We start from the raw sequence: 115,343 nt of genomic DNA on the forward strand, positions 1-115,343 counted from the left end.
TAAGGGAGATTGAGACATGATAATAACAGATGCACCCAGATGGTAGGGGGAGTTGCTCAAGCGGCTCTCTCTCTTTATTTTTAGAGAAAATATCAATAATATCAACAAAAATTCAACACAAAAGCTTTACAAGAAACCCGGTGTTTTTTACAGAATCTTTAAAGTAAAAGCTTGACTTTATAAGGGAGATTGAGACATGATAATAACAGATGCACCCAGATGGTAGGGGGAGTTGCTCAAGCGGCTCTCTCTCTTTATTTTTAGAGAAAATATCAATAATATCAACAAAAATTCAACACAAAAGCTTGATAAAAACCGAGTATTTTTTACAGAATCTTTAAAGTAAAAGCTTGACTTTATAAGGGAGATTGAGACATGATAATAACAGATGCACCCAGATGGTAGGGGGAGTTGCTCAAGCGGCTCTCTCTCTTTATTTTTTAAAGGAATATCAATCATCAAACCGAGATTCGAGATGAAAATAGCTCGGAAATTTTAGGAATTAATCGGCACTACATTCGCTCCTACGCCAAAAAAATCACCAACTCCACACAAACAGTTCTCTTAGCGCGAGAAGTTTCGGTATAACAGAAGCAGTAAAAACACTGCTCAAACCAACTCCAGATGAAAGAACAACCCGATCAGTTATTCAAACAAGGCATTCTACAATACCAAAGCCACCAATATGAAGCAGCCCTGCAAACTTGGAAAGAAGCCCTGATCCTGTATCAAGATCTCAGCGATCGCAAACGAGAGGGCGCTACATGGGGAAATCTCGGTGTAGCCTACGAAGCCTTGGGAGATCTGACTCAAGCAATAGACTGTTATCAGCAACATTTGGCGATCGCGAAAGAAATACAAGATCTCAAAGGAGAAGTCAACGCCCTGGGGAACTTGGGGAATGCTGACTCGACGCAAGGAAACTATGCCCAAGCGATCAACTATCAGCAGCAACGGTTAGCGATCGCCCGTCAACTCCAGGATCTACAAACCATAGCCCAAACCCTCTCCAGTTTAGCCATAGCCTATCACGGCTTAGGTGACATTTCCCAGGCGATTGAATACTATCAGCAACAGTTGGCGATCGCCCAACAAACCGACAACCGCCCCAGTCAAGGAAACGCCCTGAAAAATTTAAGACTCGCCTATCAAACCCTCGGAGAAGACACTGCCGCCCAAACCTGCTATCTACAGCAATGGGAAATCCTGCATCAGTGGTTCCTAGACGAAAAGAGCGATGAATTTGTGCGAATCGTTCAAACCGTTGGTTTAGACCTGTTAGAAGACCTCGCAGGGGCAGATATGAGCGGTTTTGACCTGTACTATGCAGACCTCAAAGGCGTTAACCTGAAAAATGCTAATCTCTCCCAAGTTAACTTAAGCCTAGCTGACTTGAGTATGGCCCAACTCACCGGGGTAAACCTCACCCAAGCCATCCTGAGTAACGCCAACCTGCGAGATGCTGATCTCAGCCATGCTAATCTTTATCAAGCCGATTTACGAACGAAACTCCCTCGTGCTAACCTAAGCTATGCCAATCTTAGTCAAGCTAATCTCAGTAGTGCTTATTTACCCCAAGCCAACTTGAGTTATGCTAACTTGCACTCAGCCAACCTGAAATATGCTGACTTGAGTGGGGTGAATTTCACTAATGCCAACTTGCAGGATGCAGACTTCAGTCGGGCTGAGTTGAAAGATGCCATTGTCGATCAAGTTTGCTTTACAAAGGCGATCGGAATTTCTCGACGGGTTCAAGCTGAGTTAGTCGAACGGGGAGCTATTTTTGAAGACAATGAATAATTGTCTTGGCTGATCACTTGAATGCTGAAAATTTAACTTTAACCTCAGATTAGTAACAGATAGTTGATAATTGCAATGACTCGTGTAGAAGGATTATGGCCGCAAAATATTAGTCCAAATCGACTAGCGGTGTTAGAGTGTAAGTTAGCCAAATGGTTGCGATCGCAGGGCTTGAAATCAGAAATTAAAGTTGATAATCTACAAGTCCTCACCCAACAAGCCGCAGCCGCAGGATGTGATTTTTCTCAAATGCAAAACAATATTCATACCATTGTTGAAGCGAAAACGGACAACTTTTTAGAATTGGCAAATCTTGCCGATTTAAACCCCTTAGAAGATTTTGCCGGATCGAGACTCCTGGGAGCCAATTTAACCGGTTTAGATTTGAGTGGAGTTGAGTTTAGAGGAGCCTATTTGAGAGGATCAGATTTAAGTGATGCTGATTTAAGTAATGCGAATTTGCAAGGTGTTAATTTGAGTGGGGCTGACTTGAGTGGAGCATTATTAAGTGATGCGAATTTAACTCAAGCTGATTTACATCGGGCGAGTTTAGCGTTAGCCAATTTAAGTGGAGCAAATTTAACAAAGGCTAATTTAACAGAAGCGAATTTAAGTAATTGTAATTTGAGTGATGCGAATTTAAGCGATGCTATTCTCAAAGATGCTAATTTAACTCAAGCAGGTTTAGCGTTAACTAATCTCACCAATGCCGACTTTACCGGAGCCAACGTTAAACAAGCGAGAATGTGGCATGATGCAGGTTTATCGGAACAAGTCAAGCAGGATTTAATCAAACGAGGAGCTATTTTTGAGGAGTAAAATAATCTGATTTTCTAAAAGAGTTCTGAATTATTGAGGGTTTAAAACTTGTTCAACGGTTAACGTTAAGTCAGGAAAACTCGGTGAATTAATCCGATTTTCTCCTTTCAACTCTATCATATCATAAAACCCAGAAACTAACGTTAAAACCGAGACTTTTAGTTCTTGAGGATCAATAATCCAATATTCAGGAATTTCTAAAGCCGCATATTCAGAACGTTTGTAACGATAGTCATCATCCGGGTTATTAGGGCTAACGATTTCAACCGCTAATACAGGCGGTTCTTCAAGAATTGCCGATGATAATGTTCTGAGGAATTCACGCTGAGTTTCAGTAATAACCATTAAATCAGGAATGCGAGATTTTGTAATTCCTGTTCTCACGCCTACATTTCCAGGTAAAACAACCCAATCTAATTGTAGTCGTTGAATTTCTGCCGATAAAGCTTTAAATAAAAACAGAAGAATCAGAGCGTGTAATCCACTAGCAGGCGGCATCGGAATTAATTCTCCGTTGAATAGTTCATATTTTAAATCGCTATTATCTTTGAAGTCAAGATAATCTTTAAAGCTATAGGTTTTTGTTGCAGCTTCTAACATCGGAGTTACTCACCTATAATTTTGTATGATATTATTTTCGCAAACAGTTAAGGGTTTAAAACTTGTTCAACGGTTAACGTTAGTTCAGGAAAACTCGGCGAATCAATCCTATTTTCTCCTTTCAACTCTATCATATCATAAAACCCAGAAACTAACGTTAAAACCGAGACTTTGAGTTCTTGCGGATCAATAATCCAATATTCAGGAATTTCTAAAGCCGCATATTCAGAACGTTTGTAACGATAGTCATCATCGGGGTTATTAGGGCTAACGATTTCAACCGCTAATACAGGCGGTTCTTCAAGAATAGCTGAGGATAATGTTCTGAGGAATTGACGCTGAGTTTCAGTAATAACCATTAAATCAGGAATGCGAGATTTTGTAATTCCTGTTCTCACGCCTACATTTCCAGGTAAAACAACCCAATCTAATTGTAATCGTTGAATCTCTGCCGATAAAGCTTTAAATAAAAACAGAAGAATCAGAGCGTGTAATCCACTAGCAGGCGGCATTGGAATTAATTTTCCGTTGAATAGTTCATATTTTAAATCACTATTATCTTTTAAGTCAAGATAATCTTGAAAGCTATAGTTTTTGATAGCAGTGTCTAACATCGGAGTTACTCATCTGTAATTTTGTCTAATCTTATTTTAGCAAAAACTAACCCAATTCAATCTCATTGCATCTGGGTTATCAATAAAATAATTAAAACCTGTAGGGGCGGGTTCTGCAAAAACCTTTGCATCTCATAAAGCATTTCAATAAACCCGCCCATCTCCCTGAAAATATAGAGTATAATCTTAATACCAAACAAAAGCATTCTTAATCTTTACAAGTTTATGCTGATCTTTTTTATTCATGGTGTTGCTGCACGAACATCTCAATATGCTAATTCCTTACAATCTTTACTAGAAAAAGAATTCCGTCAACGCAAAGAAAAAATTCCTCTATTTTACTCAGGTTTTTGGGGGAATGTTTATCGAGAACTAGAAATTATCTGGAATCGAATTGATAACGCACAAGATCCCCTCAAACATCAAGAGTTTAGAAAAGGATATTTTTCTCAATTTGTAGGTGATGCTTTTACCTATTTAGGTTCAGAACGAGGGGCTAAAATTCGAGAGACTCTCGCTAATCAATTAATTGATTTTATTCAGAAAAATCCTTTAGAAACAGAGTTACACATCATTACTCACTCTTTGGGAACCGTTATTTTATGGGATATCTTATTTTCAGACAAGTTTCAAGGGAATGATCCTGCTTTTAAAATTAGAGAAATATTGAATCAAACTTCAGCCCCGCTAACGAATCGAAAAATTAATCTCAAAAGTATTACAACAATGGGATCTCCCATTTCTCTATTTAATATTATGTTAGAAGTTAAACCGCAGCAGGTTAACTTGTTAGCGCAGCAATATTCCAGTCAAAAACTCAACTGGCTCAATCTGATTCATGTGTCTGATATTATTGCTTATCCCATACATCCTGTTTTAGATAGTCAGGATTTATCCAGTCTCTTTCTAACAGAAGAATATCTTCAAGAAAATGTGAACCCCTTGGAAGCAACCCTAGAACAGTTGTCTGAATTGATCAACCGTAAATCTGCTTATCGTGAAGAGATTACAAATATTATCAGTTATGCACAAGTCGCCGCAGGTTCATTGAATGCTCATACTTCTTACTGGAAGAATCAGCAAGTTGCTTATTTAATTGTCAACCATATTTTAGAGCAATACAATAATCAAATTTTGAATCAAACGCCTTGCATAGAACAAGCCATTCAACGATTAAAACAAGTTAGGGGTTTTACAGAAGATAAACTCAAACTGAGTGAGACATTAAGCATCGATCAAAAAATTACTACAATTTATTTTAAAGATAAAAGTGGATATCTTGTATTCACGAAAAATTTCTTAGGAATTCACAATGTTTATATTTTCGATCATCAAGATATGGCTTTTTTTGCTGGATATGTGGGGTTAATTCATGTCCCCGGCTTAAAACAAGAAGTGGAATTCCTGCAAACCGAGTTAGGTCTTTAAACAAGAGAAGGGGCAGCAGAAAAGATGTCAGTGTTGGTGAAACCTGCCCCAACTGCTAAAATAAATCGACTGGGAGATCAGCCTAGTTACTCACCTATAATTTTGTATGATATTATTTTAGCAAACACTCACTCCACACCATGTAATATAATATCATCTTCTGCGGAAATACAATGTTATCTGGAGAGAAAACCATGAAATCTGAGTATGATTTTTCTAAAGCAGAACAAGGAAAATTTTACCATTCTGATGCCAAGTTTCATTATCCGATTTATCTCGAACCAGACGTAGAAGAATTTTTGATAAAAATGGCTGAACAGAAAAAGATTGACATTCAAGTTTTGGTTAATGAATGGTTGAAAAATAATATTAAACTGATTCAAGATCTTGAGTAGGTAATAGGCGGGTTTAAACAGTGACCAGTGAATAGTAACCAGTAACCAGTGATAACTGTAAAAACTGATAACTGATAACTGTAAAAACTGGTCACTGATAACTGATAACTGATAACTGTAATAAACCCGCCCAACCTCAAGGATTAATTTGGAGTTGAATCTTCAGATTCAACAATTTCATCCATAGCTTGATCAATTTTATTCATAAATTCTGAAATTTCAGCCAGATAGCTTTCTTCTTCATCTAAACCCGGTGTATTTTGCAAAATTTCAAGAACTTCTCGGAGAATTTTAGACATCAACTTTGGATAAAGACGCTTACATTTTGCGAGAGTTTTAATCTCTTTTTCATTGTTCTTTCTAGCAGGAGCAATGGCTATCAGATCGTGAATTGCATTTTGCAGGTCGAGATATGCTTTTGTTTTATTATAAATACCTCTTTTCGTTTTTTTAACCTGAGTTAATTTATACTTAATAGACTGTCGTAACTTTTTGGGATCGTACTGACTAGTAAATCGCCTTGGATTAGATCTCTCCCAGAGATAAGGATAAAAACTACCAGGAACAGACACACACTTGGATAAACCATAGTTAACGAAAGGTTGTTCAAGCTCCCATTCCTTTAGTATTTCTGCTAACCAATCATCGTGAGTTTCTGGCAATAATTCGAGAGCTTCTGATGGAGTCTCACACCCTTCAAAGTTCGCTTGACAGTCGTCGCCTAATATAAATAAAGCAGACCAGTAGAGACTGTCAAAAGATCCCTCTTTCCATCCATCTTTTTCTAGAATTCTCTGGCAAGCAGCGATAAGATCGTGACTGAGTGTACCTGCGGCAAAGTTATTTGACACATCTGCCCAGACTTCATCCGCATCGATTTCGTATTCTTCTGAACTCTCCTCAGCTTGATCAATTTTATTCATAAATTCTGAAATTTCAGCCAGATACCTTTCTTCTTTTACACCCGGTCTAGTTTGCAAAATTTCAAGAACTTCTCGGAGAATTGTAGACATAAACTTTGGATCAAGACGCTTCCATTTTGCGAGAGTTTTAATCTCTTTTTCATTATTCCTTCTAGCAGGAGCAATGGCTATCAGATCGTGAATTGCATTTTGCAGGTCGAGATATGCTTTTGTTTTATTATAAATACCTCTTTTCGTTTTTTTAACACGAGTTAATTTATACTCAATAGACAGTGGTAACTTTTTGGGATCGTACTGACAAATAAATCGCCTTGGATCAGATTCCTTATAGAGATTAGGATAAAAACTACCAGGAACAGACACACACTTGGATAAACCATAGTTAACGAAAGGTTGTTTATCCTCCCATTTATCTAGTATTACTGCTAACCAATCATCGTGAGTTTCTGGCAAATATTCGAGAGCTTCTGATGGAGTCTCACACGATTCAAAGTCATCTTGAATCTCGATTAATTTATCTAAACCGAACCAGTAGAGACTGTCAAAATCTTCCTTTTTCCATCCATCTTCTTCTAAAATTCTCTCGCAAACAGAGGTAAGATCGTGACTGAGTGTACCTGCGGCAAAGTTATTTGACACATCTGCCCAGACTTCATTTGCATCGATTTCGTATTCTTCTGAACTCTCCTCATCTATTCTAAAATAATGTAGTTTTCCGTCTTCTCCTGTTCTGAGTAAAGCCGCGTCATACATAGGATCATAAGCTTCTTCGTTGAAGGCAAAATACGGAAGAGCATAACATATTCTTGAAATGAACTGCTTTTCTGAGCGCTTCATAATTTCTAGTTGGTAACTGAAGATTCTATAATAATATTAAAACACAATTGACAAGTTAAATGGGCAAACTGTAATTCGCCTGAACAACTTCATACTTCCGGTTCAATACCAGCCGCTCGGAGTTGAGCAACTAAACGTTCTGCTCTGAGTCGTTCCCGTTCCACATTTTGCCGTTCCCGTTCCACATTTTGCCGTTCCCGTTCTACTAATTCTGAACCCCAGAGTAACAACTCTCCCGCCTCATTCCACCATCGTAACCAGTATCCTGTGCGGTTTCCTCGGGTTCCCTGCCAAACCCCTAAAAATAGGTGCAATTGGGGGATAAAATAGCGTTGATTCTCATCAGGTTCTCTCAATTCATAGCGTCCAGATTCATCCAGACCATATAATTCTAAAACTCCCGTACTCGGTTGAAAAATTGCATAATTTGGGACTTCTAAAACCTGTTCATAAAAAAACCATTTTCCGGGTGGATAAGTGGGTTTACTGGAATATTCTGTTCCTTCAGTCTCCGAGATAAATTCCATCACAATCACAGGAAATTCCCCTTGTAACTGAGGAGTATAACTGCGAATTACATCTTCTCGCGGAACTCGAATTTCAGGAATAAAAGCCCAGTCCGGTGCTTTAATTACCAATTTTTGATTGAGAGTGGCACAAATACCATAATTTGTAGGAGTTAGCGTTCTTTCACCAATCTGACCCGCCAGTTCCAAAGCCTCCGTCAGTGCCGCCGCTAGAGAGGGTTGATTAATGTTATCCACAGGATCATCGGGAAGTTTAAAGTCATCGGGTAACAGTTCCCAAGTTATTTCTAAATTGGCAGTGGTGACAGCCATAATGTAATGATTGGAGCTTCGGAAGATGACAAATTGTTGACACACTCCCACCAGTAAACCCTTCGAGTTCTACTGGGGGATTCTAAATCTCACGACTTAGATTTACTGCTTTTACGGCACTTATCTGTTCGCTTTCGCTCACCCGACAGTACGCCTACACAGTCAATTTCTTGAACCACGATCTGCCCAACCGCAGCAATACCCCGATTACAAATCACTTGTGCTGCTGCAACATCACGATTAGATTCGTAGTTGCATGACCGACATTTATGTGTGCGTTCGGACAGGTTTTTCTTTCCTGTATGCGCCCCACAGTTCGGACAAATTTGACTCGTATATCTGTAGTCAACCTTGTCAAAATAAACCCCCCGCTTCCAGCAAACCCAAGCCAATATATTGAAGAACTGACCGAACCCTGCGTCTAAGGTATGCTTACCTAACATTCCTTTTGCCCAAGTTCTAAAATCCAGGTCTTCAACAAATATCATTCCAGCTTGGTCACACAAATGATCAGCCAGTTTGAAGTGAAAGTCTTTTCGAGTGTCTGATATTTTTTGATGAAGTCTTGCTATCTTCTGGTTGAGTTTATGTCTGTTCGATGAACTGGATGTTTTTAATTTAAGTCTACGTTGCAGTAATTTCAACTTGCTGTGTAGCTGGCTTAAAAACTTTGGTCGTTTGATCAACTCACCACCAGAGGTTGCTAAGAACTTATCGAGTCCGACATCAATTCCTAACGGATGCCCAGATGGTGGAATATCTGGAATATTCACAGGACTTTGCAAAGATAGCATTGCAAAATACCCGCTAGCTTTTCTCACAACCCTTACTTGTTTAAGTTTAAATCCTTCTGGAATTGGGCGAGATAATCTCATCTTCACCCATCCAATCTGAGGAAGCTTTATCCAGTTATTTGAAACCGGACTGCTCTTAAACTGAGGAAATAAAAAAGACCGCATTCGATACTTGTTTTTAAAGCGAGGAAAACCATAACCCTGCTCTTTCATGTTGTTGAATGCTCTTTCTAACGTTTTGAGAACTTGTTGCAAAACTTGAGCGTTTATTTTTTTGAGTTCAGGGTTAGTTTTCTTCGCTTTTGTCAAGCTAGCAGCTTGTATGTTGTAGTTCGGATACGGAGCATCCGCTGAAATGATATATTCTTGCTGCAATGAACAAGAGTTAACTGCACACTTTCTACTACTTATCCAGTCTTTTCGCTCTCTCAAGGCGTAATTCCACACTTTTCTACAGACCGCCAACATTTTTTCAATGGTGACAATCTGTTCTTGAGAAGGAATCAACTTAAATTCGTAGGTTAGTGTTAACATTCTAAAAATATAACACAGTTCTATCTGGATTTTGTACTCGGCTAGAATTGCATCTTAAGAGGGTTGCTGTTGGTCGCAATTCATGCCGTTAAGTCTTCGACTCTAACGGGAGTCAAGATTGCTCCATTCTTAGATAGCACTACGCGCAGGCAATCAGTAATCGTTGACTCTTTGGGTTTTTAGCTTATCCCTCTGTTAAATACCTGAATGCGTAGCACAACTATACCTGGTATTGTACAAGTCTTTTACAGGGAACAGTTATTAGAGTGATCAATTCTTACTAACTGCCAACTCCCTGTCCCCTGTGATCTAAAACTGCTAAAATAAATCGACTGGGGGATCAGCCTAATCAATTTAGGGATTATCATAATGGAAGTCAAGTCACAGATGACTCAGCCGAACCCCAACGGTGTCTCTGTGAGCCTTAGCCAATCTGCTGCACGGAAACAATCACACACTATGTTCGATGCCCTTGCTGAACGCTTAGACTCCGCTTGGAAAAAACTCCGGGGTCAAGACAAAATCTCCGAGTCCAACATTCAAGACGCCTTGAAAGAAGTTCGTCGAGCCTTACTCGAAGCCGACGTCAACCTGCAAGTTGTCAAAGAGTTCGTCGCCGAAGTTGGAGAGAAAGCGCAAGGGGCGCAGGTGTTGTCAGGCGTGCGACCCGGAGAACAGTTCGTCAAGATCGTGCATGATGAACTGGTGAATGTCATGGGAGAAAGTAACGTTCCCCTGGCACAAGCCGACACCCCGCCAACGATTGTTTTAATGGCGGGTTTACAAGGAACAGGTAAAACCACCGCCACTGCTAAATTAGCCCTGCATCTTCGCAAGGAAAACCGCAGTGCCATGATGGTGGCGACAGACGTCTATCGACCTGCGGCGATCGATCAGTTGAAAACCCTCGGTCAACAGATCGGAGTCCCTGTCTTTGAGTTGGGGAGTGATGCCGATCCGGTTGAAATTGCCCGTCAAGGCGTAGAACGAGCGAAAGCAGAAGGGATCGACACCGTGATCATTGACACGGCAGGCCGTCTGCAAATAGACCAAGACATGATGGCGGAGTTAGCCCGGATCAAACAGGTGGTGAAACCCCATGACACCCTCTTGGTTGTTGATGCCATGACGGGCCAAGAAGCCGCCACCTTGACCCAGACGTTCAATGAACAGATTGGCATTAGTGGCGCGATCCTCACTAAAATGGATGGAGACAGCCGAGGGGGTGCTGCCCTATCGATTCGGCGAATTTCCGGTGCGCCGATTAAATTTGTGGGGGTGGGTGAGAAAGTCGAAGCCCTGCAACCGTTTTATCCCGAACGGATGGCCTCTCGCATTTTAGGAATGGGTGACGTCCTGACCCTCGTTGAGAAGGCCCAGGAAGAATTTGACTTGGCAGATGCCGAGAAAATGCAGCAGAAGATCATGGAAGCCAAATTTGACTTCACAGACTTCTTGAAGCAAACTCGGTTAATGAAAAACATGGGTTCACTCGGGGGTTTAGCTAAGTTGATTCCGGGGATGAATAAAATCTCCAAAGAACAACTTGAACAGGGAGAATTGCAATTAAAGCGTTCAGAAGCCATGATCAATTCCATGACGACTGAAGAACGCAAAAATCCCGATGTATTGGCAAGTTCTCCCTCCCGACGTCGGCGGATTGCCAAAGGGTCCGGTCATAATGAACAAGATGTCATGCGACTGGTGGGTGATTTCCAGAAAATGCGGGGCATGATGAAGCAAATGAGTCAAGGCGCCTTTCCAGGAATGGGAGGAATGCCAGGGATGGGAGGAATGCCCGGAATGGGAGGAATGCCCCCCGCAGGTTGGCGAGGTCAACAAGGGGCAGGGGGTAAAAAGAAGAAGAAAACCAACAAGAAGAAAAAAGGGTTTGGGCAACTTTGACATACTCCCCATTTCTAAAGAAAGGGGATTCTCCAAGCCTCACGGCTTTGGATTACTGATTCATTGACAACCCTTACAGCATACTGGTTTCCCAATCAACTCCAGAGGGGTGAGTCTCCCCAGTCGTTCATCTCATTTCAGAGATAGTTTCGGTATGCCCTACCGTACTTGAGAAAAAAATGCTTGATTCTCTGTACTTGGTGCTTTAAGGTTTTATCTTGCCAAAGCATTCCTGGCAAGAACCCCGTACCTTAAGTTTTCAAGGTTAATTGCATCGATTAGATGCTGGGTTTTTCAACTGGTTGAATACCCTGCCAGTAGAGTTATTATAGCATTAGAAAGAGCCTTATATCCCCATACCTGAAGGTAGGGGCGTGTGCGGCAATTTTTGGTAAAACGGCGACAATAGAAAGGTTAGAAAATCAACCCAGAAACCATTAGGATTCAAGTCTTTAGACACAGGTGATCTTCTCAAGATAACCGTTGCTGACTATTGCTTATTGCCTGTTGCCTATTGCCTGACCTGTCTCCAAGTCCCGAACCCTATGCCCCAGTCAAGAAAAATAGCTTACAATCATAAAGGAGTGTTGTGAACTAATATGATCAAATTGCGATTGAAGAAATACGGTAAAAAGCAGGAAGCTAGCTACCGGATAGTGGCGGCGACGAGCTTATCTCGTCGTGAAGGTCGTCCGTTAGAGGAACTGGGTTTCTACAACCCCAGAACAGACGAAACTCGATTGGATGTCCCTGCGATTGTTCGGCGTCTCCAACAAGGAGCGCAACCTACTCGAACTGTGCGTAACATCCTGCAAAAAGCCAATGTATTTGAACAACTCAAGTCCGGATCAACCTCTGAACTCAATCCGTCAGAACCCGAACCCGTCAGCTAGTCCTGACTATGCTGAGTTAGTGCGGTTTTTAGTAGAGCCGTTTCTAGAGGCTCCTGAGTCCTTACGAGTCGATTGCGAACGCTCCTTAGCCCAACAGAGAACCTGGATTCGGCTAGCTTTTGAAGCAGAAGATAAAGGCCGTGTTTACGGTCGCGGAGGACGTACTATTCAGGCGATTCGTCGGGTACTCTCTGCGATCGCCGAAGCAGCCGGGGAATCCGTTTATCTAGACATATACGAGAACCCATCCGATGGCAGTAGTCGCCCCCGGATTTCTCCAAGTCGTCCTGCTCCCAAACGTTCATCAACCCGAACTCGTCATCGCCCCACCACCACTAGCCGATTTGCTAGAAAGCCGGAGCGATAACTGTTGACCACTCCTCCCGTTAACCCCAGCGTATAACGGGAGTTTGATCTGTTTTCAAGAAGAACTATGGATCGTTCATTGGTTGTTCGTCGTAGCTTTTCGGGTGCGCCCTGGGAATCACAGGTGGGCTACTGTCGCGCCGTTCGAGTCGCAAACCAAATCTTTGTCACCGGAACCGCCCCCGTTACGCTGGATGGTAGCATCTTTGCTCCGGGCGATGCCTATGCTCAAGCTAAACGGTGCTTTGAGATCATCCAACAGGCTTTACAGGCGTTAGATGCAGACTTAAGTTGTATTGTGCGAACCCGAATGTTTGTCACCGATATTAGCCGTTGGGCAGAATTTGGACAAGCCCATCACGAATCTTTTGCGGATCATCCCCCAGCGACAACAATGGTCGAAGTTCAACGTTTAATCGATCCGGCGATGTTAATTGAAATTGAAGCTGATGCAATTGTAGTAACTCAAAGCGAATGACAGAGCGCTTAACCATCGAATTACCCAGTATTGAAAGTGCAATGGCGCTTTCAGGCTATCAAGAAGATAACCTCAAAACCCTATCCAAACAAACCGGCGCCCAAGTCGTGCTGCGGGGTCAAGAACTCCATATCAGTGGAACAGCCAGTCAAATTGAACTCTGTCAAAAGTTGGTGCAGTTACTCAAAGACTTTTGGAAAACGGGTAAAACGATCACAGGGGTTGAGATCCTCACGGCGCGTCATGCGTTAAATACCAACCGACAAGAAGAACTCAGCGCCATTCATCAAGACGTTCTCGCCACCACTCGGCGAGGGATGGAAGTGAGGGCGAAAACCTTTCGTCAGCGCCAATATATTCAGGCGATACGCACTCATGATCTGATTTTTTGTAGCGGACCGGCCGGAACCGGGAAAACCTATTTAGCGGCAATTATTGCGGTTCAAGCCCTACTTTCGGATCAATACGAACGTCTAATTTTAACCCGTCCGGCAGTGGAAGCGGGAGAACGTTTAGGGTTTTTACCCGGAGACTTACAACAAAAAGTTAATCCTTATTTACGTCCGCTTTATGACGCCCTTTACGAATTAATTGATCCTGAAAAAACGGCAAATTTGATGGAACGGGGTATCATTGAAGTTGCACCTTTAGCCTATATGCGAGGACGGACTTTAAATAATGCCTTTGTCATCTTAGATGAAGCCCAAAATACAACTCCCGCCCAGATGAAAATGGTGTTAACTCGCTTAGGATTTCGATCTCGAATGGTTGTGACTGGAGATACGACTCAAACTGATTTACCGCCTAATCAAACCTCGGGTTTAAGTGTCGCCTTGAAAATCTTACAAAATGTCGAAGGAATTGCTTTCTGTGAATTTTCTCAAGCCGATGTCGTGCGAAATCCGTTAGTTCAGCGAATTGTTGCTGCTTACGAACGACATGAGAAATAATTCAAACTCTCAACTCATTCATTTACCCAAAAATTATCATGGAAACCCTCAAAGACTTTTTAGAAGCTTGCGAAACCCTCGGAACCTTACGTTTAATTGTCACCAGTAGTTCGGCTGTATTAGAAGCTAGAGGCAAAATTGAGAAGTTATTTTATGCCGAACTTCCCAAAGGAAAATACGCCAATATGCACACCGAAGGCTTTGAATTTCACCTGAATATGGATAAAATAAAACAGGTTAAATTTGAAACCGGAGAAGCCAAACGCGGCAACTTTACAACCTACGCCATTCGTTTTATCGATGATCAAGAAGAAGTCGCCCTCAGTGCTTTTTTACAATGGGGAAAACCCGGAGAATATGAACCCGGACAAGTCGAAGCTTGGCAAGAACTAAAGTCAAAATACGGAGAAACTTGGCAACCTGTTTCTGTAGAAAGTTTATCCTAAAAAATAGATGAACTTGAGAAAATTAATCATCATCTGTCTATTTTTCCTCTGCTTTTTTACGGGAAATTCAGCTAACGCCGGACAACTTTATGAACGAGTTGCAGAGTTTCCTAACTGGGAAAGTAAACCCATTCTCAATGAAGCAGAAGGGGATTTAATTTATCCCAAATGGATGGCGGGAGAATGGCAAGTGACCAGTACCTTAGTTGAGATGGTGGCACCTTTAGCCCCAGAAATTGTTACACCCGGTTTTGAAAGTAATCGTCAATATTTAAACAAACCGATAACCTTTAACGTTCGGTTTTTTCCCGCTAAAAATAAACTGATTAACGTGAATTTTCCGTTTCCGCAAAGCTTAAAAGTTCTGAATAATTCAGCGAGAAAAACCGATAATATTGTCGGAGATCGGGCATTTAACGGGTTCAATATTGCCAAAGCCGTTTTAGGAGAAAAAGCCGTTTTATCAGTAAAAGTTGATCCGAAAAATCCCAACAGACAGATTACCTTTTTAGACAATGATAATCAACTGCTTTCAACCGTAACCCGTCGGGGAAGCGAAACCCCTAGCTTTGATGAATTTGTTTCGACAGAAATTGTTCAACAAATTTTTCAATCAGAAACATCTATTTATCTCAATGAAGTTGAAACGACAACCGCATACCAAGCAAAATTTAATGCAAAATACCCTAAAAAAGTTGATAAAATTAATGCAAATCAAATAACAGCAATTTATTTATCCCCACAAGATCCAGATTATTTCAAAGCCGAAAATCAACCCGTTTCTCTCTATCGTTATCAGTTGAAATTACAACCGATAAAAACCGTAAAAAATTAATTGATTACGCCCAAAAAACCCGGTAACTCGAGGAGTCAGGAGTCAGGAGTCAGGAGTCAGGAGGAAATCAAGAAGAAGAAAGAGGAGGATTATGAGAAAGTTTTTGATCACTAATTATCCGGACATGATATAACTCATGGAAACCGGGTTTTTATTCCCCATAAATACTGATCTGAAACAGGAGATGAGGGAATTTTGATTAATCATCTTTGTGTCTTTATGTCGAGCGTGGTTTTTCTGATTTACTTTGTAGCAAAACCACAATAAGAACTCGCGTTAAATTGACGATATTCTGATAAACTTTCCTCACATTCTGACTTGTTTTTGAACCAATAGCTGTAAACTTTGTAGGATTTATCTTGAGACCAATTAGAATAGTTTGAACTCCAAAATAAACCTGCATCAGAATAACCTGCTTCAATTAAAGATTGACGTTTTTGTTCAGCTTTTTCGGGGTCATTAAAAGCCGAATCAGCAATAAAATAAAAAGACATCGGTAGATTAGACTGTTGCTCAATTGTTGACGCTTGAGAAGACTTTGATTTAAATAAAATCTTCAGAGGAATAGCAATTCCTAATCCCAAAAAAGCACCCATGAGAATCCCTAATAATGTTGCTTTTTGCCAATCTTTTAACGAATGAAACATTGTAAATTTAGAGTATTTATTTTTGAGTGACGAAGCCGGTTTAGGAAAAATAATCGTCGAAGGCGGTAAGGAAGCTTCAGTTTTGGGAATGGGACTCGGAAGCGTTTGTAAAGCGGCGAACATTTCCTCAGCCTTGGAAAAGCGATCACGAGGATAAAATTGAATCGCTTTATCTAAAACTTCAGCAAAATTAGAACTAACATCGGGAACATTTTCTCGCCATAAAATTTTACCCGTTTCCCGATCAATATTCATCTCTTTAATCGTTTTTCCCGTCAACAAATAAATCGCCGTCATCCCCAAACTATAAAGATCACTTGAATATAACGGATAACCCACCGCTTGTTCAGATGCCATAAAACCCGGTGTTCCAATTAAAATAGAAGCCGTCGGACTTCCCTGAGAATTTAACATCGTTCCCATCGTTTCCTTCACCGCCCCAAAATCAATTAAAACAGGTTTACCCGTTGGATGGCGTAAAATAATATTATCCGGCTTAATATCCCGATGAATTAAACCCTGCTTGTGAATTCGATGCAATATCGGTAATAAACCCAGCAAAATCTCTTTAACTTCCGCCTCACTCAACCGTCCCAAACGTTGAATACGAGTCGTTAAGGTTTCTCCCTCAATCCATTCTTGAACTAAATAAAACTGTTCTTCTTCTTCAAAATAAGCGTATAATCGAGGAATGCGATCGCTTTTTTCACCCAGTTGTTCTAAAATCGCAGCTTCACGACGAAATTGTTCTTGAATTAACGGATAAATTTCAGGACGATTAACACTCGGTTTTAATTGTTTGATCACACACCGACGACTCGAAGGCATTTGAGTATCTTCTGCGAGAAACGTTTCACCAAACCCACCATGACCAATAGATTCAATGATACGATAGCGATTATTGAGGAGTTTTTCCGGAGTTGGGGGAGTGTGAGTGAAAACTTGCATGGGGAAGACCTCGATAAAGTTAAACCAGTAAGACTCTCTGCTTAACTTCACTGTATAAAAGCCTCAAAAAGTTGAGTTCCCCTAACGTACAACTTCTTAAATTATCACAAGTATTTTCACCCGATTTCCCCGTTAAACTCCCCATTTCAGTCTTCTAACCCCCATCACCCTAAAATTCGAGTGTGACAGCTTGACTGTTGTCCCTCAAATGAGTGTTAATCTCCGCCGCAACCCCCACAAGTGCTACTCTTATAATAACTACTACGATTGTGAAAGCTTGAATTCCTAGCGGCTTAGGTTTTCCGTGCTGTGAGGCGATCGCCTAGTCTTCGAGGCTTAAGATTTTATTAGGGTGTAGGGTCTTACGTCACTATCTGACCCATCCTACAAAGTCAGTAAATTCTCAGAGTGACCCCAACTTTTTGATACAACCCGATTTCTAAAAAATCAGTAATTATACGAATTGTATATCTTGTTAAGATTATCGATAATAGACATACAGAATAAGAAAAAGAAATCCTAATCAAACTAAATTATTTTTTGGAAAAGGATTTTGGATGAATAATGGGTTGAGTTCTAGAGGTTAACAAACATGGTCATTCCAGGATGGACGGTTGTTCGATCAATTCCCCCAGAAGTTATGACGGGTTTAATAACTGGACAGTACAAGGTTTGGGGCGGTGTAATTCGTTGGGCTGCGGGAACAGAAAATGCAGGTCAAATTGTTCGACATTTAGTAGCATCTCCACTCAATCCCCTCAGTGGTGCTGTTTCAGGGCTGAATTTTATTCCTGGAATTATAGCCAATGTTCAACTTGAACAAGTTAAAGCAGCAACTAGACAAATTCAAGAAATTGCTCAATTTAACGCCTATCAATTATTTCAATTGTCGGGTCAGGTTAATTCACTTTCACAGATGACTCAACAACTTCTTCAGATGGCAACAGGTACGGCAATTTTATCGGGTTTGAATTTGGCAGTCAGTTGTGTGAGTTTTGCTGTTATTAATAATCGGTTAAACGCCATCGATAACCGCCTGCAAGAAATCCAAAAAGACGTTAAGGAAATAAAATCTTTTCTAGAAACTTCCGAACGTGCCGAACTTTTTTCTGCACTCAAACAACTGTTAAAAGCCAGCGATAACATTCCAGTTGAACATCGCAATGCAATTCTGCACGATTCCCGCAAAACACTGGCTAAGATTAATATGCGCTATCAGGAGCTTTTATCCCAGTCTAATACAGTTGAGATAGCAATGGCTAATGAGGAATATTTTTCGCTAACAGCATTAGCCTATGCAAGATGTATGGCTGAATTGGGGCTGTTAGATCTAGCCTATGAAGAAATATTAGAAATGAATATATTTTGGCAAGCCCAAGCCCGACGAATTGCCAAAGAAGTCTTAATTGGAAAATATCCCGAACGTTTTTTAGCGAGCGATTTTGTTGATGATGTCCCAACAAAAGATCTAATTCAATGGTTAGATTTTGCCTCGGAAGAAGAAAAAGGCTTGATATGGATTGACGATTTAAGGCGTAAAATTAAAGAGCCTTGGTATGGAAAAAGTTGGTTTCCTGGCAGTGAGGAAACTAAATCTAAAACCGAACAAAATTTCGATTTATTTGGAAGTGTTGGTAATATGTTTGGAGGAATGACCGAGCAAATTAAAGAAAATTTGGAAAGCGGCAAAGGTCTTAATCAAAATATTGGTATTGGTTTAGAAAAAGAGAAAACCCTGGTCATTCCAGCCCTGCGAAAATTAATGGCTCGGAGCGAAGTTTTTGAAGGTTATGTCTCTCAATACGAACTGTTAAAAAATTATCAAATGAAACCCTCTGAATTTGAAAAAGAAGTCGCAGCATTACCCGAATCTTCTGCTGTTGACGGATATTTTATCCTTGAACCTGCCTTTGAATTGACGGGTTTCTAATTGCTAACCGGGCTTTGTTGGGTTTTCTCAACCCAACCTACAATATTACTCAACTGTAGGTTGGGTTAAGCGATAGCGCAACCCAACTAGAAGTATAGATAACTGACAACGACTCAACCGTAAATTCTCGGAGTTGCTGAAAACTTTTGATACAACCCAATTGATCGAAATTCCGTACAATTACTAATTGTATGTTTGATTGGGATGATTGATAATGGTAACGACGGATAAAAAAGGGAATCCTAATCAAGCTAAATTATTTTTTTGAGCAGGATTTTGGATGAATAATGGGTTCAGTTCTAGAGGTTAACAAACATGGTCATTCCAGGATGGACGGTTGTTCGATCAATTCCCCCAGAAGTTATTATGGGTTTAATAACTGGAAAGTACAAGGATTATGGCGGTGTAATTCGTTGGGCTGCGGGAACAGAAAATGCAGGTCAAATTGTTCGACATTTAGTAACATCTCCACTCAACCCTGTCGGTGCTGCTGTTTCAGGGCTTAATTTAATTTCTGGAATTGCTGCTAATGCTCAACTATTTGGGTTGTCGGGTCAGGTTAATTCACTTTCACAGATGACTCAACAACTTCTTAAGATGACAACAGGTACAGCGCTTGTTTCAGGGCTTAATTTAATTTCTGGAATTGTTGGCAATGTTCAACTTGAACAAGTCAAAGGAGAAACTCGACAAATTAAAGAAATTGCTCAATTGAACACCGATCAATTATTTGAGTTGTCGGGTCAGGTTAATTCACTTTCACAGATGACCCAACAAGTTCTTCAGATTGCAACAGGTACAACAATTTTATCGGGTTTGAATTTAACGGTTAGTTGTGTTAGTTTTGCTGTTCTTTATAACCGACTAAACGCAATCGATAACAGGCTGCAAGAAATCCAAAAAGACGTTAAGGAAATAAAATCTTTTCTAGAAACTTCCGAACGCGCACAGCTTTTTTATGCTCTCAAAGAACTGTTAAAAGCCGACGATAATATTCCGGTTGAACATCGCCATACAATTCTGCACGATTCCCGCAAAAAACTGGGTGAGATTAATATGCGCTATCAGGAGCTTTTATCCCACTCTAATACAATTGAGATAGCGATGGCTAATGAGGAATATTTTTCGCTAACAGCATTGGCTCATGCAAGATGTACGGCTGAATTAGGAATGCTTGAAATTGCTTTAAAAGAAATTGAGGAAATGAACTTATTTTGGCAAACTCAAGCTCGTAGAGTCGCAAAATCACTTCTGATTGGAGAGTATCCCCAACGTTTTATAGCAACTGATTTTGTTGATGATGTTTTAGTTTTAGAGCTAACAAAATGGTTGGATTTTGCATATAAAGATGAGAAAGGGCTGTTTTGGATTGAGGAATTGAGACGCAATCATATTAACGAATTTTGGTATTCTAAAGGTCTTTTGAGAAAAGGTAAATCTGGCCTTAATCAAAATGTTGGTATTGGTTTAGAAAAAGAGAAAACCCTGGTCATTCCAGCCCTGCGAAAACTAATGGCTCGGAGCGATGTTTTTGAAGGCTATGTCTCTCAATACGAACTGTTAAAAAATTATCAAATGAAACCCTCTGAATTTGAAAAAGGAGTCGCAGCGTTACCGGAATCATCTGCTGTTGACGGATATTTTATTCTTGAACCTGCCTTTGAATTGACGGGTTTCTGATCGGGCTTTGTTGGGTTTTCTCAACCCAACCTACAATATTACTATACAACTTTGTTGGGTTTTCTCAACCCAACCTACAATATTACTATACATCCCAAAAACCCGGTTTCTTGAAGAAACCGGGTTTTTAAATTCCCATAAATTTTTAATTTTCAAGCCCAATAGCCGCCCCTTCTCGTCTCGGATCGGCAGCGCCTTCTAACATCCCATTTCCCGTCACTCGAATTAAATTAGAATTACCCCAACCGTCCCTTTCAATAATATTATGTCCCCGACGCCGCAACTCATCCAACGTTTCCGGGTTCATTCTCCCCTTTTCAACCATTAACCGATCCGGTAGCCATTGATGATGTATTCGGGGTTCAGATACCGCCTCACCCGCATTCATCCCAAACTCAACCACATTTAACACCAGTTGCAACGATGTAGTAATAATCGTACTTCCTCCCGGTGAACCTCCCGCCATCACCAACTTTCCATCTTTCGTGACAATAGTTGGACTCATACTTGATAACGGTGTTTTCAACGGGGCGATCGCATTGGCTTCTCCACCCACTAACCCAAACAAATTCGGAACACCGGGCGCCACTGCAAAATCATCCATCTCATTATTTAAAACAATTCCCGTCCCTTCTGCAACCACACCCGCCCCAAAACTACCATTAATAGTAAACGTTAAACTAACAACATTGCGTTGATTATCGACAACTGTTAAATGACTCGTTTCGGGAGACTCCCAAATATAACGCTTTAAAGTCGCTTGATCAACAGGTTTCACCTCTGTTGAAAGTCTGGCTTTCTTGTTATTAATTGCTTGACGTTGTTCGGCAGCATAGGCTAAACTCGTTAAACCCCGTGCAGGTACCGTCACAAAATCAGGATCGCCCAAATAAGTCGCCCGATCTGCATAAGCAATTCGCATCGCTTCGGCTAACAAATGTAACGTGTCTGGGTGTTGTCTTCCCCAAGCTTTTAAGTTAGTATCCCCGATAATATTGAGAATCTGAATTAAATGTACACCTCCCGAAGAAGGAGGAGGCATCGAACAAACTTGAGTTTCCCGAAATTCTCCACAAATCGGTTTACGCCAAATGGGAGTATAAGCTTTTAAATCCTCTACAGTCATTAAACCGCCATTTTTTGCCATATCTGCGGCGATCGCTCTAGCAATTTCTCCCCGATAAAAACTGTTCGGATTTTCAGCAATTTTTGTTAACGTTGCTGCTAAATCTTGTTGAATGAGTAACTCTCCGGGCTGATACCATTCCCCATTGCGAGTAAAAATCGCTTTAGCTGCGGGATTATTATTAATTACCTCTTGACGCCGCTTAACAGAACTGACAAAATAATCATTAACAATAAATCCGTCTTCTGCTAACCGAATAGCAGGTTCAACCACCGTCGCCCAGGGCAATTTTCCATAATATTGATGTACAGTATAAAGTCCTGCAACCGTTCCCGGTGTACCTGCGGCGAGATGTCCATCTAAACTCGATCTCGGTTTAACCTTTCCGGCTTCATCGAGATACATATCCCGTGTGGCGGCTTTCGGCGCCCGTTCCCGAAAATCTAGGGTTTGGATATTGTAGGCTTCCTCCGCTTGTGGAGTCGTCGGAGGAAAACCAACTAACAAAAACCCACCCCCTCCAATTCCCGCAGAAAACGGTTCAACCACAGAGATAGCAAACGTTGTCGCAACAGCCGCATCAACGGCGTTACCGCCCAGTTTTAGCATCTCAACTCCTGCTTCACTCGCCAACGGATCAGCAGAAACCACCATTCCTTGTTGACTGCGTTGAGACTCGGCAACTTTCAGTTGAGATTGACACCCAGTTGCCCCAATAACAATAACAAATAAACCAATAAAACGCTGAAAAAGTCGCGAATGCCAACCTAACTTAGCAATTCTAACCTGAAACTGCACCCAATCTTAATATCCTCTGCGATCTATACAGTGGCTATCTTAACCTAAAACCGTCTCTGAGGAAAAAATTGCTGGAGAAAAGAAGCATCACTGTGAAACTGAGTTGCAGTACCCAAGGGGCGGCAACAAAAAACCAAATTCCGCATACCACACCCACGATAGACGCCAGCAGACGGGGAAGTTCTTCAGGGGTTCCTAGCGGATCGCCCAAACTGATCCAAACGGCTAGACAGCAAATCACTAGAGGGATAATGAATTGTGAAGTCATCGTTTTTATTTCTTAACATTACATCGATCACAGTATAGTAAATTACTGATGATTTGTCATATTTATGCAGTAGAAGTTCAGTTGTGACACATATGCAATCACATCCGTTGACCAAATTGACAGCTTAATGTTCCATAGTCGTTGTTGCGTTCTAGGTGCGATATACTGAACAGTGCATCAAGATTGCTATTGAGTCAAAGCAATGCTAGGCAAATTTTTTCAAAAGCCCGAATCAGAACAAAGCGATCGCGTTCCTCCGGGTCAGTACCTAGCTAATGGTTTTCCTGTCCTTAGCTACGGAGAAACGCCGGAAATTTCCACAGAAGACTGGGAATTTAAAGTTTGGGGTTCAGCCACACCCAAGACCTTCACATGGTCTGATATCATGGCAATGCCCCAGAGTGAATTTACGGCTGATTTTCACTGCGTTACTCGTTGGTCAAAACTCGATGTCAAATGGCGAGGAATTAAAGTCACCGACTTTATGAAACAGGTTGAAGTCGATCCAAAAGCGGTTCATATCATGGAACATTGCTATGGAGGCTACACCACCAATATCGCCCTAGAAGACTTCCTCCGAGAAGAAAACTTTTTCGCCCATACCCTGTTTGATCAACCCTTAAGCGCCGATCATGGTGGCCCATTGCGTTTAGTGGTTCCTCATTTATATGCTTGGAAAAGTGCAAAATGGATTAATGGTTTAGAGTTTCTTAACGTTGAAGCGTTAGGATTTTGGGAACGCAACGGCTATCATAAACGGGGCGAACCTTGGGCTGAAGAACGTTATAGCGGCTTATTTTAACAACCCTCAAAACTTTTGGAGGAATTCATGTCTGAGATCGCCTCCGAGACAAACGCAATGGGGATAGAGTCAGAGATTTCACCTTGGCTGACTCCTCTGACTTACTTTCTACTTTCCACTTTTGTTTTACCTGTTTTTTTTGGCAGAATTGAGGTTCACGGACAGGAACATTTACCCAAGGAAGGGGCGGTGATTTTAGCCCCAACTCATCGATCCCGTTGGGACCCGATTATTTTAGCCTATGCCGCCGGGCGAAAGGTAATAGGTCGAGATCTTCGTTACATGGTTTTATTAGAACAAACTCAGGGAATACAAGGTTGGTTTGTGCGTCGTTTGGGGGGGTTTCCCATTGATCGCGATCGCCCTGGAACATCCAGTATTCGCTACAGTATTGAACTACTGCAAAATCAAAATGTTCTGGTCTTATTTCCAGAAGGACATATTATTCCTGATAATCCAATTGATCAAATTCAGCCCGGAGTTGCTAGAATTGCCCTACAAGCCATTTCTAATCAATCTGATTTGCGTTTAAACATTGTTCCGGTTAGTATCTATTATCAACATCCCGCCCCGCTCCCAATGGGGTGCAAAGTTTGGGTGAATATTGGTTCTCCTTTAAATGTTCGAGAGTATCAACAGAATTCGATGAAAAATGCCACAAAAAATCTAACAGCAGATTTAAAAGAAGCACTCAAAAATTTACATCAACGACCTTCTCAACTTCTGTGACAGTTTATTAAAAGTCTACTCAACTTTTTTATTTTGTGCTAATCTACATTCACTTTCAGCATGAACAGGCTGTGACAGTTGACAAACATATTGACGATTAATTTCACTTTCCAACCTGATCATTTAAACTGCGAGACAACTACTCCTCTATTCTCGCATTCTGTTACATGAATAGCAATATTCCTTTTCAATCTCGGTCAAACAATCAACCGTTTGTATTACCTCCCTTAACACCAGAGACGATTAAACGCGCCCGAGAAGGGTTAGAAGCAGCCCGTTTGCTGAATGCAGAAGGCATTGTTCAAAAATCATTAACTCAAACCGAAGCTTTAACTCAAGAAAAGTCTGATTTAAAACGACGAGGTTGGATACGTTGGTTGTGTATTCGCACTGTGATTCGTAGTCTATTTCGTGTTAAAGTTGAGCATTTAGATCGACTTTCCTCACAGCCTGTTATCATCGCACCCAATCACCTCAGCCATATCGATCCCTTCTTAATTTTATCAGAAATTCCCTATCAACCTTATTATTATATTTTAGGAGATGCTCGCACCCTTTATAATAAATTTTGGAAACGGGTCTTTTTGCGCTACAGTGGCGGAACCATTCCGATTGAACGCATTTGGAAAGAAGAACTTGCAGTGTTAGAAGCAGCGAAAGCCGGAGAAGAACATTTAACCGAGTTAGCCGCAGCCATTGAACAAGAAGTTCCTAAAGGAAACTCTATCCAAAGTTTACGACGTTTAGATCGAATTGTACAGAGAATTTTTGCCCAAAATCAAGGCATTATTATGTTTCCTGAAGGTCGATTAGGATTTCAAGAAGGAGAGTTATTTTTGCCTCTAAAACGGGGAACAGTGATCTACGCTTTGAAAACAGGAGTTCCGATTCTTCCTGTGGGAATTATTGGCACCAAAAACCTTTATTTATACAAAGAACTTACTCTGCGTTTTGGTGAACCGCTTAGGTTTCCCAAAATCAATCGACCTCAACCCAAAGATATACAAATTGTGTTAGAAACGTTGCAAGCTGCTCTTTTAGATTTATTACCTCAAAATTATCAAGAACCCGATGAACTCAAACTCTTTCGTAATTTTCTCAATCATATGTTGTGGTAAGCAGAACCTCTAAGGCAGATTGATTCTTTTCAATGACTGATTCCTAATCCTAATCAATCGAAAGTATTATTATTTTGACTTCTTCCCAGCTCAATAAAATACCAATTTCTATCTAAAGAATGAGATCAAAAATTAATTTAATAACCTTAAGGTAGATAGTAAAGATGAACTTGATTGAATAGAATCCTTACTAATGAACAACACTGATCAGATTTTTACAAAGTCGAGGATAAATAATGGCTTACAGAACAGAAGATCCACTTATACAATCTAGAACAACAGAAGCCTTAGTCGATTACCATGATCGCGTGCATTGGGGTTCGATTTTCTCAGGTATTGTAGTTGCGATCGCTTCTCAACTGGTATTAAGTGCTTTAGGAAGTGCGATCGGACTGACAGCAGGTGCAAACGGAGCATCGGCGGGTAATGTCGGGACTGGAGTTGGAATTTGGTCAATTATTAGTTTACTGATTTCTTTATTCATCGGTGGATGGGTCATGGCTCAAATGTGTGGCCCGATGAATAGTAAAACAGCCATGTTAAACGGTGCAATTTTATGGGCTACTACCTTAGCTCTGAGTACATGGCTTCTGACTAGAGGAGTCTCTGGAGCCTTTGGTATCCTTGCTTCTAACGCAGGCGAAGCCATCAACCAAGTTCAACAACCCGGTGGCGCCGATATTCCAAATCAAGCTCCTAATTTCACCGCCCAAGATCTTCAAAACTTTGCTGCTAATAGTGCTAAAGCCGCTTGGTCATTCTTACTGGGTTCTTTATTCGGTTTAGTTGCTGCGATCGCAGGTTCTTCAGTTGGGGCGAGAAAGCCACGAGTGCGCGTGTAATTGATATGAGTTTACTCAAAGATTACTACAAATAATGGGCAGGGGGAAATAGAACGCAACTGGCTGGAAAAATTACTCTTCCCTCTGCCCTCTTTTGTTGTCAGTAAAAATTGATATTAAAGCTCAAATCGATCACAGACTATCTGCTTGGCGAGATTCCCACCAAATCGGAATCACCACCCAAGCCACAACCAAAATTAAAGCAATCACCGCAAATTGTGCTACCCAAGCCACCAATTGTTCAAGGGGAACAACTTGACCCACAAAAAACGATAAACTCACCATAACAGAAGCCCAAGTTGCCGCACCTGCGGCATTACAAAGCAAAAACTTCCAATAAGGCATTCGAGCGATACCCGCCATCGGCCCTGCAAAAATTCGCAATAATGCGACAAACCGCCCTAAAAATACCGCTTTGGCGGCGTTTTCACTAAATTGGCTTCTGACTTTTGTAAGTTTGGCTTCGTTAACCCGAAAGAGTTTACCGATACTCAGCAAAAACGGCCAACCTCCCCAGCGACCGATCCAATACCCAAAATTGTCCCCGAGTATTGCTCCGGCGATCGCACAACCGAGAACAAACCAATAGTCCAGTTCACCACTCCCTGCGAGGAAACCACCCACCAGAGTGATCGTTTCTCCAGGCAGAGGAATTCCGGCATTTTCTAAGGCAATTCCCAGGAAAACAGCCCAGTAGCCGTACTGGTGGGCAATTTCCTGAATTGTTTCCAGTGATACAATCTCAAAAGACATTCAATGCTGCCTTCATGTTTTTTTGCAAAGCTTTATACTTCTATATTATCTTGATGACGGGAATCTGTCCTCCCGAGTAGAATAGACTGATCAATACTAGCCTTCTGGAACAGTCCGTTTTCAGGATACTGAAACTTTTATCAGAATCACCTGGTCAAAAACAGAGTAAGGTGAATGGGAAACAAAAGATAATCTTTGGGGAGTGATAGTTATGAAATTAGCAGAATGTCAACAGCATATCCTACTTCAGCCAGAGCCACGGCTGGACTTGCAAGGCGGTAACGCGCTTAAGCAACAGGTACTCGCCATTCCACCCGAACCGCCTCAACTGTGGATTATTGATTTAGCAGAAGTCGAGTTTATCGACAGTTCCGGCTTAGGTGCATTGGTAACAGCTCTCAAATCCGCTCGGAGATTAGGATGTCGTTTAGTTCTTTGTCATCCTTCCGCTACCGTTAAACTGATTTTTGAGATCACCCAACTCGATCGAGTCTTTGAAATCTTTGATCAATTAGAAGCTGTCTTCTCAACTGACACCGAACTGCTTTCCGCATAAGGGTTCACTCTCACCTTTCCCTACGGTTTCCAAGTCCCAATAGGAGAAATTGAACAAACTCCTGCAATTTTACGATTGGCAGCAGGAGTTATATTTTTGCTGTATTAAAAAGAGAAAGAAGAAAAAACACGCTCGACACACCAGACACAAAGAGAACAATCTTCCAGACTTTGTGCCTTTGTGCCTTTGTGGTTATTTTCCCATTAAAAAACTCCTGCAAGATCAACATTGACAGCAGGAGTTAATTTTTTGTATGATTGTAAATGCTCTATCCCCAGACTCAAGCAATTCGGATAGAATTAACAGGTTTCAAGCGTTCTTAAAGCTGGGAAAATCAACAGAAGATCCAGGCTGTCCTCCTGGAAAACTGGGAAGATCCAAACCCGTAGGACGACGATTCTTTTGAGCCAGACGGTAGCTAACGCTTTGCAGTTCAGCGTGGAGTTGACGGTTTTCCCGTTGCAATGTTTCCACTTTCTCCATTACTTCTTGGAGACGTTCTGAGAACTTTTGACGATAGACACCCGGGAGTTCTTGAACCACTTGTTCCAGCATTCGAGAACGATCCGTTAATTCCTGAACAGACTGACGCAGTTGATAAACTTCGCCATCTCGCTCAGAAATTTGCTCTTGATAAAACTTCACCTGTTGTTCAACATCTTGCAGTTGTTCTCGCAGGGATCTCATTTGAACTTGTTGGTGTTCGGAAAGTTCCGGAGTCGGCATCAAGCCAGTATTTCCCTTGACTAACCGAAACAGTTCTTGAGAAAGTTGTTGAACAAGCTGATCGCGCATTTTCAACTCTTCATTCAGACGAGTAATTTCAGCTTGTAGATCTTGTTGAGTGGGTTTGTTAGATTGACTCACGATGACTGATTGCTCCTGTAGATTTTATGGCATACGTGTTTTAAATATCTTCACAAGCCGCAACGGAGAAACAGACTCAAACATCATCATGCCAGCTATAAATCTGTTTTTCACTTGACCCTGAACTTAGCATTGGCTTGTGCTACCTTTCATTCAGAACGATTTCTAGAATCAAGCTCCAAATGAAATCACGCCCTCATAACAAAGTGAACTACCCACGGCATAGCTTCGCTTTCTGACGTGGGCTTCCAGTTTCTTGAACAGTCTAGGTCGAAGCATCAACAGATTGTTCATTGATCGGAAGTTGCCGTACAGAAGATTTACGCCCTCTGACTGGTCTTCGTTCTCTCGGATGCAAGCTCCGATCGCTGCGAAGACTTCGTCTTACACCTCCTCCACTGGCAGTCGCCCCCGTCCCAGAGGCTTCGGGGCTGTCTGCGTGGGTCTCCCGCGCAGTTTATACGCCCCGCGATGACTCGTAATCCTTCGTCTCGAATATTGATCGCGGCGTTGATATCACGATCATGTTGGGCGTGACAATTATTGCATTCCCATTGACGAATATCAAGCGGCAAACTTTCTACAACATTCAGGCAAACATTACAAGTCTTTGAGGATGGGAAAAACCGATAGATCTCCAGAAAGGTCTTTCCGTCCCGTTTAGCTTTGTAGTCAACAAAGTTTAAGAACATTCCCCAACCACAATCGCTTATTGCTTTGGCTAAATTATGGTTGCGTACCATGCCCTTTACGTTGAGATTTTCAGCAATTATCACTTGGTTCTCGTTGACAATTTGGCGAGACAATTTATGCAAAAAATCTTGCCTTGCGTTGCTGATCTTCTCATGCGCTCTTGCTACTAACCTACGTGCTTTATTCCTAGAGTTAGATGCTTTTTGCTTGCGGGATAACTTCTGTTGTTTCCGTTTTAAGTTGTGTTCATGCTTCTTGAAATGACGAGGATTATCATATTTAGACCCCTCACTTGTAATTAGGAAGTGAGTCAGTCCCAAGTCTAACCCTATAGCTTTACCCTGAGCAGAAATCTGGGGTTCAATATCCTCATTCTCAAACACAATAGAAGCATAATACTTTTCTGTTTGAGTCTTAGTTATTGTAACTGTTTTAATGTTCCCGTCAAAGGTTCTGTGAATATTTGCTTTAATCTTGCCAATCACAGGGAAACTCAAATAGTTTTCAATAATCTTGACGTTTTGAGGATATTGAATTGACTGTTTTCCATGACGACTCTTGAACCGGGGAAATTTAGCCCGACCTTCAAAGAAGTTCACAAAAGCTCTAGAAAGATTCAAGACAGACTGCTGTAAGCACTGTGAATAAGTTTCTTTCAACCAGGCTGTTTCTTCTTTCTTCTTAAGGATTGGTAGTTGCTTTTTTAGCTGCATTCCTGAGATACCCTTACCTGTTTCTTTGTAGGCTTGGTTGTTTAGCTCTAGACAGTAATTCCACACCCAACGTACAGAGCCAAACGCTTTTGCAAGGGCTTGTTTCTGGTCATCCGTTGGGTATAGTCTGACTTTTGCTACGTTTCTCATTGAACAACTTAGAGCGAATGTACTTGATTATAAGGGAATTGCCGAGAAGTTAGAGATCTTGTCGGCGATTCATCTCACACTGACACTTCGTTTTCAGATGTGTGGCTTCTCGCCGCAGAAGCTAAAATACCAGATTTTTTGAGAGGTGCAAGTTAGCAAGTTACAACTTTCACTTATGTTGATCACAATCAATTAAGATAAATCACTGCGATCGCAAAAAAGATACTCATCCCGTTTTCAGAGAGCCTGCCGTTGTATTCTAACAGCAAACTCCCTACATCTATCCCTATGCGGGTTCAGCAACTTCCACTTCTGGCAGTTCAACGGCTGCTGGCATCTCTACCGGAGTTGCAGGTTGCTTTGTGGTCAGATAACGAATAACATCATCACTGATCCGCATTGCCCTCTCCATCACCGCAATTTGACTACCAGGGCCTTCATAGTTCATCTGAACATAAACGCCTTCGCGATGATTGTTAATCTCATAAGCCAGACGACGCTTACCTAAATTTTGAACCTGAATATTCTCTCCCCCCTGTTCTTGTAACAAATCTCGATATTTAGCGATCGCAACATCAACTTGTTCATCGATCAGGTCAGGACGCAGAATATACATCGTTTCGTAAACAAAATCTTTCACTGAGAAAATCTCCTCATGGGCTATCAGGCTTCTAAAATTAGAAGCAAGGAACTTTTCAATTCTACAACAAACAAAGACTGATCAAAGATTAGTCCGCGATCGTTCACCGAACCTGCATATAGACTGCATCCGAGATGGTTGGTATCTCAGCATATTGTCCCCGGAGTGACTGCACCACTGAATACATCACTGCGGCTAAAACGCCCAAAAATAGCATATTGTAGATCGTCTGTAGGATAAAGCCTTGGAGTCCGCCGCCTAAAACGCCCAAGATTATACTGCACAAAACAATAATAATGTCAATCAAAATCGCTTGCATCGCGTTAAAGCGGATGAAGTGAGGAATATTTTCATTTCGCACCACCAGCAAATAAAGTGCAAAGAAAATCACTAAACTCGCAAACGGGATCTGGTAGATTGACATCAAAGGGGCTAGCGGAATCAGAATAATAGTCAGTATGGGAAATTGTACAAATAAGTAACGACCAAACTCTAACCCATACATCAAGGGAAGTAAATAAGGTAAAACCGAAAAAATTCTATCTCGAATTGTTGCTTCGCCACGCCATGTCATAGCAGCTTCTCCTGAGTGTTGTTGATCAACCATTAAATTACCTCTAAACTCAGGATAGCGCAGAGGCTAAAGATTCTTCAGGACTTGATCACAACAAGATTGTTTTCAACACAGAGTCGCTGTCGTTGAGCGTCTATTGAATATTGGCAATTCTAAAACCCATCTGACATTCATATTGGCTCGGGAGGTTTTCTGTCGTTTGACGAACCGGATGACCACAACTGAGTTGTCCCCCTCTCCAGCGAGGCTGACCACTGCGATCAGAAAGCGGACAACCTTGACAAACTCGCACAGGTTCGAGAAGTTGGTTCTCCATCAAAATCACTAGCATTACATCCCTCCGACAGTTTCCGTCTTTGCCCTTCCAATTGTATTCCAAGACTACAGGGAGATTAAGCGATTGGATCACAACTTAACATTTCTGTCAAGAAATTCTCTCCTAGAACAATTGAGCAAACAGGGTTATGATCTTTAGGTTCAGGGACTAACGAATTGGCGTCTGAGGATAGCTCAATGGGTAATAGAACCTTAAAAGATTTACCCATTTTGAAATTACTCAGATCTTGTCGATCCGAGTCGGTCTTGAATTCCAGATCTGCAATCTGAGGAATGCTACTGTGAGCGATACTAACCTAGACATCTTAGCCCAAACCGATCCACTCGTCGCCGAAGGGATTCAACACGAACTGCAACGTCAGCGAGATCACTTAGAATTAATTGCCAGTGAGAACTTTACCAGCGCCGCAGTCATGGCGGCTCAAGGTTCAGTTCTGACGAACAAATATGCAGAAGGATTACCCAAAAAACGCTACTATGGCGGTTGTGAATTTATAGACACAATCGAACAATTGGCAATTGATCGAGCAAAAGAACTCTTCGGTGCCGCTCATGCCAATGTTCAACCCCATTCCGGCGCTCAGGCTAACTTTGCGGTCTTTTTAGCCTTGCTAGAACCCGGTGATACGATCATGGGAATGGACTTATCTCATGGCGGACATCTGACTCACGGTTCCCCCGTCAACGTCTCCGGGAAATGGTTCAAAGCCTGCCATTATGGAGTCAGTCCAGAAACCGAACGCCTCGACTATGACCAAATACTCGAACTCGCCAAACAGCATCAACCCAAATTAATTGTTTGTGGCTATTCAGCCTATTCTCGCATAATCGAGTTTGACAAATTTAGAGCGATCGCCGACGAAGTGGGAGCCTATTTACTCGCCGATATTGCTCATATTGCAGGTTTAGTCGCAACCGGACATCATCCCAGTCCGATCTCTTACTGCGATGTCGTCACAACCACCACCCACAAAACCCTTCGGGGGCCTCGGGGCGGTTTAATTCTCACCCGTGATCCCGAACTCGGTAAAAAATTCGATAAAGCCGTTTTCCCCGGCACTCAAGGCGGCCCCCTCGAACACGTTATTGCAGGAAAAGCCGTCGCCTTTGGAGAAGCACTCAAACCCGAGTTTAAAGCTTATTCTGGACAAGTAATTGAAAATGCTCAAGCCCTAGCCACTCAGTTAGAGAAGCGAGGCTTAAAAATCGTCTCAGGCGGCACCGATAATCACCTGATGTTGGTTGACTTGCGTTCAGTTGGAATAACCGGAAAGCAAGCTGATCAACTCGTCAGTGAAATCAATATTACCGCCAACAAAAATACCGTCCCCTTCGATCCCGAGTCTCCCTTTGTCACCAGTGGTTTACGACTCGGATCTCCGGCTATGACAACCCGAGGAATGGGAACCCCAGAATTTACCGAAATCGGCGAGATCATCGCAGATCGACTGACGAACCCCGAAGATGCTGCGATCGCTCATCGCTGTCGTCAACGGGTACAGTCCCTCTGTGAACGTTTTCCCCTTTATCCCCATCTCACCGTTAAAGTCCCCGCCCTTTTACAGTGACCAGTGAACAGTAACCAGTGACCAGTGACCAGTAACCAGTGACCAGTGAACAGTAACCAGCGCAAACTTGCGACCCGGCGGTTTCCGCCGAGAGCGAAGTTAGTAAGAGAGTGACCAGTTTTTTTCAGTTAACAGTGATGATCTCACCTGGCACTTGACACCTGACACCTGACACCTGTTCACTGATAACTGATATAGCACTACGCATAACGGTTAGGACATTGGTAAATGCTGAAAATATTTTCTGCTGGCACTTTTGCCTCTTGCCTGTTGCCTTTTGCCTAGCGCGTAGCGCTATAACTGGTCACTGTCTCCCTATTCCCTGGCTTTTTAGACTTCTCTGGTAGAAACGAACAGAAATGTAGTAGACTCTGCCTGACGCTTTATTTTTTAAAGTCAATTTGAAAAATCACGACTCAATCCTTGACAGGGCAATTTCATCAGTTCATCCGTCAAGAGCGGTACTGATCACCTCTGTAGTGAGTTCGGTTTTTCAAGAGTCAATGTCTTGCACCCCCATAACTTCAGATGCCTCTCCATCTGTATCATCTGCTTGTCTTTATCGTTTCTGCACTGGTTGTACTCGCAACGACACCCGTCGTCAAAAGCATCGGCCTCAAAAGTGGACGTGTCGATCTGCCCAGCGATCGCAAAGTCCACAAAGGCCCTATCGTCCGTTTAGGCGGAATATCCATCTACCTCGGCACCCTAGTCGGTTTGCTAGTGGTTTGGTGGTCGGGAGGCTTTATTGATGCCAACGGCCAACCTTTAGGCGTACAACAAGAATATGAAATTTGGGGGGTTACAGTTGGCGGTTTAGCCTTCTTTCTGATTGGTTTAGCAGATGATCTGTTTAGCCTTTCCCCTCTGACTCGCCTGCTGCTGCAAATCACCGTCGCAAGTCTAGCTTGGATGGTGGGAGTCAACATTGAATTTCTAACGATTCCATTTGTCGGATTAGTTCATATGGGTTGGCTGAGTCTGCCGATTACCGTGATTTGGCTGGTCGGAATGGCAAATGCCATTAACTGGATTGATGGCCTCGACGGTTTGGCAGCCGGAGTCTCGGGAATTGCGGCGGCTGTGATGCTAGTCGTCAGCTTACAAATGGGTCAACCTGCGGCTGCTTTAATTGCGGCAGCTTTAGCTGGAGGTTCGTTAGGATTCTTGCGTTATAACTTTAACCCCGCTCAAATTTTTATGGGCGATGGCGGGTCTTATTTTCTGGGCTTTACCTTAGCGGCTGTTGGAGTGATTGGCTTCGTCAAAAGCACCGTTGTCACTTCGGTTTTACTGCCCTACATTATTTTAGCCGTGCCGATTTTAGATATGTCTGCCGTCATTTTGGATCGGTTGCGTCATGGTAAATCGCCCTTTATCGCCGATAAACGCCATTTACATCACAGACTCCTACAAGCGGGATTATCCCAACGTTTAGCCGTTTTATTTATCTACTCTTTAACCTTGTGGGTGGGAAGTTTAGCTTTGGCTTTTTCGGGCCTTCCCAGTGGTTTAGCCTACGCGCTCGGGGCAACAGGCTTACTGGGATATACCAGTTGGAAAGCGTTAAAACACGCGAAGTAAGGTAACAGGCAATCTAGCAATAGGCAATCTAGCAATAGGGGACAGGGAAGAATAGGCAATCTAGCAACAGGGAATAGGGAGTAGGGAGTAGGGAATGGGGAAGCAGGGGAGAAACTGCTAACTATTCCCTGATAACTGGTCACTGATAACTGATCACTGTAAAAGGGTTAGGGAATGACTGCTGAAATTATTTGTGTCGGTACGGAACTTCTACTCGGTGATATTCTCAACAGTAATGCTCAGTTTCTGGGTCAACAATTGGCTGAACTGGGAATTGCTCATTATTATCAAACCGTTGTTGGCGATAACCGAGAACGTCTAAAACAAGTGATTGAGATCGCCTCACAACGCTCTCAACTGCTGATTTTTACAGGGGGCTTAGGGCCGACTCCCGATGATCTCACCGTCGAAACGATAGCGGATTTTTTTGGGGTTCCCCTGATCGAACGACCTGAAATTATCGAAGATATTCAACAAAAGTTTGCTCAACGGGGACGAACCATGTCACCCAGTAATCGCAAGCAGGCTTTAATTCCTCAAGGGGCAGAGATTCTTACCAATTCCATTGGTAGCGCTCCGGGGATTATTTGGCAACCCCGCTCTGACAAACTGACAATTTTAACGTTTCCGGGTGTTCCGACGGAAATGAAGCAAATGTGGCATGAAATCGCCGTTCCCTATCTACAAAGTCAGGGATGGTGTCAGGGGATAATTCGCAGTCACACGTTAAGATTTTGGGGGATTGCTGAGTCGGCTTTGGCGGAAAAAGTGTCTTCCTACCTCAATTTAACCAATCCAACGGTTGCACCCTATGCCAATTATGGGGAAGTTAAGCTAAGAATTTCCGCTCAGGCTGAGTCTCTAGAAGCGGCTGAACAGCTTATTACTCCGATTGAACAGCAACTTAAAGAGATTGCGGGTATAGACTGTTATGGCCGTGATTCTGATACTCTAGCCTCAGTGGTCGGTCAACTGTTACAAAAAAATAATTCAACCTTAGCCGTCGCGGAATCTTGTACTGGTGGCGGTTTGGGTCAGATGATTACCAGGGTTCCGGGGAGTTCGAGCTATTTTCGCGGTGGGATTATTGCCTACGATAATGCAGTAAAAACCGCTTTACTGGGCGTCAATCCTCAAGATATTGAACAATGGGGAGCGGTGAGTGAGATTGTCGCTGAACAAATGGCCCTGGGCGTGCGATCGCAGTTAAATACCACTTGGGGTTTGAGTATTACCGGAATTGCCGGGCCAGATGGCGGTACGGAAACAAAGCCTGTCGGACTGGTGTATATCGGTTTAGCGGGGTCAGAGGGACAAGCACAGAGTTTCAAGTTTTTATTTGGAAGTTTGCGCGATCGCGAATGGATTCAACGGGTGAGTGCTTGTTCTGCCCTCGATTTGCTGCGGCGTCAGCTTCAGTCTAGATCCGGAAAATAGTCAACTGCTTAATGGTTGATCTTGCACAAATCTGTGAAGATTCGTTATGATAAGAATAATACAAATTCTTAAACGATCTAGGATAGGTTGATCTATTCTACGTCTAGGTTGTCAAGTTTATGCAGGTTATTAGACTCACTGACGGAGTAGTAATGCCTGTCTAAGCTGGAAGTAACTCCATCAGTCAAGTTGTAGTCGGTGTACAGCAAGGAGCCATTTTTGCAATGGAATACATTGAAAAAGTGCTGGAAAAACTGAAAGAGTGGGCGCGCGAATTGATAGAAGCGTTATTAGGCCCCCAAACTCAGCCAGAAGTCGAACCCATCCCCATTCCAGTTGATGACCTTCAACGCCGCCGTCGCAAGTCTTAGGATTTAAGCTTTTGCAGGAAGTTTCAAAATTGCCGAGTATTTTAGTGCTGCACGGCCCCAACCTAAACCTTTTGGGTCAGCGAGAACCGGGGATTTATGGAACAGCAACGTTAGCAGAGATTAACCAACGCTTGCAACAAGAAGCGCAGTTACATCAATTTACACTATCGTTTTTGCAGTCCAATCACGAAGGGATCTTGGTGGACGCTATTCATTCAGCAAGAGACGAACACCAGGGCTTAATTATTAATGCAGGTGCTTATACCCATACCAGTATTGCGATTCGAGATGCTATCGCAGCAGTGGGACTCGCGACGGTAGAGGTACATTTGAGTAATATTTATCGCCGCGAAACGTTCCGGCATCATTCCTATATTGCACCTGTGGTTTTAGGACAAATTAGTGGATTTGGGTCGGACAGTTATCTTCTAGGACTGCAAGCTCTGGTCCGATATCTCAGTCAAACAACGATGCAAGCCCATCCTAACTTGTCCTCTGAAAATGAGACTTAATCAAGGGAATTGATCTATGCGAGACTCATTGCTCAGTCGGTTTCAGGGAACACTGGCAGGGGTATCGTTTGGCAGTAGACTAACAAGATCTCAGAAAAAACCGATTTCACCATCGGGTTCTTCAGCGCGAGAAGCGTTTCAGTTGCCCAAAACTTTGCTAAACTTAAACCAGTATCGATTGAAGTGGTGTCAACCTAACGGGGAGGAAGAAAAATCGACTTCAACCGATGAGGAGAATTTAGTAACTCAGATGACTCAGAGCCTGATTCGATGCCAGGGTTTACAACGAGTCGATTGGGATGAAACTTGGCAGCAATGGCAGCAGCAAGACTTAGAAAGAAAACAACAAGCACACACCAGGGTTAGAGAACCGAACAGGAGGGGTTTAGATGTCCAACCGGATAGTCGTGGCGGTTGTTCTCTGGCTGAAGTCACTGTAGCCACAGTACCAATCGCTCTATTTTTTCATGATCAACCCGATCAACTTCTACAGCAACTTCAGCAAGGAATACAAATTTGGCAAAATCCGTCTCCCTCCTTGGCTTTAGAACAAGCTGTATTGGCTGTTAGCTATGCTATCAGTTTGGCATTAAGGGAAGAACTCGATCCGGGAACTTTGATTGGGCAGATCCTTAAGCATCTAGATCCTGGGCTGATTTTACATCAGCAGTTGCAACAGGTTCAGACTTTAACCGAACAAAGAGTCAGTTTAGAAACAGTCCGAGAGCGGTTGCTTCAAAGTTCCAGTGAACTTGATCTAGGTGACAAAACTGATCAGATATCAGCAGATTTAAAAAGTACAACCTCCATAGCAGTTGCATTTTACTGCTTTGTCAGTACACCCCAAGATCCAGCGATCTCGGTGTTGCGGGCAGCTCAGACGGGTTTAACGATGCCAATGGTGAGTACAATCACAGGAGCTTTATCCGGCGCTCATAACGGTTTTTCTAGCTTTCCTGTCTCCTGGCAACTGCAACTCAAAAGGACAGCTTCATCTTCACAAGCGATTTCGGCAGAACCCCAGACGACCCAAGAAATGCTGTTTGTCGGAGAAAGTCTTCAACGAGCAACTGAACTATTCGCTGTTTGGTCTGGGAGTTATAATACAGCAAATCCCTTGTTCGAGACTCATCCGACCCTCGTTGTGTCAGCACCGAATGGGATTCGTTCAAGGCAGTCGTGAAACCCCAGCCCAGAAGATCCAGTTAATTGAGGTGTGAGTTTTTACCCTTGGGAGAGTGGTGGGATATTCTAGCTATATTGTTGGGTTTTTGTACGGGGAGATCGCATCCCAAAATCAGAAATCTGTACTCTAGAATTAATATGACACGGCTGCACTGTAGAATCTAGCTTCGATATAGATGAACACGTTCCAGTTAATCACACGGCAGATTGAACGGCTTCGTAGCCGCACTAACAGCTCGTTGTTGCGAGTCAATGGGACTCAGGCTGATCCAAGCAATTCAGAACCCTCGAAGCACCCCTTACCCCGCTCGTCAGAGGACGAATCTCAAGGCTTGAAGAACTCTGTCAATCCTCTCAAGCGCAAGGTTCTCAAATCACCTCAAGCCAGTTCTCCAGTGCTACTTTTTCTTGCCATTGTTTCCTTAACGGGAGTGATGGGAGTTCGCTTCTACAACCAACCTAAACTCGCCGTTGGCCGAGAAGCTCCCGAGACGATCCTAGCGCCAACAGATGCCACCGTTACCGATACAAGAACCACAGAGGAAAGACGCAAAGAAGCACTTTATGGGGTTGTGCCTGTTTTGGTGCTAAATTCTGTGGTCAACGAAGAAATTAATCATCGAATTGAAACCGTGCTAGAGGAGGGTAACATTGTCAGAGAGATAGCACAACCCTTTCCCTTTGTCGATTCCGGGATTTTATCTACGGATGCCCAATCCTATCTCCGTAGAATTCCGGAGTGGCAGTGGAAAGATTTACTGGCTCAAGTTGAACAAACCACCGTTCAACCGCAACTCAATCTGAATACCTCTGGCAGTTTATCGATCAATGGCGGGAAATTTTCATCGGCTCAACAACAAACTCTCAATCAACTGAGGTGGAAAGCATTCTCCCAACTCAGAGGCTATGCAAAACAGGCTTCTCCCCAAGAGTTTGCAGCCTTAGTCGTTCAAATCTCTGCGGCTCGTAAGCGATATGCGAAGGCTTATGCGACTTTTTCCAAACAGTTTCCTTCCGATACCACCAATTTCTACAATCAGTCTTTGCTGGATTGGTCTGATCTGACTTGGCAACAAACTCAAGTGGGTATTTTACAAGTCGCCAAGGAAATGCTCAGTCAGGGTATTGCCCCCGGATTACCGAGCGAGATTTTAGAACAAGCCGTGAAGATTCAGCTCGAAACGGCCGTACCGGAGGAATCACAATATTTTGCGGCTAAGTTGCTGACGAGCGCTTTGCGAACCAATCTGATCGAAGATCGAGAAGGGACTCGCACCAGGGCTGAACTGGCGGCTCAAAGTGTCGATCCGGTGGTTGTGACGATCAGTCGAGGAGATGTGATAGTTCGTCAGGGAGAGAAAATCACTCAACGTGAGTTCGTGATGCTCGATCATTTCAACAAGAGTGAACGCGGCATCAATTGGAAAGGTTTACTGGGATTTACAACTCTGGTGAGTGGGGCTGTGGTCGTCGTTCTGTTTGTCGGTGGGCGGTTCCGTCCGAGTCTACGCCACAGAGACTATTTGTTACTCTTGCTGCTGACTTTGAGTACACCCCTGTTAGTGCTGTTAAAAGTTCCTTCGACGGGTTTACCCGCAGTGGGTTTACTGGCGGGTAGCTTCTACGGGTCAGCAATGGGTGCTACCGTGATTGGTTTGCTCTCGACGCTGATCCCGATTGGTCTGGACGTGGAGATGATTCCCCTCGTAGCGAGTGCAGCAGGTGGCATTCTGGGAAGCTTGTTGGCGGGACAATTGCGATCGCGAGAGGAACTCGCTCTACTCGGTGGGGCGGTTGGTCTGACTCAGGGAACGGTTTATCTAATTGTCACCCTAACGGTCGTGGGAACAACAGCAAGTTCTATCTGGTTTATTCTATTGCGGCAATTTGTCTTACAAGTTCTCGAAGGCTTGGCTTGGAGTGTGGTTGCTTTGGGATTAAGCCCCTATCTAGAACACGTTTTTGACTTGATTACCCCCATTCGGTTAGCGGAACTGGCGAACCCCAATCGACCCTTACTCAAGCGCTTGGCAACGGAAGCTCCGGGTACGTTTCAACATACGATGTTTGTGGCAACGTTGGCAGAAGCGGCCGCTCAAGCTTTAGGGTGTAACGTGGAACTGGTGAGAACGGGAACTCTCTATCACGATATTGGTAAAATGCACGATCCCCTGGGATTTATTGAAAATCAGATGGGTGGGCCGAACAAACATGATGAAATTAATGATCCTTGGGAAAGTGCCAGAATTATCAAAAAACACGTCAGTGAAGGGCTAGCAATGGCACGTCGTTGTCGTTTACCGAAGGCTATTCAAGCTTTTATTCCTGAACATCAGGGTAAAATGTTGATTGCCTATTTTTATTATCAAGCCCAACAACGAGCGAAAGAAGATCCTTCTATTGTGGTTCGTGAAGAAGATTTCCGCTATGATGGGCCGAGTCCTCAGTCAAAAGAAACCGGAATTGTCATGTTAGCAGATTCCTGTGAGGCGGCATTGCGAAGTCTCAAAGATGCCACCCACGAAGAAGCCCTACAAATGGTGAATAAAATTCTCCGGGCCAGATGGCAAGATCATCAACTGGTAGACTCGGGACTCAGCCGAGAGGACATGGCAAAAATTGCTGAAGTTTTTGTGCGCGTTTGGGAACAAGTCAACCACAAACGCATTGCTTACCCCAAGGGAGTCTTTTCGGCTCGATAAGCTAGATTTATCCTTTGACTCCTGTTGCGGCATCTGTCGGCACAATATAGTGCTGTAGCAGCAGAAATAATAACAGGACGGGTGCTATCGAAATCACTGAACCTGCGGCGACTAAACGCCAATCGAGAGAGAACGTTCCCGCTAATTTTGCCACCCCTAAAGGCAGGGTATAATACTCGGGCTGGTCTAAAATGAGTAATGGCCAGAGAAAGTCACTCCAAGACCCGATAAACACAAAAATCGCTAAGGTCATTAAAGCAGGGCGTATAGCTGGAAGCATGATATGCCACCAAATTCCCAGTTCAGAACATCCATCGATCCGGGCGGCTTCAATGAGTTCTTTGGGTACACCCAGAAACGCTTGTCGGAGCAAAAAAATACCAAACGCCGAAGCAATACTGGGAAAAATTAAGCCGAGATAAGTATTTCTCAATCCTAACTGCACCGTTAAAACGTACAGGGGAATCATCACAATTTGAAACGGGATCATAATTGTGGCAATGATAGCGGTAAAAATTCCATCCCGTCCCCGAAAATTCAGTCTCGCTAGGGGATAAGCAGCCAGAGAACAAAATAACAGGTTAAACCCAACTGTGAGACTCGCAACGATCAGACTGTTGACTAAATACCGCCCCATCGGGTTAGTTTGCCACACTTTGATAAAATTACCAAACGTGGGTTGACTCGGTAAAAGCTGAGGCGGGAATTCAAAGATATTTTCGCTTCCCGACTTAAATGCTGTACTGAGCAGCCACAGAAGCGGAAATAACATGAAAAAGGCGATCGCACTGAGCAGTAAATAATTCCAAAATTGATTGAATCTTGCTGATTTTCCGTTCATTCCCCTGTTAATCTTAAGCCTTCTTCGGTACAAATTCCCTGTAACGGTTGATCCCAATCATCAATCGGTAACTCCGTCAAATAGGCATAATCAAACAGAATAGCGATGGTGGGAGTTAATTGCCATTCAGCAGAACTCAACATCCGATCATAATATCCTCCACCGTATCCTAAACGATAGCCTCGCTGATCACAAGCAACCGAGGGAACCAAAATTAAATCAACTTCAAAAGGGGAAATGATCGGTAAGTCAGCGTGGGGTTCCCAAATCCCATAAGCCCCGGTTTGCAGGAGTTCTCCTGGTTTCCATTGATGCCAAATTAGAGATTTTTCTACACATCGTGGAAATCCCCAAATTTTTTTTCCTTCTTTGCTTGTTTCTGCAAATAAACGACTCAAATCGGGTTCTTGACGAAAACTCACATAAGCTAAGACTGTTTTCGCTTGTTCAAATAAGGGTGAAGCTTGCAAATGAGAACAAATGCGATCGCTCTTTTCTCGCCAATCTTCTGCTGACATTGACTGGCGAACTTGCAGGATCTTCTGACGAAGCTGATTTTTAGTGAGTGAAGTCAACTTTTTTTTCACTTTCGATTGATAGAGTTCTGATCGATCTTGGCAATCAGAACAGGATAAAAAACCAAGTTTAATTTATCTTAGTATCTTGCAAAATTGATTCGGTAAATCTAGCTATTTAGACTCGCTTTTTTTTACTTGAATTGTTGAAAATTTACCCTCATTCAGACTACAAGAAGGGCAAGAAAGGCTCAATTTTTAATTTCAAGTAGTGACTGAGTTAACGTTAAAATTCTTGAACACGAAAAAATCAATGATATGGATTTGAGTGCGCCCTGAAAAGCTAAATGATATAAAATCACTACCCAAAAAACCTTAAATCGGTAGAGAAATTTTAGACTTGAGCCTTATCTTACGTCGAACAACCTGAATTTTTCAAAAAAGATTAATTGAGGTTTATACTGCAACAGGTTCAGCGTGTTGACGATACCACTCAATGGTATTTTTCAACCCTTCTTTGAAACCCACTTCTGCAACAAACCCAAACTTCTCTTTCGCTCGTTGTGTATCCAAACATCGACGAGGTTGACCATTGGGTTGATCGGTTTCCCAGACAATTTCCCCTTCAAAACCCATTAACTCACAAAGGGTTTCCACTAAATCTCGAATTTTGACTTCATGGTTTGTCCCTAAATTAACAGGGTCAGGTTCATCGTAAGATTGAGTTGCCATGACAATTCCCCGAGCCGCATCTGTTGAATATAAAAACTCACGACTGGGACTGCCATCCCCCCAAACCGGAAGTTGTTTGTCCCCCCGTTGTTGAGCTTCATAAACTTTACGAATTAAAGCCGGAATCACATGAGAACTGCGCGGATCAAAATTATCCTCCGGGCCGTAGAGATTGACAGGTAATAAGTAGATGCCATTAAAATTATACTGTTGGCGATAGGCTTGAAGTTGTACCAATAAAGCCTTCTTCGCAATGCCATAGGGAGCATTTGTTTCTTCTGGATAACCGATCCACAGATCATCCTCTTTAAACGGTACGGGGGTGAATTTAGGATAAGCACAAATTGTCCCGACACAGACAAACTTTTCCACACCCGCTTCATAGGCACAATGAATGAGTTGTGTACCCATCATCAAGTTATCGTAAAACAGTTCGGCTGGTTTTTCCCGGTTTAGACCAATTCCCCCAACGTGAGCTGCCAAATGGATAATAATATCTTGACCCTGAACCACCTTTTGACAGGCTTCATAGTTACAAAGATTGTACTCTCGCGATCGCGGAATCAAGATTTTGTCTAAATTCGCCCCTGCTTTGAGTAACTGATCCACCACTTGCCGCCCCAGAAACCCTGCGCCTCCGGTGACAACAATTCGTTTATCCTGTAAATCCAGTGCATTCATGGATGATGCCTCATTATTTAAAAACGATTAGTCAAAACCGTGAGCGATCTTTTTAGATTTTTCCAACGCTTGAATATCGGCATCCACCATTAATTTCACCAATTCATCAAACGTTACCGAAGGTTCCCACCCCATTTTTTGTTTCGCTTTGCTGGGATCACCAATTAACAATTCCACCTCAGCCGGGCGGAGATAGCGTTCATCAAACTTGACATAATCATGCCAATCTAAATTGACATAGCCAAAAGCAATATCGAGAAATTCCCGAATGGAGTGAGTTTCATTCGTGGCTACGACATAATCATCGGGACTGTCTTGCTGAAGCATCAACCACATGGCGCGTACATAGTCTTTAGCATAGCCCCAATCCCGCTTAGAATCGAGATTTCCCAGGTAAACATCTTTTTGTACTCCCTTAAGAATTCTCGCCACTGCACGGGTAATTTTGCGGGTTACAAATGTCTCACCGCGTCGGGGACTCTCATGGTTAAAGAGAATGCCGTTACAGGCAAATAAATCGTAGGATTCTCGATAATTAACCGTTTGCCAATGAGCATAAACCTTAGCACAGGCGTAGGGACTGCGGGGATAAAAGGGGGTTGTTTCCTTTTGGGGAACTTCCTGGACTTTTCCAAACATCTCCGAAGAACCCGCTTGGTAAAAACGAACTTCAATCCCTGTACGATGTTGATAGTCGCGAATCGCTTCTAAAATCCGCAGTGTTCCCATGCCCACCGCATCAACGGTATATTCAGGGGAGTCAAAACTGACTCGAACGTGAGATTGAGCGCCGAGATTATAAATCTCAATCGGTTTAACTTCTTCTAAGATGCGACGTAGAGTCGTTCCGTCTGTGAGATCTCCATAATGGAGAAACAGACGAACTTCTTCATTGTGAGGGTCTTTGTAGATATGATCAATCCGGTCTGTATTAAAACATGAACTCCGGCGAATAATCCCGTGAACTTCATAGTCTTTTTCAAGCAAAAGTTCACTCAAGTACGATCCATCTTGACCCGTAATTCCTGTAATTAGGGCGCGTTTGCATTCCGTCATCTCAATCTTCTCTTTGAGTTAAATCTAATCAATGTTGCCAAAACGGGTTTTGACGGCGATGTGATCGAGGTTAACCTTGATCTTTGCATCTGTTGTCTTTACCCGTTCCTGATCAGTGCAATCGGCATTGTACAGATAGAATCAAGCGAACAATCGATAACGAAAGCCAAATATCCCCTGTGATGAAATCCAGTCAACGGATTGAAAGCTGCACAAATTTTGAGTTGGGGATTCGATCATCAGGGGCTAGGGGCTATTGTTATCCGATAACACTGCTGATTCAATTTCTACCTTAACCCAAAACCGACTGCACAAGGTCAGGAAACGCTTGAACCGGAGTTATAGCGAGGGCATTGACTGATCATGAATCTTTGTCACCCTTTAGTAAGCTCCATTATTTTTGGGAAAAATGACAACACCGATGGTCTTAATTATAATCCACAGGTCAGTCCAGAAATTTTTGAAATTCACGTAATACAAATCAATCTGAACTCGTCGAGGATAGGGAATATCATTGCGCCCAGACACTTGCCACAAGCCAGTAATTCCGGGTTTAATCGTTAAAATTTTATCCATGTGACGCCCGTACTTGTGTAACTCTTCAGCGACGAGAGGTCTTGGCCCGACAACACTCATATCCCCTTTGAGGACATTCCAAAACTGGGGAAACTCATCGAGACTCGTCACTCGTAAGAAATGACCAATCCAGGTAATTCGGGGGTCGTGTTTCAGTTTAAAGTTGTCCTGAAATTCTTGACGCAGGTGGGGAGATGTTTCCATCATTTGCGTCAACATTTCATCGGCATTTGTGACCATCGTTCTGAACTTGATGCAGTCGAAAAGCTTGCGGTTCTTGCCAACTCGTTGCTGCACATAAAACACTGACCCTGGTGAACTAAGCGAGATCAACAGAGCCAGAAGCAAGTACACTGGGGAAAACAGGATCAGAACCGATAGCGAAAACAGTATATCGAATGATCGCTTGAAAAACTCTCCGTTGAGGTTCTGTAGAACAGATAAACCTCGTATCGGCTGTTGCCGGACTAGAGGGACAAAACTACGCCTTGTGAACGCACGTCGTAGTCCCCTACCGAAGATGAGTTGGCTATTGGCAGTCATCTTACTCCTTCAATTCACACCACACACAGTCCTGATCATAAAGCTTCCAGACACCTTGTTCAGAAATCAGGGTGCAAGGAAGTCTCAAATCCAATAAAATTTCGGGGGCGTACCCGAACATCCCTAACGGGATAACCCTTGAATGTATGCTTCTTTCTGCTTTCTACAGAATCCGCAATCATGCAAGCATTTTAGCCAAATTTTTCGGAGGGAAACTGTTTTTTCTGACAGCGTTCCACAAATTCCAGGTATTCTCGCCCGAACCGTTTTTGGTCAAACTGAGCTACATGGGATTGCATCTTTTCTGGCTGAAATTGGCTGCTGAGTTGCTCAAAGGTGTGTACGGCTTCAATTAAAGCCGCCTCCGTTTGAGGGGAAAACAACAGCCCCGTTCCCGAGTCGGGTGACAGACGAATATCGCTCACGGTTTCGAGCGCTCCGCCTGCACCATAAGCTATGACGGGAGTTCCACAAGCTTGAGCCTCAATCAGTGCCATTCCTAAATCTTCACAAGCCATATAGACAAAAGCTTTTGCTTGTGCCATATAGTGTTGAACCACTTCATCGGGTTGCCAACCCAATACCTGTACATTTGATTTGGCCATCTGTTTGATTTGACTCAACTGTGAACCCGCACCAATCACCACCAGTGGACGCCCGAGTTGATTAAAGGCGTTGACGATTAATGAGATTTTTTTATAGCTCACTAGACGGCAAACGGTCAGATAATAGTCTTGCTTTTCAGTTTGTAGTTGAAAACGATCAAGATCAACAGGTGGATAAATCACTTTAGCGCGTCGTCGGTAACAACGCCAGATTCGCTCCCGTGTATGTTTTGAGTTGGCGATAAAATAGTCCACTCGATTGGCTGATAGTACGTCCCATTGGCGGATTCGATGTAATAAGTACCGCGTTAACACACCAGGAAGCCCCCAACCAGCCGGACTGCTGTTTAAGTAGTCAAAAGTCAAGTCCCAAGCATAGCGCATTGGTGTATGACAATAGCAAATATGCAGTTGGTCAGGACTGGTTAACACGCCTTTAGCGACCGCATGAGATGAGGATAAAATGACATCATAGGCTCGCAAGTCTAATTGTTCAATCGCCAATGGCAGAAACGGCAGATATTTCTGAACGCCATTACGAGCCAGGGGGAACTGTTGCAGAAATGTTGTGCCAATTTGACGATTGAATAAGTAACTTTGCGGGTTGGTAGACTCAAAATCAATCAGAGCGTACAGATCTGCATCAATGTGTTTGAGGATGTCTCGCACAACCAGTTCAGAGCCGCCCGTTGCTTTGGGGGTTAACCATTCATGGACTAGAGCATATTTAAACGACACAATGAATATCGGACGCTTAGGTAAAGATGTTCCATCAATATCTCATGGGATTACTGTATCGTACAGTTGAATGTTACGATTGGCTCTGATCAAGCGATGAATTCCAGAGCGTCGAGTACGTCACTCGGTTTGATCACGATCCGCAACCCGTCTTACACAAAATTGTCATTCAACCCGGATAGTTAAATTTATCTTATAGAACAGTTTAAGAATTCTTATGAAATTTAGAGATTTGTGCCGTGTAAGCGTAGCGCGGGCGATCGCAGAAGATCATCAGTATTTTTTCGGACAAATAAGTTAATCTCGGTTACAATCTTAAAGAAAATACAAACTCTGGCTCAGACAACGCATCTACTCTGTTCATTGGTTCTGAATCAATGAGTAAAAACAGTTCTAGTCAGCCCGTGTGACTTCAATGAAATTAAAAGCCAGTAGAGATCAGATAGAATTATACCCTCTCTCCAGGGGGGAAGAAGCCGAAAACTCCTCTAATGGAGCCAATATCTATTTCTTTTACCTCTGTTAAATACAGACTCGATTTGACATTTTTTTGAATCAGAAAGTGTAAAGTATTTTTCACAATGTTGTCTGATTCCTGATGTTTATAGACATCATAAAAAGACTCAATAATCCGCAGGGTGTATTGAAGTGTTGACGAATGACTAAGTTCGATCATCCACACACAATCGAACCGAAAAACTAGATCAAAAAACCCTGCCATGATGCTGAACCCTATCCTGTCAAATCAAGAATTTCTCGGGGATGTTAATCACTGTTTGTATCAAGAACTCGAGCAGTTAAGGCGTGAAAATACAACCTTAAAAAATAGGCTCGAAAAAATTAGCCAGTTTCATCCCATTGTCCTCAAATTGTCGCCCTTTTCAATTGAAAGCGAAATGTCTGGCTCTGATGTAACGGTTAACCTTGTTAACGACCCGCTATTCAATAACATTAGCCTTGCTCTTTCTACTACCCTAACTCAACAAGAACTTTTAAAAACACCCATCAATTTTTCTTTCAATTGCAGCCCGGGTTCCTGTGTTGAACCGACAAGCAATTCTGCCAACGAAAATCTCTATCGTCGAACACTCGCCTTAGAACATCTTATCCGCCAACAAACCCAAAACCAAAGCAACCTCAAATGTAGAATTCAACAAATTACTGAAACCGCCGCTCATACCTTGGAAGCTGTCGAAAAAATCAGTCTGTATTTATACCCTCAAAACCATCAATTTTCTGAACTTGAATCTCTATTTAATGTCAATATCAATCTGGGGAATGGGCAGAAAACTGATCCGGTTTGTCTTCACTTATATGATTGCTTAACTCACTATCATTATACTCATCTCGAACCGAATACGATAGCGACACCGCAACCCAATTATCTGGGTGAATGTCCGCTTGAATTTGCTTGGGGAAGTATTAAGCCCACTCTAAACTCGAAAGAATACAGCAGATTGTTTTCCGACTTCTCCAACCCTGTTCATCGCTCAAATCAACTGAATGTGTTAGATATTCCGCTCAAACTTGCTGAAGAAAAAATCGGATATCTGCGAATCGAACGAGGGAATATAACCGATGACTGGACAAAAGAGGAAGAATCTTTTTTGGAATGTTTAGCTCACTTAGTCAGTTTAACACTAGAACGATTCAAAAGCCAATATCTGGAAAAAAAATGGTCTAGAGAACAGGAGCAACTGCAAGTTAAATTAGAGCAAAAAACCGCTACACTTCAGCAAACGACTCAAAAACTGCGATCGCAAATATCCGAACGTCAAAAGCTTGAATTAACCTTACAAGATGCTCGTCATAGCGCTCAAACGGCGCTGCGAGCGAAAAGGGCGTTTCTTGCTAATATTAACCACGAATTACGCACTCCCGTTCACGCCGTTATCGGCTATAGCGATCTTTTGTGCGAAGAAATGGTTGAACAGGGACAAATAAACTGGCTTGAAGATATGCAGATTATTCGTGGAGAAGGATATCGACTCCTGAGTCTAATTGATAGTATTCTTGACTTGGTTCGCATCGAAGCGGGACAGATGTCATTGAACCTAGAAATCTTTGATCCGGTAAATGTGATCAAGGGCGTTGTTAAGAGCCTTGAGTCGATGGCTGAGAAAAACCGAAATCAACTTAAACTCAGTTATGGCAATGATTTAGGACTGATGCACACCGATTTAAGCAAATTGCAAAAAATTTTACATCACTTACTCGAAAATGCTTTGAAATTTACAGAAGGCGGTGAAATTGAGCTGACTGCTTGTCGCCAAGGGGATTGGATAGATTTCTATCTCCAGGATAACGGAATCGGGATTTCTGTCGAACAACTGCACTGTTTGTTTGAAGCTTTTACTCAAGCCGATGATTCTCTCTGTCGCAAGTACGCGGGAACTGGACTGGGATTAACCATTTGTCGCCGTTTATGCAAAATGATCGGAGGTGATATTACGGTTTCCAGTCAGCTAGGTCAAGGTTCAACTTTTGTCGTTCGTCTGAAAGCTCATCTAGATGATACTGTGCAGTGTCAAGCGGGATGATATTTTTTGGGGTGCAGAAAGACAAAATAAACAGTAAACTGTAAGGGTAAGGGGTAATTCAGTTCGATAGAATTACCCCAGATTTGCTTTATATTTTTCTAGCAACATCCTCCCCAACTGGGAATCCTCAAGCAACTGTTCACAAAAAGGTAAATATGTCCAGGTATGACTCCCACTTACGCTGCTCTTTCTGCGGCAAGTCCCAAGAGCAGGTTCGCAAGTTAATTGCTGGCCCTGGTGTCTACATCTGCGATGAATGCGTTGAACTTTGTAATGAAATTTTAGAGGAAGAATTTTCAGATTCTACTAACTCCTCTGCTCAATCTCCGCAACTTGATTATGCTTCTACAGGTTCAGCCAATACCAGTCTTTCATTTCAGCATATCCCCAGACCCATAGATATTAAACAACATCTTGATGATCATGTTATTGGTCAAAATGATGCTAAAAAAGTTCTATCCGTAGCGGTTTATAATCACTATAAACGCCTGAGTCTAGAACAAGCCAGTCAGAGTGGCAATCTGAATCCTGATGATGCTGTAGAGCTACAAAAGTCGAATATTTTGTTAGTTGGCCCTACAGGTTGTGGTAAAACGTTATTGGCTCAAACTCTAGCCAAGCAACTTGATGTTCCTTTTGCGGTTGCAGATGCCACAACCTTAACTGAAGCGGGATATGTTGGGGATGATGTGGAAAATATCTTGTTGAGACTGCTACAGGTGGCAGATTTTGATGTGGAAGCGGCTCAACGAGGGATTGTGTATATTGATGAAATTGATAAAATTGCCCGCAAGAGTGAAAATACTTCGATTACTCGCGATGTTTCTGGAGAAGGGGTACAGCAAGCACTCCTGAAAATTTTAGAAGGAACGGTGGTTAATGTTCCGCCTCAAGGGGGACGTAAGCATCCTTATCAAGAATTTATTCAAGTTGATACCAGCAAGATTTTATTTATCTGTGGTGGTGCTTTTGTGGGTTTAGAAAAGATTATTGAACAACGACTTGGGAAGAAATCATTAGGCTTTATTCAACCCACTGAGACGGGGAATAATACAGCCGTTAAGTCTGTTCAACGTCAAGATGAATTGTTAAAATACGTTGAACCAGATGATATGGTGAAGTTTGGTTTAATCCCAGAATTTATAGGGCGAATTCCCGTCGTTACGGTGATTTCACCCCTGGATGAAGAAGCTTTGATGCGGATTTTAACAGAACCTCACAATGCTCTGATTAAACAGTATAAAAAGCTGCTGAAAATGGATAATGTTCGCTTAGAATTTGAACAGGATGCTTTACAGGCGATCGCATCGGAAGCTTATCGTCGGAAAACGGGAGCAAGAGCATTACGAGGTATCTTGGAAGAATTGATGCTCGATGTCATGTATGAACTTCCTTCTCGTCAGGATGTGGTTCGCTGTATTATCACTCAGGAAATGGTTGAAAAACGCTCAACGGCTGAGGTTTTATGGCACCCAACCTGGCGTAGACAACACGAGTCAGCCTAAGTTTCTTGAGTCTAGGGATGGAAAATTATGAAGTCGGTTTTCTATCCCTGTTTCGCTTGATTAATTATTTAAAGCTGCTTGTTCGGGAGAGGTATTTGTTTTAATGGAGCGTAATTCTTTTTGAATGGAAATGGCTTTTCCGAGAGAAGAAATGGCTTCTTGATAGTTTTTCAGTTTGGAAAGTAATGCTCCTCGAAAACGCCATGCTTCTGCATCGTTGGGTTCTAGCTTGATGGCTTGATCGTAGGCGGCGATCGCCTCAGAATATTGTTCTAATTTTTCTAAGAGGAGTCCCTGATGTCGCCAAACTTCTGAGGCTTCTGGTTTGAGTTCAATGGCTTTTTCGTAAGCAGTTAATGCTTCTGAATATTGCTTGAGTTGAACTAAAACTGAACCTTTCCCTAACCAAGCTTCATAATAGTTTGGTTGATGGTGAATTGCTGTTTCAAAAGAAGCGATCGCCTCAGAATATTGTCCTAATTGTTGTAATAAAGACGCTCTCATATTCCACAATTCGGGGGAAGTTGGATCGAGTCCAATGGCTTGTTCAAAGGAAGCGATCGCCTGTTCATAGCGTTTTAATTTACACAGTGCAACGGCTCGATTTAACCAAACTTCTCGTTTTCCAGCATCAATTGTAATGGCTCGATCATAAGAAATTATGGCTTCTTCATAGCGTTGCAATTTTCCTAATACATTACCCCGATTATGCCAGGTTTCATATTTATTGGGCTGAATTTCTAACGCTTTATCATAAGATTCTAAGGCTTCATCATAGCGTTTAAATTTCCGCAGTAATGCGCCTCGATTGTGCCATGCTTCATCATCTTTCGGTTGAATCTGCAAAGAGCGATCGTAAGATTCTAAGGCTTCAGCATATCGCTTTAACTTGACTAATACATTCCCACGATTGTACCAAGCTTCAGATTTTTTAGGCTGAATTTGTACAACTTTTTCATAGGCATTTAGAGCTTCGTTATAGCGGTTGAAGCGCACCAGAATATTACCTTGATTATACCAAGCTTCATCTAAGCCTGGATTCATTTTAACGGCTTTTTCAAATAAAGCTAAAGCTTCTGCATAACGGTTTTCATTCGCTAAAGCTTCTCCTTGTTTGAGATAATCATCTGCAATGAATTCAGGGGAAGCCGAAAACTGAAAATCCCAATCTAAGTCTGTGGGTAATGGCGTTTTTGCTTGAGGATTGGCTGAGAAATGATGATTGAATTTTTCTAATAAAGATTGCTCTCTTGAGTTAAAATCTGATTGAAAATTTTGTAAGTTTTGTAGTGAATTTAACTGCAATTGATGTAATTGATCAATGGAAGTACGAGAGGCTGAGGCTTCTTGTTTGACGAAGTTAATTGATTCTTGAGCGGCTTGAATTTGTAGGGCTAATTCTTGAGCGAGGAGTTTAGATTGTTCCGTCGAAAGCGCAATTTGTTCTTCTAAGCAATCAACCTGACTGAGACTGCGATTGGCTTCTGCAACTAATTCTCGAATGATCAGACGCCGAACTAACCAAAAAAATGCCATCGTGACGATGGGTAAAAGCGTTACAACAATCAGTAAGCTATTGAGTAATGTAATGGTATAGTTAAATTCAGAGTCAGTTTGAGAAGTGGGTTGTTCAGAGAGTGTCGCGTTAGCCGTAGCGAGATGAAGATCTGAGGAGAAAGGGCGATCGCTTTCTGAAAAAGTTTTTACTAATAAAGCTAACCAAGTTTGATCGAATAATGAGTTGATTTTTGGTTGATTGGACTGCGATAATTGAGCAGAGCGAGGTAAGGGTTGAACTGCCGAAGCAACAATTAAATGATTTCCTGTTGTTGGCTGAGAAATTGAGGGGGAAAACTCCTGCACAATCAACATTTCCGGCGTACTTACCGATGGCATCTGCTGTGATGCGATCGCTTCAATCGAATCAATTTTGTTGTCGGTTTCAGGTATTATCCCTGAAGAAGTGGATAGCCGAGCCTCAGAAATCGAACTCGCTTCGCTGATGGAGTTCTGAGCGACTAAAGCCGCTAAAGCTAAAAATGTTACATTTGATAATTTCATAACGCTCAACTCACGTGCAAGCTAGGAGGGATAAATCGCCGGATCAATTGACTCAAATTTGCACTGAAAACCGTTTTAACCTACAAACGAAGTCAGAGTTTAAGTGCTACTTAGTTTTACGCAAATCTCCAGATCAATCAGGACATATTGGTGTAAAACTTTTCTCCATTCGCCTCAGTACATCAGGCTTTCACCCTTGGATCTCGTATAAAATCTAGGAATGCTCCTGAATCTGTAAACCGCTCTACGAAAATAACATTTAACTTCAGCATTCAGGGTGAGCATTGAAAGGTAGCACAAAACTCTGAAGCTGATCGCAGCCCGTTGAGGTTTTCTAACCTGTAGCGACTGCCTTAATTTATTGAAAAAACAATCACAAATACAATGGATTCACAAGTGCCTCAATTGTCAGAACAAGGAAGTGACAGCCCGATTTTTGTCTTACCTCCCTACAAAGTTGAACGAGTTTTAGTTGCTGCTGCTGAAGTGATTGACTGGGGATTAGAAATGTTTGCCATCCCCAATTTATGGAAACAAACGAAAGGTAAAGGCATCAAAGTTGCTGTTCTCGATACGGGAATCGCCCTCAGACATCCTGAACTCGTTGATGCGGTTGAAGATGCTCGCGATTTTACCAACAGTCCTTCTGGCCCGAGTGATGTAGAGGGACACGGAACCCACGTAGCTGGAATTATTGCCGCTCGGGAAAACCGAGGTGGGGTTGTCGGTGTTGCTCCTGAAGCGAAACTGCTGGTGGGTAAAGTTTTAGGTGATAATGGCTACGGTACTGCTCAACAGCTTGTCAATGGGATTCGCTGGGCGATTGATAAAAAAGCAGATATTATTTCGATGAGTTTGGGAAGTCCTCTACCCAGCGAGGAAATGCACGCGGCGATTAAAGCGGCGGTTCAAGCGGGTATTTTTGTGATTTGTGCAGCAGGTAATAGTGGCCCTAATCTAGAAACGGTAGAATATCCGGCAATTTACCCGGAAACGATTGCGGTTGGGGCCATTGATCGGACTCGACGTGTGGCTCAGTTTTCTTCTCGCGGTAAAGCGGTTGATATTGTGGCACCGGGAGATAATATTCTTTCGACTTATCCACCTCGAGGGGTTGCTGTTTTGAGTGGAACTTCGATGGCAACGCCTTTTGTTAGTGGAGTTGTGGCGTTGATGCTGGCGAAACATCGCAGCTTTGGGGGTCAGACGGCGGTTAAAACTCAAGCCGAGTTAATTGAACATCTGCAAAAAACGGCGATTGATGCGGGTATGCCGGGATTTGACCCTTATTATGGGTTTGGGTTAATTAATCCGGAGGCTTTGTTATTATCGCATTTAGACCGAACACTACAAAGCCTTGCTAAAGAAGAATTAACGAGTAAGTACATTCAAAGACTTAAACAACTGAGTCAAGATTCTGCGAACAGTCATTAAAAAAAAAACCCGGTTTCCCAGAAGTTACCGGGTTTTTATTATTGGGGATTGAGTAAATAAAAACTGGGTTTTGCATTTTCATCGGGGAGAATATCCCGAATATTTTTCACATCCCAACGTTGACATAAACTTGAAAAAGCCTGTAAACTTTCTAATCGGGCTGATAGTTCGCTTAAGGTGTCTAAATATTCCGCGATCGCAATTTGCTGATAAGTCCATTTTTGATCCAGTTGGGAAGCGTGAAACATCTCAAACTCGACTTCTGCATCTTGTTGTCGCTCTTTAATTTTGTTCGGAGATAATCGACAATCAACCGAAGAAATTTGAGCGATGCGTTCAACTCGTTCTCGACTAATATGGGGATGAAAACGGGACGCACCAAACCGATAAGCCGTTGAGAATTGGGGACGTTCATCAACTAATAATTTATCCGCCCATTGAATAGCTACTTGTTTAAAGCGAGGAACTTCTAAAATTAGCAATTGTTCCGCATCATTAATCAGTCCAGTTTCTAACAAAAGATTCGCTTCAACCGCAGTCGCAACCGCCCAACCTTGTACCGCAATATCGGCTTTTAAAATTGTTTCGGCGTCTAACTCCGGTAGAGTTTGCATGGCTTGGTTAGACAGAATCATTCTAACTTTTGAAGCCACTTTTATGGTGTCTTGTACGGGAGATTCAGGAAAACGATTGCGGTTGAGAAGTTCTGCTTGTAAAGCCGCTATCTCTTTGAGAATAATCGTTTGATGAAGTTCGGCGATCGCATTTCCCAAACGTTTTTGTTCTTCGGTGTTGTATTCGACCAATAAACACAGATATACTAGCTGGTTGCTCATCTGATTTAAGCGGTTTTCTATGCGATCAAAGCCTGCTTCAACGAGTTTATGCAGAGTATCTAATGAAGCTTGAATTTGGTGGAGTTTAAAACCCATATAGATGAATCCCGCCACACTCACACCCAGATTTAGAACACTTGCTCCCGCAGAAATTTGAGTGAGTTTTAAGACAGAAGCCAAGTTTTCTTCAACTTTATTAAACTTAGACAGGATTTCTGTTAAGCCAGAAGGTTCGACGAGATGGCGAACAATTTGACCCGTACCAGTTTCTCGGATCACTCCCCCAAATCGTTTGAGAGAACCATCGATTAAACCTTGTATAATCACCGGATCATCAATTAAAAAAGTTGTATCAATTAACACGAAAATCTCCTATTTATCGAGCGTAAAGAAAGGGTAATTGATCGTCATAATTAAATAGGCGATCAGATACATTAACTCCTGTTGCAATATTTGGTAATTTTTCAAAAGCATCACTTCGATCAATGGAAGTGACATCTTTAGCAAATCCTTTTTCGTAATTAGACAAACTAATTAACAAGAAGTATACATCATACTCAGATGTATCTAATACTTTCGATTTTTTCAGAAAATCATTAGTAGTATTCAACTTGAGAAGATCGGATTCTTCTCCCATCCATAAAGCTTGTGTAGCTCGGTACAAAGACCAACAGTCATCAGCTTTAATCTTTCCATTTGCTTTGATAGATTGGATTACTTTTTCTTGTTTGGCACTAACTACCAGCACTAGAAAATAATTTTTTTGTCCACTTTGACGATTGGTTTTACCACTTAGGCTTGTATCGGGACAATCATTGAAAGTCTTCTGTTCTTTATTTTTCTCTACTTGTTGATACAAAATAAAAAAACCACCAAAAAGTAACAAAAACAAAAGTTCCATGTTTAGAAAATTCCTATTTACAAGGTGAATGGTTTTCTGTGAAAAAAATACACTTCTACTGATTTTAAGTAAAAGTCTTATGAAGTACGAGATTCATTCTCTAAATTTTGACGAATCTCTAGTACAGAATCTTTACCCAATGTAATTTCGTCCCAACGCTTAACTTCTGCTTCAAAGTCACGTTGAATAATCTCTAATTGTTCCTGAAGTGAACGATTGACAAAATTGATAGTATCTTTAATTGACTGCTCAAACTCAAAGTCAACGTTGTTGAGATGATTAATCATCCAATCACGAAGAATATCCCATAACTTTTCCTTTTCTTTTGCGATACCTGCTGACCACTGACGAGCCATATTATCAGCATCAGGAAGTTCAAGTTTTTGGTATTCAACTTGTTCAATTTTATCTTTCCAGACCGTTCTGGTTTTCGTTTTCTTCTTAAAACAGCTTCCAGTCGTGTAATCTTCTTGTACAGCTTGTTTACCGACAACCTCTTTGTTTTTATTCTGGCTTTGTTTAATATTTACAGAAAAATCAAACAAATTCTCAGGTAAAGTCGGTGGTGTTTGAGATATCCGGTTTTTAAACTCTGCAATAATTGCTTCATCTAGTTTAAATTCGGGTAATTCTTGACAACATAAATCGCACAGTTCATTTACTTTTTGATTGACTAATGACTGCAAGGCATCTTCAAGCTGTTTCGCTTGCGCTTGTAGCATAAATTCAGCCCGAACAGATAACGCCTCTCGCATCGCCAAATAGAGCTTACGAACTGCACGTTCAGCGTGTTCTAGTTCTCGAAGTCCTTTACTATCGTCTTGACGTACCTCTTTAACCCAATAACCGGATTCGTGGGTAAAACCTTTGCAATTTCGACTGACTAAATCGTATGCTTTAGTAATGTTGCGTGCGTATGTTGGCGCAATCACCTCGTTGAGTTTTTCCTCTAGTTCATAGGTTCCCAGGTTATTTTTAAGCGCATTCCGAACAGTAGCAATCAGGTTGATAGTTAAATCAGCTTCAATTTCACGAAAAGCATCAATCAAATTTTGAAAGCCGTGTAATCCTCCATCTTTAGCAGCCATTCTGTAGATTTTAGCCACTTGATGTTGAGACGTAGGATCATGCTTTTTTAGAAGTTCTACTGTCTCATCAACTCCATTTTTAAAGTCTCGACCAAAACGATCAATCTCCTTAGACAAACGTTGACGACTGGCTTCGATTTTAGCTTGCTCTTTCTCGATTTCTTCCTGACTTTCTATTTTTCGTGTCTCGGCTAAAAGATTGATACTTGCTGTTAACGCATCGCAACTAGCGAACACTTGAAATAAAGCCGGTAAAATCACCAACTCTGAAAAAGACTCTTCTAACCGAACTCGTAGACGATGCCAAAGCTGTTCTCCTCCACTCCATTTCTGAGCATAGTCAAGAACTTTCCGCAGAGTGTTATCATCAATATTCTTTCCATCGGCTACTCGATATTCTAAGTTATGGAACCAACGTCGCAAGTTTTTATCTTCATCAACAAATTGTTTGATTGTTCCCGCACAATCTTGAAGCATTGCTTTCAACAATTTCAGACGAGTTTGTTGATCAACCAAAGATTTAGATTTTAGTGATCCTGGCCCCCAAGCACATTGAGCGTAGTACAAAAGTCGAGCATTAAAAGGCAAAATATCCGGTAAAACTTCCAGAGAGAGCGTCTCTTGAATTTCTGACTGTAGCTTACCAATGCGTTCTTCTAAAGGTACATCATCAGACCCTCGCTGATCGACACGATTGAGAATAAAAATCATGGAATCCGTTCGACCTTGCAAGTATTGAACAACTTGTTTCAGTTCTTCTAACAATCGCTTTCTGTGTTGATCATCGACTTGCAAATAGTCAAGCGCAACCAGACAAAAGGCTTTATTCACTTGAGATTGAATCACAGCCAGATTATCTCTATCTTGAACGGATTTGAGTCCCGGTAAATCAATTAATTCAACGCCAATTCCAGCAGGTAAACCGAGTAAACTTTGTTCCGATGCAGGGAAAAGTGAACCAATCACCGTTACTTGAGGAGCAATACAGATTTTTTGCTTTTGTCTGATTTCGTGATAAGCCGTCATTACACTGCGAATTCGAGTATATGAATCCTCATCACTTAATTCTTCCCATTCGCCTGTTTCCCAAGCTGCATTTTCAGTTGCTTCAACAATTAATTTAGACTTATTGTGATGCTGAAGTGTTAGAATACCTCCACTCATTTCACCCGCTTCAATAGGAGCAATTCGGCGCCCAATAAGCGCGTTAACAATGGTTGATTTTCCTGAAGATGTTGTCCCAATTGTGGCGATAGATAAATTTGGGGAGTCGAGTCTTCGTAATGCTTCTTGATGGGCTTGACGGAATTTTTCAAGTTGTGATTGAATTGTTTCATCTGTCAAAGCGTCAGGATACTTTTCAACAAGGTTTTCTATAGAGCAACCTAACTCTTGAAGATTGTTCTGAGTTTTCAAAAGCTTGATTTTAATGTCTAAGTTTCTTGTCTCGTCTTGTTGGACATTTTGAGCGGGTTTTGTTTCTGTAGTTTCTGAAGGTTTTGTACCTTTGTTGAATACAGATTCTAAGTGTTGACTGGCTTCTTCTTTAACGTTATTCAATTTATCAAGATGAGGTTCAACTGACTCTTTAACAAAATCTGAAGCTTGTCGAGAAGCACTTTCAACTGACTTACCCAATTCTTCTAGTTGTTGTTGAGCGAGTTTTTGAGCTTGCTTGAGCGTTTCTTGGAAATCTGGAAAAACCATTAGATTTTTGTCCCATAAATAAATAATTTGAACAATTCCTCAAGGTTTAACCCTTGAAATTGTTCTGTAGAGGTGACAACTGCGATGAATTGATTGTTATCTCTAAGTTCAAGATTAGCCTGAAAAGTTTTGGATAGCACAGAGTGTAATTACCGAACTTTGAGAATGTTTTGATGTTCAAAAAAACGGAGGGCTTCTCCGTAAAAATACGGTTTATTTTTTTTAGATTTTAATATCAAATTAAATTAATATATTTATAGCCATCTAAAATTTGACGTGATAAATTGAAAAAAGCTCGGTAAATACCCTGTTTTATCCCCCCTAGCCCCAGGGCTGTTTCATTCTAGACCCGAAATTTGATGACCTAACCCCCCAACCCCCTTCCCTGCAAGGGAAGGAGGAGTAATTAATAGTTTTAGATATTTAGTAATCAAAAAAAAGGCTCCCCTCGCCTTATAGGAGAGGGGTTGGGGGAGAGGTCAAAATACAATTTGAGTTCGACTTTGAAACAGCCCTGCCTTAGAAAGGGGGATTTAGGGGGATAAAGTCCCCTTTTTTCAACCCGTTAAACGGTTGCTAAAACAGGAGTTTGAATTACGCTTGAATCTGCGGGGGTTTCTGTGCAGTAAACTTCACAAGAATTATTCGGACTTTCGATCAGTTTAACTTTGTGTAACTGGGCGCCTAATTGACGAATGGGATTTTGTAGCAAATGACGAATGTAGACGGCGATATTTTCGGCTGTAGGTACGACTTTGGCAAAGTAGGCGATATCTTTATTTAAGAAGGTGTGATCAAAGGGTTCAACCACATAATCATCGATCGCCTGTTGTAAAGCGGCTAAGTCTACAATCATCCCGGTGCGGGGGTCAATTTCGCCTTTAACGGTGACTTCGAGATGATAGTTGTGACCATGACCGTTGGGACGGGCGCATTTGCCATAAATTTCGCTATTTTCCTCAAAGCTGAGGTCAGGGTGAGCGAGTCGGTGAGCGGCGCTAAAATGAGTGCTGACAGTTAAATAAGCTTCCATGCTGTTTCCTTGATAATCGGCCCAGAGTTTCGGATGTTCAAAGACTTGAATGTTGGTCAGGGGAAGATGGGACTCTAGACGTTGCCAAATGACCTGTGCTAGATATTCGGTGGTCGGTAGGGTGTGCTGAAATTCTGGCCAGACTTCGTTGAGGAAGGAAAAATCGAGTTGACTGGTCACTTCCCGTTTGATAACGTGTTTGACGTCCGACAGGTTCAACACCATCCCGTATTCGTCTAGTTGTCCTACCATTGAGATGTAGAGGACATAGTTGTGTCCGTGACCGGGGGCGCGAGCAGTCGGCCCAAATCGTTCAAAGTTCTCAGCTTCGCTTAATTCGCTCATCCAGTAGCGATGGCTGGCTGAAAACTCTGCCCGACGAGTGATAACGCATTCCATACAATGCACACCAACCATTAGTTGTTAAGTTATGTAAACTAATTTTAAACTTTTTTGTAGACAATTTCAATCTCCGAGGGATTTTAGGGTGTCAATTCACTTTGCTGATCAGATCATTTTCTTCATTTCATGCTGAACTTCTCGACGTAATCCTGAAGCCCTTCTAAATAATTCATGTCCGGTATGCAAACAAGAATCATCATAATTCAGGGTAAAAAATTCGAGTTCTTCTAGTCCATCACTGACATGATTAAGACAGTAATAAAGATGAGCGGCAACGCCTGCTACGTTGGCAGGATTTGGAACTGAACGAAATCGATTTTGAGCTTGCGAAAGAAGGTTTCGACAGGTTTCAATATAGATTTGAAAATCTTCCATGAGTTGGTCATCAAAGGGGTCAGCAGAGAGTTTATCGACTTCGGTTTTAAAGGGTTTAAGGATGTTGTCAAGGTTACGGTTTACGGGTTTATAAACTTGGTTCAGCCATTCCTCAAGTTGAGCATCTACGGCTTGTGCTGTTTTCCGACGCCTTCGGGTTTGAGTCGTTGAGGTTGTGGTTGCTGTGGGAGTGGAATAAGAGGAAGTTGTGTTTAGGTGTTGGTCGTAGGATTGACGCCTCTGAGGATCGCTTAAGACTTCGTAGGCTGCATTGATCTGAATAATTCGCTCATGGTTAGCGGTTTCACGCTGACTATCCGGGTGAAATAATTTCGCTAAACGACGATAAGCTTGTTTAATGTCTGATTGGGTCGCTGTCGGTTGAATTTCTAAGGTTTTGTAATGATTGGTGATTGATGTTTGCATAAATTTGATCTCGATTCAACGGTTCATGCTATAATAGACCACTAACATTTTATCTCGAAGATAAATGGTTAATAGCCCACTGTTTATTCTAGCGATTCGTCAAATCAATCGAGTTTGTTTGGAGCTAAAATTTTTATTTTTGAGCAATGATTAAAAATGGATTGGGGCAGCTTAAATATAATACATAAGATTGGTTTGTCGCTTGGCATCTAATTTTTCACACAAATCTTTTAAGGTATATTTCTGCCAAATTGAGTTTGCCATTTGATCCGCTTCTTGCCAGATTTCTCCTACAACCAGACTTTCGAGGCTTTTATGACGAGAGTTTCGGGTGGAGTCTGAATTCGACCCTTCCAAACAGACAACGACATCAAACAGGGTAATTTTCCAGGGTTCCTTTGCCAGCAAATATCCTCCCTTAGCCCCTCGTTGACTGCGAACCAGACCACTTCGCTTTAGCGTCGCGAGGAGTTGTTCAAGATAGCGCTCGGGAATATGATGCTGACTGGCAATTTGACGAATTTGAAGTGGCTCACTCTGGGGATAGTGAGCAGCTAACTCTAGCAAGGCTAGAAGTGCATATTGACTCTTACAGGACAATTCCACCAAATTAAGATGTAATACGATTTCACTTGTTTTCTAGTATACCCCGGTTACTTGCTCGGGTTAGTCGGTTTTTCTAAACTTGAAGATTAAATCAATTTTGTTCGGTTAATACCCATCTGGGCGGCTACGAGGTACAACTAAGATAGGGCGGTCTGCTAAATATTATCGGACAGTCCCTCTGTTTGACGGTTGGAAAAAACTTTCTCATCTGTTGCTTTTGTTTATGAGTCCGTTTATCCACAGGTTTTCAGACTTCTAGGTTCTGTGGATGACTGTGACTGAAAAACGAGTTGGGTTGCTGTAAATTTCCAGATATCGGAAATCAATGCAACCCGCAGAGAGAGAAGCCAAATATACAATCTCTAGTTGCTATGACTCAAGAACTTGACCAAACACAAAAACTCGCCCAAAAAAATACTAGAGCAACAGCATTTCTGACGTTATTTTTTCCCTTACTGGGTTATATTTATACCGGACGCTACAAAGCGCTGTTAGTGAGTCTAGGAATTTTTGTTGGCGTTGCTGGAATTTGTATAGCCGGAGATCCAAATCTTGAAGATGAAGAAGACTTTATTCTCGGTTTACAAGTTCTCTATGGGGTGGGGACTGCTCTTGAGAATTCTCGGGCTGTGAGTCAAGCCAAAAAACGTTTACAAGAGCCGAAATTTCCAGCAATTAACCCGGATCGCCAGAAAATTCAACTGTTGAGATTAGCAAAGGCTCAAGGGGAAGTTACTCTCGCAGATTGTGTGTTAGAAATCAATTGTTCTGCCGCAGAAGTTCGTTTGCTTTTGGACGAATTACAACGGGAAGATTTAATGATTGTAGGAAATAGAGAGCGTGATGGTGCAGTGGTTTATCGGATTATTTAATGTGGGTTGAAATCCTGAAAAACTGAATAGCGTGGTTTCAGGGTGATTCGATCTGAGGAATTCTTCAAAAAATAGGAGAAAATACACCTAAAAGCCAATTGTATGAGAGGCTAGTAACTGTTGTTTTTGGTTAACTACTCATGCCTGCGGTCACTGTCAAACAGCAGCAATATCAAACCTACATTCTTTCGGATGAAACTTTTTCCTCTGAAGTTTCCGTGGTTCCAGAGCGAGGGGGAATTATCACAGACTGGCGTATTGGTGAGCATGAAATTTTTTATTTAGATACCGAGCGCTTTAGTGATCCTTCTCTATCCGTGCGGGGTGGCATTCCTCTATTATTCCCAATTTGTGGAAATTTACCCAATGATACCTATAGCCTGAATGGACAAACTTATCAACTAAAGCAACATGGTTTTGCTCGAAGTTTACCTTGGGAAGTCACAAATCAGTCTACAGAAAATGGTGCGAGTTTAACCGTTAGCCTGAAAAGTAATGATCAAACTCGTGTCGTTTATCCGTTTGATTTTGAGTTGAATTTTATTTACACATTGCGGGGTAATACTCTAGAACTTCGTTATTGTCACAAAAATTTATCTGAGGAACCGATGCCGTTTGCAACGGGTATTCATCCTTACTTTACGGTGATGAATAAAAATCAATTAGTTTTTGATTTACCCTCAACTCAGTTTCAAGCGAAAGATGATGATACCATACAAACCTTTTCAGGAAAGTTTGATTTTGAGCAAGATGAAATCGATATCGCGTTTTTCAATTTATCTAAATCTTCTGCTATCGTGAGTGATTCGAGTCGCAATCTCAAGCTAACTTTCAACTGGGATGATCGCTACTCGACTTTGGTTTTCTGGACGGTTAAGGGGAAAGATTTTTATTGTTTAGAACCCTGGAGTTCTCCTCGCAATGCTTTGAATACAGGAGAGTTTCTGCTAACGGCTGAACCGGGTGAAACAGTGGAAACCTTTATCACTATTACGGCTGAGATGGGTTAAATTTCTGATAGATTTTGTAGAGGGCAGGTTGATCATCTGTCCTTTTTTTTGAAAAAAATTAGTGTTATATTTCCATTTCTTTTCGATTTCCTTTTTGAATAGAATCTGATTGTGAAAATTGCTGAAGGGTCATTTGCATCGTAGAAATTCGTTCTGCTAAACTATAAACAGTCGGTTTTTCAAACAAGGTTCGCAAAGGGATATCCATTTTAAAGGCTTCACGCAAGCGAGAATTTACCCGAGTTGCGAGTAATGAATGTCCTCCGAGTTCAAAGAAGTTATCGTAAATTCCGATTTTTTCAAGTTTTAAGACTTCTTGCCAAATGATAACGATTTTTTCTTCTATTGGGTTTTGCGGTGCAACGTAAACTGATGTTTTTTGATTGATGTTTTCTAGTTTAGGGAGTGACTGTTGATCGAGTTTTCCACTGGGAGTTAAAGGAAATTTATCTAAGGTGATAAAATGACTAGGAATCATGTAGTCAGGTAGCTTTTCTGCTAAAAAATCCTGTAGTTTTTGATTAAACTGTTCAAGTGTACTGAGTGGTTCTTGAAGAATAATGTAAGCTACAATATATTGATCATTTAAGTGATAATTCTGAGCGATTACTCGACAAGCTTTAATGTCTGGGTGTAGGTTTAATACCGTTTCTATTTCTCCCAGTTCAATTCTCAATCCCCGAATTTTAACTTGATAATCGAGTCGTCCTAAATATTCTATATTTCCATCAGCAAGATATCGCACTAAATCCCCTGTTTTGTATAAACTATCTGATATTTTTTGAGAATTAAATGGATTAGGAATAAATTTTTCAGCCGTTAATTCTGGACGGTTATAATAGCCTCTCGCTAGTCCAACACCGCCAATATGCAATTCTCCGGGTACGCCTATAGGGACAGGTTGTAGATGAGAATCAAGGATATATATTTGAGTATTTGCAATGGGATAACCAATGGGAACAGTTGATAGTTTGCTATCACGAATACACGTCCAAGCGGTGACATCAATGGCGGCTTCTGTAGGGCCATAAAGATTATGTAATTCGGCATCAAAGTGTTTAAAGAAGAGGTTCTGAAGTTCAAGGGTTAAAGCTTCCCCGCTACAGAAAACTTGCTGGATTGATTTACACTGTTTTAAGTCTTTTTCCTCTAAGAAAGCTTGCAGCATTGACGGAACAAAATGCAGGGTTGTAATTTGTTTATCAATAATTGATTTTACTAAATAATGACTATCTTTGTGACCTTCGGGTTTAGCCATGACTAAACAAGCACCATTCAGCAAGGGCCAAAAGAACTCCCAAACGGAGACATCAAAGCTAAATGGTGTTTTTTGTAAAATGCGATCGCCGGGAGTTAATTGATATGTATTTTGCATCCAAAATAAACGATTACATAATCCTTGATGGGTGTTAATAACTCCTTTGGGTTGACCTGTTGAACCGGAAGTATAAATCACATAAATACTATTTTGAGGTGTGGTGTTAGTTATCGGGTTCAAGGATGGCTGTTCACTGATTTTATCCTGTAAAGTATTATCTAAAGTAATGATTTCCGCTTTTGTATGGGAGATTTTATCTAATAAATGAGACGAGATTAAAACGGTAGAAACTTTAGCATCTTTTAAGACAAACTCTAGTCTGTCTTGGGGATAAGATGGATCGAGAGGAACATAAGCACCTCCGGCTTTGAGAATTGCCAAAATTGCGATTAACATTTCTGGGGAACGTTCAACACAAACCCCAACGAAAGATTCTGATGTAATTCCAAGATTTTGTAAATAATGGGCGAGTTGATTAGATTGATAATTTAAGGTATGATAAGTTAAATATTGGTTTTCAACAACAATTGCGATCGCATCGGGGTTTTGTTCAACTTGGGCTTGAAATAATTCATGTATACATTGAGTTTCAGGATAGTCAACTTGAGTGTTATTCCAGTCAATCAATAGCTGTTGTTTTTCAGTTGTAGTTAAAAAGTTAAATTCTCCCAAGCGTTGTTCAGGATGAGTGATTATTTCTTGGAGTAAGATGCTAAAATGTTCTAAAAATTGGTTAATTGTTGTAGGTTCAAATAGATGACAAGAATATTTTACTTTTATTGAAAGTTCAGAACCCAGTCCAACTAATATTGTTAGTGGAAAGTTTGTCCATTCAACTGAATCGACATTCTGAATGTTTAGAGTTTTATCTTGTTGTATTAAAGTTTTATCGATTGGATAATTTTCAAAAACTAAAATTGTTTTAAACAGAGGTAAGCCAGCAGGAATATCACTCCATTTCTGAATTTCTAATAAAGATGTGTATTCATATTGTAAAGCTTCAGACTGTTGGTTTTGTAATTGGTTTAACCAGGAAATTAAAACCGCTTGACCGGGAACTTTGATTCTAACAGGTAGAGTATTAATGAATAACCCAACCATTGATTCTACTCCGGTTAACGCAACCGGACGACCAGAAGAAGTTGCGCCAAAGAGAATATCTTCCTCACCGCTATAACGACTCAAAAGTATTGCAAAAGCACCTTGAATAATGGTGTTTAAAGTTAGCTTATTTTTTTGAACAAATAATTGTAATGCTGATGTTGTAGGTTTAGAGAGTTTAACCTGTTGTTCTTCTGGTTGGTTTGTGTGAGAAATAGAGTTTAAATTTTTCTCGATTCTTAAAGATGTCGGAGTTGTAAACCCTTTTAATTGTTCTTTCCAGAATTTATGAGCGGTTGATAAATCTTGTTGAGACAACCAAGCAATATATTCGCCATAGGGAGGAGATTTGGGTAGAGAAAACGATTGTTCTTCTAATAATGATATATAAATGTTCAAGACTTCTTTAATCACTAATCCTGCTGACCAACCATCCAGAATTAAATGATGTTGAGTCCAAATTAGTTTATAGATATTATCAGTCAGTTGAATTAAATTTAGTCTAATTAGAGGAGGTTTTTTCAGATTAAAGTTGTGTTGGCGATCTGTTTTTAGGAAGTTTTCTAAGAGTTGTTGCTGTTCATCGGCTGATAAATTTCGCCAATCTTGTTGATACAAAGGTAAGTTAACCTGACGATAAATGACTTGAAAAGGTTGTTCTCGACGTTCCCAATGAAAAGATGCTCGTAGGCTTTGATGTCTGGTAATAACCTGTTCCCAAGCTTGTTTAAAGAGTTCAATTTTTAATAAACCTGTGAGAGTGAGACAAACTTGAGGAATGTATTCACCGGAATCTGGAGAAAGTAGGGTGTGAAATAGAATCCCCTGCTGCATCGGGGAAAGGGGATAAATATCTTCAATATTTTTATTTTGATTCATTTTAATTAGGGTTACTAAAGATGATTGAGAGAGTTGTGTAAATCAAGCTTTATAAATCTGTTAAAAGTTCATCGAGTTCATCTTGACTAAAATCCATTTGTGGAAAATCAGACGGTGTGTAACCTCCTGTTTCTGAGTAGAGACAGTGATTAATTAATTGTCGCAAATTATTTAAGAAGTTTTCCCCGAGAGTTTCAATTGTTGTTGAACGATGAATGGCTTGGCTATAAGTCCAATTAAATCGCATTTGACCTCTAGAAACAATACTATCAATTTCAATTAAACAGTTTCGATTATTTCTAGGACTCCGAGCAATTCCAGTAGATTCATTAGCAGGATAAAACAGAGAATTAGAGGGGAAAACTTGATCAACTTGTCCTAAGTAATTAAAGCGAATTTCTGCATTTTTATGTTTTATTAGATGACTCTGAGGCGTGAGATAACGTAACAAACCATAACCGATTCCTCTCTTGGGAATTTGACGAAGTTGTTCTTTAATGAACTTGATATTATCATCAGGATTATCACTATTTTCTAAATCTAATAAGACAGGAAATAAAGCAGTAAACCAACCGACTGTCCGAGATAAGTCAACCTGATCAAAAAGTTCTTCTCGTCCGTGTCCTTCGAGTTCAATGAGTAGTTTTCGTTGTCCTGTCCATTGATAAAAGGCTTGAACTAAAGCTGTTAGTAAAATATCGTTAATTTGTGTTTGATAGACAGTTGGAACTTGATGAATGAGAGACTGAGTTTCTTCTGAACTTAATGTTACTGAAATTGTTTTAGCTTCAGCCATTGTATTATTTTCAGTTAGACAGTCAACCGGAATGTTTACAATTTCAGACTGAGATAAATTCTGCCAATATTCAAGTTCGGTTTGAAGTTCTGTTGAGTTTGCATATTCTTTTAGATGGTCTGACCAGTGTTTAAAGGAGGTTGTTTTTGCTGGAAGTTTAAATGTTTGACTTTGAGAACTTGTTTGGAGAAGTTTCTGAAGATCTTCTAATAAAATTCGCCAGGAAATCCCGTCAATGATTAAGTGATGAATAATAATCAATAAACGGCTTGTTTGACTGCAACCTAAGTCAAAGCAGGCGACTCGAACTAGAGGTGGCTGAGAGAGGTTGAAGCTACCTTGAAGCTGTGTTGCAGTTGTAGAAATTGCTTGTTCTTGATTTTTTTTAGGTTGTTCTGATAAGTCTATTTTAAGAATCGAGAAGTCTATATTATGATCGGAATTAAACTGTTGCCAAATAGATTGATTTTTCTCAAAATATAAACGTAGTGCATCATGGTGTTTGAGTAAGGTTTTAAACGCCATTTCCAATTTATTAAAGCTAATGTTTGATTGAACCTCTAATAAAATAGACTGATTCCAATGATGAGGTTCGATTAAATTTTGCTCAAAAAACCAGTGTTGAATGGGGGTAAGGGAGAGAGAGCCTGTAATGATACCTTGTTCAGCTTTTCTGGCTGTTATTTCTTCTGCTATGGCGGCTAAATCTGCCAGAGTTTGATATTTAAAAATAGACTTAGGTGTGATCTTTAAACCTGCTTGATTGGCTTGAGAAACGACTTGAATTGCTAGAATAGAATCACCCCCCAATTCAAAGAAGTTATCGTTAATACTAATTTTCTCAACCCTAAGAATCTGACTCCAAATTTTAGCGAGTTGCTTTTCCTTTGTAGTTCGAGGTTCAGTATAATTTTGCTGTCTTTCTATCGGCTGATTTTCTCGGGCTGGTAGTGCTTTACGGTCAATTTTCCCATTCGGTGTTAGAGGTAAGCTTTCTAATACTATAAACACCGCAGGAATCATATAATCAGGTAACTTATCTTTCAGAAAATGACGTAATTCGTTTTGCAGTTCATAAGCTAAATTTTCATCTTTTGACTTGGGGATAATGTAAGCAATTAAACGCTTATTTTTAGCTTTATCTTCCCAAGCACTCACAACGGCTTGAGCAACATGAGAATGTTTAACTAAAATCGCCTCAACTTCTCCGAGTTCAATACGGAATCCTCGAATTTTAACTTGGTTATCTAACCGACCTAAATATTCAATATTTCCATCGGGTAAATATTTAACTAAATCTCCTGTTTTATAAAGACGATTATTTTTTTGATTTTGTTTTGTAAATGGATTAGGAATAAATTTCTCTGCTGTCAGTTCAGGACGATTGAGATATTCTCTCGCCAAACCTGATCCTCCGATATATAATTCACCGGGAACACCGACCGGAACAGGTTGCAAATAACGGTCTAAAATATAGACTTGAGTATTAGCGATTGGACGACCAATTGAAGGCTGTTTATGACTTCCTGGTTCAGTTAATACAAAGGTTGAATAGGTGGTATCTTCTGAAGGGCCGTAAAGGTTAAAAACCTGCTGAATCTGTTGTTGATAAAGTTGCTGAACCAAGGTATTAGATAATGCTTCACCTGCTAAATTGACGGTTTTTACACCGTTGGGAATACCGTTAATTCTAAGTAGTTCGGTCGCGGCAGAGGGGACTGTATTAATCAGGGTCACTTCTTCAGAATGAGGTAAGGAGGGTAACTCTAAAGCATTTTCACCCAAAATTATTTTTCCTCCGACACTTAGCGGTAAAAACAACTCAAATATTGAGAGATCAAAACAGATAGAAGTTGAAGCAAAAACGCCTGAAAGTTGTTCTTTTGTAAAGACAGTTTTCGCCCATTCTATGAGGAAAATTGGACTAGAATGATTGATTGCAACGCCTTTTGGTTTACCTGTTGAACCAGATGTATAGATAACATAAGCCAAATTTTCAGGAATAACTTCATGGAACGGATTTGTTTGATTTTCTAAAGCTATTTTTTCCCTATCTCTATCTAAATTAACAATAGCTTTGAGAGAAGAACTAAAATCTAAAAATTCTGTATTTTGAGTGATTAAAACGGCTATTTTAGCATCTTCCAACATGAAAGTTAATCGTTCTGTTGGATAGGTTGGGTCAAGGGGAACATAGGCACCTCCTGCCTTGAGAGTGGCTAACATTGCCACAACCATTTCAATTGAACGTTTAACACAAATTCCCACTCTAACTTCAGGTTGAACTCCTAATTTTTGTAAGTAATAAGCGAGTTGATTGGCTCGATGATTTAACTGTTGATAAGTTAACTGTTGATTCTCAAAAATTAACGCCGTTGCATGAGGTGTTTTCTCGGTTTGGGTTTCAAATAAATGATGTAAACAAACAGGTTTAACTTCTAATTCAGTCTGATTCCATTCCTGTAGTATTTTTTGCTGTTCAGTTTTTGGGAGAAGCGGCAAGTTAGATAACTTTTGTTTGGGTTCATCGATAATTCCTGACATTAAGGTTTGAAAATTTTCTATTAAACGTTGAATCGTTTCTGCTTTAAATAAATCGGTATTATACTCAAACTTACCCACTAATCCTTCAACAGTTTCAGCCATATATAATGTTAAGTCAAATTTTGCTGTCTTATTTTCACTCTCAATTAAATGCCAATTTAAACCTGATAATTTAATCGGCTGTATTGTTGCATTTTGCCAGACAAACATCACCTGAAATAGAGGAGTATAGCTTAAATCTCGCTGCGGTTGGACTGCTTCTACTAACTGTTCAAAGGGTAAGTCTTGATGAGCATAAGCCTCTAACGCTACTTCTCTAACCTGCTGTAATAACTCCTCAAAGGTGAGATTTCCAGTTAAACGTGTTCGTAGGGCTAATGTGTTAGCAAAAAATCCAATTAAGCTTTCGGTTTCTGTTGAATTTCGATTAGCAATCGGAGAACCTACAACAATATTTTTACTTGCTGTATAGCGATATAAGAAAGTATTAAAGATTGCTAATAAGGTCATAAATAATGTACAACATGACTGCTGACTTAAAGTTTTAATTGCTTGAGATTGTTCGAGAGAAAGTTGAAAGGTTTCTGTGGCACCTCGAAAGCTTTGAACCGCCGGACGTGTGTAATCAGTTGGCAATTCTAAAACCGTCGGTATTCCCTCTAGCTGTTGTCGCCAGTAACCCAATTGATTCTCTAATAATTCTCCTTGCAAATATTGTCGTTGCCAAGCCGCAAAATCTACATATTGAATGGGTAATGGTGGAAGTTGTGAAGGTTGATTTTGAGAGAGATTTTCATATAATTTAGCGACTTCTCGTATTAAAATTATCACCGATTGTTCATCTGAAATAATATGATGCAACGTCATTAAAATAACGTGATTTATTTCCGAAATGTTTATTACTTTAACTCTTAGTAATGGACTAATATTGAGGTGAAAAGGATACTGTGCTTCTTGTTGAATTAATTGTTTAATATAACCTTCTTGCTGTGAGCTTGGAACTTCACTAATATCAATAAGAGGAAGATTGAATTGAGTTGAAGGTGAAATCACTATCTGGGGTTTTCCTTCAATAGTTATAAAACTTGTTCTGAGGACTTCGTGACGATGAATTATTGTGTTAAAACTTTGTTCAAGTATCCCAATATTCAGTTTTCCTTTTATTCGGACTGCTCCCGGAATATTATAATAAGGACTATCGGGTTCGAGTTGAGCTAAAAACCATTGTCGTTGTTGAGCGAAAGATAAGGGTAAGTTTTCTTGTCTATTTATGCCTTGAAGTGCTTTAATTTTAAGTGGAGAATGAGTTTTTTGAGTCGTTAATATTGCTTCTGCTAACCCCGATATTGTTGGCATTTCAAATAGACGACGCAAGGGTAAATCAATCTTGAAAATTTCACGAATTTGCGAGATAACGCTAGTTGCTAATAACGAATGTCCGCCAAGTTCAAAGAAGTTATCTTTTCTACCAATCTGCTTTAAATTTAGGATTTTTCCCCATATTCCTGATAATATTTCCTCAGTAGGTGTTTGGGGTATTTCGTGAATATCTGATAAGTTTGTGACTTGTTCTTTAACACTTAGAAGCGCACGTCTATCAATCTTACCATTGGGAGTTAAAGGAAAAGTATCTAACATGATAAAAGCAGAAGGTATCATGTAACTAGGTAACTTTTTGGCTAATAATTCTCGCAGCATTGTAACATTTAACTCGGACTGATGAGTAGAGACAATATAAGCAATGAGACGCTTTTCTTGAGCTTGTGAATTGACTACAACCACAGCCTGTTGAACTTGTGGATGTTGTTTTAATATTGCTTCTATTTCTCCTAATTCTATTCTAAAACCTCGCAGTTTTACTTGAGAGTCTAGGCGTCCTAAATATTCAACATTTCCATCACTCAGATATCGTGCTAAATCTCCCGTTTTATACAGGCGTTCAGAAGTATTTTTAAAGGGATTGGGTAAAAAACGTTCTGCGGTTAAATCGGCTCGATTAAAGTAGCCTCTAGCGACTCCAACTCCTCCGATATATAACTCTCCGGGTACTGCTATCGGAACGGGTTGTAGATTTTTATCGAGAATATAAAACTCAGTATTAGCAAGAGGGCGACCAATAAGAACGGTTAAATTTTTATCTAAATTTTCTTGATTTTTAACTTGATAAATTGATGACCAAATTGTAGTTTCAGTTGGCCCGTAAAGGTTAAAGAGTTGTTGAGAATTTTGGGTGAGTTTTTGAGCTAATTTAGGGTCTAATGCTTCTCCTCCACTGAGAATTTTTAGGTTGTGTTTTCCTGTCCATCCACCTAGTATTAACATTTGCCAGGTGGCGGGTGTGGCTTGCATCATTGTAATATTAAATTGGTTGATTTGCTGTTGCAGTTTTTCGCTATCTTTTATCGTTTGTTGACTTGCAATAATCACACGCGCCCCAACCATTAAGGGCAAATAAAGTTCTAAGGCTGCGATGTCAAAGGAAAGGCTAGTAACAGATAATAAAATATCTGATGGGGTACTGTTCAAAGTTTTATTTATTCCTAATAGAAAGTTACTCAAAGCGCGATGAGAAATTTGTACGCCTTTGGGTTGACCTGTTGAACCGGAAGTGTAGATAATATAAGCGAGGTTTTCAAGTGCAATATCAAAAGAAAGATTGTAGGATTTTTGTTGAGTAATAATTGATAAATGTTCTTCTAATTTGAGAATATTTTGAACTGAAAATTGTAAATCATTGAGGGATGTTTGAGTAATAATGAGTGAGATTTGAGCGTTATTGATAATGTAATTGAGACGCTCTGGAGGATAGGCAGGGTCAAGGGGAATATATGTAGCTCCGACTTTTAGAACAGCTAATAAAGCGATAACCATTTCACAGGAACGCTCTAAACAAATACCGACGGTTTGTTCAGGTTGAACGCCTTGTTTTTGTAGGTGGTGAGCGAGTTTGTTTGCAGTTGTATTGAGTTGCTGATAACTGAGTTGTTGATGTGAGTCAACAATAGCAACAGCATCCGGTGTTTGTTGGGCTTGGGTTTCAAAGAGTTGATGAATACAGGCGAGGTTTTTAAATGGTGTTTGAGTTTTATTCCATTTGACTAAGAGTTGATTTTTTTCTGTTTCTGTTAACAAGCAAAGTTCGTATAATTTTTGATTAGAATTAGTAAGAATTTGTTCTAACAAGGTTTGGAAGTGAACAATTATTCTGCTAATTGTTTCAGCTTTAAATAAATCTGTATTATATTCAAATACTCCCATGAGTCCCGATGGTTTTTCATACATATCCAAGCTCAAATCAAATCGAGCTGTTTTATTTTCTGGATTAATATAATTAAAAGTTAAGTTCGTGAGTTGAACAGTTTTTGTTGGAGTATTGTGAAGAATAAACATCACTTGAAAGAGAGGATTGTGGCTTAAGTTGCGTTGAGGCTGCAATTCTTCTACTAAGTATTCAAAGGGTAAATCTTGATGAGCATAAGCCCCTAGAGTGACTTCGCGTACCTGTTTGATAAAATCTCTAAAGCTGGGATTTCCAGATAGGTTTGTTCTAAAGACTAAATTATTAACAAATAAACCAATAAGATTTTCAATTTCTGGGCGATTACGATTAGCAACCGTTGAACCAACTATAATATCTTCTTGCTGAGTATAGCGATAAAGTAATGTTTTTAAAGCTGCCAGTAACAACATAAATAAGGTTACATCTTCCTGACGAGCAAGAACTTTTAAAGATTCATAAAGTTGAGAAGATAGAGAAAAAGATTGTGTTTCTCCTCGATAAGTTTGTACCACAGGTCGCGGATAATCTGTGGGTAATTGGAGAATTGGTGGATTATTTTTTAGTTGCTGTTTCCAGTAACTAAGTTGAGCAGAACGAGCTTCACTTTGTAGCCATTTCTGTTGCCAAACAGCATAGTCTACATATTGGATATTGAGTTCAGGTAAAGATGAATTTTTGTCTTGATAGAAGGCTTGATAAATTGCTGCTAATTCTTGAATCAGTACCCGCATTGACCAGTAATCAGAAATAATATGATGCAGGGTAAACAGCAGTATATATTCATCGGTTGAAAGCTTTAATAATTTGGCTCGTAATAAAGGAATTTGAGTTAAATTAAAGGGCTGTGATGCTTCTTGTTGAATCTGCTTTTTAACTTCAATATCACGTTGAGTCTGAGAAAATTCTTGAAAATCAATCACGGGAACATTGAGACTCAATACTGGATAAAGACTCTGAACTATCTCCCCTTTAATTTCTAGAAAGCTTGTTCGTAATATTTCATGTCGTTTAATAATTTCATTAATACTTTTTTCTAAAGTATTAATATGAAGTGAACCCTTTAAATGTAAAGCAGCAGGAAGATTATAAACTGAACTTCCAGGCTGTAGTTTATCAAGAAACCAGAGTCGTTTTTGAGCAAATGAAAGCGGGAAGACTTGAGGCTTGTCAGCCTTTTTCTGCATCAGTTGTTTGAGGAGTTCTCGCTTTTGTTCTGGTGTAAGTTTAGAAAGGTTAGATGGTGTTTGGTTCATTGGTTTTCCTCCGCTAAAATTTGAGTGAGTAAATCATCAAGTTCTTGTTCTGAAACTTTGTCAATATTATCTATATTTTGTTGTGAATTATTACGGTTTACTCGCTCAATTTGTATTGATTCAGTTTCAGTAATTGGATTGCTATTTTGTTTAATCTCTCGTTCTAAATCAGCAATAGTTGGTGTTTCAAAAAAGCGAGGAATTGAAACTTCAACCTGCAAAGCTTGACGCATTTGAGCAATAACCTGAGTAGCTAAGAGTGAATTTCCTCCTAAATTAAAGAAGTTGTCTTGAATGCCTACTTTTTCTAAATTGAGAGATTTCTGCCAAATTTCTGCTATTTTTTTCTGTAATTCAGTATCAGGGGCTATATATTGAGCTTGAGTTCTGAAGAATAATTGATCGGGTTTGGGTAGGTTTTTACGGTCTATTTTGCCGTTGGGTGTGAGGGGAAGTTTATCTAAAATTATGTAATGTTGAGGAACCATATATTCAGGTAGTTTTTGACGTAAAAATTGACGTAACTTTTCTACAATTGATTCTGATTTTTGAGGAGTTTCAGGAGACAACCATTGTTGAGTCCAAGTCTTATCAATGGAACCGCCTACAAAGCTATGTAATAAAATTTGATTCGGTTCGAGGTCAAACAAATTTTGTATGCTTTCAAATTTTAAACCACCAATAGGACAAAGACCCATTTCATGTTTAGGTGCAGTTTCCATTAAAAGTTGACTCATATAGCCCGCTTCTAATAAACAAAATTCTTTGGCTTTTTCTCCATACATAGGGATAATAGCGTTTAAGTTTCCGATTAAAAATAAAGCAAGAGCAGATTGTTCAAAAATAGATTGATTTACTCCATATAGATAGCTGTCAATTTTAGCGTTTTCTTGAATTAAAATCAAACGATGTTCTGCGGGATTATAGTAATAAACTCCTGCTTTAATTTCTGCAATTGCATTGGCTTTAATATAACAATAAGTCTGCACAGGATATAGACTTCCGGCTGAAGCATATCGATATTTAGGTAAGGGCGAGTTGTCAAGTCGAATTTGCATTAAACAGCTTATCAAGCGACTAAAATCTTTGAAAGATATCGGTTTTTCTAGGAATTTTCGATAACTCTGACGCTGTAAATAAGCTTGAGTTAGTTCTTCATTTAATTCAGGTTTGGGTAACTCAATGCTCTGGTTTTTTGCTTTTGTGTTTCGTAGTCCGGGTTGTTTTAACTTAAATTCAATTTTTTCAAAAATAGAGAAATTATGGTGTTCTTTGGGAAGAATATAAGCAATCAATTGTTTATTTTCTCGTGATTCTCCGATGGCTGTTACAATAGCTTCTTGAATCGCTGGATGTTGCTTTAAAGTCGATTCAATTTCACCGAGTTCTATTCGATATCCATTAATTTTAACTTGAAAATCTTCTCGACCTAAAAATTCAATATTCCCATCCGGTAAATATCGCCCTAAGTCTCCTGTTTTATACAATTTTTCTTGCGTTTTAGGATGAATCATAAAACTTTTATTGGTCTTTTCTTGATTCTTCCAGTATCCTTTAGCGAGTCCTATTCCTCCAATATAAAGCTGTCCTGTTACCCACACTGGACAAGGTTCTAAAGCTGCATTTAAAACATAGAAATGTTGGTTCGCCATTGGACGACCATAGGGAATACTTTTCCAATTGGGATTAACCGTTTCAATCGGATACAGAATCGACCAAATTGAGGCTTCTGTTGCGCCGCCTAAGCTAATAATTTGAGGATTTGGATTCAATTTTTTCTGAATCCGATTGGGTAAATCTAAGGGGAGCCAATCTCCACTGAGTAAGACTAAACGTAAGGAATTTTTAAAAGTAGATTTTGAGTCTAAATGTTCTAACAGCATTTGCATGAGTGCAGGAACGGAATTCCAAATTGTAATTTCTTTTTGTTCTATTAATTTGACCCAGTGTTCCGGATCTTTATTCGCTTCAGCATCAGGAATAACAATCGTTCCCCCAACTGCTAATATTCCAAAAATATCATACACTGAGAGGTCAAAATTTAAAGCCGATAACGCAAAAACTTTGTCTTTTGAAGTTATATTAAAACGCTGATTAATATCAAGAATAGTGTTAACAGCACTTTGATGATCAATCATTACTCCTTTCGGTAATCCCGTCGAACCTGAAGTATAAATCACATAGGCTAAATCTTGAGGAGTGTTATGAGTGCTTAAAGCTAAGTGATGAGTTTCTTCTGAAGAAAGTTCAAGAGTATCTACACAAATGCGAGTAATATTTTCGGTAAATTCTAATTTTTGATTAAGCCACGATTGTGTGATAATTTGTTTAACTTCTGTTTCTTGTAATAAGTGTAACTGTCGTTCTTTTGGGAGTTGAGGATCGATAGGAACGTAAGCTGCACCTGCGGCTAAAATTCCTAAAACTGCGACAACTTGTTCCCAACTTTTTTCCATCAAAATTCCAACTAATTGATTAGAAACAACGCCTAATTTTTTTATTTTTTCAGCTAAGTTTAGAGCAAGATTATTTAATTCTTTATAGGTTAATTGATGTTCTCCACTGACAACAGCGATATTTTCTGAATACACAGATACTTGATCAAAAAATAAAGTATGTAAAAGTTTATTTTCAGCTTGAAAAATGGTTTCAGTTGCATTAATTTCTGTGATGAGTTGAAGTTGTGGTGCTGGTAATAATTGCCGAGTTTTCATCTGCCACAGTTCATCTTCATTAGCTAGACGCTCTAAAAAGTTAGAGTAAGCTGTAAACATTTCATCTAGTAATCCGGTTGCAAAAAGTTCATCAATTGTATCCCAATTAAAGACTAAAGCACCGCCAATTTCAGACACTTGATGATCGAAGTAAACTTGAGAGGTTTGACTCAGGCTATAAACGACTTTTGTTTGCCAGTTTCTCTGAGACATTTGAGGTGTATTTTGAGTGAGGGTACTGGTAAATACAACAGGCATCAAAGCTCCTGAAACTCGCCCTTGAATTCGAGCTAAATCTCGTAAAACCTCAACTCCACTGACATAACGGTGATCTAAATCTTCCCAAAGTTGTGCTTGAATATTTGTCGCACGATTTATAAAACTATTGGGTTCATTATTATTAATTTCTAACAATAAAGATGAGGTAAAATCACCAATTATCTGATTAACTTCTGGATGAACAGGCAAGCGATTAAATAGCGTTAAATTGAGGGTAAATCTTGAACTTTTGCTCCAAGTTGTTAAAATTTCTGCAAAAGCGGCGAGTAAAAAGCCTGACGGTGTAATGCCAATTTGAGTCGCTTTTTGTTTGAGATGTTGCCAAGTTTGAGGTGCTAATTGTCCACTGCGACGTACAAACCGAGGGTTTTTTATAGTGGCTAAATTGTGCTGAAGGGGAAGTTCAGGAGCCGCAGCTAAATTAACAAGACGGTTTTGCCAATAGTTGCGAGAACTATGATAAAGTTCGGAATCACGCCAAGCATTTTCTGCTAAAACATAATCTCGGAAAGAAAGGGATAAAGAGGGTAATAAAGTGTCGGGATTTTGAATCAGTTTAGCCAGTTCACGTCCGATGATTTGCAGACTCCAAGCATCTCCAATTAAGACATCAAAACTCACAAAAAATATAACTTTATTCTCTCCTAATAAAGCCGCTTGAATTTCAAATAATGGCCAGCGATCAGTCAGTAAAATTTGATGAGAGAGGTGATCGCGCATTTTTTCTAATGTTGCGGTAACACGCTCAGGACTTTCTTTTTCTAAGTCTATTGTTTTGATTTTATAGGGTGGAACTGTCGGTAATATTTGCTGCTGTCCGTCTGTTTTAATAATCACCCGCAGCATATCGTGATATTCAATTAAGTGCTGTAATGCTTGTTCAAGTTGTTCAACTTTTAAGCCAACTGTTTCGATTTCACGATAGCCATGTGTTGCAATATTTCCTAACTCAAAAGCATCACTCCGACCCATCAAATATGCTTGTTGAATATCCGTAAGCGGAAAGGGTTGATGACGTTCTTCGGGATTAGGAATAATTTGAGGTAAAGGTGAAACCGAGAGATATTTATTTAGAGTTTTAATCTGTTCAGCCAATCCGAATATTGTGTGTTTTTCAAATAAAGAACGCAATGGAATTTGTACACCAATGGCATCACTGATTTCAGCAATAATTTTAATGCCTAACAGAGAATGTCCCCCTAACTCAAAGAAGTTATCATTAATTCCAACTGATTTAAGATTTAGTTCTTTTTGCCAAACTTGGGCGATAGTTTTTTCTAATTCAGTTTGAGGTTCAATATATGCAACGGCTAATTCAGGTCTAAATGTATCAGGAACGGGTAAAGATTTGCGATTAATTTTTCCATTGGGAAGACGAGGTAAAGCGTCCAGTTTTACAAAAGTATTGGGTATCATATAACTGGGTAACTTTTGTTCTATAAAGTGTCGGAGGTGATTCACATTTGATTGTTGATCTTCTGAGAAAAAGACAACATAAGCCACTATGCGTTTAGTATTAGATTCATCTTCTCGCACGGTCACAACACATTCATTCAAAGCTGGATATTGACTTAAAACTGCTTCTATTTCTCCGATTTCAATTCGATATCCTCGGATTTTTACTTGATGATCAATACGTCCTAAAAATTCTAAATTTCCATCGGGTTGATAGCGAATTAAATCTCCCGTTTTATACAATCGATTCAATATATTTTTTTGATCAATATAGGGATTTGAGATAAACTTTTCAGCCGTTAATTCAGGTCGATTTAGATAACCTCTGGCGACTCCTTCACCCCCTAAATATAATTCTCCCTTCACTCCAATGGGAACGGGTTGTAAGTATTGATCTAAAACATAGGCTTGAGTATTGTTGATCGGTTGACCAATTGACACTGATAATTTAGAACTACTTTTAACTAAAGCAAAAGTTGAGTAGGTTGTGTCCTCTGAAGGACCGTACAAGTTATAAATTTGTTGAATTGTTGTCTGTTTTTCTAGTTGTTGAACGAGACTGTTTTGTAGTGCTTCTCCTGCTAAATTAACAGTAGAAACGGATCGAGGAATTCCCTTAATTTTAAACAGATGATTAATCGCACTGGGGACTGTATTAATTAAGGTGACTTGATGAGACGCAGGTAAATTGGGTAAATCTAAAGCATTTTCAGCTAAAATTACTTTTCCTCCCCAACTGAGAGTAACAAAGAGTTCAAATACAGATAAGTCAAAACAAATTGAAGTTGAGGCAAGAACACCTGCAAGAGTTTCAGAACTAAAAACGTCTTTAGCCCAATAAATTAACTGAATTGTACTCCGATGTTCTATCGCTACGCCCTTCGGTTGACCTGTTGAACCGGAAGTATAAATGATGTATGCTAAGTTATTTTCTGTAACTTTAGATTCTGGGTTATTAGAACTTTGTTGAGTGATTTTATTCCAATCTTGGTCAAGGTTTATTCTATGACGAATTCCTTGAGTTTCTATTAAAAGATTAGACTGAGTAATTAATACAGCAACTTGGGCATCTTGCAGAATAAAAGATAGACGTTCTACCGGATAAGTGGGGTCAAGAGGAACATAAGCAGCACCCGCTTTTAGAGTTCCTAAAATAGCTACAACCATCTCAATAGAACGATTAACACAAATGCCGACTTTATCTTCGGGTTTGATGCCTAGTTTTTGTAAATAATGGGCAAGCTGATTCGCCTGTTCATTTAATTTTTGATAGGTGAGAATCTGCTGATCAAAAATTAACGCGACTGCATCGGGTTCTCGTTGAACTTGTTCTTCAAATAATTGATGAATACATCTGCTAACTTTCAAGTCATTTTGAGTCTGATTAAATTCAACTAAAAGAGTTTTTTGTTCGGTTTTTGAAAGATAGGTTAATTGTGATAAACGCTGTTCTGGGTTGGCGACAATACTGGAAAGTAAAGTTATAAAATGTTCAACTAAATGAGCAATTGTAGCTTCTTTAAATAAATCGGTATTGTACTCAACTTGTCCTTTTATACCTTGTTCAGTATCCTGAAGGTTGAAGCGGAGTTCATATTTTACTGTTTTATTTTCTAAGGGTAAACGTTCTAAACTTAACCCTAATAATTCTAGGGGTTTAACTGGAGCCAGTTGCAGATCAAACTTCACTTGAAAAAGCGGCATCATCTGGCTGAGATTTCGTTCAGGGTTTAATACTTCAACCAATTTTTCAAACGGTAAATCTTGATGAGCATAAGCCGCTAACGTAACTTCTCTAACTCTATTTAATAATTCCTGAAAACTCGGGTTTCCAGCCAGATTTGTTCGCAAAACTAAAGTATTAACTAACAGTCCAATTAAACCCTCGATTTCCGAGCGATCACGATTTGCTATATCAGTCCCAATAATGATATCATTTTGTTGGGTATATCGATGGAGTAAAACTTTAAAACTTGTTAAGAGTAATGTAAATAATGTAAGACCTTTTTTCGCGGCTAATACCTTAAATGAATCGGACAATTTTTTAGAGATATCAATCGGATAATGCTCGCCTTTGTATGTTGAAATTGCGGGTCTTGGGTAGTCGAGAGGAAGTTCTAAAATCGGTAATTCATCACCGAGTTGCTGCTTCCAATAATTAACCTGAGTCTCTAAAACTTCACCTTGAAGTCGTTGACGTTGCCAAATCGCCCAGTCTGCATATTGAACGGGTAACTCTGCTAACGGGGAATTTTGATTTTCGATAAAAGCTTTATACAAAATACCCATTTCTCGCAGAAAGACCCCGATTGACCACCGATCAGAAATAATATGATGTGTGGTCATTAATAAGATAAAATCTGCCTCATTGAACTGTAACAGTGCTAATCTTAATAAAGAGGAATTGAGATCAAAAAAACGTTGGGTAAACTCTATAATAATGCGTTCAATTTCTGCCTGAGTTTCTGTTAATTGAGTCAGGTCAACAACGGGCAGCGAAAAGGCTTGAAAAGGTGAAATAATTTGAATCGGTTGTTTATCAGCGTTGGTTGAAAAAGTCGTTCGTAGCGTCTCATGTCGCCGAACAATTTCGTTGAGTGTTCGTTCCAATACTGCCACATTTAGCCGCCCCCGCAAACGTAAAGCACTGGGGACATTGTATGAACTATTACTCGGATCAAGCTGTTGAATAAACCAGAGACGCTGTTGAGCAAAAGACAAAGGCAAAGGGTCAGAGGTCTGCCTCCGAGAAATAGCCTGCACTTGAGGAGGCTTTAACCCTCGCTCCTGGAGTCGTCGCTCAAACAGCTTTCGTTGTTCTGGAGAAAGATTAGCAATTTCTTTTAAAAATTCTTGAGATTGATTCTTCATTAGTCGGGAATTCAAAAATTACTCGTCTATATCTAGGCGCTGTTGAACTTCATCAGGAGAGAGGCGTTTGACCTCTGCCAGTAATTCAGCCATCTCTTGCCACTCATCAGGTTGAGGTTTATTTTGGGCGATAACTGCCGCCATCCCAGCTACCGTCGGCGTTTCAAACAATAGACTCCGCAACGGTAACTCAACCTGAAATGTCTCTCGCAGACGGGAAATCGCCTGAATCGCCAGCAGAGAGTGTCCGCCAAGATCAAAGAAGTTGTCATTGACTCCAAGCTTCTCGATCCCTAGAAGTTCTTGCAAAATTATAGCAATAGTTTGTTCAATTTTATCACGAGGTGCAACATATTCTTGCGATAAGTTGGGGCGAGAATGTCCTGAAGTCGAGGATTGAGGCTGAGTTGGGTCAGAATTGTCAATTTTCTCTGACAACGGTTTGACCTTCACCCACTGATTAATACGAGTATCTAAATCTCCCTTAGAAACAATCACTTGAGTTGGTGAATGTAAGGATAAAATTTGCTGACAAACTTTCCAAACTTCATCAGGTTTTATGGTGAACTCGGCTAAATTTGCAGCGAGTCCTGTAACAGTTTGTTGTGGAGTTTGAGAGGTAATTGCATCCCAATTTATAGAATACCATAAAGTCGGAATTTTATTCACTAAATTTTGATTATTTTTATAATTAGCGAAGGCATCAATCACTTGATTCGCAGCCGAATAAGCTGCTAAACCGATTCCCCCAACAATGGAAGAAAGGGAAGATTGAAGGATATAAAAATCTGGTTTTTTGTTTTGTAATACTTTTTCTAAAACATACAATTTTTGTACTTTTTCTTTAAAGCTAAAATTACATTTTTCTGCTTTTATTTGTTGGAGTAAATCTATAGAGTTTTCATTACTCATCGGCGTAGAGTAGATGACACCATGTAGTTGACCAAACTGTTCATCTATTTTGTCTACAATGGCTTTCATTTCACTTTCATTAGTAAGATCTATTTGAAAAGTTAAACAATCTGAACTTAACCGTTTTATTTCTGAACAATCTGGGAGTTTTTCCGAACTGACTAAAATGAGTTTCGCGGCGACAGTTTCCGCAAAATATTTGGCTAGAATCAAACCAATTCCTGAATCAAAATCCCCCACAATTAAGTAAACTCCGCTTTGTCGTAGTTGTATTTTTTTCTCTTGTATTGCATCGATTTTAATCGGCTTAAATATTCGCTTCCAGCGATAAGAATCTCGGTAAGCAATCGTTAATTCTGTGGGTTCATCTAAGAATTCTGAAAGTAAGCGATCACTCAGTTTTTTCTGTTCCTTTTTTGAAGCTGGAACCCTGACATCAAGATGACGACAAGAGAGTTGAGGATGTTCTTGTGCGATTCCTAAACATAACCCTAAAATTGTTGCTTTTTCTGGATAAACTTCTTCTGAACCCATCACATTAAAGATAGGATTTGTCACAGCAAAAATTTGGGTAGAATATCCCTTGTTATTAGCAAGAGATTGGGTTAAAAACAGTAAACTGTAAAATCCATAATGTTGAGCATCTTCAAACCTTAAATGAGAGGTTTGTTTTGAATCTTCTATCCCCCAAAGATGCACGATATAATCTGGATGAAACTCTCGTAAGTTTAAATCTTCAATCAAAGCTTGATAGTCCTGTTTTTGCTGAGGATTGATCTCAAACATTCGATAACCCACTTCGTCAAAGGTTTCTCCGATACTGACAGTAATAACATCCTGACCTGCATTCATTAATGTTTGAGCAATTTCTGTCCCCACTCCCAAAGAATCTAGAAAAATTAACCAACTTTTCTTAAGTTGACTTAAACAATTCAAGTCCATCGGCTCCGGTAATAGCATTCGCTCCCAAGTTGGAACATAAAACCAGTCTGCTAAATCTCGTTTTTTATTGGGCTGTTTTAGAGGCTCGGATGAAGGTTCAACCCAGTATTTTTTGCGCTCAAAAGGATAAGTCGGTAAAGGCAAGCGCAAGCGATTTTCTGATGTATAAAATTTAGACAAATTGATATTAATTCCTGCTAACCAAAGCTTACCTAAAGTTGTGAGTAAAAAAGCAATATCAGATTGATTGTGTTGAGGATGACGAATAGAAGATAGTACAATCTGTTCCTTAAAATCGGATTGCTGTTTCGTCAGAGAACTTAAAGTTCGTCCCGGCCCTACTTCTAAAAAAATTCGACTTTTATCTTGAATTAACTCTGCAATTCCTGATGAAAATAAAACCGTTTGGCGCAAATGTTTAGCCCAATATTTCGGATCGGTTGCCTGTTCAGCAGTTATCCAAGTTCCGGTGAGATTTGAAATGAAAGGAATTTGAGGATTATTTAACGAAACTTTTTCGACAATTTCAAGGAATTCAGTTTGTGCAGAGTCCATCATTGGAGAGTGAAAAGCATGGGAAGTGTGCAGTTTTTTATATGGAATTCCCTGTTTTTCTAGCTGTTCTTGTAAGCGTTCAATGGCTGCTCTTGAACCCGATAATACAGATAATTTAGGTGCATTATTTGCCGCAATTGCAATTTCTGAACTTAGCAAAGGTTGCACATCTTCTATCGATAACGCAACAGAAATCATTGCACCGTAAGGCTGTTGCTGCATCAATTTTCCTCTATTTACAATCAGAAAAAGTGCATTTTCTAAGGAAAAAATACCCGCCAAACAAGCGGCTACATATTCTCCAACGCTATGACCGATCATTGCTTCGGGATGAATTCCCCAATCTATTAACAGTTTAGCTAAAGCATATTCAACGACGAAAAGAGCAGGTTGAGTGTAGAGCGTTTCGTTAATTTTATCATCACTTCGAGAGTTTTTAGGATAGAGAATATCCCGTAAATCAAGATTGAGATATGCTTTCAGCGTTTCACAACAATAATCAACAATTTCTCGAAATTTTTTCTCGGTTTTATAGAGTTCCAAACCCATATTTATATACTGGGTTCCTTGCCCTGGAAACATGAAGATTACAGAATGATGACTCGGTTCTTGAAACTGCGTAAAAACTTGATCTGGTTCTAAAGATTCTAGGGTTTTTATGCTTTCTTCAAGGGTTTGACAAACCATCATGCGACGATAATTAAATGCACGACGCCCGACTTTTAATGTATAAGCTATATCAGCTAGGTTTAAATCTGGATGTTGCTTTAAATAAGTGACTAGATTGTTCGTAGCTGTTTCTAAAGCTGTATTTGTTTTTGCTGAAATTAATAGTAATTGCCAGGGACGAGAAGGACTTGACGGTTGAACTGTTGGGGCTTCTTCTAAGATAACATGAGCATTTGTTCCTCCAATTCCAAAAGAACTTACACCTGCTCGTCGAGGATAATTGTTCGTTTTCCAGTTTGATAAACTCGTGTTTACATAAAAGGGACTGTCCTCAAAATTAATTTGTTTATTCGGTTTTTCAAAGTGAACTAAAGGGGGAATTTGTTGATGTTTTAGAGCTAGAATTGTTTTGATTAAACCTGCAACTCCTGCCGCAGCATCTAAGTGTCCAACATTGGGTTTTACAGAGGCAATCGCACAAAAATTTTTCTTCTCAGTACCCGCACGAAAAGCTTGAGTTAATGCAGAAATTTCTATAGGATCACCCAAAGCGGTTCCTGTTCCATGCGCTTCCATATAGCTAATCGTTTCTGGCTCGACTTCTGCCATGATTTGAGCCGCTTGAATAACTTGTGCTTGAGTATCAATTCTAGGAGCAGTATAACTGACTTTAAATGCACCATCATTATTAATTGCCGATCCTTTAATAATTGCCTGAATTGAATCGCCTGAAGTGATGGCATCTTCTAATCGTTTTAATACAACAATTCCGACACCATTTCCCCCGATGGTTCCTTGAGCTTGATCATCAAATGTTCGGCAATGTCCGTCAGGTGAATAAATGCCTTCTTCTTGATATAAATAACCGACTTGTTTAGAAATAGCAACGCCACCCGCTAAGGCGATATCACAATCTCCACTTAATAAACTTTGACAAGCTAAATGAACAGCAACCAATGAAGTTGAACAGGCTGTTTGAATATCAACACTTGGCCCCGATAGATTTAATTTATAAGAAACTCTTGTTGTTAGAAAATCTTTATCACTCGCTAAAAAAAGCTGGTAGTTGCTGACTGAATTTATGATTTTTGGGTTCGTATAAAGATTGAATAGATAACCATTCATTCCCGCTCCCCCGTAAACACCAATTGTTCCCGAGTGTTTTTCTGAGTCATAACCCGCATTTTCTAGAGCTTCCCAAGCACATTCTAAGAACAAACGATGTTGAGGATCGAGCAGTTCTGCTTCTTTAGGATTAAACCCGAAAAACTCGGCATCAAATAAGTCTATTCCCTCTAATTTTCCACCTGCTTTGACATATTGGGGATGATGAATTAGGTCTTCATCTATTCCAAGTTCTAGAAGTTCTTTGTCTTGATAGAAATGAATAGACTCAACACCATTTTTCAAGTTGTCCCAAAATTGTTCTAAATTCTGAGCTTCTGGAAAGCGACCAGCCATTCCAATGATTGCAATTTCTAAACCGTTATATTCAGTAGCCATTTTTAAGTTTTCCATTTTTGCTCAAGATTAATTTTTAAAACACAAGACAGTAAAATTAAATTTTAATTATTTTGACGTTTATCATTATCTCGAAAAGCTTTTCGTTGACGGAGTTGAGATAACCTTTTCTTACCAACTGTAAGCTGTTCTGTTCTATCCTCTAGCTGATGACTTGATAAAGATTCTAATCGGGAGTGATTAAAATAATCAGCCAAAGCATGAATGGTTGGATATCTAAACATTTCTACTAATGGAATATCAGATGAAAATGCGGCTCTTAATTGGCTATGAACCCTCACCATTAAAAGCGAATGTCCTCCTAAATCAAAAAAGTTATCGTGAATGCCAATATTTTCTAGTTTGAGAGCTTTTTGCCAAATTTGAGCAATTGTTTTTTCGATTTCAGTCTTTGGCATTACATAAGTTGCTTCTAACTGTGGACGAATTTGTTCGGGTATTGGAAGCGCTCGTCTATCAATTTTACCATTAGGAGTCAATGGCAAAGCATCTAACATGAAAAAAGCTGAAGGTATCATGTAACCGGGTAACTTTTCAGCTAAGAATTCTCGCAGCATTGTAACATTTAATTCTAATTTATTAGCCAATACGATATAAGCGATGAGACGCTTTTCTTCTGCTTGTGAATTGACTGCAACCACCGCCTGTTGAACTTGTGGATGTTGTTTTAATACGGCTTCGATTTCTCCTAATTCTATTCTAAACCCTCGCAGTTTAACTTGAGAGTCTAAGCGCCCTAAATACTCAACATTTCCATCGTTCAGATATCGCGCTAAATCTCCTGTTTTATACAGGCGTTCAGAAGTATTTTTAAAAGGATTAGGTAAAAAACGTTCTGCGGTTAAATCGGCTCGATTAAAGTAGCCTCTAGCGACTCCAACTCCTCCGATATATAACTCTCCGGGTACTCCTATCGGAACGGTTTGTAGATTGTTATCCAGAATATAAAACTCAGTATTAGCAAGAGGACGACCAATAAAAACGGTTGAATTTTTATCTGAATTTTCTTGATTTTTAACTTGATAAATTGATGACCAAATTGTAGTTTCAGTTGGCCCGTAAAGGTTAAAGAGTTGTTGAGAATTTTGGGTGAGTTGTTGGGCTAATTTCGGGTCTAATGCTTCTCCTCCACTAAGAATTTTTAGGTTGTGTTTTCCTGTCCATCCACCTAGTATTAACATTTGCCAGGTGGCAGGAGTTCCTTGCATAATTGTGATGTTTAATTGGTTGATTTGCTGTTGGAGTTGTTGACTGTATGTCGTGGTTTTTTGATTGGCAATAATGACACGCGCTCCCACAATTAACGGTAAGTAAAGTTCTAAGGCAGCGATATCAAAAGAGAGGCTGGTTACGGATAATAAAACATCTGATGGTGAGCCGTTCAGAGTTTGATTAATTCCTAAGAGAAAGTTACTCAAGGCTCGGTGTGAAATCTGTACGCCTTTAGGTTGACCTGTAGAACCAGAAGTGTAGATAATGTAGGCAAGATTTTCAAGTGCAATATTATTATAAAGGTTATCAGCTTTTTGTTTAGTAATGATAGACCACTGTTCGTCTATATTGAGAATATTTTCAACGGATAATCGGAGAGAGTTCAGGGAAGTTTGAGTAAGAATCAATGAGATTTGAGCGTTTTCTATAATAAAATTAAGACGGTCTTTTGGATAAGCCGGGTCAAGGGGAATATATGTCGCTCCGACTTTGAGAACAGCTAATAAAGCGATAACCATTTCACAGGAACGCTCTAAACAAATACCGACGGTTTGTTCAGGTTTAACGCCTTGTTTTTGTAGGTAGTGAGCGAGTTGATTGGCTATTATATTAAGTTGTTGATAGCTTAGTTGTTGATGTGAGTCAACAATAGCAATAGCATCCGGTGTTTGTTGGGCTTGGGTTTCAAAAAGTTGATGGATACAGGCGAGTTTTTCAAATGTTGTTTGAGTCTTATTCCAATCTACTAGCAGTTTGTGTTGCTCAGATTGAGATAAAAGTGAAAGTTGATAAAGCTTTTGTTGCGGATTTGTAATTATGCTTAAGAGTAAGGTTTTTAAATGCTCTAAAATCTGAGTAATTGTTACTGAGTTAAAGTGTTCAGAATCATAGACAAGTTTTAGTGAAAGCTGAGAATCACTGACTGCGTAAAGTGTTAGAGGATAGTTGGTTTGTTCTTGAGTCGAAACATTTTTAATCTTGAGATTTTTTAGGGTTTTTTTTAGAGTCGCATCAACGGGATAGTTTTCAAAAATAACAAGACTCTCAAATAAGGGTAAATTTCTGGGAATCTCACTCAAACGATGGATGTCTACTAAAGGGATATATTGATATTGCTGCGCTTCTATTTGTTGAGATTGAAGTTGTTTAATCCATTGCAATAAAGTTTCTTTTCCATCTATATAAATTCGCACCGGAAGGGTATTAATAAACAGTCCGACTATCTGTTCAGCGTTCATTAAGTTGGTAGGACGACCCGAATAAGTTGCTCCAAATATGACATCATTTTCTCCGCTATAAAAACTTATAATTAATGCCCAGGCTGCTTGTATTAAACTGTTAATAGTAACTTGATGTTGTTTGGCGAAAAATTTCAGTTTTGCTGTGACTTCTTCCGAAAGCTGTAGCTGCTGTTCTTGATAGTTTTGATTTTGACTATTAAAGCGGTCAGTTTGACGACTAATTGTTGTTGGTGTCGTTAAACCTTGAAGTATTTTACTCCAAAATGTCTGAGCATTCGATAGGTCTTGCTGTTTTAACCAAGCAATATAATCTCGATAGGGACGAGGCTTTTCTAGAGGTAAGTTTTGACCTTGAATAATAGTCTCATAAAGGGCGATAAATTCTTTAACAATTAAAGGAACAGACCAACCATCTAATAAGAGGTGATGATACGTCCAAATAAATTGATAAATATTATCTCTAATTTGAATTAAATTAAAAGACATTAAAGGGGCTTTTGCCAGGTTAAAGCCTTGTTTTCGTTGAGTTTTTAGTAAAACATTAAGTTGGGTTTGTTGTTGATCTGGTGTGAGGTGTCGCCAATCCTGATAAACAGTTACAGCTTTGACTTCTCGCCCTACAACTTGCAGCGGTTTCTCTAAATTTTCCCAAACAAAAGCTGTTCTTAAAATTGAATTTCTATTAATAACTTGCTGCCAAGCTTGTTCAAAGGCAATACGATTTAAACTGCCTTGGATTTCATAACAAGACTGTACAATGTAGGCTCCTGATTCGGGAGCTAACAAACTATGAAACAGCATTCCTTGCTGCATTGGAGAAAGTGGGTAGATATCTTCTATATGTTTTTGATTCATTTTCGTTTAGCTGTAAGTTGGTTTGTTCAGATTTTCTGGAAATACTTAAGGTTTAAAATTCTATTTGGTTTAGAACTTGATTAAGTTGATTTTGATCGAGTTCAGCCAATGAAAAATCAGAGGGTGTATAACCTCCCGCTTCGGGGGAACAGCAGTGATTAATAAGCTGATTTAAAGCTTCTCTAAAGTCCATTGCTAATTTTTCTATCGTGGTACGATGATGAAAGTTTTTGCTGTATGTCCAGTTAAATTTTAGTTTTCCTTGAATAATTAATCCATTTATTTCTAACAAATAAGCTCTAGTTTGTTTGGAACTACGAGCTTGACCGCTTGATTCCGAGGCTACACCTATCATAGAAGATGATAACATTTGATCAAATTGTCCGAGATAGTTAAAACAGATTTCAGCTTTAGAATTGGGAATTTTTGATTCTGAAGCAGCCAGATAGCGTAAAATTCCATAGCCCATTCCCGAGTTAGGAACTTGACGAAGTTGTTCTTTAATTGTTTTTATTGATCCTCCTAAATCTATTGTATTTAATTCTAATAGCATCGGGAAAATAGATGTAAACCATCCAACTGTTCGAGAAAGGTTGAGATCATTTAGGATGGATTCTCTACCATGATTTTCTAAATCAACTAAAAGGTAATTTTGTCCTGTCCAGTTTGATATTGTTTGTGTCAATGCCGTTAGCAAAATATCATTAATCTGAGTATTATAAGCCGAGGTAACATCTTTAAGCAAGGCTTTTGTTTTTTCCAAGCTGAGAGAGATTGTAACTGTTTCTGATGCTTGAACTGTGTTTTTTCCCCGACAGTAATCTATAGGTAATGAATCAGTCTCTTGAGTTAGAATGGTTAACCAATAATTTCGCTCTTGTTGAATTAACTCTGAGTTTGCATATTCTTGTAAAGCATCTGAACATTGTTTTAGGGATGTAGTTTTTAAAGACAGATCAAGCTTTTGATTGCTTTTTAGTTGTTCATAAATGGTTTTAAAATCTTCTAATAAAATTCGCCAGGATAAACCATCGACAGCTAAATGATGAATAACAAACAGCAGGCGATAACCCCGATGAAATCCTAAATTTAACAGCGCAACTCTAACCAAGTTTCCTGTTAACAAGTTCAGACTTTTATGAATTTCATTGACGGTGAATTCAAGAGCTTGGTTTTGTTGAGGTTCTGGAAGATTAGATAAATCAAAGTAGGTTAACGGTATCTCGGAGTTGGGGTAAGTTATTGTTTGTTTCCAGCCTAATTCTGTTTGCTCAAACTGAAGACGTAGTGCATCATGGTGAATTAATAACTGCTGAATAGTCTGTTCTAGAATAGCAATATCAATACTTTGTTGAACTTCAAGCAAAGTCGCCTGATTAAAGTGATAAATATCTTGCTTATGATTTTCAAAAAACCAATGTTGAATTGGAGTTAGAGGAACTGAACCTGTTATCAATCCTTGTTCGCTATTGATAGTTTTATCTACAGTAGCAATTGCAGCTAATTCAGCTATGGTTTGAGCTTGAAATATCTGCTTAGGTGTAAGCTGAATTCCTACTTTACTGGCTTTACTAATAATCTGAATTGCCAAAATAGAATCTCCTCCGATCTCAAAGAAATTATCGTGAATTCCTACCCGCTCAATTTGAAGAATTTCTGACCAAATTTCAGCCAGCTTCATTTCAATTTCAGTTTCAGGATTGACAAATTCTGATTGAGGTTCCAATTGAATAAGTTCTCGTTGGGATAAAGCTCGATAGTCTACTTTTCCATTAGCAGTTAGGGGAAGTGATTCTATGGGTATAAAAAGAGCAGGAATCATATAGTCAGGTAACTTTTCGGTGAGAAAAGAGCGAAGTTGAGAAAGGATGTTTAAAGATTGATTTTGAATAGCTTCTGAGTTTTGATAAAGAACTACATAAGCGATAAGACGTTTTTTTCCTGGTTGATTATCCGTAATTACAGCTACATCTTGAACCGATGAATGTTGGGTTAATACGGCTTCTATTTCTCCTATTTCTATCCGAAAACCTCTAACTTTAACTTGATTATCCAAACGACCTAAATATTCAAGCGTTCCATTCTTTTTATATCGCACTAAATCCCCAGTTTTGTACAAACGATGGGATGTGCTTTGAGGATTAAAAGGATTAGGAATAAATTTTTCCGCCGTTAAATCGGGTCGATTTAGATAACCTCTAGCTAGACCCTCACCGCTAATATAGAGTTCACCAGGAACTCCTGTAGGTACTGGATGAAGATAGCGATCTAGTACATAAATTTGAGTATTAGAAATCGGATAACCAATGGGTACAGACTGACTAATTTGATCAATATTTGTCATGGAGTAACAGCAGGAAAATGTTGTGCTTTCTGTGGGGCCATAGCCATTAATAAGTTTACATTCTGGGAATGTTTGTAATAGTTTATTAACATGAACTAGCGATAAAATATCACCCCCCGCTAAGAGTTGACGAACATTTTTAAAACTTTTAAGCTGTTCATCAACCATGAGATTAAATAACCCTGCTGTTAGCCAAAGTGTTGTTATATTATATCGTTTAATAATTTCTCCGAGTTCATTTAAAGAAGGCTGATGATTTGGTAATATAACGATGCGTCCACCATTGAGTAAAGCTCCCCAAATTTCAAAAGTGGAAGCATCAAAAGGAAGAGGTGCAGCTTGAAGAAAAATTTCTTCAGTATTAAAGTTTACATAATTATTTTCTTTAACAAGTCTAACCACACCTCGATGAGGAATACACACACCTTTTGGTTTCCCTGTGGAACCGGAAGTATACATAACATAAGCTATGTTTTCTGCTGTTACTTGATGAATGGGATTGTTTGAGCTTTCTTGGCTCAGAATTTGCCAATCTGTCTCTAGATTTAAAATAGGAATATTTAAAGCTTCAAAATAATTGCTGTTTAGGTCAGTAATTATTGCTGAAACTTGAGTATCTTCTAAGATAAATTCTAGGCGCTCTTGAGGATAGTTTTTTTCTAAAAAAACATAGGCTGATCCGGCTTTTAAAATCCCTAAAATACTCACAAACGTCTCAAGTGAGCGTTCCATGCAAATTCCGATTAATGTATCGGGTTTAGTGCCTATTTTTCGCAGATAGTGTGCGATTTGATTGGCTTTAATATTAAGCTCTCGATAAGTGAGTTGTTGATCGGCGTAGGTAAGAGCGATCGCATCAGGATATTGTTCTACCTGTTGTTCAAACAGTTGATGAATACAAGCTTCTCGCGGATAATTCGTTTTAGTTTGATTCCATTCAACTAAAATTTGTTGTTCTTCATCTTTATTTAATAACGTTAATTCAGATATTTTATGTTCAGGATTGACGATAATAGCTTTTAATAAGTTTTTAAAATGCTCGGCGAGTATACAGATAGTATTGGATTCAAATAAATTGGTATTGTATTCAAAAATTCCGAGGATATGCTCATCTGTTTCTGTTAATGACAAAGTTAAATCAAACTTGGCTGTTTGGCGAGTAATCTCAATAGGACTCCAACTTAAATCTGAAAATTTTACTTCTTTCAAAGGAGCATTTTGCAGCACAAACATGATTTGAAATAAAGGTGTGTAACTTAAAGATCGAGAAATTTTTAATTCTTCTAGTAGCTGTTCAAAAGGTAAATCTTGGTGTACATAGGCTTCTAAGGAGACTTGACGAACTCGTTGCAATAATTCCTCAAAGGTTGGGTTTCCTGATAAATCGACTCGCAGAGCTAATGTATTTACAAAAAAGCCAATTAATTTTTCAATTTCGGCTCTGTTACGATTGGCAATTGGAGAGCCAATAATAATATCTTCATTGCCTGTATAGCGATGAATTAATGTATAAAATGCAGTAAGTAACGTTATAAACAGGGTACTTCCTGACTGCTGACTGAGTATTTTTAAACCTTCTAATAATTGCTGGGATATATTAAAAGTATAACTGCCACCTTGAACAGTTTGAATGGCTGGACGAATGCGATCAGTAGGTAGCTGTGAAAGTGTAGGTGCATTCTGCAATTTTTGTCGCCAATAAGAAAGCTGATTTTCTAAAAATTCACCCTTTAACCATTGTCGCTGCCAACTGGCAAAGTCAACATATTGAATGGGTAATTCTTCTAAAGGAGAAGGTTCTTGATTTAGAAAAGCTTGATACAGTGTTGAGAGTTCATGTAATAATACACCCATTGACCAACCATCAGAAATAATATGATGGAAAGCCAGGAGTAATATATGTTCTTGCTCCTTCAGGGGCAGCAACTTAAGACGAAATAAAGGACGAGAACCAAGATCAAAGTGTTGTTGAGTTTCTGCAAATAAAAATTGTTCTATTGTTGCTTGTTTCTTAGTAGGAGACAACTGACTTAAATCAATAATCGGTAACTCTAATTCACAAGTTTCTGAAATAGAAAGTTTGGGTTTTCCATCTATAGTGTGAAAAGCAGTTCTTAAGACTTCATGGCGATGAATCACTTCCGAAAAAGTTTGCTTGAGAATTGTAATGTTTAAAGTTCCCTGTAAACGAATAGCTACAGGAATATTGTAAAAAGGATTGTTCGGTTCAAACTGTGATAAAAACCATTGTCGTTGTTGGGCGAAAGACAGAGGTAAATCAGTAGAACGAGATATTGCCTGAATGGTTGAAATGGGCAGTTTTAAATGATTCTGCGTTAAAATCTCTACTTGTTGAGCAAGTTCAGCAATTGTAGGAAAATCGAATAAATAACGCAAAGGAAACTCGATTTTAAAGATTTGTCTAATCTGCGAAACTACACGAGTTGCTAATAGCGAATGTCCGCCTAATTCAAAAAAGTTTTCATTAATTCCAATTCCCTGTAGGTTTAAAATATTTTCCCAAATTCCGACTAAAATTTCTTCAACTGGTGTTTGAGGTTGAATTCTGTTATTTGTGGTAGGAAGTTGATACTCAATCGCTGCTAAAGCACGACGATCTATTTTTCCATTGGGAGTTAAAGGAAAGGCTTCTAACTCTACAAATGCGGAAGGTATCATGTATTTCGGTAATTTTTCCTCAAGAAAAAGACGCAATGCTTGATTATGAATATCTCCTTTTTCTGGTGCCTGTTGAGTTATATTTTCACGAATAAAGTAAACAACTAAACGCTGTTCGCCAGCTTCATCAGAGTTGACGATAGCTACCGCTTTTTTTATTTTTGGATACTCATTTAATGCCGCTTCAATTTCACCCAGTTCAATCCGAAAACCTCGAATTTTAACTTGCTCATCTGACCGTCCTAAGTATTCAAGATTTCCATCGGGTAAATATCGCACTAAATCCCCTGTTTTATAGAGGCGTTCTTGAGTTTTATTTCTACTCAAAGGATTTGGAATGAATTTTTCTGATGTTAATTTAGGACGGTTAAAGTAACCCCGAGCCACACCTAAACCTGAAATATAAAGTTCACCTTGAACACCAATTGGAACAGGTTGTAGGTGAGAATCTAGGACATAAAATTGAGTATTAGCCAGGGGACGACCAATTGAAACATAAGTATATTTTTCGGGAGAAATACAACTTAAATCTAATTGATAAATAGCTGACCAAATAGTTGTTTCTGTCGGGCCATAAAGATTCCAAACTTGTTCAGAATTTTGTAAAAGTTGTTGGGTAAGATGATGATCGAGTGCTTCACCTCCGCAAAGAATTTTGAGATTTTTGCTTCCCGTCCATCCAGCAGCTATTAACATTCGCCAAGTTGCAGGTGTGGCTTGCATTAGTGTCGGATTGAAGATGCTTAATTTTTCACGCAATGCAACACCATCTGTAGCAATTTCACGACTGATAATTATTAAACGAGCGCCTAAAATTATAGGTAAATATAATTCTAATGCTGCAATATCAAACGAGAGTGTTGTTACTGAAAATACAATATCTTCTGGCAATAAACCAGGTTTTTGACGCATTGCTATTAAGAAGTTTGTTAAGCTATTATGGCAAATTTCTACACCTTTAGGCTGACCTGTAGAACCCGAAGTATAAATCACATAGGCTAAATTTTGAGGTGAAATTTGAAAGTCAATATTTTCGTAACTCTGTTGTGCGATCGCTTCCCATTGCTCATCTAAATAAATAACTTTATCTGTTTTACCGTTGTGATTTAAAAGCTTATATTCAGTTAATAACAGTGAAATTTTAGCATCTTCTATTATGAAAAATAGACGTTCTTTAGGATAAGCAGGATCAAGAGGAACATAGGCAGCACCGACTTTCATAACGGCTAAAAGTGCGATGAGCATCTCACAAGAACGCTCTAAACAAATCCCAATTAATTGTTCAGATTTTACACCCTGTTTATGTAAGTAATGTGCAAGCTGATTTGCTTTGTAATTGAGGGTTTGATAGGTTAATTGTTGATGTTCGTCAGCAACCGCAACAGCATCGGGCCTTTGTTTAACTTGTGCTTCAAATAATTGATGAATAGCGGCTTGATGAGAAATTTCTGTTTCTGTTTTATTCCATTCAATCAGAAGTTTATGCTGTTCAGTCGGTGATAATAAGGATAACTCAAACAATCGCGCTTGAGGATTACTAATAAATTCTAACAGTAATGTTTTAAAGTTGATCAAAATCTGCTTAACTTTTTCAGGAATAAAACGACTTTTGTTGTAATCTATCCTTAATAAAAGTTCAGAATTGGGTAAAATAAACAACGCTAGAGGATAATTTGTCTTTTCAAAACCCCAAGCTTGAGTGATGTTTAAGCTGCTGTTTGATTGATTTAATACTGTATCGAGAGAAATGGGATAATTTTCAAAGACTAGCAAGCTTTCAAATAGCGATGTTCCTGTAGGAACTTCACTACATTTTTGAATATCTATTAAAGAACTATAAGCATATTGCTCTCGTTCTATTTGTTGAGTTTGTAGAGTTTGCAACCAGGAAATTAACTGCATTTGGGGAGAAACTTTTACCCGTACAGGCAGAGTATTAATAAATAGCCCAACAATAGATTCTACTCCCGGTAAAGTGGGAGGACGACCTGATACTGTTGCACCAAATACAACATCATATTCGCCACTGTAACGACTAAGAAGTAACGCCCAAGCCCCTTGAATGACAGTATTTAAAGTCAAGTGATGTTGCTGACAAAATGACTGAATGTTAACTGTTTCTATGCTGGAAAATTGGATATATTCTTTACCGTAAACATCTTCGTTCTTTTTAGAATATTCTATTGTTAGTTGTGTTGGACTTGTAAAATCCTTAAGATTTTTATGCCAAAATTTTTCTGCTTTAGAGATATCTTGCTGTTGCAGCCAACTAATATATTCTCGATAAGGACGCGAGGGTTTAAGCGATAAGCTTTGACCTTGCTTAAACGCTTCATAGAATGCTAAAACTTCTTTGATGATCAGACCATTACACCAACCATCCATCAGTAGATGATGGTGACTCCAAACAAATTGATAAGTGCTTTCTTGTACTTTGAATAAGGCACAACGCATTAAGGGAGCTTGATCTAGTTTAAAACCTTTTTCTCGCTCTGAAGTTAAAAAAGATTGTAATTTATTCTCTTGTTCGTTTGGCGTTAAATTTTGCCAGTCTTCTTCAATAAAAGGGAAGTTAACTTGTGAATAAACGACTTGCAATGGCTTCTCTAATTCTTCCCAATAAAAGGCTGTACGCAACACGGGATGTCGAGTTATAACCTGTTGCCAAGCTTGCTTAAATGCTTGCGTATTTAGTTCTCCAGAAATTAAACAACTCCGTTGCTCAAAATATACACCCGAACTAGGATTATACAGGGTGTGAAAGAGCATTCCCTGCTGCATGGGAGAAAGTTCGTATATATCAACGAGATCTTGTTTAGACATTGAAATTAATTCAGAATAAACTACAGGTTAATTGGGTTTAATGTTAGTTAATTTGTTTTTTTGAGTTTTGTTATAAATTTATCAAGTTGTTTTTGATTGATACGGGCGGAGGAAAAGTCTGATGGTGTATAAGCCTCGGCTTCTGGAGTGGAAGCATAAGTAATTAAAGCTTTTATTGCAGTAATAAAATGATTAGCCCAATATTCAATAGTTTCTCGTTTATGAATATTTTGACTATATATCCAATTCAATTGCAGTTTATTTTGACTCACAAACCCATTGATTTCTAACAGATAACGCCGAATTTGATCTGGAGAACGGTTGAACTGACTTGACTCTGATATATTTAATGTAAAAAATTCGGATTGTACCGGATTAATTTGACCGAGATAGTTAAAAATAACAGAAGCTTGAGGAGCCGCTTTTAATTTAGAACGCACACTTTTATTTTGGCTGAGATATCGGAGAATTCCATAATTCATACCATGATTAGGAATACGATTAAGTTGTTCTTTTATACACTTAAGAGCCTCTCCGGTATTGTGAATTGTTCCTAACTCTAGCACGACTGGAAAAATGGCACTAAACCAACCGACTGTGCGTGATATATTGATGTTTTCAAATAATTGTTCTTCTCTTCCGTGTCCTTCTAAGTCAATTAAAAGCGAGCGTAAACCTGTCCACTGAGCAAAGCTTTGAACGATGGCTGTTAACAAGATATCATTAATTTTTGTCTTGAATCTTTTAGGGATTTCTTCTAAAACTAGCTGAGTTTCATTGATATCTAAACTTAAGCAGATTTTAGCTGTTGAACCGACTGTATTGGCTGAATTTTCTACAGGAAAATCAACAGGTATTGAATTAATTGATTTCTGGGACTGAGCTAACCAGTAGTTTAATTCAGAGGTCACTTTTTCAGATTCACTATAAGAAATAAAGCCAGTTGACCAATCTTGATAAGAGCTTGTTTTAGCGGGGAGTTTTATTTTTTCTTGGTGGCTCAGTTGTTTGTAAGCTAGTGCAAAATCTTCAAGAATAATTCGCCAAGATACTCCATCAACAGCAAGGTGATGAATTATGAAGAGCAAACGATAAAGTTGATTATTTCCAAGTTTAAACAAAGCAGCTTGAACAAGTTTAGAGGAAATATTTAAGCTTTTTTGTAAACACTCTAAAGCTGTTTCATAGGCTTCTATTTTTTGATTTTCTGTTAATCCTGATAAATCAATGTAGCTGGCGTGAATAGTTTCTTCAGGATATGAATAAAACTGTTTGTAGCCTGTATTCTCCTGTTTAAATCTCAATCGTAAACTATCATGCTGTCTGAGCAGTTGCTGAATAGATTCTTCAATATATTGAAAGTTAATATCCGGTGAAACTTCCAAAACAACAGACTGGTTATAGTGATGCGGATGTAAAAGTTTTTGTTCAAAAAACCAATGCTGAATGGGTGTCAAAGGAACGAAACCTGCTGCTAAACCCTGTTCAGTTTTTAGCGGTTGATTTGAGGTTGCAATAGCCGCTAATTCAGCAATTGTTTGATACTGAAATATCTGTCTAGGTGTTAGTTTTAAGCCGACTTGAGTTGCTTTAGATATAATTGAAATGCTTTGGATAGAATCCCCTCCCAATTCAAAGAAGTTATCATAAATTCCAATATTTTCTTTTCCTAAAACCTCTCTCCAAATTTCCGTTAATATTTTCTCGTTAGAGGTACTCGGAGCCACAGAAGAAGATGTTTTTATCACTTCCTCTACTTTAGGTAAGGCTTTAAGGTCTACTTTACCATTTGGAGTTAGTGGAAAGGCAGATAGGACAATAAAAGCATTTGGAATCATATAATGGGGAAGTTTAGTTTTGAGAAAATGATGCAGTTTATTTTGTATCTCTAAGCCAGAATCTTGAATTTCAGAGTGAAGTATGATGTGAGCAACTAAGCGCTGATGATTTGAATTTTCTTGAACTGTAACTCTTGCTTCTTGAACTTCTGGATGTTGAGTTAATACTGCTTCTATCTCGCCCAATTCGATGCGAAAACCTCTAATTTTTACTTGATGATCTAGGCGTCCTAAATATTCTATATTACCATCGGTGAGATATCGTGCTAAATCTCCAGTTTTATAGAGACGGTCTTGAGTTTTATTTGTATTAAAAGGATTAGGAATAAATTTTTCTGCTGTTAAGTGTGGTCGATTTAAGTAACCTCTAGCTACACCTAAACCTCCTATATAGAGTTCACCGGGGACACCAATTGGAACAGGTTGTAAATATCGATCTAAGATATAAATTTGAGTGTTTGCAATCGGACGACCAATGGATACTGAACCTGAAAGAGAAGCTTGAGTTTGCACCTGATAAACACAACATCCAACGACTGTTTCTGTCGGCCCGTATTCATTAATTAATCTGGTTTTTGGACTGTATTCACGCCAGAAAGAAAGGCTCTCAGCGATCAAAGCATCTCCGCCAATAATCAATGAATTTATTGGACTTACTTTTGATTGCTTAGACAGAAGTTTGCTTAGTATTCCTAAATGAGCAGGAGTGATTTTAACTAAGCTGAATTTAGTTTCTGAACTCAAAGCTTCGCTTAAACCTTCTATTTCTTGATTTTCGGGCAATAGAAAAACTGTTTTGCCCACTAATAAAGGACAGAATAAACTTGTAATTGTTGCATCAAATCCAATTGAAGAATGTAGCGGCGATCCCTCTCCTTTCTCTAAATCATATTCTTGTATTGCCCAGTTTAAATAATTAATTAACCCTTGATGAGTTAACATTGTTCCTTTGGGTTTTCCGGTTGAACCCGAGGTGTAAATAACATAGGCTAAATTTTCTAAAGTTGCTGATTTTTTAGGATTATCATCAACTTCGCCAGCAATCATATCCCAGTTTTTTTTGAGATTTAAAATTGGAGTTGAGGGGATATGCTGTGCTATCTGTGAATTGAAGCTTTCAGTTGTTAATACCATAGCAACTTGTGCATCAGAGAGCATAAAGCCTAACCGCTCTGAAGGATAGTTAAGATCGAGTGGAACATAGGCACCACCCGCTTTGAGAACTGCCAAAATCGCAACCACTAACTCGGGTGAACGTGGGATACATATTCCGACTAAAACTTCGGGCTTAACTCCTTTTTTTTGAAGATAATGTGCAAGTTTATTCACTTTTATATTAACTTCTTTATAAGTTAAAGTTGTTTCAGTTTTAAAATTTTTGTCAAAATAAAAACGAATAGCAACCGCATCAGGCTGTTGTTGAACTTTGTTTTCAAATAAATGATGAACACAGTTATTAATATAATTAGCTTTAGTTTTATTCCACTCTGTTAACAATTGATGTTGTTCAGTAACAGTTAGAATTGATAGGTTAGAAAGTTTTACCTGTGGGTTAGCAATAATTTCTGATAAGATCATCTGAAAATGCCCAAGCATTCGTGCAATCGTGTCTTGTTTAAATAAGTCTGTACTATATTCTATAACGACTAAAATTTCTGATTCTCGCTCAATTAAATGCCAAGTGAGATCAAACTTAGTTGATTCCGGGTCGATCCAAAATTGACTGATTTGTAAGTTGGGTAATTGTAATTCAGGACTAGATGAATTTTGAAACTGATAAGCCTCATTTTGAAACTGAAACATAACCTGAAACAAAGGATTATGACTGAGATGACGTTCCGGTTGAAGTTCTTCTACTAACTTTGAAAAAGGTAAATCTTGATGTTTATATGCTCCAGAAGTTACCTGTCTAACTCGCTTTAAAACATCTTCAAAAGAGGGATTTCCTGATAAGTCAGTTCGTAAAACTAGAGTATTAACAAAAAAACCAATTAGGCTTTCTGTTTCCTGCCAATTTCGATTGGCAATAGGAGAACCAATGACAATATCATCTTGGTTACTATATCGATGTAATAATATTTTAAAAGCTGCAAGTAAGGTCATAAATAGAGTAACCCCTTGCTGACGACTCAGTGTTTGTAAAGCTGTGGTTAGTTCTTTAGAAAGTGTTAAAGACTGAGTTTTTCCTCGAAAACTCTGAGTTACAGGTCGAGGATAATCTGTGGGCAAATTTAGGGTTGTTAAATTTTTAAGTTTCTGTTTCCAGTAACTTAACTGTGTTTTTAATTCTTCTCCTGTTAGCCATTGCTGTTGCCAAATTGCAAAGTCTACATATTGAATTTTTAGTTCGGGTAATGGTGAGGTTTTTTGTTCAGAGAAGGCTTTGTAAATTGCAGAAAATTCCTTCAGTAAAACTCCTCTTGACCATCCATCTGCAATAATATGATGTAAGGTCAAAAGCAAGATAAATTGAGTTTCACTGAGTTTTAATAACGTTACTCTGATTAATTGATCTTTATTGAGATTAAAATAGTTCTTTGCTTCTTGTTTTGCAAGCCGTTTTGCTTCACTATCACTGTGGTTTTTCGATAATATTTGCAAGTCAATTATAGGAATATTTAGAGTAAAATGAGATGAAATACTTTGCTGAGGTTGATTATTCTGGATACTGTTAAAAGTAGTTCTTAAGCTTTCATGGCGGCGAACAATTTCATTCAAAGTTTGTACAAGAATAGCAATATTGATATGCCCGTTGAGATGCCACGCAATTGGAATATTGTAAGCAGAAGTTTCAGACTCTAACTGATGGATAAACCACAGCCGTTGTTGAGAAAATGACAAGGGTAAATTATCATATATTTTTCGCTTTGGAATGGTCAGGAAACTCAATTGCTGTTTTTTATTTTTCAGTTGTTGCTCAAGGAGTTGTCGTTTTTCTGGTGAAAGAGCAGCAATTCTTCTTTTTAACTCATCTAGCTTTTGATCTGTATTAGTCATTTTTTGTTTTAAACTAATGTTTTCTGACTGACTTGAACAGCATGATATTTTTCTCGCAATTCTTTTAAGTAGCTCAGGCTTTCCATGACAGCCTTTTCATCAGGAACAAAGTCAATCAGAGAGGCAATTTCATTGATACCTGCTTGCTCAATTTGTTCAACAAAGGAAAGACAACTCGTTGGAGTTCCGATGAGAGAACGTCCTTTCATAAAGCCTTCCACTCCAAATAAGAGTAAGCTATCGAGATCATCTGCTGAGAAGTTTTTAAGACTAACATTTAACCCCATGCTTTTAGCTAGGTTATCTAACAAATCATAGTGAGTTTTGAGATACTCAGAAAAAGGTTGTCTGACTTTTTCTTTGACTTCATGTAAACTTTCTCCCAAAAAAGTATGAATCATTAAAGCGACTTTTCCTTCTTCGGGATTATGACCTTTTTTCGCTAATGCTTCTCGATAGAGTTTTATTTTCGGAACGATACTTTCTAAAGTTCCACCGAGTAAAGAAGTGAGAACATTAGCCCCCATTTTACCTGCTTCAATAAATGTTTCTGGAGATTGACAGGTAATCCAAATAGGAAGTTTTGATTGAATGGGTTTTGGTAAAGTTTTCACCTTAACCGTTCTACCACTTGCGTCTTGATAGTCTACTGCTTCCCCTTGCCAAAGTTGCTGAACTGCTTTAATTCCTCGCCACATATTCGCTTTTCGATTGGCATGAATTTCACGAGAAAGAATGAATTCATCCATCGTCCAACCGGAAGCAAAAGCAATCTGAACTCGACCATTTGAAAGGTTATCAACCACAGCCCATTCTTCTACAATTCGCACAGGATGATGTAAAGGTACAACCACACTTCCTGCTCGCAATTGAATTTTTTTTGTAACCATTGCAAGTGCAGCATTTGTTAGGGAAGGATTCGGATAAAGCCCGCCAAAAGCGTGAAAATGTCGTTCAGGTGTCCAAACTGCTGAAAAACCATTTTTGTCGGCAAATTTTGCACTTTCAATCAGTAAATGATACTTATTTTGTTGTGCAACTGATCCATCTCCATCAAAGTAAAAAAAGCTAAAGTCCATAATAACTTATTCCTCTATTCATTGTAATTTTTTAGTTTATGTTGTTTAGCAATATATACTTACAATTACGTTTTTTCATAATCTTCAGAGACGCTTCCCTGAATTGATAGCAAATTTTCAACTTCTTGTGAAGATAATTTTTCGACTTCTTCTAATAGTCTTTCAATCTCTGGATCATCTGTTATTTTGGATTGATTTTCCTCAATGATTTTTGCAATACCAGCAACACTCGGTGATTCAAATAAGAACTCTCGCATTGGAATATCTATTTGAAATTTTTCTCGCAAACGGGAAATAATCTGAATTGCTAGTAATGAATGCCCACCTAACTCAAAAAAGTTATCATAAATTCCTACTTTCTCTATTCCTAATAAATCTTGCATTGCATTAGCAATAATTTGTTCAATCTCATTTCGAGGGGCAGAATAATCAGTTGGCAGATGGGGTCGAGCATGATTAGAGTTTAATTTATCCGCTTTAGCCAGTTGTAATATCTCTGAGTTTTCATAAGTTTTTTGTTGAATTGACTGCTCAATTCTAGCGTGTAAATCTCTAGGTGAAACGGCGAGTTGAGAAATAATATTTTGTGATAAAATTCGTTTCGATATTTGCCAAACTTCATCAGGTTTTATCGCTAAATCAATCAAGGCTGAACCTGTTTTTTGAGAGGTTGATTCTTCGTCCCATTGACACGCATCCCAATTAACACTAATCCAGGGTGTTGAACTCGTTTTATTTTGTTGGTTAGCAAAGGCATCCATAAATAAATTAGCGGCTGTATAAGCACCAAATCCTACGCCTCCCACAATTGACGACAGAGAAGATTGTAACAGATAAAAATCTAATTTTTTACCCTCAAAAATTTTAGCAAGTGTAATTAATCCTATAACTTTCATTTGGAACTGATTATGACATTTTTCTAGGTCTAAATCTTGAAGTGGACAGCTTGATCTATCTCCCATTGTTCCAGCATGAATTACCCCATTAATTTGACCAAATTTTTCATAGGCTTGAGTGACAATTGACTGCATTTTTGTTTCATCTGCTAAGTCAGCACTGAAGAATAAAAATTCTGCTCCCGATGTTTCTAAGGCTTGCAGTTTACGAATACATTTACTTATATTATCTTGCTGACCATGTGAGACTAACCACTGTTCCCATTGATGTTTTTCCGGTAAGGTTGAACGACCGATTAAAATCAGTTTTGCTTCTAATTCTTGAGTTAAATACTGTGCATAAACTAATCCTAATCCTTCAACTAAATCTCCTGCAATTAAGTATACGCCATTTTTTATAAATCGTGTTTCTTTTGCAGAATGTTCGGGTAACAACAACGATTCAAATGTTTGTATCCATCGATATCGATCTCGATAAGCAACGACTGGCTCTGTAGAATTGTGTTGCAATTCCGCTATCAATTGATCGATCACTTTTGTGAATAAATCCGAATTTTTGGGAACAGCAACATCAATATTTTTGCAGGTAATATGGGGATATTCTTGCGAAATAACTTTGCATAATCCCAATTGTGTTACTTGAGCAGGATTGAGAGGTTCTGTACCGAGTACATCGTGAATATTATTCGTAACTGTTGTCAGTTTTACAGGGGTATCAATGTTTTGTTGAGTAATTGCTTGAACTAAAGCGAGTAAGCTATAGAAACCTTTATTTTGATAAGATTCAAAATAAATTTCTAAAGTCGAATTGAAATGATCTGCTGATTCTGTTCCCCAAAAATGAAGTATCTCATTGGGAACAAAGTTGTTTTGTTTCAGGATTTTTATTAAATATTGATAGTCATCAAATTTTTCAGGATTGATCTCAAATAAAGTCTCAGTAAGTTGAATAAACTTTTCTCCAATCCTGACTTCAGCTACAACTTGATTTTCTGCTATTAAGCGTTGAACAATTTTTTCACCCAATCCAATTTCATCCACAAAAACCAACCAATATTTACGTTCTGTATTAGATGAAAGCTTAGGAAGGGTTGAACGTTTCCAAGAAGGAACATAAAACCATTCAGCTAAATTAGACTTTTTATGCGGTTGTTGAGGTTTTTCTTGAGAATTATTAGTTTCAGCTTGAGGTTCAATCCAATAATATTGTCGTTCAAAAGGATAAGTGGGTAAGGGTACACGCTGGCGTCGTTCATTCGGATGTCGTTCATTCGGATAAAGTGCCGACCAATTAACTTCTATTCCCGATAGCCAAAGTTGTCCTAAAGTTTCTAAAATATGAGCATGATCTGAGTGTTTATCTTGGGGATGACGCAAGGTTGTTAAGGCATTTATATCAGGTTGATGCTGTTTGGCAAATATAGTCAATGTCCGTCCTGGCCCAACTTCCAGTAATAGAGGATTTTGCTTTTGCAATACCTGTTTAATTCCCTCAGAAAACTGCACTGTTTTTCTTAAGTGTTGAACCCAATATTCAGCTTGAGTTGGTTCAGTTGCAGTCAGCCAAGTTCCTGTTAAATTGGATATGACGGGAATTGCAGGAGGATTTAGGTTAATCTTGGTAACTATCTGTTTAAATTCGTCTAAAATTGGTTCCATTAAAGGAGAATGAAAAGCATGAGATGTATGTAAACGACGATAGGTAATATTTTGTTGAATCAAAACTTGCTCGAAGGTTTCAATCGCAGTGTTTGAACCGGACACAACACATAAATCGGGAGAATTAATCGTTGCAATTACTAATTCTTTAGGAAGGATAGATTGTATTGTTTCCAGTGTTGAAAAAACCGAAAGCATAGCCCCAGATGGACAGGTTTGCATCAGTTTTCCTCGGGTTGCAACTAAGGCTAAAGCATCTTCTAAAGAAAACACACCCGCCAAAGTTGCAGCAACGTATTCTCCAATACTATGACCAATCATTGCTTGAGGTTTTACGCCCCAACTTATCCACAGTTTAGCCAAAGCATATTCTATTATAAATAGTGCGGGTTGTGCATAGGCTGTTTCATTAATTAAGTTGTTTTCTAGATGCGGTTTTGGATAGATTATTTCTCTTATATCTTGCTCTAAATAGGTTTTTATAAGTTCACTACACTCATCAATTATTTGTCTAAAAATAGGTTCTGTTTCATAGAGTTCTAACGCCATATTAATATATTGACTCCCTTGCCCCGAGAACATAAACACAATAGTTTGGGGGCTATGTTGATAGAATTTTGTTAATAATTTTTGGGATTTATTTTCAGAGTGATCTAAAGTTTCAATAGCATCTTTTAACTCTTTACAGACTAAAAATTGGCGATATTCGTGATGTTTTCTTCCGGTTTGTAAAGTATAAGCTACATCTGCTAAGTTTAAATTTGAATGCTGTTTGAGATAGGTTGCAAGTTGAGTTGTTGCTGTTTCTAAAGCTGATGGTGTTTTGGCAGAAACTAAGAGCAATTTCCAAGGACGAGAATTGCTAGAAATTTCGACTTGAGGAGCTTCTTCAAGAATGATATGAGCATTCGTTCCTCCCATACCAAAAGAACTGACTCCAGCACGGCGAGGCGTGCCTTTTGTTTCCCAATTTGACAGTTGAGTATTGACATAAAATGCACTGTCAGCAAAGTTAATTTGAGGGTTGGGATTCTCAAAGTTTAAACTGGGGGGAATTTGCTGATTTTTCAGGGCTAATGTCGCTTTAATTAATCCCGCAATTCCTGCGGCTGCATCTAAATGTCCGATGTTGCTTTTGACTGAACCTATAGCACAATATTGATTATTACTTTTACCAAAAACTTTTGTCAAAGCAGAAATTTCAATCGGATCACCTAATGCTGTTCCAGTACCATGCGTTTCTATGTAATTAATCGTCTCAGGTTCTACACCGGCTTTGGCAATGGCGCTTGCAATAACTTCCGCTTGACCTGTTACACTAGGAGCAGTTAAACCCACTTTTTGAGAACCATCATTATTAATGGCTGAACCTCGAATAACGGCATAAATTTGATCGCCATCTTCTAAGGCTTTACTCAGCCGTTTTAAGACAACAATACCCACTCCATTTCCGAAAACTGTTCCTTTGGCATTCGCATCAAAAGCCCGACAATAACCATCAGGAGAAGCAATTCCGTCTTCTTTATAAAGATAACCTGACTTTCTAGCGGAATTAACTGTAACTCCACCTGCTAAGGCAATATCACATTCTTGTTTCAGTAAACTTTGACAAGCAATATGAACACTGACTAATGAGGTTGAACACCCCGTTTGAATTCCACAACTAGGGCCTTTTAGGTTGAATTTATAAGAAACTCTAGTGGGCATTAAACCCATAACATTACTGATGACAAACTGCACCGAGTCTACCGATTTTCTTAAAGCAGTATTGTTGTAAAGATTAATGATGTAATTGTTTAAAGCTGAACCTCCATAAACTCCTATTTTACCGGAATAACGTTCAGGGTCATAGCCTGCATTTTCTAAAGCTTCCCAGGCACATTCTAGAAAAATTTTATGTTGAGGATCAATCAGTTCTGCTTCTCGGGGAGAGTAACCAAAAAAGGCGGCATCAAAGTATTCAATCTGGTCAAAACTGGCATAAGCTTTGACATAGTTTGGAGCATTAATTTCATCTAAACTCACACCAGATGAAACTAATTCTTCATCCGATAAAAATTGTATAGAGTTGACCCCATTTTTTATATTTTCCCAGAACTGATCAACGGTTTGAGCGCCCGGAAAACGACCCGCCATGCCAATAATAGCAACTCGTTCATTTTTCTCTTGTTCTACAGCTTCGAGCTTGGTTCGAGCTTCTGTAAGAGCGGCAAGTATGCGTTGAGATGAAGATAAGTTGTTCATCGGTTTAACCTCCTAATAATTTCTCTAAGTTTTCAAGTTCTTGAGTAATAGAATATTCTATATTATTGGATAAAAATTCAGCTTGAGTTTGTTGAATAATAGTAACATCTTTATTTAAATTATTCAACGAATCCGTTAATAAAAATTCAGTTCTAATATATGTCACTAAATCTTGTATAGTTGGATATTCAAAAATAACAGTTGAAGGAACAGATTTTCCCAAACTATTCTCCAAACGATTTCTGAGTTCCATTATCATCAAAGAGTCCATCCCCATATCAAAAAAGCCTTGCTTGGTATCAGGAAATTGACAGGGTTGCAGTCCTAACACTTTACCGACTTCAGCTTGCAAATAAGAAATTAAAAGAGATTCATGCTCATTAGCGGGAAGGGTTGCCAATTTTTGGATTATTTTTGAGTTTTTTGTCTGTTTTGGTTGTGCTTCTGTTGGGATAATTTCTGAGAAGAAAGGGGAAGTTAATCCTTGTTGTAAAAAACGCGACCAATCTATCGGAATTACCCCAACTTGTGGGTCGGGTTGAGCGATTAATTCCTCTAAAATTTCTAGCCCTTGCTGAGGAGAAATCGTTCCTACTCCCTTGAGGCTCATGTGCTGACTAACTTGACGTTCAGCCGCCGCTCCGACTTCAGACCAAGCACCCCAATTAATACTAAGTCCAGGTAAGCCCAACATTTGCCGATAGTGAGCAAGTGTATCCAGAAAAGTATTCGCTGCGACGTGATTCGCTTGCCCAGGTGAACCTAACAGCGAAGCAGCCGAAGAAAAGAGTACAAAATAGTCGAGAGGGATATCTTTTGTTAATTGGTGTAAGTTCCAAGCTCCGTGCATTTTTGGCTTCATTACGCGCTCAAATTTTTCAGAGTTGAGTTGCGTTAATACACCATCTTCTAATACTCCAGCAGCATAAAAAATTCCTCGTAATGGAGGTAAATTTTGTTGAATTTTATGTAAAATATCAGTGACTTTTTTATCGTCTGAAATGTCAGCTTGAGTAATAATAACTTTCGCTCCAAGTCTTTCTAATTCATCTAGTGTTGTTTGAGTTTCTGAGTTGGGATTACTCCGACTTAATAATACTAAATTTTTTGCTCCTTTTTCAACCAGCCAACGAGCAACTAACAGTCCTAATCCTCCCAAACCTCCTGTAATTAAATAGGTTCCCTCCGAGAAATCTTTCCAATTTTCTTGAGTTGAGTTTGTGATGACAATTTTACCGATATGTTTGGCTTGTTGCATATAGCGAAAAGCCGCAGGTGCATTTTGAATACTAAAGACTTTGCGAGGTAGCGGTTGTAATTCTTGGGTTGTAAACTTCTGGACAATTTCTGATAAAAGTGACTGAATTAAATCAGGCTTTTCTTGAGCGGTACTCATTAAATCAATCAGGTAATAACAGAGATTAGGCTTGACTTTCTGAACTTGAGTTAAACTCCACACTTCTCGTTTACCAATTTCTAGAAAACGTCCTTTTTCTTTCATAACAGATAAACTTTTAGGAATAAACTCTCCCGATAAAGAGTTAAAAACAATATCAACACCCTGGTTTTGAGTGATCTGCATGATTTCATCAGCAAATTCCAATGTTCGGGAGTTCATAATGTGTTTTATACCTAATGTTTTTAAATATTCCCACTTACTAGAACTTGCCGTTGCAAAGACTTCTGCTCCCACAGCTTGGGCAATTTTTACAGCCGCCATTCCTGTCCCCCCGGCGGCAGAATGAATTAAAATTTTGTCTCCTTTTGAAATTTTTGCAAGATGATGTAAGGCATAATAAGTTGTTATGAAATTTGCGGGAATTGTAGCCGCTTCCTCAAAACTTAAATGAACAGGTTTCAACGTGACTAACTGAGCGTTAACAGTTACATATTGATTAAAACTTCCCGACGCAAGCGCGATCACTTTGTCACCTATTTTGATGTGTTTTACACCCTCTCCAACTGCAACAATTTCACCTGCACATTCTACCCCAAACCAATCTCGTTTAAAGGGTAGTACACCTAATGTATCTAAAATATCAATGAAGTTCAGTCCCGTTACTTTGACTTCAATTTCAACTTCTCCTGGCTTGGGTTGACGGCGAGTTGTTGGTTGTAATTGCAAGCTATCGGGTGTTCCCCGTTGAGAAATTGCCAGTTTAAAGGGTTGATTATTTGGAAATTTTAATCGGTTTAACTTGTCTGTTTTATAACGAGTTAATCGAGAGATTTGACGAGTATTTTGACGAAATGATACTTGATTTTCGGTTGTTGTATGTTTAAGTTCAGTTAGCAAGATATGGGCTTGATTTTCTAGCGATTTTTCTGGATCTAAATCAACTTGAACACAGTGTAGTTCTGGATGTTCTAAAGCAATGACTTTCCCCAATCCCCATAAGGGAGAATAGGCTATTCCTGATAAATTAGCTTCTACTCCGGTCGCAACAGAACCTCTAGTTAGAATAGCTAAAGAGGGGGGCTGAGAATAATTTTTTATCAAGGACTGAGTTAAGTTTAATAAGCTTTCCCATCCTGTTTTTGCAGTTTTTGTTAGTTCTTCAAAACTCCAAACTTCAGGTTGCAAAGTCTCTAAACTCCATAAATATATAACTTTTCTAAAGATTATTTTTTTTGTTTTGAAAGTTATAAAAATTTTATTAAAATCATCTATTTTATTAGGATCAACTTGATAGGTTCGCTGATTAACTTGTTGGTATTTTTGTCCTGCAAACACTAAAGTACAAGATTCTCCCTGCTCTGTCAAAAGTTGAGCAAGTTGTTGAGTCATTCCTTGCTGATCTGCAAAAATTAACCATTCCTTTGATTCTGACTGATTGAGTTGACTATTTTGAGCTATAATAACTGCTTGTTCAAGAGGTTTATTATAATTTTCTGTTAAGGTTATAGCTTTGTCAAACGCACTTTCTTGTAATAGATTTTGCCATTGAGAAGCAGGAATTAAAGGATAGTTGGGACGAATCTCTTGATCATTAAATTTCCACCATCCTTCTGTCAAGCCAAACGTTAAGTCAAACCATCGCAAAGGTTGAGTTCCTTCTAATAAAATCAGTAGTCCTTTAGCAACAAGTAAATTTTGGATGTTCTCCAAAACTTGCTTTAAGTTTGCAGTAGCGTGTAAAACATTAGCCGCGATCACAATATCATATTGATGACTTTCAAAATTTTGTGATTTTATAGGCTTTTCTATATTGAGAATTTGATAATCTATAAAATCATAGTCTTGAAACTTCTGTTTTGCTTTATTAACAAATAGAGGGGAAATATCGGTATAAATATATTCTATTTGATATGGATTCAGATGCGGAAGTAAGTAAGCAGTTGTTCCCCCAGTTCCTGCTCCAATTTCTAAGATTCTGATCTTTTGTTCAGGGGGAATATTTTCTAATGCTAAACTGACTGCTTTTTGAATCATAGTATTCATTACTTTTGCACCTGGAGAATTTTGGTAAAGTTGAGTGGTTAAAGTTAAATCTCCCTTCGGAAAAAGTAACTGAGTTGAATCACAATTTCCGCGCAAAACTTCAGCCAGTTGTGAACCGCAATTATGTAATAAAGTTAATTCTGCTTGAGCGTTGGGATAACGTTCTAATAAGATATTATATTTTACTTCGACGGGTGATTTATCAGGAATATTAATGACCCGCCAATGATCTTTTTCATCAGCAACTAATATCTGATCTTCTACTAATATTTCTAGTAATCGATTAAACAGTCTTTTGTGTTGGCTAACGATTCTTGATTTTAGTAATAATTCTTCAGTTGAAAATTGTTGATGTGTCTGCAAATTTAAACCCATGTCCTGAAAAGTTTTGATAATATAAGCTGAACTCAATGACTCTAGTTCGAGTAATAATTCATGATATTTGACTATCTCTGGTTGATTAATTAATTGAGTACATTGGGAAGAGAATCGTTGTCTGATGTCTTCAGGTTTAAGCAGATAATCCGCCGATTTTGTTGTATTTGTATTATTTTGAGATTTCCATTCAATTTGATATAGCCAATCATCAAATAAATTGGATTGATTTTTAAAGAGTAATTCAGGGCTGACAGGTTGAAGTTGTAAGCCTTCTATTGTCGCAATGAGTTTGTTATCTAAATCAGTAATTTTGATATCTGCCACTAAAGTTTGTTGATTCTGAGATTTAGCGGGTCTTATTTCAGCAAAACTTTTGACTGTAAAACCGGGATTATTATATAAGGTAAATCGTTCTAAGCCGATAGGTAAATAAGCTGTTGACGTATTTTTTTGACTTATACTTGCACCTAAAACTTGTAAGCATCCGTCTAATAATACTGGATGAAATATATAGTTTGAACTTTCGTTCATCAGTTTTTCGGAAATTGTTATCAGACCTAAAGACTGTGAACTATTACTCCAGAGTTGGCGAATCACTTGAAAATCTTCACCAAATTTTATTCCTCTCGCTTCTAACTGCTGATAATAGTTTTCTAGGTTAATTTCTTCCTGAAAAATATCTGGAGTTTTAATAGCTTGAGACTGGCTAGGGGTTTCGATTTTAAATTTTCCACTTGCATGAAGTAGCCAGGAAGACTGAGAATCAGATTCAGCTAAACTAAAAATTTCAAAGCTATATGCTTGGTTAGATTCAGAAGTTAAAACAGTCTGTAAAATTTTATCTTCATTTTCAATCAGAGTTAAAGGGGCTTTTATATTCACTTCTTCTAATGCTAGATTTGTCGTCTTAGTCACCTGATATCCAGCCGTTAAGACTATTTCAATAAAACCTGCTGCTGGCAAAATAACTGTATCAAAAACACGATGATGTTTAATAAATTCTAAATTTTCTAAGCTCATTATATTTTCAAATAAAAGCATATCAGACTTAGCTAGATTGAGTTTGCTTCCTAATAATAGATGTTGATTATATTCTAGCTTTTGATACTTAGGCTTATGATTAGGCTTCTTGAACCAATAACGTTGACGTTGAAAAGGATAAGTAGGTAAAGCAACTCGTTGGCGAGAATAATCTTGATCAAACCCTAACCAATTGACCTCAACTCCCGCTAGATATAATTGAGATAAACTCGATAATAGTGTCTCCCAATTCTGCTGTTTCGGTGAGAGACTGGCTAACCATAATTTCTCAGTTTCTCCTAAACAACTGTGTCCTAAATTTATTAATGTCGGTTTTGGCCCGATTTCTATAAAAACTTCTATTCCTAACTGATTTAACGTCTCTATTCCCGCAGAAAATTTCACGCTTTGACGGAGATGACGACACCAATATTCAGGCGTTGCTATTTCTTCTGTGGCTAACGTTCCAGTGACATTAGAAACAATATCGATGATTGGTCGATGATACTTAACTTTGGCTGCAACTTTCTGAAACTCTGCTAACATCGGTTCTACTAAATGGGAGTGAAATCCATGAGATACCGAGAGTTTTTGAGTTTTATATCCTTGTGTACTTATAACTTCTATCGCTTGCTGAATGGCTTGATGATTACCAGAAATAACAGTATTTTCTGGACTATTAATCACGGCTATTTCTACTGTATTGGGCTGGAATTCTAGATAAGCTTTGACAGTTTTTTCATCAGCAAATACCACAACCATTTCGCCCTTTTGGGGAAGTTGCTGCATTAAACGGGCGCGGGTGACAACCAGTTGAAGTCCATCTTCTAAACTAAACACTCCCGCCACACAAGCGGCGACGTATTCTCCTAAACTATGACCCATCAAAATATCCGGTTGAATTCCCCAAGATTTCCAGAGTTGACAGAGGGAATATTCAACAGCAAATAAAGCAGGTTGAGTATAGATTGTTTGATGAATTAAGGATTGAAAATTAGGCGAATAAAGCAGGTCTAATAAAGGGATATCAAGATAACTTTTCAGGATTTCTGCACAGTGGTTAAGGCTATTTCTGAAGCGGGGTTGAGTTTGATAGAGTTGTTGGGCTATACCTTCATATTGTGAACCTTGTCCGGTAAATAAAAAAGCTATTTTAGGAGAATTAGAGAATCTTTCACCTTGAATCATATCGGTTTTGTTACTCAGCTTTTGATGAAGTTCTTCAAGAGAACTAGCAGTGATACCGAGTCTATACTGGAAATGTGAACGCCCGGTATTTGCACTGAAACAAATATCTTCTAAAGAGGATTGAGATTGAGCTAAATATTGTTCATATTTTTGACAATATTCTTCAATGGCTACGGGTGTTTTTGCTGAGATAGTCAACAGATGTAAAGGGCGATTCTCTGAAATTTTAGCTCTATTAATAGAAGGAGCTTCTTCTAAAATAATGTGAGCATTTGTTCCACTAAATCCAAA

At 39.4% G+C, this 115,343-nt stretch carries 67 protein-coding genes (1 of these 67 only partly in view); 30 read left to right on the plus strand and 37 right to left on the minus strand.

What is annotated here, in order from left to right:
* Positions 1 to 624 precede the first annotated feature (624 nt).
* Both VB836_RS15345 and VB836_RS15350 read left to right on the plus strand, forming a co-directional pair.
* Entirely contained in the window at positions 625 to 1,800 is a 1,176-nt protein-coding gene (locus VB836_RS15345) for a pentapeptide repeat-containing protein (protein WP_323220385.1), read from the plus strand.
* Positions 1,801 to 1,875: 75 nt separating this feature from the next.
* Positions 1,876 to 2,619 (plus strand): pentapeptide repeat-containing protein, encoded by a 744-nt coding sequence (locus VB836_RS15350; protein ID WP_323220387.1) that lies wholly within the window; start codon positions 1,876 to 1,878, stop codon positions 2,617 to 2,619.
* Between the two features lie 30 nt (positions 2,620 to 2,649).
* Here VB836_RS15350 and VB836_RS15355 read toward each other — a convergent pair whose 3' ends face one another.
* Positions 2,650 to 3,219, minus strand: a complete 570-nt coding sequence (locus VB836_RS15355) for a Uma2 family endonuclease (protein WP_323220389.1) — start codon at positions 3,217 to 3,219, stop codon at positions 2,650 to 2,652.
* Between the two features lie 47 nt (positions 3,220 to 3,266).
* Positions 3,267 to 3,833, minus strand: a complete 567-nt coding sequence (locus VB836_RS15360; protein ID WP_323220391.1) for a Uma2 family endonuclease — start codon at positions 3,831 to 3,833, stop codon at positions 3,267 to 3,269.
* A gap of 225 nt (positions 3,834 to 4,058) precedes the next feature.
* Between VB836_RS15360 and VB836_RS15365 the strand changes: the two genes are divergently transcribed.
* Together VB836_RS15365 and VB836_RS15370 are read left to right on the plus strand one after the other, a co-directional pair.
* Positions 4,059 to 5,261, plus strand: a complete 1,203-nt coding sequence (locus VB836_RS15365) for a hypothetical protein (protein WP_323220393.1) — start codon at positions 4,059 to 4,061, stop codon at positions 5,259 to 5,261.
* A 194-nt stretch (positions 5,262 to 5,455) separates the two neighbouring features.
* On the plus strand, positions 5,456 to 5,656 hold the full coding sequence (locus tag VB836_RS15370) for a hypothetical protein (RefSeq protein ID WP_323220395.1): 201 nt from the start codon (positions 5,456 to 5,458) through the stop codon (positions 5,654 to 5,656).
* A gap of 143 nt (positions 5,657 to 5,799) precedes the next feature.
* On the opposite strand, the gene VB836_RS15375 is transcribed toward VB836_RS15370, so the two are convergent.
* From VB836_RS15375 to VB836_RS15385, 3 genes are all read right to left on the minus strand, one after another.
* Positions 5,800 to 7,416: a hypothetical protein gene (locus VB836_RS15375; RefSeq protein WP_323220397.1), complete on the minus strand. Its 1,617-nt coding sequence runs from the start codon at positions 7,414 to 7,416 to the stop codon at positions 5,800 to 5,802.
* 89 nt (positions 7,417 to 7,505) lie between these two features.
* Positions 7,506 to 8,255 carry a Uma2 family endonuclease gene (locus tag VB836_RS15380; protein WP_323220399.1) on the minus strand — a complete coding sequence of 250 codons (750 nt, stop codon included), beginning with the start codon at positions 8,253 to 8,255 and terminating at the stop codon, positions 7,506 to 7,508.
* A gap of 89 nt (positions 8,256 to 8,344) precedes the next feature.
* On the minus strand, positions 8,345 to 9,583 hold the full coding sequence (locus VB836_RS15385) for an RNA-guided endonuclease InsQ/TnpB family protein (protein WP_323220401.1): 1,239 nt from the start codon (positions 9,581 to 9,583) through the stop codon (positions 8,345 to 8,347).
* Positions 9,584 to 10,042: 459 nt separating this feature from the next.
* On the opposite strand from VB836_RS15385, the gene ffh reads away from it, so the two are divergent.
* From ffh to VB836_RS15420, 7 genes are all read left to right on the plus strand, one after another.
* Positions 10,043 to 11,488, plus strand: coding sequence for a signal recognition particle protein (gene ffh / locus VB836_RS15390; RefSeq protein ID WP_046281830.1), 1,446 nt, complete (start codon positions 10,043 to 10,045; stop codon positions 11,486 to 11,488).
* Positions 11,489 to 12,087: 599 nt separating this feature from the next.
* A complete protein-coding gene (gene rpsP, locus VB836_RS15395) occupies positions 12,088 to 12,381 on the plus strand; it encodes a 30S ribosomal protein S16 (RefSeq protein ID WP_046281312.1) in 294 nt (97 codons plus the stop codon).
* Positions 12,382 to 12,400: 19 nt separating this feature from the next.
* The gene (locus tag VB836_RS15400; RefSeq protein WP_323220403.1) at positions 12,401 to 12,748 is read left to right on the plus strand and encodes a KH domain-containing protein; all 348 of its coding nucleotides are present in this window, start codon (positions 12,401 to 12,403) and stop codon (positions 12,746 to 12,748) included.
* A gap of 66 nt (positions 12,749 to 12,814) precedes the next feature.
* The gene (locus VB836_RS15405; protein ID WP_323220405.1) at positions 12,815 to 13,225 is read left to right on the plus strand and encodes a RidA family protein; all 411 of its coding nucleotides are present in this window, start codon (positions 12,815 to 12,817) and stop codon (positions 13,223 to 13,225) included.
* Positions 13,222 to 14,175 carry a PhoH family protein gene (locus tag VB836_RS15410; protein ID WP_323220407.1) on the plus strand — a complete coding sequence of 318 codons (954 nt, stop codon included), beginning with the start codon at positions 13,222 to 13,224 and terminating at the stop codon, positions 14,173 to 14,175. The genes VB836_RS15405 and VB836_RS15410 overlap by 4 nt, the downstream gene beginning before the upstream one ends.
* Positions 14,176 to 14,213: 38 nt before the next feature.
* On the plus strand, positions 14,214 to 14,621 hold the full coding sequence (locus VB836_RS15415; RefSeq protein ID WP_046281309.1) for a ChuX/HutX family heme-like substrate-binding protein: 408 nt from the start codon (positions 14,214 to 14,216) through the stop codon (positions 14,619 to 14,621).
* A gap of 7 nt (positions 14,622 to 14,628) precedes the next feature.
* On the plus strand, positions 14,629 to 15,456 hold the full coding sequence (locus VB836_RS15420) for a DUF6816 family protein (protein ID WP_323220410.1): 828 nt from the start codon (positions 14,629 to 14,631) through the stop codon (positions 15,454 to 15,456).
* Positions 15,457 to 15,698: 242 nt separating this feature from the next.
* On the opposite strand, the gene VB836_RS15425 is transcribed toward VB836_RS15420, so the two are convergent.
* Positions 15,699 to 17,051, minus strand: coding sequence for a serine/threonine-protein kinase (locus tag VB836_RS15425; RefSeq protein WP_323220412.1), 1,353 nt, complete (start codon positions 17,049 to 17,051; stop codon positions 15,699 to 15,701).
* Between the two features lie 592 nt (positions 17,052 to 17,643).
* Between VB836_RS15425 and VB836_RS15430 the strand changes: the two genes are divergently transcribed.
* Complete coding sequence (locus tag VB836_RS15430) at positions 17,644 to 18,981, plus strand: hypothetical protein (protein ID WP_323220414.1); 1,338 nt, start codon at positions 17,644 to 17,646, stop codon at positions 18,979 to 18,981.
* A 315-nt stretch (positions 18,982 to 19,296) separates the two neighbouring features.
* A complete protein-coding gene (locus tag VB836_RS15435; RefSeq protein ID WP_323220416.1) occupies positions 19,297 to 20,661 on the plus strand; it encodes a hypothetical protein in 1,365 nt (454 codons plus the stop codon).
* Positions 20,662 to 20,806: 145 nt separating this feature from the next.
* Here VB836_RS15435 and ggt read toward each other — a convergent pair whose 3' ends face one another.
* Both ggt and VB836_RS15445 read right to left on the minus strand, forming a co-directional pair.
* A complete protein-coding gene (gene ggt / locus VB836_RS15440) occupies positions 20,807 to 22,585 on the minus strand; it encodes a gamma-glutamyltransferase (RefSeq protein ID WP_323220418.1) in 1,779 nt (592 codons plus the stop codon).
* Positions 22,586 to 22,619: 34 nt separating this feature from the next.
* The gene (locus VB836_RS15445; protein WP_323220420.1) at positions 22,620 to 22,853 is read right to left on the minus strand and encodes a hypothetical protein; all 234 of its coding nucleotides are present in this window, start codon (positions 22,851 to 22,853) and stop codon (positions 22,620 to 22,622) included.
* Positions 22,854 to 23,055: 202 nt separating this feature from the next.
* On the opposite strand from VB836_RS15445, the gene VB836_RS15450 reads away from it, so the two are divergent.
* From VB836_RS15450 to VB836_RS15465, 4 genes are all read left to right on the plus strand, one after another.
* Entirely contained in the window at positions 23,056 to 23,655 is a 600-nt protein-coding gene (locus tag VB836_RS15450; RefSeq protein ID WP_323220422.1) for a sulfite oxidase-like oxidoreductase, read from the plus strand.
* A 27-nt stretch (positions 23,656 to 23,682) separates the two neighbouring features.
* Positions 23,683 to 24,384: a lysophospholipid acyltransferase family protein gene (locus VB836_RS15455; RefSeq protein WP_323220424.1), complete on the plus strand. Its 702-nt coding sequence runs from the start codon at positions 23,683 to 23,685 to the stop codon at positions 24,382 to 24,384.
* Positions 24,385 to 24,551: 167 nt separating this feature from the next.
* Entirely contained in the window at positions 24,552 to 25,502 is a 951-nt protein-coding gene (locus VB836_RS15460; protein WP_323220426.1) for a lysophospholipid acyltransferase family protein, read from the plus strand.
* Positions 25,503 to 25,738: 236 nt separating this feature from the next.
* Positions 25,739 to 26,344 (plus strand): hypothetical protein, encoded by a 606-nt coding sequence (locus tag VB836_RS15465; protein WP_323220428.1) that lies wholly within the window; start codon positions 25,739 to 25,741, stop codon positions 26,342 to 26,344.
* Between the two features lie 132 nt (positions 26,345 to 26,476).
* Here the strand turns inward: VB836_RS15465 and VB836_RS15470 are convergent, their stop codons facing one another.
* Positions 26,477 to 27,097 carry a DedA family protein gene (locus VB836_RS15470; protein WP_323220430.1) on the minus strand — a complete coding sequence of 207 codons (621 nt, stop codon included), beginning with the start codon at positions 27,095 to 27,097 and terminating at the stop codon, positions 26,477 to 26,479.
* A gap of 211 nt (positions 27,098 to 27,308) precedes the next feature.
* On the opposite strand from VB836_RS15470, the gene VB836_RS15475 reads away from it, so the two are divergent.
* Complete coding sequence (locus tag VB836_RS15475; RefSeq protein ID WP_323220432.1) at positions 27,309 to 27,653, plus strand: STAS domain-containing protein; 345 nt, start codon at positions 27,309 to 27,311, stop codon at positions 27,651 to 27,653.
* Between the two features lie 309 nt (positions 27,654 to 27,962).
* On the opposite strand, the gene VB836_RS15480 is transcribed toward VB836_RS15475, so the two are convergent.
* The 5 genes from VB836_RS15480 to VB836_RS15500 all read right to left on the minus strand — a co-directional run bounded on the left by VB836_RS15480 (position 27,963) and on the right by VB836_RS15500 (position 31,621).
* Entirely contained in the window at positions 27,963 to 28,520 is a 558-nt protein-coding gene (locus VB836_RS15480) for an Npun_F5560 family protein (protein WP_323220434.1), read from the minus strand.
* A gap of 320 nt (positions 28,521 to 28,840) precedes the next feature.
* The gene (locus VB836_RS15485; RefSeq protein ID WP_323220436.1) at positions 28,841 to 30,076 is read right to left on the minus strand and encodes an RNA-guided endonuclease InsQ/TnpB family protein; all 1,236 of its coding nucleotides are present in this window, start codon (positions 30,074 to 30,076) and stop codon (positions 28,841 to 28,843) included.
* 286 nt (positions 30,077 to 30,362) lie between these two features.
* Positions 30,363 to 30,716: a 30S ribosomal protein S6 gene (gene rpsF / locus VB836_RS15490; protein WP_323220438.1), complete on the minus strand. Its 354-nt coding sequence runs from the start codon at positions 30,714 to 30,716 to the stop codon at positions 30,363 to 30,365.
* A gap of 103 nt (positions 30,717 to 30,819) precedes the next feature.
* Positions 30,820 to 31,290, minus strand: a complete 471-nt coding sequence (locus VB836_RS15495; protein ID WP_323220440.1) for a Tic20 family protein — start codon at positions 31,288 to 31,290, stop codon at positions 30,820 to 30,822.
* A gap of 133 nt (positions 31,291 to 31,423) precedes the next feature.
* Positions 31,424 to 31,621: a hypothetical protein gene (locus VB836_RS15500; protein ID WP_046281469.1), complete on the minus strand. Its 198-nt coding sequence runs from the start codon at positions 31,619 to 31,621 to the stop codon at positions 31,424 to 31,426.
* 286 nt (positions 31,622 to 31,907) lie between these two features.
* On the opposite strand from VB836_RS15500, the gene glyA reads away from it, so the two are divergent.
* The 7 genes from glyA to VB836_RS15535 all read left to right on the plus strand — a co-directional run bounded on the left by glyA (position 31,908) and on the right by VB836_RS15535 (position 40,985).
* Entirely contained in the window at positions 31,908 to 33,194 is a 1,287-nt protein-coding gene (glyA, locus tag VB836_RS15505; RefSeq protein WP_323220442.1) for a serine hydroxymethyltransferase, read from the plus strand.
* Positions 33,195 to 33,722: 528 nt separating this feature from the next.
* Entirely contained in the window at positions 33,723 to 34,778 is a 1,056-nt protein-coding gene (locus VB836_RS15510; protein WP_046281471.1) for an undecaprenyl-phosphate alpha-N-acetylglucosaminyl 1-phosphate transferase, read from the plus strand.
* Between the two features lie 174 nt (positions 34,779 to 34,952).
* A complete protein-coding gene (locus VB836_RS15515; protein ID WP_323220444.1) occupies positions 34,953 to 36,215 on the plus strand; it encodes a competence/damage-inducible protein A in 1,263 nt (420 codons plus the stop codon).
* Positions 36,216 to 36,439: 224 nt separating this feature from the next.
* Positions 36,440 to 36,586: a hypothetical protein gene (locus VB836_RS15520; RefSeq protein ID WP_323220446.1), complete on the plus strand. Its 147-nt coding sequence runs from the start codon at positions 36,440 to 36,442 to the stop codon at positions 36,584 to 36,586.
* 11 nt (positions 36,587 to 36,597) lie between these two features.
* Positions 36,598 to 37,098 (plus strand): type II 3-dehydroquinate dehydratase, encoded by a 501-nt coding sequence (gene aroQ, locus VB836_RS15525; RefSeq protein WP_046281473.1) that lies wholly within the window; start codon positions 36,598 to 36,600, stop codon positions 37,096 to 37,098.
* Positions 37,099 to 37,114: 16 nt separating this feature from the next.
* A complete protein-coding gene (locus VB836_RS15530; RefSeq protein WP_323220448.1) occupies positions 37,115 to 38,281 on the plus strand; it encodes an ADP-ribosylglycohydrolase family protein in 1,167 nt (388 codons plus the stop codon).
* 178 nt (positions 38,282 to 38,459) lie between these two features.
* Positions 38,460 to 40,985: an HD family phosphohydrolase gene (locus tag VB836_RS15535; protein ID WP_323220450.1), complete on the plus strand. Its 2,526-nt coding sequence runs from the start codon at positions 38,460 to 38,462 to the stop codon at positions 40,983 to 40,985.
* A 7-nt stretch (positions 40,986 to 40,992) separates the two neighbouring features.
* Here VB836_RS15535 and VB836_RS15540 read toward each other — a convergent pair whose 3' ends face one another.
* The 6 genes from VB836_RS15540 to VB836_RS15565 all read right to left on the minus strand — a co-directional run bounded on the left by VB836_RS15540 (position 40,993) and on the right by VB836_RS15565 (position 47,272).
* On the minus strand, positions 40,993 to 41,826 hold the full coding sequence (locus tag VB836_RS15540; RefSeq protein WP_323220452.1) for a carbohydrate ABC transporter permease: 834 nt from the start codon (positions 41,824 to 41,826) through the stop codon (positions 40,993 to 40,995).
* Positions 41,823 to 42,344 carry a 5-formyltetrahydrofolate cyclo-ligase gene (locus VB836_RS15545; RefSeq protein WP_323220571.1) on the minus strand — a complete coding sequence of 174 codons (522 nt, stop codon included), beginning with the start codon at positions 42,342 to 42,344 and terminating at the stop codon, positions 41,823 to 41,825. The genes VB836_RS15540 and VB836_RS15545 overlap by 4 nt, the downstream gene beginning before the upstream one ends.
* Before the next feature lie 453 nt (positions 42,345 to 42,797).
* Entirely contained in the window at positions 42,798 to 43,754 is a 957-nt protein-coding gene (locus tag VB836_RS15550) for a GDP-L-fucose synthase family protein (protein ID WP_046282172.1), read from the minus strand.
* A gap of 27 nt (positions 43,755 to 43,781) precedes the next feature.
* Positions 43,782 to 44,810: a GDP-mannose 4,6-dehydratase gene (gmd, locus tag VB836_RS15555; protein ID WP_323220456.1), complete on the minus strand. Its 1,029-nt coding sequence runs from the start codon at positions 44,808 to 44,810 to the stop codon at positions 43,782 to 43,784.
* Positions 44,811 to 45,191: 381 nt separating this feature from the next.
* Entirely contained in the window at positions 45,192 to 45,929 is a 738-nt protein-coding gene (locus VB836_RS15560) for a sugar transferase (protein ID WP_046280688.1), read from the minus strand.
* A gap of 191 nt (positions 45,930 to 46,120) precedes the next feature.
* Positions 46,121 to 47,272, minus strand: coding sequence for a glycosyltransferase (locus VB836_RS15565; RefSeq protein ID WP_046280687.1), 1,152 nt, complete (start codon positions 47,270 to 47,272; stop codon positions 46,121 to 46,123).
* A 719-nt stretch (positions 47,273 to 47,991) separates the two neighbouring features.
* On the opposite strand from VB836_RS15565, the gene VB836_RS15570 reads away from it, so the two are divergent.
* Positions 47,992 to 49,812, plus strand: coding sequence for a sensor histidine kinase (locus VB836_RS15570; protein WP_323220459.1), 1,821 nt, complete (start codon positions 47,992 to 47,994; stop codon positions 49,810 to 49,812).
* Between the two features lie 155 nt (positions 49,813 to 49,967).
* Entirely contained in the window at positions 49,968 to 51,317 is a 1,350-nt protein-coding gene (clpX, locus tag VB836_RS15575; protein ID WP_323220461.1) for an ATP-dependent protease ATP-binding subunit ClpX, read from the plus strand.
* Between the two features lie 60 nt (positions 51,318 to 51,377).
* Here clpX and VB836_RS15580 read toward each other — a convergent pair whose 3' ends face one another.
* Complete coding sequence (locus tag VB836_RS15580) at positions 51,378 to 53,378, minus strand: tetratricopeptide repeat protein (protein WP_323220463.1); 2,001 nt, start codon at positions 53,376 to 53,378, stop codon at positions 51,378 to 51,380.
* 384 nt (positions 53,379 to 53,762) lie between these two features.
* Here VB836_RS15580 and VB836_RS15585 point away from each other — a divergent pair, with 384 nt between their 5' ends.
* Entirely contained in the window at positions 53,763 to 54,812 is a 1,050-nt protein-coding gene (locus VB836_RS15585; protein ID WP_323220465.1) for a S8 family peptidase, read from the plus strand.
* A gap of 38 nt (positions 54,813 to 54,850) precedes the next feature.
* Here the strand turns inward: VB836_RS15585 and VB836_RS15590 are convergent, their stop codons facing one another.
* The 6 genes from VB836_RS15590 to VB836_RS15615 form a co-directional block, all read right to left on the minus strand.
* Complete coding sequence (locus VB836_RS15590) at positions 54,851 to 56,011, minus strand: hypothetical protein (RefSeq protein ID WP_323220467.1); 1,161 nt, start codon at positions 56,009 to 56,011, stop codon at positions 54,851 to 54,853.
* A 13-nt stretch (positions 56,012 to 56,024) separates the two neighbouring features.
* Entirely contained in the window at positions 56,025 to 56,549 is a 525-nt protein-coding gene (locus tag VB836_RS15595; RefSeq protein WP_323220469.1) for a hypothetical protein, read from the minus strand.
* A 77-nt stretch (positions 56,550 to 56,626) separates the two neighbouring features.
* The gene (locus VB836_RS15600; RefSeq protein ID WP_323220471.1) at positions 56,627 to 59,344 is read right to left on the minus strand and encodes a dynamin family protein; all 2,718 of its coding nucleotides are present in this window, start codon (positions 59,342 to 59,344) and stop codon (positions 56,627 to 56,629) included.
* Between the two features lie 565 nt (positions 59,345 to 59,909).
* Positions 59,910 to 60,776, minus strand: a complete 867-nt coding sequence (locus tag VB836_RS15605) for a 6-carboxytetrahydropterin synthase (protein WP_323220473.1) — start codon at positions 60,774 to 60,776, stop codon at positions 59,910 to 59,912.
* Positions 60,777 to 60,884: 108 nt separating this feature from the next.
* Positions 60,885 to 61,580, minus strand: coding sequence for a J domain-containing protein (locus VB836_RS15610; RefSeq protein WP_323220475.1), 696 nt, complete (start codon positions 61,578 to 61,580; stop codon positions 60,885 to 60,887).
* A gap of 171 nt (positions 61,581 to 61,751) precedes the next feature.
* A complete protein-coding gene (locus VB836_RS15615; RefSeq protein WP_323220477.1) occupies positions 61,752 to 62,186 on the minus strand; it encodes an RrF2 family transcriptional regulator in 435 nt (144 codons plus the stop codon).
* A gap of 371 nt (positions 62,187 to 62,557) precedes the next feature.
* Here VB836_RS15615 and VB836_RS15620 point away from each other — a divergent pair, with 371 nt between their 5' ends.
* A complete protein-coding gene (locus VB836_RS15620; RefSeq protein WP_323220479.1) occupies positions 62,558 to 63,058 on the plus strand; it encodes a hypothetical protein in 501 nt (166 codons plus the stop codon).
* A gap of 140 nt (positions 63,059 to 63,198) precedes the next feature.
* A complete protein-coding gene (locus VB836_RS15625) occupies positions 63,199 to 64,068 on the plus strand; it encodes an aldose epimerase family protein (RefSeq protein WP_323220481.1) in 870 nt (289 codons plus the stop codon).
* A gap of 64 nt (positions 64,069 to 64,132) precedes the next feature.
* Here VB836_RS15625 and VB836_RS15630 read toward each other — a convergent pair whose 3' ends face one another.
* From VB836_RS15630 to VB836_RS15675, 10 genes are all read right to left on the minus strand, one after another.
* Positions 64,133 to 67,366 (minus strand): amino acid adenylation domain-containing protein, encoded by a 3,234-nt coding sequence (locus VB836_RS15630; RefSeq protein ID WP_323220483.1) that lies wholly within the window; start codon positions 67,364 to 67,366, stop codon positions 64,133 to 64,135.
* A 49-nt stretch (positions 67,367 to 67,415) separates the two neighbouring features.
* Complete coding sequence (locus tag VB836_RS15635; RefSeq protein ID WP_323220485.1) at positions 67,416 to 75,239, minus strand: non-ribosomal peptide synthetase; 7,824 nt, start codon at positions 75,237 to 75,239, stop codon at positions 67,416 to 67,418.
* Positions 75,236 to 82,558 (minus strand): non-ribosomal peptide synthetase, encoded by a 7,323-nt coding sequence (locus VB836_RS15640; RefSeq protein WP_323220487.1) that lies wholly within the window; start codon positions 82,556 to 82,558, stop codon positions 75,236 to 75,238. The genes VB836_RS15635 and VB836_RS15640 overlap by 4 nt, the downstream gene beginning before the upstream one ends.
* Before the next feature lie 18 nt (positions 82,559 to 82,576).
* Positions 82,577 to 87,154, minus strand: a complete 4,578-nt coding sequence (locus tag VB836_RS15645; protein ID WP_323220489.1) for a type I polyketide synthase — start codon at positions 87,152 to 87,154, stop codon at positions 82,577 to 82,579.
* 47 nt (positions 87,155 to 87,201) lie between these two features.
* Positions 87,202 to 90,465, minus strand: a complete 3,264-nt coding sequence (locus VB836_RS15650; protein WP_323220491.1) for a non-ribosomal peptide synthetase — start codon at positions 90,463 to 90,465, stop codon at positions 87,202 to 87,204.
* 52 nt (positions 90,466 to 90,517) lie between these two features.
* Positions 90,518 to 98,311: a non-ribosomal peptide synthetase gene (locus VB836_RS15655; protein ID WP_323220493.1), complete on the minus strand. Its 7,794-nt coding sequence runs from the start codon at positions 98,309 to 98,311 to the stop codon at positions 90,518 to 90,520.
* Positions 98,312 to 98,358: 47 nt separating this feature from the next.
* On the minus strand, positions 98,359 to 103,146 hold the full coding sequence (locus VB836_RS15660; protein WP_323220495.1) for a non-ribosomal peptide synthetase: 4,788 nt from the start codon (positions 103,144 to 103,146) through the stop codon (positions 98,359 to 98,361).
* A gap of 8 nt (positions 103,147 to 103,154) precedes the next feature.
* Complete coding sequence (locus tag VB836_RS15665; protein WP_323220497.1) at positions 103,155 to 104,225, minus strand: LLM class flavin-dependent oxidoreductase; 1,071 nt, start codon at positions 104,223 to 104,225, stop codon at positions 103,155 to 103,157.
* 65 nt (positions 104,226 to 104,290) lie between these two features.
* The gene (locus VB836_RS15670) at positions 104,291 to 109,024 is read right to left on the minus strand and encodes a type I polyketide synthase (protein ID WP_323220499.1); all 4,734 of its coding nucleotides are present in this window, start codon (positions 109,022 to 109,024) and stop codon (positions 104,291 to 104,293) included.
* A 4-nt stretch (positions 109,025 to 109,028) separates the two neighbouring features.
* On the minus strand, positions 109,029 to 115,343 hold the 3' portion of the coding sequence (locus VB836_RS15675; RefSeq protein WP_323220501.1) for an SDR family NAD(P)-dependent oxidoreductase. The gene runs 1,344 nt beyond the window's last position; only the last 6,315 of its 7,659 coding nucleotides appear in the window; the start codon falls outside the window, past its right edge — the gene reads right to left on this strand; the stop codon is at positions 109,029 to 109,031.

Source organism: Limnoraphis robusta BA-68 BA1, from assembly GCF_034932365.1.
GTDB lineage: Bacteria > Cyanobacteriota > Cyanobacteriia > Cyanobacteriales > Microcoleaceae > Capilliphycus > Capilliphycus robustus.

Coding starts and splice junctions, on each gene's coding strand:
- VB836_RS15510 (WP_046281471.1), top strand. CDS start 33,723: ATGCCTCTCCATCTGTATCATCTGCTTGTCTTTATCGTTTCTGCACTG.
- VB836_RS15345 (WP_323220385.1), top strand. CDS start 625: ATGAAAGAACAACCCGATCAGTTATTCAAACAAGGCATTCTACAATAC.
- VB836_RS15545 (WP_323220571.1), bottom strand. CDS start 42,344: ATGTCAGCAGAAGATTGGCGAGAAAAGAGCGATCGCATTTGTTCTCAT.
- VB836_RS15495 (WP_323220440.1), bottom strand. CDS start 31,290: ATGACATGGCGTGGCGAAGCAACAATTCGAGATAGAATTTTTTCGGTT.
- VB836_RS15605 (WP_323220473.1), bottom strand. CDS start 60,776: ATGGAATGCGTTATCACTCGTCGGGCAGAGTTTTCAGCCAGCCATCGC.
- VB836_RS15620 (WP_323220479.1), top strand. CDS start 62,558: ATGACTCAAGAACTTGACCAAACACAAAAACTCGCCCAAAAAAATACT.
- VB836_RS15445 (WP_323220420.1), bottom strand. CDS start 22,853: ATGACTTCACAATTCATTATCCCTCTAGTGATTTGCTGTCTAGCCGTT.
- VB836_RS15500 (WP_046281469.1), bottom strand. CDS start 31,621: ATGCTAGTGATTTTGATGGAGAACCAACTTCTCGAACCTGTGCGAGTT.
- VB836_RS15370 (WP_323220395.1), top strand. CDS start 5,456: ATGAAATCTGAGTATGATTTTTCTAAAGCAGAACAAGGAAAATTTTAC.
- VB836_RS15665 (WP_323220497.1), bottom strand. CDS start 104,225: ATGGACTTTAGCTTTTTTTACTTTGATGGAGATGGATCAGTTGCACAA.
- VB836_RS15630 (WP_323220483.1), bottom strand. CDS start 67,366: ATGAATCAAAATAAAAATATTGAAGATATTTATCCCCTTTCCCCGATG.
- VB836_RS15350 (WP_323220387.1), top strand. CDS start 1,876: ATGACTCGTGTAGAAGGATTATGGCCGCAAAATATTAGTCCAAATCGA.
- VB836_RS15455 (WP_323220424.1), top strand. CDS start 23,683: ATGTCTGAGATCGCCTCCGAGACAAACGCAATGGGGATAGAGTCAGAG.
- VB836_RS15460 (WP_323220426.1), top strand. CDS start 24,552: ATGAATAGCAATATTCCTTTTCAATCTCGGTCAAACAATCAACCGTTT.
- VB836_RS15415 (WP_046281309.1), top strand. CDS start 14,214: ATGGAAACCCTCAAAGACTTTTTAGAAGCTTGCGAAACCCTCGGAACC.
- VB836_RS15470 (WP_323220430.1), bottom strand. CDS start 27,097: ATGTCTTTTGAGATTGTATCACTGGAAACAATTCAGGAAATTGCCCAC.
- VB836_RS15430 (WP_323220414.1), top strand. CDS start 17,644: ATGGTCATTCCAGGATGGACGGTTGTTCGATCAATTCCCCCAGAAGTT.
- VB836_RS15355 (WP_323220389.1), bottom strand. CDS start 3,219: ATGTTAGAAGCTGCAACAAAAACCTATAGCTTTAAAGATTATCTTGAC.
- VB836_RS15365 (WP_323220393.1), top strand. CDS start 4,059: ATGCTGATCTTTTTTATTCATGGTGTTGCTGCACGAACATCTCAATAT.
- VB836_RS15570 (WP_323220459.1), top strand. CDS start 47,992: ATGATGCTGAACCCTATCCTGTCAAATCAAGAATTTCTCGGGGATGTT.
- VB836_RS15435 (WP_323220416.1), top strand. CDS start 19,297: ATGGTCATTCCAGGATGGACGGTTGTTCGATCAATTCCCCCAGAAGTT.
- VB836_RS15595 (WP_323220469.1), bottom strand. CDS start 56,549: ATGGAACTTTTGTTTTTGTTACTTTTTGGTGGTTTTTTTATTTTGTAT.
- VB836_RS15560 (WP_046280688.1), bottom strand. CDS start 45,929: ATGACTGCCAATAGCCAACTCATCTTCGGTAGGGGACTACGACGTGCG.
- ffh (WP_046281830.1), top strand. CDS start 10,043: ATGTTCGATGCCCTTGCTGAACGCTTAGACTCCGCTTGGAAAAAACTC.
- VB836_RS15640 (WP_323220487.1), bottom strand. CDS start 82,558: ATGAAGAATCAATCTCAAGAATTTTTAAAAGAAATTGCTAATCTTTCT.
- VB836_RS15540 (WP_323220452.1), bottom strand. CDS start 41,826: ATGAACGGAAAATCAGCAAGATTCAATCAATTTTGGAATTATTTACTG.
- VB836_RS15410 (WP_323220407.1), top strand. CDS start 13,222: ATGACAGAGCGCTTAACCATCGAATTACCCAGTATTGAAAGTGCAATG.
- VB836_RS15655 (WP_323220493.1), bottom strand. CDS start 98,311: ATGTCTAAACAAGATCTCGTTGATATATACGAACTTTCTCCCATGCAG.
- VB836_RS15535 (WP_323220450.1), top strand. CDS start 38,460: ATGAACACGTTCCAGTTAATCACACGGCAGATTGAACGGCTTCGTAGC.
- VB836_RS15425 (WP_323220412.1), bottom strand. CDS start 17,051: ATGCAAGTTTTCACTCACACTCCCCCAACTCCGGAAAAACTCCTCAAT.
- VB836_RS15405 (WP_323220405.1), top strand. CDS start 12,815: ATGGATCGTTCATTGGTTGTTCGTCGTAGCTTTTCGGGTGCGCCCTGG.
- VB836_RS15475 (WP_323220432.1), top strand. CDS start 27,309: ATGAAATTAGCAGAATGTCAACAGCATATCCTACTTCAGCCAGAGCCA.
- VB836_RS15645 (WP_323220489.1), bottom strand. CDS start 87,154: ATGGAAAACTTAAAAATGGCTACTGAATATAACGGTTTAGAAATTGCA.
- VB836_RS15635 (WP_323220485.1), bottom strand. CDS start 75,239: ATGAACCAAACACCATCTAACCTTTCTAAACTTACACCAGAACAAAAG.
- VB836_RS15520 (WP_323220446.1), top strand. CDS start 36,440: ATGGAATACATTGAAAAAGTGCTGGAAAAACTGAAAGAGTGGGCGCGC.
- VB836_RS15530 (WP_323220448.1), top strand. CDS start 37,115: ATGCGAGACTCATTGCTCAGTCGGTTTCAGGGAACACTGGCAGGGGTA.
- VB836_RS15585 (WP_323220465.1), top strand. CDS start 53,763: ATGGATTCACAAGTGCCTCAATTGTCAGAACAAGGAAGTGACAGCCCG.
- VB836_RS15670 (WP_323220499.1), bottom strand. CDS start 109,024: ATGAACAACTTATCTTCATCTCAACGCATACTTGCCGCTCTTACAGAA.
- VB836_RS15610 (WP_323220475.1), bottom strand. CDS start 61,580: ATGCAAACATCAATCACCAATCATTACAAAACCTTAGAAATTCAACCG.
- VB836_RS15600 (WP_323220471.1), bottom strand. CDS start 59,344: ATGGTTTTTCCAGATTTCCAAGAAACGCTCAAGCAAGCTCAAAAACTC.
- rpsP (WP_046281312.1), top strand. CDS start 12,088: ATGATCAAATTGCGATTGAAGAAATACGGTAAAAAGCAGGAAGCTAGC.
- VB836_RS15515 (WP_323220444.1), top strand. CDS start 34,953: ATGACTGCTGAAATTATTTGTGTCGGTACGGAACTTCTACTCGGTGAT.
- VB836_RS15625 (WP_323220481.1), top strand. CDS start 63,199: ATGCCTGCGGTCACTGTCAAACAGCAGCAATATCAAACCTACATTCTT.
- VB836_RS15465 (WP_323220428.1), top strand. CDS start 25,739: ATGGCTTACAGAACAGAAGATCCACTTATACAATCTAGAACAACAGAA.
- VB836_RS15385 (WP_323220401.1), bottom strand. CDS start 9,583: ATGTTAACACTAACCTACGAATTTAAGTTGATTCCTTCTCAAGAACAG.
- VB836_RS15650 (WP_323220491.1), bottom strand. CDS start 90,465: ATGAATCAAAAACATATAGAAGATATCTACCCACTTTCTCCAATGCAG.
- VB836_RS15375 (WP_323220397.1), bottom strand. CDS start 7,416: ATGAAGCGCTCAGAAAAGCAGTTCATTTCAAGAATATGTTATGCTCTT.
- VB836_RS15360 (WP_323220391.1), bottom strand. CDS start 3,833: ATGTTAGACACTGCTATCAAAAACTATAGCTTTCAAGATTATCTTGAC.
- VB836_RS15550 (WP_046282172.1), bottom strand. CDS start 43,754: ATGAATGCACTGGATTTACAGGATAAACGAATTGTTGTCACCGGAGGC.
- VB836_RS15450 (WP_323220422.1), top strand. CDS start 23,056: ATGCTAGGCAAATTTTTTCAAAAGCCCGAATCAGAACAAAGCGATCGC.
- gmd (WP_323220456.1), bottom strand. CDS start 44,810: ATGACGGAATGCAAACGCGCCCTAATTACAGGAATTACGGGTCAAGAT.
- VB836_RS15485 (WP_323220436.1), bottom strand. CDS start 30,076: ATGAGAAACGTAGCAAAAGTCAGACTATACCCAACGGATGACCAGAAA.
- VB836_RS15380 (WP_323220399.1), bottom strand. CDS start 8,255: ATGGCTGTCACCACTGCCAATTTAGAAATAACTTGGGAACTGTTACCC.
- clpX (WP_323220461.1), top strand. CDS start 49,968: ATGTCCAGGTATGACTCCCACTTACGCTGCTCTTTCTGCGGCAAGTCC.
- VB836_RS15580 (WP_323220463.1), bottom strand. CDS start 53,378: ATGAAATTATCAAATGTAACATTTTTAGCTTTAGCGGCTTTAGTCGCT.
- VB836_RS15420 (WP_323220410.1), top strand. CDS start 14,629: ATGAACTTGAGAAAATTAATCATCATCTGTCTATTTTTCCTCTGCTTT.
- VB836_RS15660 (WP_323220495.1), bottom strand. CDS start 103,146: ATGACTAATACAGATCAAAAGCTAGATGAGTTAAAAAGAAGAATTGCT.